The 114,768-nt window shown below is 62.2% G+C and carries 108 protein-coding genes and 1 pseudogene (2 of these 109 only partly in view); 51 read left to right on the plus strand and 58 right to left on the minus strand.

All coding sequences use genetic code 11. The features are described 5' to 3' along the window. The 12 genes from YH63_RS04295 to urtA form a co-directional block, all read right to left on the minus strand. On the minus strand, positions 1-202 hold the 5' portion of the coding sequence (locus YH63_RS04295) for a putative quinol monooxygenase (RefSeq protein WP_046828675.1). The gene continues 104 nt to the left of window position 1, outside the view; only the first 202 of its 306 coding nucleotides appear in the window; the start codon lies at positions 200-202; its stop codon lies beyond the left edge, outside the window. Then, positions 199-498 carry a putative quinol monooxygenase gene (locus YH63_RS04300; RefSeq protein WP_046828674.1) on the minus strand — a complete coding sequence of 100 codons (300 nt, stop codon included), beginning with the start codon at positions 496-498 and terminating at the stop codon, positions 199-201. The genes YH63_RS04295 and YH63_RS04300 overlap by 4 nt, the downstream gene beginning before the upstream one ends. 38 nt (positions 499-536) lie before the next feature. Continuing rightward, complete coding sequence (ureC, locus tag YH63_RS04305) at positions 537-2,252, minus strand: urease subunit alpha (protein WP_046828673.1); 1,716 nt, start codon at positions 2,250-2,252, stop codon at positions 537-539. Between the two features lie 24 nt (positions 2,253-2,276). After that, positions 2,277-2,630 carry a GFA family protein gene (locus tag YH63_RS04310; RefSeq protein WP_083992640.1) on the minus strand — a complete coding sequence of 118 codons (354 nt, stop codon included), beginning with the start codon at positions 2,628-2,630 and terminating at the stop codon, positions 2,277-2,279. After that, entirely contained in the window at positions 2,627-2,932 is a 306-nt protein-coding gene (locus tag YH63_RS04315) for an urease subunit beta (RefSeq protein ID WP_046828671.1), read from the minus strand. The genes YH63_RS04310 and YH63_RS04315 overlap by 4 nt, the downstream gene beginning before the upstream one ends. A gap of 10 nt (positions 2,933-2,942) precedes the next feature. After that, positions 2,943-3,245 carry an urease subunit gamma gene (locus tag YH63_RS04320; protein ID WP_046828670.1) on the minus strand — a complete coding sequence of 101 codons (303 nt, stop codon included), beginning with the start codon at positions 3,243-3,245 and terminating at the stop codon, positions 2,943-2,945. Between the two features lie 44 nt (positions 3,246-3,289). Then, positions 3,290-4,126, minus strand: a complete 837-nt coding sequence (locus tag YH63_RS04325; protein ID WP_046829759.1) for an urease accessory protein UreD — start codon at positions 4,124-4,126, stop codon at positions 3,290-3,292. Between the two features lie 142 nt (positions 4,127-4,268). Then, on the minus strand, positions 4,269-4,964 hold the full coding sequence (urtE, locus tag YH63_RS04330) for an urea ABC transporter ATP-binding subunit UrtE (RefSeq protein WP_046828669.1): 696 nt from the start codon (positions 4,962-4,964) through the stop codon (positions 4,269-4,271). A gap of 62 nt (positions 4,965-5,026) precedes the next feature. Continuing rightward, positions 5,027-5,788, minus strand: a complete 762-nt coding sequence (gene urtD / locus YH63_RS04335) for an urea ABC transporter ATP-binding protein UrtD (protein ID WP_046828668.1) — start codon at positions 5,786-5,788, stop codon at positions 5,027-5,029. Between the two features lie 2 nt (positions 5,789-5,790). Then, positions 5,791-6,972 (minus strand): urea ABC transporter permease subunit UrtC, encoded by a 1,182-nt coding sequence (gene urtC / locus YH63_RS04340; RefSeq protein WP_137325110.1) that lies wholly within the window; start codon positions 6,970-6,972, stop codon positions 5,791-5,793. Further along, complete coding sequence (gene urtB / locus YH63_RS04345; RefSeq protein ID WP_046829758.1) at positions 6,969-8,543, minus strand: urea ABC transporter permease subunit UrtB; 1,575 nt, start codon at positions 8,541-8,543, stop codon at positions 6,969-6,971. The genes urtC and urtB overlap by 4 nt, the downstream gene beginning before the upstream one ends. A gap of 143 nt (positions 8,544-8,686) precedes the next feature. Next, positions 8,687-10,006: an urea ABC transporter substrate-binding protein gene (gene urtA / locus YH63_RS04350; RefSeq protein WP_046828666.1), complete on the minus strand. Its 1,320-nt coding sequence runs from the start codon at positions 10,004-10,006 to the stop codon at positions 8,687-8,689. Positions 10,007-10,538: 532 nt separating this feature from the next. On the opposite strand from urtA, the gene YH63_RS04355 reads away from it, so the two are divergent. The 3 genes from YH63_RS04355 to YH63_RS04365 all read left to right on the plus strand — a co-directional run bounded on the left by YH63_RS04355 (position 10,539) and on the right by YH63_RS04365 (position 12,785). Continuing rightward, positions 10,539-11,969, plus strand: a complete 1,431-nt coding sequence (locus YH63_RS04355) for a DEAD/DEAH box helicase (RefSeq protein ID WP_046828665.1) — start codon at positions 10,539-10,541, stop codon at positions 11,967-11,969. A gap of 41 nt (positions 11,970-12,010) precedes the next feature. Further along, a complete protein-coding gene (gene infA / locus YH63_RS04360; protein ID WP_019199878.1) occupies positions 12,011-12,292 on the plus strand; it encodes a translation initiation factor IF-1 in 282 nt (93 codons plus the stop codon). A gap of 280 nt (positions 12,293-12,572) precedes the next feature. Next, the gene (locus YH63_RS04365) at positions 12,573-12,785 is read left to right on the plus strand and encodes a cold-shock protein (protein WP_002714433.1); all 213 of its coding nucleotides are present in this window, start codon (positions 12,573-12,575) and stop codon (positions 12,783-12,785) included. Positions 12,786-12,941: 156 nt separating this feature from the next. Here YH63_RS04365 and YH63_RS04370 read toward each other — a convergent pair whose 3' ends face one another. The 3 genes from YH63_RS04370 to cpaB form a co-directional block, all read right to left on the minus strand. Further along, complete coding sequence (locus tag YH63_RS04370; protein ID WP_046828664.1) at positions 12,942-13,541, minus strand: TadE/TadG family type IV pilus assembly protein; 600 nt, start codon at positions 13,539-13,541, stop codon at positions 12,942-12,944. Positions 13,542-13,554: 13 nt separating this feature from the next. After that, positions 13,555-14,124, minus strand: coding sequence for a TadE/TadG family type IV pilus assembly protein (locus YH63_RS04375; protein ID WP_046828663.1), 570 nt, complete (start codon positions 14,122-14,124; stop codon positions 13,555-13,557). Positions 14,125-14,288: 164 nt separating this feature from the next. Next, entirely contained in the window at positions 14,289-15,083 is a 795-nt protein-coding gene (cpaB, locus tag YH63_RS04380; protein ID WP_046828662.1) for a Flp pilus assembly protein CpaB, read from the minus strand. 336 nt (positions 15,084-15,419) lie between these two features. Between cpaB and YH63_RS04385 the strand changes: the two genes are divergently transcribed. From YH63_RS04385 to YH63_RS04430, 11 genes are all read left to right on the plus strand, one after another. Next, complete coding sequence (locus YH63_RS04385) at positions 15,420-15,584, plus strand: Flp family type IVb pilin (protein ID WP_083992639.1); 165 nt, start codon at positions 15,420-15,422, stop codon at positions 15,582-15,584. A 242-nt stretch (positions 15,585-15,826) separates the two neighbouring features. After that, on the plus strand, positions 15,827-15,991 hold the full coding sequence (locus YH63_RS04390; RefSeq protein WP_083992638.1) for a Flp family type IVb pilin: 165 nt from the start codon (positions 15,827-15,829) through the stop codon (positions 15,989-15,991). Between the two features lie 87 nt (positions 15,992-16,078). Continuing rightward, entirely contained in the window at positions 16,079-16,216 is a 138-nt protein-coding gene (locus YH63_RS21575) for a hypothetical protein (protein WP_170978660.1), read from the plus strand. Positions 16,217-16,315: 99 nt separating this feature from the next. Continuing rightward, the gene (locus YH63_RS04395) at positions 16,316-16,840 is read left to right on the plus strand and encodes an A24 family peptidase (RefSeq protein WP_046828661.1); all 525 of its coding nucleotides are present in this window, start codon (positions 16,316-16,318) and stop codon (positions 16,838-16,840) included. A 135-nt stretch (positions 16,841-16,975) separates the two neighbouring features. Continuing rightward, positions 16,976-17,218, plus strand: coding sequence for a hypothetical protein (locus tag YH63_RS04400; protein WP_137325111.1), 243 nt, complete (start codon positions 16,976-16,978; stop codon positions 17,216-17,218). Next, positions 17,215-18,690 (plus strand): type II and III secretion system protein family protein, encoded by a 1,476-nt coding sequence (locus YH63_RS04405; RefSeq protein ID WP_170978661.1) that lies wholly within the window; start codon positions 17,215-17,217, stop codon positions 18,688-18,690. The genes YH63_RS04400 and YH63_RS04405 overlap by 4 nt, the downstream gene beginning before the upstream one ends. Positions 18,691-18,711: 21 nt before the next feature. After that, on the plus strand, positions 18,712-19,449 hold the full coding sequence (locus YH63_RS04410) for a CpaD family pilus assembly protein (protein ID WP_046828659.1): 738 nt from the start codon (positions 18,712-18,714) through the stop codon (positions 19,447-19,449). Beyond that, on the plus strand, positions 19,446-20,708 hold the full coding sequence (locus tag YH63_RS04415) for an AAA family ATPase (protein ID WP_046828658.1): 1,263 nt from the start codon (positions 19,446-19,448) through the stop codon (positions 20,706-20,708). The genes YH63_RS04410 and YH63_RS04415 overlap by 4 nt, the downstream gene beginning before the upstream one ends. Before the next feature lie 22 nt (positions 20,709-20,730). Further along, a complete protein-coding gene (locus YH63_RS04420) occupies positions 20,731-22,185 on the plus strand; it encodes a CpaF family protein (RefSeq protein WP_046828657.1) in 1,455 nt (484 codons plus the stop codon). A 9-nt stretch (positions 22,186-22,194) separates the two neighbouring features. Further along, positions 22,195-23,166 carry a type II secretion system F family protein gene (locus YH63_RS04425; protein ID WP_046828656.1) on the plus strand — a complete coding sequence of 324 codons (972 nt, stop codon included), beginning with the start codon at positions 22,195-22,197 and terminating at the stop codon, positions 23,164-23,166. Positions 23,167-23,175: 9 nt separating this feature from the next. Beyond that, the gene (locus YH63_RS04430; protein ID WP_046828655.1) at positions 23,176-24,153 is read left to right on the plus strand and encodes a type II secretion system F family protein; all 978 of its coding nucleotides are present in this window, start codon (positions 23,176-23,178) and stop codon (positions 24,151-24,153) included. 143 nt (positions 24,154-24,296) lie between these two features. Here the strand turns inward: YH63_RS04430 and YH63_RS04435 are convergent, their stop codons facing one another. Next, positions 24,297-25,094: a tetratricopeptide repeat protein gene (locus YH63_RS04435; protein ID WP_046828654.1), complete on the minus strand. Its 798-nt coding sequence runs from the start codon at positions 25,092-25,094 to the stop codon at positions 24,297-24,299. A 217-nt stretch (positions 25,095-25,311) separates the two neighbouring features. Between YH63_RS04435 and YH63_RS04440 the strand changes: the two genes are divergently transcribed. Continuing rightward, positions 25,312-26,694, plus strand: coding sequence for a leucyl aminopeptidase family protein (locus YH63_RS04440; RefSeq protein ID WP_046828653.1), 1,383 nt, complete (start codon positions 25,312-25,314; stop codon positions 26,692-26,694). Further along, positions 26,687-27,544 carry a C40 family peptidase gene (locus YH63_RS04445; protein ID WP_046828652.1) on the plus strand — a complete coding sequence of 286 codons (858 nt, stop codon included), beginning with the start codon at positions 26,687-26,689 and terminating at the stop codon, positions 27,542-27,544. The genes YH63_RS04440 and YH63_RS04445 overlap by 8 nt, the downstream gene beginning before the upstream one ends. Before the next feature lie 6 nt (positions 27,545-27,550). Here the strand turns inward: YH63_RS04445 and YH63_RS04450 are convergent, their stop codons facing one another. The 6 genes from YH63_RS04450 to YH63_RS04475 form a co-directional block, all read right to left on the minus strand. After that, entirely contained in the window at positions 27,551-29,188 is a 1,638-nt protein-coding gene (locus tag YH63_RS04450) for an ABC transporter ATP-binding protein (RefSeq protein ID WP_170978733.1), read from the minus strand. An 11-nt stretch (positions 29,189-29,199) separates the two neighbouring features. Beyond that, positions 29,200-30,378: an ABC transporter permease gene (locus YH63_RS04455; protein WP_046828650.1), complete on the minus strand. Its 1,179-nt coding sequence runs from the start codon at positions 30,376-30,378 to the stop codon at positions 29,200-29,202. Continuing rightward, positions 30,375-31,484 carry a microcin C ABC transporter permease YejB gene (locus YH63_RS04460; protein ID WP_046828649.1) on the minus strand — a complete coding sequence of 370 codons (1,110 nt, stop codon included), beginning with the start codon at positions 31,482-31,484 and terminating at the stop codon, positions 30,375-30,377. The genes YH63_RS04455 and YH63_RS04460 overlap by 4 nt, the downstream gene beginning before the upstream one ends. Before the next feature lie 3 nt (positions 31,485-31,487). Beyond that, positions 31,488-33,413 (minus strand): extracellular solute-binding protein, encoded by a 1,926-nt coding sequence (locus tag YH63_RS04465; protein WP_046828648.1) that lies wholly within the window; start codon positions 33,411-33,413, stop codon positions 31,488-31,490. Further along, a complete protein-coding gene (locus tag YH63_RS04470) occupies positions 33,410-35,299 on the minus strand; it encodes an extracellular solute-binding protein (RefSeq protein ID WP_046828647.1) in 1,890 nt (629 codons plus the stop codon). The genes YH63_RS04465 and YH63_RS04470 overlap by 4 nt, the downstream gene beginning before the upstream one ends. A gap of 203 nt (positions 35,300-35,502) precedes the next feature. Further along, positions 35,503-36,051 (minus strand): c-type cytochrome, encoded by a 549-nt coding sequence (locus tag YH63_RS04475; RefSeq protein ID WP_046828646.1) that lies wholly within the window; start codon positions 36,049-36,051, stop codon positions 35,503-35,505. A gap of 207 nt (positions 36,052-36,258) precedes the next feature. On the opposite strand from YH63_RS04475, the gene YH63_RS04480 reads away from it, so the two are divergent. Both YH63_RS04480 and YH63_RS04485 read left to right on the plus strand, forming a co-directional pair. Continuing rightward, positions 36,259-37,005, plus strand: a complete 747-nt coding sequence (locus YH63_RS04480; protein ID WP_046828645.1) for a 3-deoxy-manno-octulosonate cytidylyltransferase — start codon at positions 36,259-36,261, stop codon at positions 37,003-37,005. Beyond that, on the plus strand, positions 37,002-37,865 hold the full coding sequence (locus YH63_RS04485) for a prephenate dehydratase (protein ID WP_046828644.1): 864 nt from the start codon (positions 37,002-37,004) through the stop codon (positions 37,863-37,865). The genes YH63_RS04480 and YH63_RS04485 overlap by 4 nt, the downstream gene beginning before the upstream one ends. A 6-nt stretch (positions 37,866-37,871) precedes the next feature. Here the strand turns inward: YH63_RS04485 and YH63_RS04490 are convergent, their stop codons facing one another. Then, positions 37,872-38,891, minus strand: a complete 1,020-nt coding sequence (locus tag YH63_RS04490; RefSeq protein ID WP_046828643.1) for an LLM class flavin-dependent oxidoreductase — start codon at positions 38,889-38,891, stop codon at positions 37,872-37,874. Positions 38,892-39,328: 437 nt separating this feature from the next. Between YH63_RS04490 and metF the strand changes: the two genes are divergently transcribed. The 3 genes from metF (at position 39,329) to YH63_RS04505 (ending at position 44,894) form a co-directional block, all read left to right on the plus strand. After that, complete coding sequence (gene metF, locus YH63_RS04495) at positions 39,329-40,240, plus strand: methylenetetrahydrofolate reductase [NAD(P)H] (protein WP_046829757.1); 912 nt, start codon at positions 39,329-39,331, stop codon at positions 40,238-40,240. 4 nt (positions 40,241-40,244) lie between these two features. Further along, positions 40,245-44,096, plus strand: a complete 3,852-nt coding sequence (metH, locus tag YH63_RS04500) for a methionine synthase (protein WP_046828642.1) — start codon at positions 40,245-40,247, stop codon at positions 44,094-44,096. Positions 44,097-44,402: 306 nt separating this feature from the next. Continuing rightward, complete coding sequence (locus tag YH63_RS04505) at positions 44,403-44,894, plus strand: hypothetical protein (protein ID WP_046828641.1); 492 nt, start codon at positions 44,403-44,405, stop codon at positions 44,892-44,894. Between the two features lie 101 nt (positions 44,895-44,995). Here YH63_RS04505 and YH63_RS04510 read toward each other — a convergent pair whose 3' ends face one another. The 9 genes from YH63_RS04510 to YH63_RS04555 form a co-directional block, all read right to left on the minus strand. Further along, positions 44,996-45,706 carry a carbonic anhydrase family protein gene (locus tag YH63_RS04510; RefSeq protein ID WP_046828640.1) on the minus strand — a complete coding sequence of 237 codons (711 nt, stop codon included), beginning with the start codon at positions 45,704-45,706 and terminating at the stop codon, positions 44,996-44,998. Positions 45,707-45,853: 147 nt separating this feature from the next. After that, a complete protein-coding gene (locus YH63_RS04515) occupies positions 45,854-46,480 on the minus strand; it encodes a glutathione S-transferase family protein (protein ID WP_046828639.1) in 627 nt (208 codons plus the stop codon). 209 nt (positions 46,481-46,689) lie between these two features. Beyond that, positions 46,690-48,198 (minus strand): glycerol kinase GlpK, encoded by a 1,509-nt coding sequence (glpK, locus tag YH63_RS04520; RefSeq protein WP_046828638.1) that lies wholly within the window; start codon positions 48,196-48,198, stop codon positions 46,690-46,692. Between the two features lie 235 nt (positions 48,199-48,433). Then, entirely contained in the window at positions 48,434-49,207 is a 774-nt protein-coding gene (locus tag YH63_RS04525) for an SDR family NAD(P)-dependent oxidoreductase (protein WP_046828637.1), read from the minus strand. A gap of 126 nt (positions 49,208-49,333) precedes the next feature. Next, entirely contained in the window at positions 49,334-50,476 is a 1,143-nt protein-coding gene (pimD, locus tag YH63_RS04535) for a pimeloyl-CoA dehydrogenase small subunit (protein WP_046828636.1), read from the minus strand. A 126-nt stretch (positions 50,477-50,602) separates the two neighbouring features. Further along, entirely contained in the window at positions 50,603-51,790 is a 1,188-nt protein-coding gene (gene pimC / locus YH63_RS04540) for a pimeloyl-CoA dehydrogenase large subunit (protein WP_046828635.1), read from the minus strand. Positions 51,791-51,968: 178 nt separating this feature from the next. Beyond that, complete coding sequence (locus tag YH63_RS04545; RefSeq protein ID WP_046828634.1) at positions 51,969-53,153, minus strand: acetyl-CoA C-acyltransferase; 1,185 nt, start codon at positions 53,151-53,153, stop codon at positions 51,969-51,971. Continuing rightward, complete coding sequence (gene pimA / locus YH63_RS04550) at positions 53,150-54,832, minus strand: dicarboxylate--CoA ligase PimA (RefSeq protein ID WP_046828633.1); 1,683 nt, start codon at positions 54,830-54,832, stop codon at positions 53,150-53,152. The genes YH63_RS04545 and pimA overlap by 4 nt, the downstream gene beginning before the upstream one ends. A gap of 4 nt (positions 54,833-54,836) precedes the next feature. After that, positions 54,837-56,924, minus strand: a complete 2,088-nt coding sequence (locus YH63_RS04555; protein ID WP_046828632.1) for a 3-hydroxyacyl-CoA dehydrogenase NAD-binding domain-containing protein — start codon at positions 56,922-56,924, stop codon at positions 54,837-54,839. 129 nt (positions 56,925-57,053) lie between these two features. On the opposite strand from YH63_RS04555, the gene YH63_RS04560 reads away from it, so the two are divergent. From YH63_RS04560 to YH63_RS04605, 10 genes are all read left to right on the plus strand, one after another. Then, positions 57,054-57,932, plus strand: coding sequence for an IclR family transcriptional regulator (locus tag YH63_RS04560; protein ID WP_046828631.1), 879 nt, complete (start codon positions 57,054-57,056; stop codon positions 57,930-57,932). 318 nt (positions 57,933-58,250) lie between these two features. After that, the gene (locus YH63_RS04565; protein WP_046828630.1) at positions 58,251-59,045 is read left to right on the plus strand and encodes an ABC transporter ATP-binding protein; all 795 of its coding nucleotides are present in this window, start codon (positions 58,251-58,253) and stop codon (positions 59,043-59,045) included. After that, positions 59,042-59,752, plus strand: a complete 711-nt coding sequence (locus YH63_RS04570) for an ABC transporter ATP-binding protein (RefSeq protein ID WP_046828629.1) — start codon at positions 59,042-59,044, stop codon at positions 59,750-59,752. Before YH63_RS04565 ends, YH63_RS04570 begins: the two co-directional genes overlap by 4 nt. A gap of 10 nt (positions 59,753-59,762) precedes the next feature. After that, a complete protein-coding gene (locus tag YH63_RS04575) occupies positions 59,763-60,641 on the plus strand; it encodes a branched-chain amino acid ABC transporter permease (RefSeq protein ID WP_046828628.1) in 879 nt (292 codons plus the stop codon). Between the two features lie 2 nt (positions 60,642-60,643). Then, positions 60,644-61,660 carry a branched-chain amino acid ABC transporter permease gene (locus tag YH63_RS04580; protein WP_046828627.1) on the plus strand — a complete coding sequence of 339 codons (1,017 nt, stop codon included), beginning with the start codon at positions 60,644-60,646 and terminating at the stop codon, positions 61,658-61,660. A gap of 217 nt (positions 61,661-61,877) precedes the next feature. After that, positions 61,878-63,107: an ABC transporter substrate-binding protein gene (locus YH63_RS04585; protein WP_046828626.1), complete on the plus strand. Its 1,230-nt coding sequence runs from the start codon at positions 61,878-61,880 to the stop codon at positions 63,105-63,107. Next, positions 63,061-63,354 (plus strand): hypothetical protein, encoded by a 294-nt coding sequence (locus YH63_RS04590; protein WP_137325112.1) that lies wholly within the window; start codon positions 63,061-63,063, stop codon positions 63,352-63,354. The genes YH63_RS04585 and YH63_RS04590 overlap by 47 nt, the downstream gene beginning before the upstream one ends. A 143-nt stretch (positions 63,355-63,497) precedes the next feature. Next, the gene (locus YH63_RS04595; protein WP_046828625.1) at positions 63,498-64,727 is read left to right on the plus strand and encodes an ABC transporter substrate-binding protein; all 1,230 of its coding nucleotides are present in this window, start codon (positions 63,498-63,500) and stop codon (positions 64,725-64,727) included. A 172-nt stretch (positions 64,728-64,899) separates the two neighbouring features. Beyond that, the gene (locus tag YH63_RS04600; protein WP_046828624.1) at positions 64,900-66,129 is read left to right on the plus strand and encodes an ABC transporter substrate-binding protein; all 1,230 of its coding nucleotides are present in this window, start codon (positions 64,900-64,902) and stop codon (positions 66,127-66,129) included. 173 nt (positions 66,130-66,302) lie between these two features. Then, positions 66,303-67,586 (plus strand): glycerate kinase type-2 family protein, encoded by a 1,284-nt coding sequence (locus tag YH63_RS04605; protein WP_046829756.1) that lies wholly within the window; start codon positions 66,303-66,305, stop codon positions 67,584-67,586. Between the two features lie 188 nt (positions 67,587-67,774). Here YH63_RS04605 and YH63_RS04610 read toward each other — a convergent pair whose 3' ends face one another. Continuing rightward, a complete protein-coding gene (locus YH63_RS04610) occupies positions 67,775-68,308 on the minus strand; it encodes a MarR family winged helix-turn-helix transcriptional regulator (RefSeq protein WP_046828623.1) in 534 nt (177 codons plus the stop codon). Positions 68,309-68,488: 180 nt separating this feature from the next. Here YH63_RS04610 and YH63_RS04615 point away from each other — a divergent pair, with 180 nt between their 5' ends. From YH63_RS04615 to YH63_RS04630, 4 genes are all read left to right on the plus strand, one after another. Beyond that, positions 68,489-69,529, plus strand: a complete 1,041-nt coding sequence (locus YH63_RS04615) for a branched-chain amino acid ABC transporter permease (protein WP_046828622.1) — start codon at positions 68,489-68,491, stop codon at positions 69,527-69,529. A 3-nt stretch (positions 69,530-69,532) separates the two neighbouring features. Next, positions 69,533-71,305: a branched-chain amino acid ABC transporter ATP-binding protein/permease gene (locus tag YH63_RS04620; RefSeq protein ID WP_046828621.1), complete on the plus strand. Its 1,773-nt coding sequence runs from the start codon at positions 69,533-69,535 to the stop codon at positions 71,303-71,305. Beyond that, positions 71,302-72,033 (plus strand): ABC transporter ATP-binding protein, encoded by a 732-nt coding sequence (locus tag YH63_RS04625; protein WP_046828620.1) that lies wholly within the window; start codon positions 71,302-71,304, stop codon positions 72,031-72,033. The genes YH63_RS04620 and YH63_RS04625 overlap by 4 nt, the downstream gene beginning before the upstream one ends. A gap of 282 nt (positions 72,034-72,315) precedes the next feature. Next, a complete protein-coding gene (locus YH63_RS04630) occupies positions 72,316-73,266 on the plus strand; it encodes an adenylate/guanylate cyclase domain-containing protein (protein ID WP_246658010.1) in 951 nt (316 codons plus the stop codon). A gap of 69 nt (positions 73,267-73,335) precedes the next feature. On the opposite strand, the gene YH63_RS04635 is transcribed toward YH63_RS04630, so the two are convergent. Next, a complete protein-coding gene (locus YH63_RS04635; RefSeq protein WP_046828618.1) occupies positions 73,336-74,490 on the minus strand; it encodes an ABC transporter substrate-binding protein in 1,155 nt (384 codons plus the stop codon). 314 nt (positions 74,491-74,804) lie between these two features. On the opposite strand from YH63_RS04635, the gene pobA reads away from it, so the two are divergent. After that, positions 74,805-75,965 (plus strand): 4-hydroxybenzoate 3-monooxygenase, encoded by a 1,161-nt coding sequence (gene pobA / locus YH63_RS04640; protein ID WP_046828617.1) that lies wholly within the window; start codon positions 74,805-74,807, stop codon positions 75,963-75,965. A gap of 258 nt (positions 75,966-76,223) precedes the next feature. Next, positions 76,224-76,667, plus strand: coding sequence for a PaaI family thioesterase (locus YH63_RS04645; RefSeq protein ID WP_046828616.1), 444 nt, complete (start codon positions 76,224-76,226; stop codon positions 76,665-76,667). A gap of 160 nt (positions 76,668-76,827) precedes the next feature. On the opposite strand, the gene YH63_RS04650 is transcribed toward YH63_RS04645, so the two are convergent. After that, the gene (locus YH63_RS04650; protein WP_046828615.1) at positions 76,828-77,727 is read right to left on the minus strand and encodes a LysR family transcriptional regulator; all 900 of its coding nucleotides are present in this window, start codon (positions 77,725-77,727) and stop codon (positions 76,828-76,830) included. 108 nt (positions 77,728-77,835) lie between these two features. Between YH63_RS04650 and YH63_RS04655 the strand changes: the two genes are divergently transcribed. After that, positions 77,836-78,465, plus strand: coding sequence for a pyridoxamine 5'-phosphate oxidase family protein (locus tag YH63_RS04655; protein ID WP_046828614.1), 630 nt, complete (start codon positions 77,836-77,838; stop codon positions 78,463-78,465). 117 nt (positions 78,466-78,582) lie between these two features. Here YH63_RS04655 and YH63_RS04660 read toward each other — a convergent pair whose 3' ends face one another. Beyond that, on the minus strand, positions 78,583-79,314 hold the full coding sequence (locus YH63_RS04660; RefSeq protein WP_046828613.1) for a glutathione S-transferase family protein: 732 nt from the start codon (positions 79,312-79,314) through the stop codon (positions 78,583-78,585). A 106-nt stretch (positions 79,315-79,420) separates the two neighbouring features. On the opposite strand from YH63_RS04660, the gene YH63_RS04665 reads away from it, so the two are divergent. From YH63_RS04665 to glnA, 4 genes are all read left to right on the plus strand, one after another. Further along, a complete protein-coding gene (locus YH63_RS04665; RefSeq protein WP_046828612.1) occupies positions 79,421-80,119 on the plus strand; it encodes a helix-turn-helix transcriptional regulator in 699 nt (232 codons plus the stop codon). Positions 80,120-80,123: 4 nt separating this feature from the next. Next, positions 80,124-80,447: a YkgJ family cysteine cluster protein gene (locus tag YH63_RS04670; RefSeq protein WP_046828611.1), complete on the plus strand. Its 324-nt coding sequence runs from the start codon at positions 80,124-80,126 to the stop codon at positions 80,445-80,447. A 65-nt stretch (positions 80,448-80,512) separates the two neighbouring features. Further along, positions 80,513-80,695 (plus strand): hypothetical protein, encoded by a 183-nt coding sequence (locus tag YH63_RS04675; RefSeq protein WP_046828610.1) that lies wholly within the window; start codon positions 80,513-80,515, stop codon positions 80,693-80,695. 176 nt (positions 80,696-80,871) lie between these two features. Continuing rightward, positions 80,872-82,302 carry a type I glutamate--ammonia ligase gene (gene glnA / locus YH63_RS04680; RefSeq protein ID WP_046828609.1) on the plus strand — a complete coding sequence of 477 codons (1,431 nt, stop codon included), beginning with the start codon at positions 80,872-80,874 and terminating at the stop codon, positions 82,300-82,302. A 27-nt stretch (positions 82,303-82,329) separates the two neighbouring features. On the opposite strand, the gene YH63_RS04685 is transcribed toward glnA, so the two are convergent. From YH63_RS04685 to YH63_RS04735, 11 genes are all read right to left on the minus strand, one after another. Continuing rightward, complete coding sequence (locus tag YH63_RS04685) at positions 82,330-82,734, minus strand: hypothetical protein (RefSeq protein WP_046829755.1); 405 nt, start codon at positions 82,732-82,734, stop codon at positions 82,330-82,332. Between the two features lie 225 nt (positions 82,735-82,959). Then, a complete protein-coding gene (locus YH63_RS04690) occupies positions 82,960-83,841 on the minus strand; it encodes a haloalkane dehalogenase (protein ID WP_046828608.1) in 882 nt (293 codons plus the stop codon). Further along, complete coding sequence (locus YH63_RS04695; RefSeq protein WP_046828607.1) at positions 83,838-84,269, minus strand: nuclear transport factor 2 family protein; 432 nt, start codon at positions 84,267-84,269, stop codon at positions 83,838-83,840. The genes YH63_RS04690 and YH63_RS04695 overlap by 4 nt, the downstream gene beginning before the upstream one ends. A gap of 21 nt (positions 84,270-84,290) precedes the next feature. After that, positions 84,291-84,986, minus strand: coding sequence for a nitroreductase (locus tag YH63_RS04700; RefSeq protein ID WP_046828606.1), 696 nt, complete (start codon positions 84,984-84,986; stop codon positions 84,291-84,293). 5 nt (positions 84,987-84,991) lie between these two features. Further along, positions 84,992-86,236 (minus strand): acyl-CoA dehydrogenase, encoded by a 1,245-nt coding sequence (locus tag YH63_RS04705; RefSeq protein WP_046828605.1) that lies wholly within the window; start codon positions 86,234-86,236, stop codon positions 84,992-84,994. A 14-nt stretch (positions 86,237-86,250) separates the two neighbouring features. Continuing rightward, positions 86,251-87,378 (minus strand): acyl-CoA dehydrogenase family protein, encoded by a 1,128-nt coding sequence (locus YH63_RS04710; RefSeq protein WP_046828604.1) that lies wholly within the window; start codon positions 87,376-87,378, stop codon positions 86,251-86,253. Between the two features lie 31 nt (positions 87,379-87,409). Next, positions 87,410-89,284, minus strand: a complete 1,875-nt coding sequence (locus YH63_RS04715; protein ID WP_046828603.1) for an AMP-binding protein — start codon at positions 89,282-89,284, stop codon at positions 87,410-87,412. 56 nt (positions 89,285-89,340) lie between these two features. After that, complete coding sequence (locus tag YH63_RS04720) at positions 89,341-90,150, minus strand: enoyl-CoA hydratase/isomerase family protein (RefSeq protein WP_046828602.1); 810 nt, start codon at positions 90,148-90,150, stop codon at positions 89,341-89,343. 4 nt (positions 90,151-90,154) lie between these two features. Next, a complete protein-coding gene (locus tag YH63_RS04725) occupies positions 90,155-90,913 on the minus strand; it encodes an SDR family NAD(P)-dependent oxidoreductase (RefSeq protein WP_137325113.1) in 759 nt (252 codons plus the stop codon). Positions 90,914-90,956: 43 nt separating this feature from the next. After that, positions 90,957-92,081: a CaiB/BaiF CoA transferase family protein gene (locus YH63_RS04730; protein ID WP_046828600.1), complete on the minus strand. Its 1,125-nt coding sequence runs from the start codon at positions 92,079-92,081 to the stop codon at positions 90,957-90,959. 96 nt (positions 92,082-92,177) lie between these two features. Continuing rightward, on the minus strand, positions 92,178-92,900 hold the full coding sequence (locus tag YH63_RS04735) for a TetR family transcriptional regulator (protein WP_137325114.1): 723 nt from the start codon (positions 92,898-92,900) through the stop codon (positions 92,178-92,180). A gap of 139 nt (positions 92,901-93,039) precedes the next feature. On the opposite strand from YH63_RS04735, the gene YH63_RS04740 reads away from it, so the two are divergent. Together YH63_RS04740 and YH63_RS04745 are read left to right on the plus strand one after the other, a co-directional pair. Next, positions 93,040-94,212: an acetyl-CoA C-acetyltransferase gene (locus tag YH63_RS04740; RefSeq protein WP_046828599.1), complete on the plus strand. Its 1,173-nt coding sequence runs from the start codon at positions 93,040-93,042 to the stop codon at positions 94,210-94,212. 149 nt (positions 94,213-94,361) lie between these two features. Next, positions 94,362-95,915 (plus strand): acyl-CoA synthetase, encoded by a 1,554-nt coding sequence (locus tag YH63_RS04745; RefSeq protein ID WP_046828598.1) that lies wholly within the window; start codon positions 94,362-94,364, stop codon positions 95,913-95,915. A gap of 133 nt (positions 95,916-96,048) precedes the next feature. Here YH63_RS04745 and YH63_RS04750 read toward each other — a convergent pair whose 3' ends face one another. Both YH63_RS04750 and YH63_RS04755 read right to left on the minus strand, forming a co-directional pair. Beyond that, positions 96,049-96,771 (minus strand): hypothetical protein, encoded by a 723-nt coding sequence (locus YH63_RS04750; protein WP_246658011.1) that lies wholly within the window; start codon positions 96,769-96,771, stop codon positions 96,049-96,051. 16 nt (positions 96,772-96,787) lie between these two features. Next, positions 96,788-97,249: an Lrp/AsnC ligand binding domain-containing protein gene (locus YH63_RS04755; protein WP_046828597.1), complete on the minus strand. Its 462-nt coding sequence runs from the start codon at positions 97,247-97,249 to the stop codon at positions 96,788-96,790. Between the two features lie 111 nt (positions 97,250-97,360). Here YH63_RS04755 and putA point away from each other — a divergent pair, with 111 nt between their 5' ends. Beyond that, positions 97,361-100,372: a bifunctional proline dehydrogenase/L-glutamate gamma-semialdehyde dehydrogenase PutA gene (putA, locus tag YH63_RS04760; RefSeq protein WP_046828596.1), complete on the plus strand. Its 3,012-nt coding sequence runs from the start codon at positions 97,361-97,363 to the stop codon at positions 100,370-100,372. A gap of 151 nt (positions 100,373-100,523) precedes the next feature. Here putA and YH63_RS04765 read toward each other — a convergent pair whose 3' ends face one another. From YH63_RS04765 to YH63_RS04775, 3 genes and pseudogenes are all read right to left on the minus strand, one after another. After that, positions 100,524-101,021: a TPM domain-containing protein gene (locus tag YH63_RS04765; RefSeq protein ID WP_046828595.1), complete on the minus strand. Its 498-nt coding sequence runs from the start codon at positions 101,019-101,021 to the stop codon at positions 100,524-100,526. Positions 101,022-101,035: 14 nt separating this feature from the next. Next, positions 101,036-101,605, minus strand: a pseudogene (locus YH63_RS04770) (TPM domain-containing protein); the annotation flags it as partial. Beyond that, positions 101,596-102,228, minus strand: a complete 633-nt coding sequence (locus tag YH63_RS04775) for a LemA family protein (RefSeq protein WP_046828593.1) — start codon at positions 102,226-102,228, stop codon at positions 101,596-101,598. The pseudogene YH63_RS04770 and the gene YH63_RS04775, both read right to left, overlap by 10 nt. Before the next feature lie 205 nt (positions 102,229-102,433). On the opposite strand from YH63_RS04775, the gene YH63_RS04780 reads away from it, so the two are divergent. Next, on the plus strand, positions 102,434-103,291 hold the full coding sequence (locus tag YH63_RS04780) for an enoyl-CoA hydratase (RefSeq protein ID WP_046828592.1): 858 nt from the start codon (positions 102,434-102,436) through the stop codon (positions 103,289-103,291). Between the two features lie 7 nt (positions 103,292-103,298). Here the strand turns inward: YH63_RS04780 and YH63_RS04785 are convergent, their stop codons facing one another. Then, positions 103,299-105,179 carry an ABC transporter ATP-binding protein/permease gene (locus tag YH63_RS04785; protein WP_046828591.1) on the minus strand — a complete coding sequence of 627 codons (1,881 nt, stop codon included), beginning with the start codon at positions 105,177-105,179 and terminating at the stop codon, positions 103,299-103,301. A 165-nt stretch (positions 105,180-105,344) separates the two neighbouring features. On the opposite strand from YH63_RS04785, the gene rpmE reads away from it, so the two are divergent. Further along, a complete protein-coding gene (rpmE, locus tag YH63_RS04790; protein WP_019199795.1) occupies positions 105,345-105,572 on the plus strand; it encodes a 50S ribosomal protein L31 in 228 nt (75 codons plus the stop codon). 231 nt (positions 105,573-105,803) lie between these two features. Here rpmE and YH63_RS04795 read toward each other — a convergent pair whose 3' ends face one another. Continuing rightward, positions 105,804-106,310, minus strand: a complete 507-nt coding sequence (locus tag YH63_RS04795) for a DUF1465 family protein (protein ID WP_046828590.1) — start codon at positions 106,308-106,310, stop codon at positions 105,804-105,806. A gap of 340 nt (positions 106,311-106,650) precedes the next feature. Beyond that, the gene (locus YH63_RS04800; RefSeq protein ID WP_046828589.1) at positions 106,651-106,842 is read right to left on the minus strand and encodes a DUF1192 domain-containing protein; all 192 of its coding nucleotides are present in this window, start codon (positions 106,840-106,842) and stop codon (positions 106,651-106,653) included. 243 nt (positions 106,843-107,085) lie between these two features. Here YH63_RS04800 and YH63_RS04805 point away from each other — a divergent pair, with 243 nt between their 5' ends. Both YH63_RS04805 and YH63_RS04810 read left to right on the plus strand, forming a co-directional pair. Next, positions 107,086-108,084 carry an NAD(P)H-quinone oxidoreductase gene (locus tag YH63_RS04805; protein ID WP_046828588.1) on the plus strand — a complete coding sequence of 333 codons (999 nt, stop codon included), beginning with the start codon at positions 107,086-107,088 and terminating at the stop codon, positions 108,082-108,084. 149 nt (positions 108,085-108,233) lie between these two features. After that, the gene (locus YH63_RS04810; RefSeq protein WP_046829752.1) at positions 108,234-111,206 is read left to right on the plus strand and encodes a sensor domain-containing phosphodiesterase; all 2,973 of its coding nucleotides are present in this window, start codon (positions 108,234-108,236) and stop codon (positions 111,204-111,206) included. 124 nt (positions 111,207-111,330) lie between these two features. On the opposite strand, the gene YH63_RS04815 is transcribed toward YH63_RS04810, so the two are convergent. Further along, entirely contained in the window at positions 111,331-111,972 is a 642-nt protein-coding gene (locus YH63_RS04815; RefSeq protein ID WP_430641367.1) for a YqgE/AlgH family protein, read from the minus strand. Between the two features lie 168 nt (positions 111,973-112,140). On the opposite strand from YH63_RS04815, the gene YH63_RS04820 reads away from it, so the two are divergent. Beyond that, the gene (locus tag YH63_RS04820) at positions 112,141-113,001 is read left to right on the plus strand and encodes a protein-disulfide reductase DsbD domain-containing protein (RefSeq protein ID WP_046828586.1); all 861 of its coding nucleotides are present in this window, start codon (positions 112,141-112,143) and stop codon (positions 112,999-113,001) included. Between the two features lie 131 nt (positions 113,002-113,132). Continuing rightward, positions 113,133-113,618 carry a peroxiredoxin gene (locus tag YH63_RS04825; RefSeq protein ID WP_046829751.1) on the plus strand — a complete coding sequence of 162 codons (486 nt, stop codon included), beginning with the start codon at positions 113,133-113,135 and terminating at the stop codon, positions 113,616-113,618. Positions 113,619-113,722: 104 nt separating this feature from the next. Here YH63_RS04825 and rnhA read toward each other — a convergent pair whose 3' ends face one another. Both rnhA and YH63_RS04835 read right to left on the minus strand, forming a co-directional pair. Further along, positions 113,723-114,169 (minus strand): ribonuclease HI, encoded by a 447-nt coding sequence (gene rnhA / locus YH63_RS04830; RefSeq protein ID WP_137325286.1) that lies wholly within the window; start codon positions 114,167-114,169, stop codon positions 113,723-113,725. 14 nt (positions 114,170-114,183) lie between these two features. Continuing rightward, positions 114,184-114,768 carry the 3' portion of a homoserine kinase gene (locus YH63_RS04835; protein ID WP_046828584.1) on the minus strand. 396 nt of this gene lie beyond the right edge of the window, so only the last 585 of its 981 coding nucleotides appear in the window; the start codon falls outside the window, past its right edge — the gene reads right to left on this strand; the stop codon is at positions 114,184-114,186.

Genomic DNA, 114,768 nt, shown 5'->3' on the forward strand with positions numbered 1-114,768 from the left:
TGAGACGATGAGCGGCAAGGTCGTCATGACTCTCCCACCGCTCCACAAACACGAACGTATCCGGATCAGACACGCTTCCGTGCAGATCGTAAGCAATGCAGCCTTTCTCCTTGCGGGTCTCGGCAATGCAGTCCTTCGCACCGGCGACATAGGCGGCGCGGTGTTCAGGCTTCACCTTGGTGGTGGCGACGACGTAGATCATCGGACTTCCACATTTGCCGGCGTGATAACCTCGATCTTCGGCGGCCCGGCGAGGCAATTCACAACGACCCGCCCGAACGCCTTCATGTGCTCGGCCTTGCGGTGCGGCACCAGTGCCTCGGCGTTTTCCCACTGCTCGACGAACACCAGCTTGGTGGGGTCGGTCACGCTCTCGTGCAGATCGTAAGCGATGTTGCCAGCTTCCTTGCGGGTTTCGGCGATACAGGCTTTCGCCGCGGCGATCATGTCCGCACGCGTTTCAGGCTTGATGGTCAAAGTCGCAACAACGTAGATCAAGGCATCCTCCCGGATTTTTGCTATTTGAGGCCGGGACCCTAATACATGAAATAGCGCTGCGCCATGGGCAGCACCTCTGCCGGCGCGCAGGTCAGCAATTCGCCGTCGGCGCGCACCTCATAGGTCTCGGGATCGACCTCGATGTCCGGCGTCGCGCCATTGTGAATCATGCTCTTCTTCGAAATGCGGTCGCGGGTGTTTGAAACAGCATACAGCTTCTTGTCGATGCCGAGCTTTTTGGCGAGCCCGCCGGTAATCGCCGCTTTCGACGTGAAAACCACCGACGAGGCGGTCAGCGACTTGCCATAGGCCGCGAACATCGGCTGATAGTGCACCGGCTGTGGCGTCGGGATCGACGCGTTCGGATCGCCCATCGGAGCTGCCACGATAGAGCCGCCCTTGACGATGAGATCCGGCTTCACGCCGAAGAACGCTGGCGACCACAGCACGAGGTCGGCCATCTTGCCCTTCTCGACCGAGCCGATCAGCTTCGACACGCCATGCGCGATCGCCGGATTGATGGTGTACTTCGCGATGTAGCGCTTCACGCGGAAGTTGTCGTTGTCCTTGCCCTTGTCTTCCGGCAGCGAACCGCGCTGCTTCTTCATCTTGTCGGCGGTCTGCCAGGTGCGGATGATAACCTCGCCGAGACGGCCCATCGCTTGACTGTCCGACGACAGCATCGACAGCGCGCCGAGATCGTGAAGAATGTCTTCCGCCGCGATGGTCTCCTTGCGGATGCGGCTCTCTGCAAACGCCAGATCTTCCGCGATTGACGGATCGAGATGATGACAGACCATCAGCATGTCGAGATGTTCGTCGATGGTGTTGCGCGTGAACGGCCGAGTCGGATTGGTCGATGACGGCAGCACGTTCTTGAGGCCCGCAACCTTGATGATGTCGGGCGCATGTCCGCCGCCAGCGCCCTCGGTGTGGAAGGCGTGGATGGTGCGGCCCTTGAAGGCCTTGATGGTGTCCTCGACAAAGCCCGACTCGTTCAGCGTGTCGGAATGCAGCATCACCTGAACATCAAAATCGTCGGCGACCGAGAGACAGTTGTCGATGGCGGCGGGCGTGGTGCCCCAGTCTTCATGGAGTTTCAGCGCGCAGGCGCCGGCCTTGATCATCTCCACCAACGCGGCAGGGCGCGAGGCATTGCCCTTGCCCGAGATGCCGAGATTGACCGGGAACGCATCGAACGACTGGATCATCCGCGCGATGTGCCATGGCCCCGGCGTGCAGGTGGTCGCAAAGGTGCCGTGCGACGGACCGGTGCCACCGCCCAGCATCGAGGTGACGCCGGACATCAGCGCGTGCTCGATCTGTTGCGGACAGATGAAATGAATGTGCGAGTCGAAACCACCGGCGGTGAGGATCTTGCCCTCGCCTGCGATGATGTCGGTGCCGGGACCGATCACGATGGTGACGCCGGGCTGGATGTCTGGATTACCGGCCTTGCCGATGGCGGAGATCATGCCCTCCTTGATCGCAACATCAGCTTTGACGATGCCCCAATGGTCCACGATCAGCGCGTTGGTGATGACGGTGTCGGCCGCGCCCTGCCTGTTGGTCACTTGCGATTGACCCATGCCGTCGCGGATCACCTTGCCGCCGCCGAACTTCACCTCCTCGCCATAGACGGTGAAATCCTTCTCGACCTCGATGATCAAATCCGTGTCGGAAAGCCGCACGCGATCGCCGGTGGTCGGGCCGAACATATCCGCATAGACGGAGCGGGAGATTCTGGTGGCCATTGCTGATCTTTCAGTATTTCTCGTTCAGTATTTCTTGCCGTCGAATTTCTTCACATTCAGGGAATCAAGATCGATATCGTCGAGGCAACGCACGTTGACCGCGACCATCTCGGCACCATTCGGCGCCTTGCCGTTGGCGAACGACTCGACCCCGCACGTCGCGCAGAAGCGATGCTGAATGATGCCCTTGTTGAATTTGTACAGGGTCGTCGCATCTTCGCCCGACAGCAGCTTGAAATTCTCCGCCGGAACGAAAGTCAGCAGCGTGCCGAGCTTGCCGCAGCGCGAGCAATTGCACGCAATGACCTCGCCGATCTCGCCGGACATCTCGTAGCGGACCTTGCCGCACTGGCAGCCCCCGACATATGTGTGCATCACAGTTTTCCCATCACGTCGCCGCGGAAGCCGTAAATCGTGCGCTTGCCTGCCACCGCAACGAGCGTGACCTCGCGCGTCTGTCCCGGCTCGAAGCGCACTGCTGTGCCGGCCGCAATGTCGAGCCGCATGCCGCGCGCCTTCCTGCGGTCGAACTTCAGCGCCGGATTGGTCTCGAAGAAATGATAGTGCGAGCCGACTTGAATCGGCCGGTCACCGGTGTTCGCCACCGTCAGCGTCACCGTCTTGCGACCCTTGTTGAGCTCGATCTCGCCGTCCTTGATGAAGAGTTCACCGGGGATCATTCTGGAGTCCTCACCGAATGGGTTCGTGAACGGTGACGAGTTTCGTCCCGTCTGGAAACGTCGCCTCCACCTGAATGTCGTGGATCATCTCGGCGATCCCATCCATGCACTGCTCGCGCGTGATGACTTCGGCTCCGGCCTTCATCAGTTCGGCCACGGTGCGGCCGTCGCGCGCGCCTTCAACGATGAAATCCGAAATGATCGCGATGGCTTCCGGATGATTGAGCTTGACGCCGCGTTCGAGACGCCGCCGCGCAACGATAGCGGCCATGGAGACCAGGAGCTTGTCCTTTTCACGGGGAGACAAATTCATGCGTGCAGTATCCGGTTTTTCTTAAGCGAATTGAGTGAGATTCTTTAGTTGAGCCAGAGTCTCGGCAAGCCCGAGGGGCTCACACATCCCAGCACTTTCATCATATCGGCGCGAAGCCGCGCCGCATCTTGTGCGCAGAAGCGCGCCATTGCAAATCCGTTCCACGCCGAGACGCCGACCTCCGCACCGAACGCGCCGGACATTTCGCGGATGCGCTCGACCATCACCTCGTCGCCCGGCACGATCAGCGCCGTGCCAATGGCGACGCCACCGTTCGCAACCGCGCGAGTAGCGAGCTTCGCGGCAATGTCGCCGTCGAGCCGGATGGTTTCGGCAAAGGCGAGCTTGCCGCCGATCCGCAGACGCCAGCGATCGACAAAGCTTCCGCGTGTCACCACTTCGCCCATGGCCGCGCGGCCGAACACAACGATTTCGCAGAGCAGAAGCGACGCCTCGCGCGCCAGATCGATATCGATCTTCCGCGACACGCGGGCCTGATCGAACAGGATGGTTTCCTGCGGCAACCAGGCAAGCCGTCCACCGGCCCCGGCGCGCAGCGCGATATTAACCTGGGCATCCGGACCGTGGGAGCGATAGACCTTCTCGGCGGCGGCTGTGGTCACGGTCAGATGCGCGCCCGCCTCCGCTGCAATGTCGATGTCGAAGCGGTCGCCGCCTGCGATGCCGCCGGCCGTGTTGACGAACACCGCGGAGAGTCCCTGCTGTTCCGGCGAAGGAAACCGTACGCGCAATGAGCCCGCTTCACGCAGCTCGCGCCGCCGCGTCGCGCCGTCCTTCACATGCACGTCGAATTTGACCGCGCCAACCGCCCGGTTGGCCGCGAAGGTTTCCGCCGCAGATGGTGTGATGTCGCTCTGCATCTGGTCCGTCATCCTGAGGTGCGAGCTTTTGCGAGCCTCGAAGGATGGCGGATCAAGAAGCGCCGTCGCCCTTCGAGGCCTACGCTACGCTCCGGCACCTCAGGGTGACGGCACGAAGCGCATCTGCTTAACGTCATCATGCTCACAGCGCCATCTGGCGGCTGATCTCGGCGGGATCGAGATTGCTGCGATCGCAGGTGAACTTGACCGCCCCGCGATCCATGACAGCAAAATTGTCGCCGAGCTCGCAGGCAAAGTCGAGATATTGTTCGACCAGCACGATGGCCATGGTGCCGAGGCTGCGCAGATAGGAAATGGCGCGGCCAATGTCCTTGATGATGGAGGGCTGAATGCCCTCGGTCGGCTCATCCAGCAGCAGCAGCTTCGGACGCATCACCAGCGCACGGCCGATAGCGAGCTGCTGTTGCTGCCCGCCGGAGAGGTCGCCGCCACGTCGGCCCAGCATGGTCTGCAGGACGGGAAATAGCGAAAAGACATCGTCGGGAATGGTGCGCTCGTCGCGCTTGAGCGGCGCAAATCCGGTCTTGAGGTTTTCCTCAACGGTCAGCAGCGGAAAGATTTCGCGGCCCTGAGGAACGAACGAGATGCCCTTGCGCGCGCGCTCATAAGGCTTGAGGCCTCCGATATCGGCCCCGTCGAACGTGATCGAGCCGTCCTTGATCGGATACTGCCCGACCATCGCGCGCAAAAGGCTGGTCTTGCCGACGCCGTTGCGCCCCAGCACACACGTCACCTTGCCGGGCTCGGCCGCCAGCGAGACGCCGCGCAGCGCCTGCGCTGCTCCGTAGTAAAGAGTGATGTTTTTTACATCCAGCATGGCTTTACTTTCTGCGCATGATCTTGCCCGAAAACCGGTGCCCACTTTTTCGGGATCATGCGTTAACGCCCCAGATACACTTCGATGACGCGCTCATTGGACGATACCTGATCGAGCGTGCCTTCCGCGAGAACCGAGCCTTCGTGCAGACAGGTGACACGAACGCCGAGTTCGCGCACAAACGTCATGTCATGCTCGACGACGACCACCGTCTTGTCCTTGTTGATCTCTTTCAGCAGTTCGGCGGTCTGATGTGTCTCCACATCAGTCATGCCCGCCACAGGCTCGTCCACCAGAAGCAGTTTGGGGTCCTGCGCCAGCAGCATCCCGATTTCGAGCCATTGCTTCTGCCCGTGAGACAACGCACCGGCAAGGCGATCGCGGGAATCCTTCAGACGAATGGTCTCCAGTACCCGGTCGATGCGTTCGCTTTCACTCGGAGTCTCGCGCCAGAATAATGTCCCGCGCACACGATGATCGACATTCAACGCCAGCAGCAGATTGTCCTCGATGGTTTGGCTTTCGAACACCGTCGGCTTCTGGAACTTGCGCCCAATGCCGAGTTCGGCAATCTGCGTTTCATCGAGGCGGGTCAGATCTGTCTTACCGTCGAACAGCACGTCGCCCTCGTCCGGCTTGGTCTTGCCGGTGATGATGTCCATCATCGTGGTCTTGCCGGCCCCGTTGGGGCCGATGATGGCGCGCATCTCGCCCGGCTCTATGGTCAGCGACAGGTTGTTGATGGCGCGGAAGCCGTCAAACGACACATGCACGCCGTCGAGGTAGAGCATGGCCGATGTGGCGCGGGTGTCCATGACGTTCATGCCTACTCCGCGAGACCTGGTTTGGCGAGAGCTGATTGGGTAACGCCGTCTTCGGCCGCAGCGCTCGCCGCATTCGCGTCAAGCTGGTCCTGCCGCTTGCCCCACCACTCCTTGACGGTGCCGACGATGCCCTTCGGCAGCAGCAGCGTCACCAGAATGAACAGTGCACCCAGCATGAACAGCCAGTACGGCGCGAGGACACCGGAGGTGAACACGGTCTTCGCGTAGTTGACGACAATCGCACCCAGCGCCGCGCCGGTCAGCGTGCCGCGGCCGCCGACCGCCACCCAGATCACCGCCTCGATGGAATTGCCCGGCGCGAACTCGCCCGGATTGATGATGCCGACCTGCGGCACATACAGCGCACCGGCGACGCCTGCCATGCAGGCCGACAGAGTGAACACGAACAGCTTGTAGTTCTCGACGCGGTAGCCGAGGAACCGCGTGCGAGACTCCGCATCACGGATCGCGACCAGCACCTTGCCGAGCTTCGAGGTCACGATCATGCGGCAGATCAGGAACGCCACCGCCAGTGCGAGACATGACAGCACAAACAGTGCCGCGCGCGTACCCTGCGCCTGCACGTTGAACCCGAGGATGTCCTTGAAGTCGGTCAGGCCGTTGTTGCCGCCGAAGCCGAAATCGTTGCGGAAGAACGCCAGCAGCAGCGCGTAGGTCATCGCCTGGGTGATGATCGACAGATACACGCCGGTGACGCGCGAACGGAACGCCAGCCAGCCGAAGCAGAACGCGAGCAGTCCGGGCACCAGCAGCACCATCAGCGCCGCGAACCAGAACATGTCGAAGCCGTACCAGTACCACGGCAGCGCCTTGTAATTTAGGAACACCATGAAATCCGGCAGCACCGGGTTGCCGTAGACGCCGCGCGAGCCGATCTGCCGCATCAGGTACATGCCCATCGCGTAACCGCCGAGCGCGAAGAACGCGCCGTGGCCCAGCGAGAGAATGCCGCAATAGCCCCAGATCAGATCGATCGAAAGCGCGAGGATCGCGTAGCAGAGATACTTGCCGAACAGCGCCATCAGATAGGTCGGCACCTGCAACGGCGACGACGCCGGCAGCAGCAGGTTCGACAGCGGCACGAGAACGCCGACCGCCGCGACGATCAGCAGAAACCAGGTGGCGCTCTTGTTGAGCGAGCGGGTGAGAAAATACGGCGTCATGCTTCCACCGACCGGCCCTTGAGCGCGAACAAGCCGCGCGGCCGCTTCTGGATGAACAGAATGATCAGCACCAGAATGGCAATCTTGCCGAGCACCGCTCCCGCGACAGGTTCGAGGAACTTGTTCGCCATGCCCAGCGTCAATGCGCCGACCAGCGTGCCCCAGAGATTGCCGACGCCGCCGAACACCACGACCATGAACGAATCGATGATGTAGCTCTGTCCGAGATTGGGGCTAACGTTGTCGATCTGCGACAGCGCCACACCCGCGATGCCGGCGATGCCGGAGCCGAGGCCGAAGGTCAGTGCATCGACGCGCGAGGTCGCGATTCCCATCGACGCCGCCATGCGGCGGTTCTGGGTGACGGCGCGCATTTCAAGCCCGAGACTGGTGAAGCGCAGCATGGCAAGCAGGATGAAAAACACCGCGATGGTGAAGACCACGATCCACAGCCGGTTGTAGGTGATCGTCATCTGGCCGATCTCGAAGGCTCCGCTCATCCAGGAAGGGTTGCCGACCTCGCGATTGGTCGGGCCGAACATGGTCCGCACCGCCTGCTGCAGCACCAGCGACAGTCCCCAGGTCGCGAGCAATGTCTCCAGCGGGCGGCCGTAGAGGAAACGGATGATGGTCCGCTCAATGATGACGCCGATCAGGCCTGCCACAAGGAAGGCGAGCGGCACCGCGATCAGCAGCGAATAGTCGAACAAGGCGGGATTGGTGGTGCGGATCAGTTCCTGGACCACAAAGGTCACGTAAGCCCCGATCATCACCATCTCGCCATGCGCCATGTTGATGACGCCCATCACGCCGAAGGTGATGGCAAGTCCGATGGCGGCCAGCAGCAACACCGAGCCGAGCGAGAGGCCGTACCACGCATTCTGCGCGGTGGCCCAGATCGCAAGCTTGCTCTGGATCGAGCTGATCGCGGCAGCTGACGTTCGTGCCAACGCAGACGACTGGTCGGCAGGAAGCCCGGTGAGAATGGCCAACGCGTCCTGATCGCCACGCTCGCGGATCACTGATATCGCGTCGAGCTTATCCGCCTCGGAGGCATCCGGCTTGAACAGGATAATGGCGGCCTTGGCTTCGGCAAACGACCGCTTCGCGCCGCTGTTGGTTTCCTTCTGCAACGCGCCTTCGATCACCGGCAGGAACGCTGCGTCATGGGTCTTGAAAACGGACTGTGCCGCCTGAATCCGCTTGGCGGGATCAGGCGAGAGCAGCGTCAGTCCGCCGAGTGCAGCCTCGACAGCCCGGCGCAGGCGGTTGTTGAGACGCACGGCGGCTGCGCCCGATGGCGCAGTCGCGGCCTCACCGGTCGCGGCATCGGTGATCTTGCCGGCCTTGTCCTTGATGAAGACTTTCCTGCTCTGCGGATCGGCCAGCAGGCGGCCGTCCTGAAGCGCGTCGATGATCGGGAACGCGAGCGGGTTGTCGCTGGTCGCGAGCGCACCTACGGCAGCCTCGGTATCGGAGAATGAGTCATTGGCAAACTGGGCCACGGCGTCTTCAAAGGGACCGGCGAGAACCGGCGCGCCCGAGACAAGAATGAGCACCAGCGCGATCATCGTCGCACGAATGCGATTGAGAAAAATGGAAAGCACGTGACAACCCCGGCAGAGGTGAGAGGAAGGCGGCGACTGCCGCCGCCTTCCGATCGTTTCAGGTCAGAGCGCGATGCTTTTCAAAACACCACGCCGCGTGACGTTGCTCAGGACCCCTGACCACCGCACTTGTTGGTCTTGGTGTTGAAGTTGCCGCACTTCTTGCCGACCCAGTCGCCGATCAGGTCCTTGGAGCCATCAAGCTCCTTCGACCAGGCGTCGCCTGCGACAAGGCCGGGCGTCTTCCACACCACGTCGAACTGGCCATCGCCTTTGATTTCGCCGATGAACACAGGCTTGGTGATGTGATGGTTCGGAAGCATTTCCGAAACGCCGCCGGTCAGGTTCTTCGCCTTGATGCCCGGAAGGGCGTCGATCACCTTGTCGGCGTCAACCGCGCCAGCCTTCTCGACCGCCTTCACCCACATGTCGAAGCCGATCACGTGCGCTTCCATCGGATCGTTGGTCACGCGCTTCGGATTCTTGGTGTAGGCCTGCCACGACTTGATGAAAGCGTCGTTCTCGGGCGTCTTGATCGACTGGAAGTAATTCCAGGCGGCGAGATGGCCGAGCAGCGGCTTGGTGTCGATGCCGGCGAGTTCTTCTTCACCGACCGAGAACGCAACGACCGGAATGTCGGTTGCCTTGATGCCCTGATTGCCGAGCTCCTTATAGAACGGAACGTTGGCGTCGCCGTTGATGGTCGAAACCACCGCCGTCTTCTTGCCGGCCGAGCCGAACTTCTTGATGTCGGCTACGATGGTCTGCCAGTCGGAATGACCAAACGGTGTGTAGTTGATCATGATGTCTTCGGCCTTGACGCCCTTCGACTTCAGATAGGCTTCAAGGATCTTGTTGGTGGTGCGCGGATAGACGTAGTCGGTGCCGGCCAGAACCCAGCGCTGCACCTTCTCTTCCTTGGCGAGATAGTCGACCGCAGGGATCGCCTGCTGGTTCGGCGCGGCACCGGTGTAGAACACGTTGCGCTCACTCTCTTCACCCTCGTACTGGACCGGATAGAACAGGATCGAGTTCAGTTCCTTGAACACCGGCAGCACGGACTTGCGCGACACCGAGGTCCAGCAGCCGAACACCACGGACACCTTGTCCTTGGTGATCAGTTCGCGGGCCTTTTCCGCGAACAGCGGCCAGTTCGAAGCCGGGTCGACCACGACGGCCTCGAGCTTCTTGCCGAGAACGCCGCCCTTCTTGTTCTGTTCATCGATAAGGAACAGCACCGTATCCTTCAGCGTGGTTTCGCTGATGGCCATGGTTCCGGAAAGCGAATGAAGGACGCCGACCTTGATGGTCTCCTGCGCCTTTGCTCCGCCAACCGTGGCGAGACCCAAAAAAAGACCCGCAGTTGCGGCCAACCATTTACGGCGGCTGAACGGTGCAACTGCAGCGCTGTTGAAATGCGTAGTCATGCGATGTCATCTCCCTGACGCAGACGTGAAACGCTGTGCGACGGCTCACCGGCCGCCGGCGTTAAGGGAATCGCAAGAACTATGCCATGGCGTAGATTTCTATAACTAACTGATATTAAATGATAAAATTGATGTGGCGTGCAAAGTGCGTTTTGGTTGCCTCGATTGTAAGCAGCCAAGCTGACGTCCTCTTCGGCATTTGCATAATAAATGATCAGAAAATTCGCCTTGTCTAAAATTGAAGCAGGCTTTTGAGGGCAGAAAGGTTAGTCTAATGGCGGGTCTCGCGCCTGCCCGAGGCTGATTGGAGCGATTTTACCTTGAAAGCGCCGTGTTCCTGTTCCATATGGAGCGCACGACCTTGAGAATCATCGGGTCTTTGCGAGCCGCGTGTACTGATCCCGTCAAACGGTTTCTGGCTTGCCCCTTCAGCTAACCAAAACCGACGCCCCAGACACGCGGGTGTCTCCGACACCCGCCCGCACCTGGCATTCCGCCGGGCGCGCGTTGCGACTCATAGAAAGATACCCTTTTGACCTCCTTCCAGGATTTCGGCCTCGCCGATCCAATCTCGCGTGCCCTTAAAGAAGAAAATTACGTCACGCCCACCCCCATCCAGGCTCAAACCATTCCCATCGCGATCACCGGCCGCGACGTGATCGGCATTGCGCAAACCGGCACCGGCAAGACCGCGTCGTTCGCGCTGCCGATCCTGCATCGCCTGCTGGAAAACCGCATCAAGCCGCAGCCGAAAACCTGCCGCGTACTGGTGCTGAGCCCGACCCGCGAACTGTCGGGCCAGATCCTCGAGAGCTTCAACGCTTACGGCCGGCACATAAAGCTGACCTCGGCGCTGACGATCGGCGGCGTTCCGATGGGCCGCCAGGTCCGCTCGCTCATGCAGGGCGTGGATGTGCTGGTGGCAACACCGGGCCGTTTGCTCGACATGGTCCAGGGCAACGCCCTGAAACTCGGGCAGGTCGAGTTTCTCGTGCTCGACGAAGCCGACCGCATGCTCGACATGGGCTTCATCAACGACATCCGCAAAATCGTCGCCAAGCTGCCGGCCAAGCGCCAGACCCTGTTCTTCTCGGCCACCATGCCGAAGGACATCGCCGACCTCGCCGAGCAGATGCTGCAGAATCCGGCGCGCGTCGCCGTGACGCCGGTGGCGTCCACGGTGGAGCGCATCACGCAAAAGATCCTGCAGGTCGACCACTCTGCAAAGCCCGCCATTCTGGCGCAGATTCTCAAGACCGAGCAGGTCAACCGCGCACTGGTGTTCACCCGCACCAAGCACGGCGCCGACAAGGTCGTGAAAGGTCTGGTCAAGGCGGGCATTCCCGCCGAAGCCATTCACGGCAACAAGTCCCAGAACCACCGCGAGCGTGTGCTGGCGGCGTTCCGCACCGGCGACATCCGCACGCTGGTCGCCACCGATATTGCCGCCCGCGGCATCGACGTCGACGGCATCAGCCATGTCATCAACTTCGACCTGACCAACGTGCCGGAAACATATGTTCACCGCATCGGCCGCACCGCGCGCGCCGGCGCGGACGGCACCGCAATCTCGCTGGTGGCCGGCGGCGAGGAGCTTGGTTACCTGCGCGACATCGAAAAACTGATCCGCGTCACCCTGCCGAAGGAAGATCGCCGCACGCCGGGACATCAGCAGCGCCCGGCCGCAGCCGCTCCCTCGCAACATCGTCCGGCTCGCTCCGGATCGCATGGGCATAACCCGCGTTCCAACGATGCCGCTCCCGGATCGAAGGGTCCGCGCCGCCGCCGCCGTCCCGGCGGAGGTATGCCGCAGTCCGACCGGCACGAAGCTGGCCGTCATGAACAATCTCGGCCATCGCAAAATGCCAAGGGTGAGGGTATTCAGGGGGTAGCTTTCCTGCACCGTGAAAGCCGCCCGGCGCAGAACCAACCGAGGCGCGACCAGCGCCCGCAGCGCTCGTAACCGGATTATTGGACACCTAATTAGAGGACTTGGAGACCCCTATGGCCAAAGAAGAGCTGATCCAGTTCGAAGGACTGGTGACCGAAATTCTTCCCGATGCGCGGTATCGCGTCCAGCTCGATGCCGGACACGAGATCGTCGCCTATACCGCCGGGAAGATGAAGAAGAACCGCATCAAGACACTGGCGGGCGACCGGGTGACCATCGAAATGTCGCCTTACGATCTCGAAAAGGGCCGCCTGATTTTCCGGCACAAGGACGAGCGCGCCGGCAGCGGCCCTCCCCGCGGCACCCCGCCGCGCGGACAGTTTCGCCGCAGGTAAACGGGGCTCTTCCCCGCATCTCTACGGATCGCGCACGGCACGCGTCATGCGCGATCCAAAGCTCCCGGAGCACGCTGGGCGGGCATCAAAAATCCGCACCCGTCAGGATTGTTTTGGGGCCCATTTTCACGTAATATTGAGAGATCGATCTTCGGCCGGACGACATAGCTATCCACCGGTACAGCCGGTTTAGACGCTGACGACCTCATCCAAATTTCGATCTCACCAGCCCATTTAGACGTGGGCTTTGACTATATCTATCTTGAGAAGGACTACCTGCGTGAGCATGGGAACAGTGAAGTGGTTCAACGCGACTAAGGGTTACGGTTTCATTCAGCCTGACGATGGCGGCAACGACGTATTCGTTCACATCAGCGCCGTCGAGCGCGCTGGTCTCGGAACGCTGCGCGAAGGCCAGAAGATCAGCTACGAAATCGTCGCCGATCGCCGTTCGGGCAAGTCGTCGGCCGACAATCTTCGCGCTGCCGGCTAACTGAAATTTTCGCAGCTCACGCTGCAAAGAATTTCAAACACCGAGAACAAAACATCGAAAGGCCGTGCGGATCGCACGGCCTTTTTTGTGGATGCAGTTTGCAGGCGTCTTGCGGCGCGCGTCTTGTGTTGCGCGACGTTGCGGAGGATCCCGCAATCAACTGGTGTAGTCGACCGTGTTGGACTGGCGGGGCCGCGTGAAAAACTCCTCGGTCAGTGGAACGGTGGTCTTGATCACGTAACCGGTGATCGGCGTGAAGGTATACTTCACCTCACTCCAGATCAGATGCGTGTTTGGGACAAGGAGTTTCTCCGGGATCGTCGTGATGACCGTATCCTTGGCATGTCCCGTCGTGAGCGTGACCGAGCCGCCGCTGACAGTGCCGTTGTAGCTCCAGACAACCTTCACCTTCTTCGTTGCGTCGATCGTGACTTGGGTAATCCTCTGCTCCAGGTTCGCCGCGGTCACGGCGTAAGGCGTCATGATGGCGCCGCCCATCTTGAAAAAATTCGAGATGTCCGTGGATGACACTTGTGCGCCTTGCGAGACAAGGTCGGACAACGTCCGCGCAGTCAGCGTCACCTTGCGGTCGATGGAGACACCGCTCGCCGTGTCGATCATTCCGAACAGAAGCAGCACCATCAGCGGCGCGATGAACGCGAATTCAACCGCGGCGACGCCCCGCTTGTCCCTGCCGAACCGAGCGAGCAGCCGACGGCTCCGGCGCGCATTTCCGAACTGTGGAATCATCCTCATGATCTTACATCCATCAAGGTTCGACGCGGAACGCCGCGGTTGCCGCCACTAGCCGCATTTTGGTCGAACCGCTGACGAGATTCGCGATGTCGTAACCCAGTCCTGTCACGAACAGCGGCCACTTATAGAACGCGCGCACAAGCACGGTGTCGCCGGGTTTCGAAAGCTGGTACGCCGGTGTCGCCGTCAGAGAGCCCGCCACGATCGGGGGGGCCAGGTCCGCCGCCGGAATCGCAACACCAGGCGCATAGGCTTTCACACTGATAATGAGCGGACTTGCGAGGCTATCGTCGCATGTGAACAGAAACTTGACGCGATTGCAGAGATCCGCACTGAACTGCGCCTGCGTCATCTTTGCGTCCTGCGCCTGATGCGTCAGCAATAATCGCGCAGAATCGTGCGTGCCCGTCTCCAGGATCTGGGACGCGAAAAACATCAGTGCCGTTTCCATGATTGCAAACAGCAGGGCGAAGAAAAGCGGAGCGATGAACGCGAACTCGACGGCCGCGGACCCTCGCCGGTTACGGCGGAAGCGGCGCAAGGCTTTGTTGAGCGCGTTCAGGGACGTCGCGGGGGGACGCATCGAGCTATCCTCGGAAGGCAGCGGAAGTAACTACCGCCCAGAATAGACGACAGAGATTGTTGAATGCTTGCGCCGGTTCGGAACAACCCGCGGCGCAGGATTAACCGGTTGTTAACCGAATCGAGTCTGGGAGACGGCCTGAGATCGCATCCGCGCCATCGCGATCATTCACAACCCGGCGAACAGCTGACCGTATCGCGATTGGTTCCACGGTAGATGGTCACGACGTTGTCGGCCTCGTCATCCTTGGCCGACTTCGCACCGGGACGAGCGTCCACAAGGCTGCGGAGGGCAAGCGACAGCGTCCCGCTCTGGCGGGCCTGCGCCAACGCTTCCGTCTCCCTAGGTTTCAGCTCGAGCGTTGCCGTCTTGCCCACGACAACTTTCTGGCCGCCCTTTTCCTCGACGGTTTGATCAATCGCCAGAACGCGCACGTCGCTCAGGATGGCCGTCGAATTGACAATGTCCGCTCCTGCGCCATCGGGGTTTTTTCGGCGGCGCGAGAGAATGACATCGACCCTGTCATTGGGCAGGATAAAGCCGCCCGCACCGGTTTCCGGTGAGATTTCAGTCGAAACCGCGCGCATTCCGCGCGGCAGGATCGCGGCCATGAAGCCGGACCCGTTGCTCTTGACCAGCTTTGTGTCGCGGATCGGTTCTCCGGTCAGCATCGGCGAGCGCGCGATCGAGCCTACAAGTTGGGTCGTCGCATCGGCGCGATCGCTGCGGCGGATGAAACTGGAACTCGCCGTGCTCGCAGGCCAGGATTGCCACTGCAAGTCATCCGCCGTGATTTGCTGACCGAGGCCGATATCGCTCCGGGCAACCAGAACGTCGGTGGTCTCCATCTGGACAACCGGCGCAGTTGGCGGCGCCAAATCCGAACCACTGGCCAGGTAGGCGGCAACGCCGCCCGCTGCGACAGCGATCGCCAATACGACAATTCGCGCCCTGTTCATAAATTTACTCTCATACGCAACACAAACTCGGCGCCGCATACACCGGCCCGACATGGCAAATCTGACGTTAATTGATGAATGAACTGCAAACAGGCCGCCCGTAGCCCGGTCAGACAGAGCAACAGCCCAGCGTGATGGCCAGAGTTCCACACAATTTGCGGTATCTCGTTAGGCGGGAACTTACCGCCCGGCCAGTACCGGAAAATACCCCCGGTTTTCGTCGGTCAAATTAACGACCTGCAATTGTATACGCGTTTAGGTTCCAATTCGGGAACGGCGGTTCCGCCCCGCGAAAGACCCAGAGTTCCACAGCCACGTGTGCAAACGGAGACAACAATGATCACCCTCGTTACCCGCTTCCTGAAGAATGAGTCCGGCGCGACTGCAATCGAGTACGGCCTGATTGCTGCCGGCATTTCGCTGGCGATTATTGCCGCCGTGAACGGCCTCGGCACCACCCTCAATACCAAGTTCGGCAACATCAACACGTCGATCAACTAAGCAAACGGTCTGAGAACCAGAGGCTTCGGGAAACCGGAGCCTCATCTGCGCGACTGCCCCATTCACGCGAGGCCGTTAAAGCAGCATTTACCGTCAGCAAGAAGAGGCTGATACCCCGGTATTTCAGCAATCGAATTAACTGCGCTGCAATTCCTCCCACGTAGGTTCACGCCATGGTCACGGTGGTTTCCGCCCCCGCAACGGCCAGAGTTCTACAGCCACGTGTACAAATGGAGTTACAGATGACCAAGCTCGTTGCTCGCTTCGTCAAGGACGAATCCGGCGCCACCGCGATCGAGTACGGCCTGATCGCCGCCGGCATTTCGCTGGCGATCATTGCTGCCGTGAACGGTCTCGGCACGACCTTGAACACCAAATTCGGCAACATCAACACGTCGATCAAGTAAGCGATCGCTGTTTCGCCGAGAAACAAAGGCTTCGGGAAACCGGAGCCTTTTTTGCGTCCTGACCAATCGCCAACCCGCAAAGCGTCCATGAAACCGTCTCCGACCGAGAAACGCTCCAGGCACATCTTCGTCCCGCTGTCCGGCGATGAACCTGCCCGGCTCGTCTGCGCGGCGCTCGTCCTGGCCTTGCTCGCAGCGCTGTTCCGGATCGCCAGCATCTGGTAGCGCCCGTTCTAAGATTGTTCATTTCTGCCGGTTAGCCTGCCGCGTCGCTCATTCGGACCGAGTTCCCGCGGCTCATTTTCGACAGACCCCGGCAAACCCATGATCCTCGACCTCGCGCGCGTTTTCCTGTTTCCCGCATTGATGGCCTTCGCCGCGGCGAGCGATCTCTTCACGATGACGATCCCCAACCGCGTCTCGCTGCTCATGGTGGCGGGTTTCTTCCTCCTTGCGGGCTTCAGCGGCATGCCGCTGTCCGAGATTGCCATGCACGTCGGGGCCGGCCTGACGGTGCTCGTGATCGCCTTTGCCTGCTTCGCCTTTGGATGGATGGGCGGCGGCGATGCCAAAATCGCGGCGGCCGCCGGGCTCTGGTTCGGTTTTCCGCCGCTTGCCGACTATCTGATCTATGCGTCGCTGTTCGGTGGCGCATTGACGCTTCTGGTACTCCAGTTCCGACAGTGGCCGTTGCCCTATTCGCTGGTGTCGCAGGAATGGCTGCAGCGGCTCCACCGCAAGGACAGCGGCATTCCCTACGGCATCGCACTCGCTCTCGGTGCGCTGATGATCTATCCGGAAACCGAATGGATGAAGGCCGTGGATCTCACCCGCTTCGTCGGCCACTGAACGCGCGCGACTACGATCGCAACTTCTCATTAACGCGATTTAGATACGCCTCATTAACCATGCTTTGACGTTTAGCTGGTCAAATCCCACCACGGCGACGGGTCCGTCGCGGCGTGATGTGGAAAGTGAAGGCGTATGAATACCGCGCGGATCGACCTGACTATTGCTGTCTGCGCCGGCGACACTGCTGCACCGGTGGCAGTTCCGGCCCTCGTCCACAGCCAGTTCGAGCTTCATCCACAAGAACGACCGCGCCGCGGGCGGCTTCATCCTGCCACCATCGCCGAAGCCGGCAAGCGCGGCAGCATCAACGCGGTTCGCTACGGCATCTCAACAACTATGACGACACAAAAGTGGTCGAGGGGACTGGGAAGATGAGGCGAGAGGGACATCAGGCACCTGTGCGGACCTTCTTGGTGCGTGCCCTGTCGTTTGCCGCGGTCTCCGCGCTGACGCTGAACCCGGTTCTGTCGCCGGCGATCGCGAGCGACTACCGCGTGTCAGCGGCGGCGGCTTCAGCAGGCGGCCAGTTGAACGCCCGCTTCCTGCCGCTTGGCATCGGAAAATCCGTCGTGATCGACCTGCCGCGCGACGTCAAGGACGTCCTCGTCGCGGACCCGAAGATTGCCAACGCCGTCGTGCGTTCGGCCCAGCGCGCCTACATCATCGGCGCCGCGGTCGGTCAGACCAACATCATCTTCTTCGACACGGCGGGCCAGCAGATCGCCGCTTACGATATTGCGGTTACGCGCGATCTCAACGGTGTCCGCGCCGCGCTGAAACAATCGTTCCCGCGGTCCGACATCCGGATCGAAGGCGTCGGCGACGGCGTCGTGCTGTCGGGCTCGGCTGCCAATCCCCTCGAGGCACAACAGGCCGCCGATCTTGCCGCTCGCCTTGCCGGCAGCGCGGACAAGGTCGTCAACAGCATCACGGTGCGCGACCGCGATCAGGTCATGCTCAAGGTCACCGTCGCGGAAGTGCAGCGAAACATCGTCAAACAGCTCGGTGTCGATCTTTCCGCGTCGATGAATTACGGCACGGCGGTCGTGAACTTCAACAATGCAAACCCGTTCACGGCATTTGGCCGTCCTCTTGTCGATGGCAACACCGCGGTCGGCGGCTTTGGCAAGACCATAACCTCCACGGGCAGTGTCGTTCCGTCGGTGCAGGCGACCTTGCGCGCGATGGAAAACGCCGGTGTCATCCGGACTCTTGCCGAGCCTAGCCTGACCGCGATCTCGGGCGAATCCGCCAACTTCCTCGCCGGCGGCGAATTCCCCGTGCCAGGCGGCAATTCGTGCGATCCCGTTACGCGCATTTGTACGACGCAGATTATCTTCAAGAAATTCGGTATCTCGCTCGGCTTCATTCCGGTCGTTATGAGCGAAGGCCGCATCAGCCTGCGCGTAAGCACCGAAGTATCCGAACTGTCGCAGGAAAATTCGGTGTCCATTAGCGGCACAACGGTCCCGGCGATCAAGGTCAACCGCGCCGACACGACACTCGAGATTCCGTCAGGCGGCTCGATGGTGATGGCCGGTCTTATCAAGGAACAGACCAAGCAGGCGATCAGCGGTCTGCCCGGAATGTCCCAGTTGCCCGTGCTGGGAACGCTGTTTCGCAGCCGCGATTTCGTCAACAACAATACCGAGCTGATGGTGCTGGTGACCCCTTACGTGGTTCGCGCTGTCGCGCAGAAGGATCTCTCGCGGCCGGACGACGGATTTGCCGACTCGTCTGATCCGCAGGCCGATCTGCTGGGCACCATCAACCGCATCTACGGCGTTCCCGGCCGCGTTGAACCGGCCCGCAAATACCGCGGCTCTTACGGCTTCATCACCGACTGAGATCGGACAAGGACAGTATCGATGACAAAGCGAGTACCCGATCTCAAACGCAGCCTGCGGATCGCAGCCGCCCTCCTCGGGGCGTCCGCTGCTTTGGGAGCCTGCACGCATACGAGCCAGGACACTGTGACCGGCAGCGTTCCGAACGACTATCGCCAACGCCATCCAATCGTGATTCAGGAAGCCAATCGCGCGACGGAGGTCTTCGTCGGCCACGGACGCGGCGGACTTACCTCGATACAGCGCTCGGACATCGCGGGCCTTGCGGAAACCTGGCTGCGCGAAGGCACCGGCGGGATCATCATCGACATGCCGGTGAACACGCCGAATGCCCGTGTTGCCGCCGATTCACTGCGCGAGATCAAGGCTATCCTGGCTGCGTCCGGCGTGCCGCCGCGCGGCATCACCGTCAGGAACTATCGCCCGACCGATCCCCGGCTGTTTGCGACCATCCGCGTCAACTATCCGCGGATCACGGCGGATGCCGGTCCGTGCGGCACGTGGCCGGAAGACCTCGGCCCGTCGATCAAGAACAAGGGCTATCTCGAAAATCGCCCGTACCACAATTTCGGCTGCGCCTCGCAGCGCAATCTCGCAGCCATGGTCGCCAATCCATCGGATCTGGTGCAGCCGCGCTCAGAGACCGCTGCCTACACCGGCCGACGGACAGTTGTGTTGGACAAGTACCGCAAGGGCGAAAGCACTGCCACGAACTATCCTGATCCAGAGAAAAACCAAATCAGCAATGTGGGCAAATGATTAGTTACGCGCGCCAAGACCAGGAAGACGGGACCGGCTCTTCCGCCGCCGAGGAACACATCGCGCCGGCGCCGCGCGTGTCCGTCCAGGCATTTTGCGAAACGGTTGAAACCGCCGCGGCTGTGCAGTCCGCCGGCGAAGACCGGCGGCTGGACAAGGCCCATCTCAAGATTCAGATGGGCGGCATGGCGGCAGCCGTCGAGGCTTACAGGACCGCGCCGACCCCGAACGTGATCCTGCTGGAAACCGAGGGCCGCAACGACATCCTTTCGGGCCTCGACCAGCTTGCCACGGTTTGCGACGCCGGCACGCGCGTGATCGTCATCGGCCGCGTCAACGATGTCGTGCTGTACCGTGAACTCGTGCGGCGCGGCATCAGCGACTACGTCATCGCGCCAGTCGCGCCGCTCGACGTCGTTCGTTCGATCTGCGGCCTGTTTTCGGTTCCCGAAGCCAAGGCCGTGGGACGGATCATTGCCGTTGTCGGCGCCAAGGGCGGCGTCGGCGCGTCCACGGTGGCGCACAATGTCGCCTGGGCGATCGCGCGCGATCTCGCGCTGGATTCGGTCGTCGCCGATCTCGATCTTGCCTTCGGAACCGCGGGCCTCGACTACAACCAGGATCCGCCGCAGGGCATCGCCGATGCAGTCTTCTCTCCGGACCGCATCGACACCGCCTTCGTCGATCGCCTGCTGTCCAAGTGCACCGACCATCTGAGCCTGCTCGCCGCGCCGGCGTCGCTCGACCGCGTGTACGACTTCGGTGCTGAGGCGTTCGATTCGATTTTCGATACGCTGCGCACGACGATGCCCTGCATTGTGCTCGACGTTCCGCACCAGTGGTCCGGATGGACCAAGCGCGCCTTGGTCGGCGCCGACGATATCCTGATCGTCGCAACTCCAGATCTCGCCAATCTGCGCAACACCAAGAACATGTTCGACGCGCTGAAAGCCGCGCGGCCCAACGACCGGCCGCCGCTGTACTGCATCAATCAGGCAGGTGTTCCGAAGCGGCCAGAAATCAACACCAGCGAGTTCGCAAAGGCTATCGAGAGCCAGCCGATCGTGACCATTCCGTTCGAGCCGCAGATTTTCGGCGCGGCAGCGAACAACGGTCAGATGATCGCGGAAATCGCGGCCAACCACCGGACTTCCGAAATGTTCCTGCAGATTGCGCAGCGCCTGACGGGCCGCGGCGAAGCCAAGAAGCCGCGCAATTCGTTCCTGGGGCCTTTGCTCGGAAAACTCCGGGCCAAATAGACTATCGCGTGGAGTTATCGCCGTGTTTGGTAAGCGTAGCGGATCAGAAGCCGACGTCCGGGCGGTTCAGCCCCCGGACCGTGGGCATGAGGCAGCGCCCGCCGCCGCAAGGCCGGCCATGGCGAGCGTTGCGTCGCCTCCGCTTGCGCCTGCGCGGCCGCCCACGCCTGCCCCCGTTATCGAAGCACGGCGCTCGGACAGCTATTATCAGGTTAAGGCGACGATCTTCGGGGCGCTGATCGAGGCCATCGATCTGGCCCAACTCGCGAAGCTCGACGTCGAGTCCGCGCGCGAGGAAATCCGCGACATCGTCAACGAGATCATCGCGATCAAGAACATCGTGATGTCGATCGCCGAGCAGGAAGAACTGCTCGACGATATCTGTAACGACGTTCTCGGCTATGGGCCGCTCGAACCGCTGCTTGCACGCGACGACATCGCCGACATCATGGTCAATGGCGCCGGCACAGTCTTTATCGAAGTCGGCGGCAAGATCCAGAAGACCGGTATCCGCTTCCGCGACAACCAGCAGCTTCTCAACATCTGCCAGCGCATCGTCAGCCAGGTTGGCCGCCGCGTCGACGAATCCTCGCCGATATGCGACGCACGCCTCGCCGACGGCTCGCGCGTCAACGCGATCGTGCCGCCGCTGGCGATCGACGGTCCCGCCCTCACCATTCGTAAGTTCAAGAAGGACAAGCTGACACTCGATCAGCTGGTCAAGTTCGGAGCGATCTCGCCCGAAGGTGCGCAGATCCTGCAGATCATCGGGCGCTGCCGCGCCAACGTGCTGATTTCCGGCGGCACGGGCTCGGGCAAGACCACGCTGCTCAACTGCATGACCAACTACATCGACGAAGACGAGCGCGTCATCACTTGCGAGGACGCCGCGGAGCTTCAACTGCAGCAGCCGCACGTCGTGCGTCTTGAAACGCGCCCGCCCAATATCGAAGGCGAAGGCCAGATCACCATGCGCGATCTGGTCAAGAACTGCCTGCGTATGCGGCCGGAACGCATCATCGTCGGCGAAGTCCGCGGACCCGAAGCGTTCGACCTGTTGCAGGCGATGAACACCGGCCACGACGGCTCGATGGGAACGCTGCACGCCAATAATCCGCGCGAAGCGCTGTCCCGCTGCGAATCCATGATCACCATGGGCGGCTACTCGCTGCCGTCGCGCACCATTCGCGAGATGATCTGCGCCTCGATCGATGTCATCGTACAGGCTGCCCGCCTGCGCGACGGCTCGCGGCGCATCACCCACATCACCGAGGTGATGGGGATGGAAGGCGACACCATCATCACCCAGGATATCTTCGTCTACGACCTGATGGGCGAAGACCTGAACGGAAATATCGTCGGCCGGCACCGCTCGACCGGCATCGGCCGTCCACGGTTCTGGGAGCGCGCCCGTTACTACGGCGAGGAAAAACGGCTCGCTGCAGCGCTCGATGCGGCCGAAGTCGCCGAAATATAGGAACGCGCCATGAACATGCAGGCGCTGGCACTGACCTTCCTCTCCGCCGTCACGGTGGGCGGTCTCGCCTGGGTTTTCATCTATCCGCTGCTCTCCGGCGAGAAACAGGCGGAGAAGCGCCGCGCATCCTTTGCACGTGCGGAACCTTCATTGCGAATCGACGACCGGTCGCGCACACGCCGCGTGCAGGTGGAAGACTCCATTAAGGAGCTTGAACAGCGGCTCGCTGCATCGAAGAAAGTTTCGATCGAAACCCGCATCGCCCAGGCGGGCATGGATTGGACCAAGCAGCAGTTCATGATCGGCTCCGCCGGTCTCGGCGCGATCGCTCTGATCGCAACTTATATCGCCGGCGCTGGCCTGCCGTCGGCGCTCGGTTTCGCCCTTGCCGCCGGCTTCGGATTGCCGCGCTGGGTGCTTGGATTCCTCAAAAAGCGCCGCGAAGCGAAATTTCTCGATGCCCTGCCGGATGCCGTCGACGTGATCGTTCGTGGCATCAAGGCCGGCCTGCCGCTGTTCGATTCGATCAAGGTTGTCGCGGCGGATGCGCCCGAGCCCTTGCGCAGCGAATTCAACGCGATCATCGAAACCCAGACCATCGGCATGCCACTCGGCGAGGCGTGCCAACGTCTTTACGACAGGATGCCGCTGCCGGAAGCCAATTTCTTCGGCATCGTGATCGCGATTCAGACCAAGTCCGGCGGCAACCTGTCGGAAGCTCTCGGCAACCTGTCCAAGGTGCTTCGCGACCGCAGGAAGATGGCGGCGAAGATTCAGGCGATGTCCATGGAGGCCAAGGCCTCGGCCGGCATCATCGGTGCGCTTCCTCCGATCGTGATGATCATGGTCTACATCATGACGCCCGACTACATCTCGCTGCTGTGGACCCATCCGACCGGACGGCTAATGCTGGCCGGCTGCGTGCTGTGGATGGGGACAGGCATCCTCGTCATGAAAAAAATGATCAACTTCGACTTCTGACGAGGAACCATGGTCGATCTTCTCATCGAAAAGTTCCACGACATCCGGTTCATGACGATGCTGATGTCGGCCATCGCCGCAGCGGCGGCCGCCTACGCGGTGGTGTCGCCGATGTTCGCGGGCGAGGGACTGGCCAAGCGCATGAAGGCAGTCGCCAGCGAGCGCGAACGTCTGCGCCAGCGCGAACGCGAACGGCTGAATCGCAACGAAAAGGTCTCGCTGCGCCAGACACCGAAGCAGCTTGTGCAGCGGGTCGTTGAGGATTTCAATCTCGGCAAGTGGGTGGCCCAGGAAGAAGCGCGGGACAAGCTTGTGATGGCCGGCTATCGCGGCCAGGCGCCCTATGTCACGTTCCTGTTCTTTCGTCTCGTCATGCCGATCCTGTTCCTGATCGGCGCGATCCTTTATGTGTTCGTCATCTCGAACATGCAGCAGCCGACCCCGATAAAGATCGGCATGTGCATCGGCGCGACATGGTTTGGCATGCAGGCGCCGATGCTGTTCCTGAAGAACGCAATCACCAAGCGCCAGCTGTCGATCCGGCGCGCGTTTCCGGACGCGCTCGACCTTCTGCTGATCTGCATCGAGTCGGGCATGTCGATCGAAGCGGCATTCCGCCGGGTCAGCACGGAGATCGGCACCCAGTCGATTGCCCTCGCCGAGGAATTCTCGCTGACGACCGCGGAGCTGTCGTACCTGCAGGACCGCAAGATGGCTTACGAGAACCTTGCCAAGCGAACCGGCACCGAAGGCGTGAAATCGGTCTGTCTGGCCCTGCAACAGTCGGAACGCTACGGCACGCCGCTCGGACAGACGCTGCGCGTGATGGCACAGGAAAACCGGGACATGCGCATGAACGAGGCCGAGAAGAAGGCCGCCGCGCTGCCGCCGAAACTGACCGTGCCGATGATCGTGTTCTTCCTGCCGGTGCTGTTCGTTGTCATTCTCGGCCCCACCGGCATCAAGGTCTCAGAATACATGAAGTGATGCGAGGCGGCGGCTGATCGGCACCGCTGCATCAGCTTCGATGTGATTGTCTGGCCGTCATTGCGAGGAGCACTTGCGACGAAGCAATCCAGCGTTGCTGTCGCTTCTGGATTGCTTCGCTTCGCTCGCAATGACGATAGGTGCTATGACCTGCCGGACTCCACCGCAGCCGTCTTTTGCGACCGGCCGTCGCGGCTGAGCATCTGCCGCAGATAAGCGACGTTCGCTTCCGCTTCGTCGGCTGGCAGATCGGCCTTCACGATGGTCTCGGCTTCCGCGAAACGTCCTTGCAGGCCGACGACCAGACCAAGGTTCTGACGAACGCGGCTATCGGCTGACCCGCGATTGTAGGCTCTGCGCAGCACGGACTCGGCCTTCGGCAGATCCTTGGACAAAACATAGGACATGCCGAGGTTCGACAGAACCGATGGCTCTTCCGGGGCAATCTTCAGGGCGCTCGCATAGTAGCGGCGGGCCTCGTCATGCTTGCCCATCTGATCGAGCGTGGTGCCCTGCACCGACAGGATGCGCCAGTCGGGATTTGCCGGCGTATGGGCGCGCGTCAGAGTGTCGAACGCCAGCTGAAAGCTTCCGTTGTCTGCCAGCGCGCGGCCATAGGCGGCCAGCAGCACCTTGTTGCCGGGATTGGCGATGGTCGCCTGTTCCAGCACCGCAGCGGCCTGCTGGCGTTGGCCGTTCTGGCGCAGTGATTGGCCATACTGAAGCGCGGCTGCCGCATCGCGCGGATTGGCGCGGTAACGTTCGCCTAAGGCCTCGATCTCATTGCGTGACACGCCGCCGGGCGCAGCTTCCGCACGCGCATTCAGCGATCCGGTGACATCGGGTGAACGCGCGGTCTGGCACCCGGCGAGACCCACGGCGAGGATGGCTGCGGCAGCGGCAGAGCCAAGATATCGGGCGAAATGAGATGGATGACGCATGACGCATGGACTCGCGGTCGAGGGTGGCGAAGCCGGATGCTGCAGCAATAGACTGTTAACCCTAATGTCCGGTTAACCCACGGGCCTGCCCCGATCAGGACGGTCGCCGCCTCTCGCCAAAAGAGCATGCAAAACACTGTCTTGAGCCTGCCGCGCGCGTGCGCCGCGCTGCTATAGTAACGTCTATCGCCTCGCCCCGCCGCCATCTGGGAAGCCCATGCACCCTGCTTTCAAAAATTCCACTGACGCCCGTCCCGTCCCCATTACCTTCGCCTCGAAATCGACCTGGGACGCCGTCAGCGCCACGCTTCCGGCGACCGCCCGGCGGTTCGCCGCAGCCAACACTTTCACGGCAAAGCCCGGCCAGTATCTCGCATTGCCGGCGGACGACGGATCGCTCGCCCATGTCCTGTTCGGCATCGAGGATTCGTCCAGCGAGTGGCGCGACCCGTTCCGGCCAGGGCAATTGCCCGGCCTGCTGCCGGCGGGCACTTACAGCTTCGCCAACGCCCCGCACGACACGCGGCTCGCGGCACTGGCCTTCGCGCTCGGCAGCTACCGGTTCAATCGCTATCGCAAGAACGATGTTCCCGGCGCGCGGCTGGTCCCGCCCGGCGATGTCGACATGACCGAGATCACGCGGATGGCGGAAGCGGCAGCGCTGGCGCGCGATCTGATCAACACGCCCGCCAACGACATGGGCCCGGATGAACTCGCGCAGGCCGCACAGGCGCTCGCCGGAAAATTCGGCGCGACCTACACCTGCATCGTCGGCGACGACCTGCTGAAGCAGAACTTTCCGCTGATCCATGCCGTCGGCATGGCCTCGACCCGCGCACCGCGCCTGATCGACATCACGTGGGGCGACGTATCGCATCCAAAAGTGACATTGGTGGGCAAAGGCGTTTGCTTCGACACCGGCGGCCTCGATTTGAAGCCTTCCAGCGGCATGCTGATCATGAAGAAGGACATGGGCGGCGCAGCCAATGTGCTCGCGCTCGCGCAGATGATCATGGATGCGAAGCTCAAGGTTCGCCTGCGGGTCCTGATTCCCGCTGTCGAAAATTCAGTCGCAGGGAATGCATTTCGACCGCTCGATATCTTTCCGTCGCGCAAGGGCGTCAATGTCGAGATCGGCAACACCGACGCTGAAGGGCGCCTCGTGCTGGCCGATGCGCTGGCATTGGCCGACGAGGAGAAACCCGACCTGCTGATCGACCTCGGCACATTGACAGGCGCGGCGCGCGTCGCGCTGGGGCCGGACCTGCCGCCGTTCTACACCAACGATGAGACTCTTGCGGCGGACGTCGCACGCCATGCCCGCACCGAGAACGATCCGCTCTGGCGCATGCCGCTGTGGATGCCTTACGATTCCTGGCTGGATTCCAAAACCGCGAACCTCAACAATGCACCCGGCGGGGCGTTCGCCGGATCGATCACCTGCGCGCTGTTCCTGAAGCGCTTCGTCGACAGCGCCAAGAGCTGGCTTCATGTTGATATTTACGGCTGGACGCCGTCAGCAAAGCCCGCCCGTCCCGAGGGCGGCGAATGCCAGGCCGCGCGTGCGATCTACAAGCTTCTGAGCGAGCGCTATGGCTGAATCAAAACTTGATCCAAGGCTCACTCCGGCGCGGCCCGATCTCGCCGCGAAACATCTCGAAGGCAAAGTGACGGCCGCGCGATTCGTCGAAGGCATCGAGTTTGAGGTGTTCGATCCCGTCGTGCCAGTCCGGCGCGAACCGTCGCACGATGCGGCGCTCGATACTGAGGCGCTGAAGGGCGAGCGCGTCATGGTCTATGATCGCGATGCGGAAGGATGGGCCTGGGGGCAACTCAAAGCCGACGGCTATGTCGGCTGGATTCCCGATATCGCGCTAGTGCAGCCGCGTACGACGCCAACGCATAAAGTCACGGCGCTGCGCACGTTCGCCTTTCCGGGCCCGTCGATCAAACTCCCGCCGGTCGAGAGCCTGCCGCTCGGCGCGCGCATTGAAGTCGTCAAGATCGATGGCACCTTCGCCATCACCAGCCAGCGGCACTACCTGCCTGTGCACCATGTCGCTCCACTCGACACTACCGAGGCGGACTTTGTCGCCGTCGCCGAGCGCTTCGCCGGAACGCCGTATCTCTGGGGTGGCCGAACGAGCCTTGGCATCGACTGTTCAGGCCTTGTGCAAACGTCGCTTCGTTCGGCCGGCATCACTTCGCCGCGCGACAGCGACATGCAGGAAGCAGCATTGGGAACGGTACTGCCGCCGTCGCAATGGCACGACCTCAAACGCGGCGACCTGATTTTCTGGAAGGGGCACGTGGCCATCGTGCGCGACAGCACCACCATCGTCCACGCCAACGCGCATCACATGGCCACCGCTATCGAGCCGACGCAGGCCGCCATCACGCGCATCAAGGCCGCCGGCAGCGAGGTGACCAGCATCAGACGGCTGAGCTAGAAGAATTTACAAATCCGGTACAATGTTCGGCGCAGCTTCGATGTTGAAGGCCGCAGCGAACAGCGCGCGCGTGTAGTCGGTCTGCGGATTCTTGAACAGGTCCGCCGCAGCGCCCTGCTCGACCACCTTGCCGTGGCGCATCACAATCAGGTTGCTCGCAAGCGACGCCACCACCCGCAGGTCATGCGAAATGAACATGTAGGTCAGGTCGCGCTTGCGCTGCAGGTCGCGCAGCAGATCGACCATCTGGGCCTGAAACAGCATGTCGAGCGCGCTGGTCGGCTCGTCCAGCACCACGAAATTCGGCTCGAGCACCACCGCGCGCGCAATGCTGATGCGCTGGCGCTGGCCGCCGGAGAATTCGTGCGGATAGCGGAAGCGCGTCGCCGGGTCGAGCCCGACTTCCTTCAGCGCCTTGATCACCCGCGCCTCGCGCTCGTCCTCTTTCAGAGACGGCTGATGCACACCAAGTCCCTCGGCAATAATATCGCCGACCGACATGCGCGGGCTGAGCGCGCCAAACGGATCCTGAAACACGATCTGCATGTCGCGGCGGACCGGGCGCATTTCCTTGAACTTCAGCCCCTGAATGTCCTTGCCGAGAAACACGATCGGCCCGTTTGACGAAATCAGGCGCAGGAGGGCGAGGCCAAGCGTGGTCTTGCCCGAACCGGACTCGCCGACGACGCCGAGGGTTTCGCCCTGGCGCACCGACACGCTGACGCCGTCGACCGCCTTGATGTGCCCGACCGTCTTGCGCAGCAATCCGCGCTTGATCGGAAACCAGACCTTCAGATCCTCGGACGACATCACGACCGGGGACTCCGGCCGTGGCGGCGCGGGATCCGGCTTCGGCTCCGCTGCCAGCAATGCCTTGGTGTAGGGATGCTGAGCCGCCGTGAACACCTGCTCCACCGGCCCCTGCTCGACGATCTTGCCGTTGTTCATCACGCAGACCGTATCGGCAATGCGCCGCACGATCCCGAGATCATGGGTGATGAACAACATGCTCATGCCGAGCCGCGCGCGAATGTCCGCGAGCAGTTTCAGAATTTGCGCCTGCACGGTGACGTCGAGCGCCGTGGTCGGCTCGTCGGCGATCAGCAGATCCGGCTCATTCGCCAGCGCCATGGCTATCATTACGCGCTGCCGCTGACCACCGGAGAGCTGATGCGGATAGCTGGCGAGACGTGTTTCGGGCTCGGGAATACCGACCTGCGTCAGCAGTTCCAGCGTTCGCGCCCGCGCCATCGCACCGCGCACGCCGCTGTGCAGATAGATCACCTCGCCGATCTGCGCCTCGATGGTGTGCAGCGGATTGAGCGACGTCATCGGCTCCTGAAAGATGATCGAGATGTCGTTGCCGCGAATGCCACGAATCTCGTTCTCGCTGAGGCCGAGCAGTTCCTGTCCCTTGAAGCGAATGCTGCCGGTCGGATGGTGCGCCGTCGGATACGGCAACAGCTTCAGCACCGACAGTGCGCTGACGGATTTTCCTGAACCGGATTCGCCGACCAGCGCGACGCATTGTCCGCGATCGATCGAGAACGAGATTTTGTCGACCGCAATGCTCTCGGTCCCGCTCTGGCGGAAAGCCACCGACAGATCGCGGACATCAAGCAGAGGCTGGTTGATTGTGTCCAACATACTAGCCCTCACCTGAACGTCTTGCGCGGATCGAAGGCGTCGCGCACACCTTCGCCGATAAAGATCAGGAGCGACAGCATGATCGCGACCGAAAAGAACCCGGTGAATCCGAGCCATGGCGCCTGCACGTTCGCCTTGCCCTGCGACAGCAGTTCGCCCAGCGACGGCGAACCGGGCGGCAGACCGAAGCCGAGGAAATCCAGCGCCGTCAGCGTCATCACGGACGACGACACGATGAACGGCAGGAAGGTCATGGTCGCCACCATGGCGTTCGGCAGCAGGTGCCGGAACATGATGGTGCGGTTCGAGACACCGAGCGCGCGCGCGGCCTGAATATACTCGAAGTTGCGCCCGCGCAGAAATTCCGCGCGCACAAGGCCGACCAGCGACACCCATGAGAACAGCAGCAGGATCCCGAGCAGCACAAAGAATCCGGGCACCAGCACCGACGACAGGATCAGCAACAGATACAGCGATGGAATCGCGGTCCATACCTCGATGAAACGCTGAAACAGCAGATCGACCCAGCCGCCGAAATAGCCCTGGATGCCTCCGGCTGCGATACCGATCACCGATGAGATGATCGTCAGCGTCAGACCGAACAGCACCGAAATGCGGAAGCCGTAAATCAGGCGCGCGACCACGTCACGGCCCTGATCGTCGGTGCCGAGCCAGTTGTATTCGAGATCGCGGCAGCCTCGCACGCCCTTCTTCTCCACCACGGCCTTGCATTGCTCTTCAGTCAGCATCCACGTCGGTTTCGACGGCGCGGGAGTCGGCAGATCGAGATTGTGCGTGCCGTAGGAGTAACGGATCAGCGGCCAGAGAATCGTGCCGTTCTTTTCCTTGATCAGCTTCTGCAAGTACGGATCGCGGTAATCCGCGGCGGTCTCGAAGTCGCCGCCGAAGGCCGTTTCTGGATAGGAGACGAAAGCGGGAAAAAACAGCTTGCCGTCGAACTTGATCAGAAACGGGCGATCGTTGGCGATCAGCTCCGCGAACAGCGAAATCAGAAACAGCAGCGAGAAAATCCAGAACGACCAGTAGCCGCGCCGGTTGGATTTGAAATTGCGCCAGCGCCGCTGGTTGAGCGGCGATATGCCGAGCGGATGCCGCGAGGGCGGTACGGCTTCGCCCATCGGCGACAATGCCGTGGTCTCGACCGGCGGTGCGGGAGCGACGGTCATACCTCGCGCGCCTCGAAGTCGATCCGCGGATCGATCCACATATAGGCGAGATCCGAGATCAGATTGACCACCAGACCGACCAGCGAAAAGATGAACAGCGTGCCGAACACCACCGGATAATCGCGATTGAGCACACTCTCGAAACCGAGCAGGCCCAGGCCATCAAGCGAAAAGATGGTCTCGATCAGAAGCGATCCCGAGAAGAACGCATGGATGAAGGCGCTCGGGAAGCCGGCGATCACGATCAGCATGGCGTTGCGAAAAATATGCCCGTACAGCACCTGGCGCTCGCTGCAGCCCTTGGCGCGCGCGGTCATGACGTACTGCTTGCGGATCTCGTCGAGGAATGAGTTCTTGGTCAGCAGCGTCATCGTGGCAAACGCGCCGAGCGCCATCGAGATCAGCGGCAACGTGAGGTGCCAGAAGTAATCGGTGATCTTCTGGTACCACGGCATTTGCGACCAGCCGTCCGAGGTCAGTCCGCGCAAGGGGAAGATGTCGAAGAACGAGCCTCCCGCGAACAGGATGATCAGCAGGATCGCGAACAGGAAGCCCGGGATCGCGAAGCCGATGATGATGATGCCCGATGTCCAGGTATCGAATTTCGAGCCGTCCTGGATCGCCTTGCGAATGCCGAGCGGGATCGAAATCAGATAGGTCAGCAGCGTCATCCAGATGCCGAGCGACATCGAGACCGGCAGCTTCTCCTTAATCAGTTGAATCACGCTGACGTCGCGGAAATAGCTTTTGCCGAAATCGAAGCGGGCGAAATTCCACAGCATCAGCGCGAAACGCTCGGGCGCGGGCTTGTCGAAGCCAAACTGCTTTTCGAGGCTCTTGACGAACTCCGGATCGAGCCCCTGCGCGCCCCGGTATTTCGAACTAACGGCGTCGGACCCCGCGCCAGCCTGCGGACGCGACGCGAAGTCACCGCTGGACGATCCCGAAATGCGCGAGCTTGCGCCGGTATCTGAGCCGGACAATTGCGCGATCACCCGCTCCACCGGGCCGCCCGGCGCGAACTGCACCACGACGAACGACACGAACAGGATGCCCAGCAATGTGGGGATCATCAGCAGGATGCGGCGGGCGATATACGCGCTCATGGACTATTTCGCCTGCTCGGGCTTGGTCTGTTGGGGCTTGGCTTGTTCAGGCTTGGTCTGTTCAGGTTTTTTGGCTTTCGCCTCATCGAACCACCACAGGTCCGGCGTGCCGACGCCGTTGGCATAACGCGGAATGTTCGGAGGATGGGCGAAGACGTCCCAATAGGCAATGCGATGGCTGGCCGAATACCATTGCGGCACCCAGTATCGCCCCGCGCGGAACACGCGGTCGAACGCCCGGCAGGCGATGCGCAGCTCGTCGCGGTTGTCGGCGGCGACGATGCGCTCGATCAGCGCGTCGATGGCGGGATTCTTGATGCCGGACAGATTCTGCGATCCCTTGATGTCCGCGACCTGCGACGAGAAGAACGTCCGCATCGCATCGCCCGGCGTGGATGACATGCTGAAGCGCTGGATCGCGACGTCGAAATCGAAATCGTCCACGCGGGAGCGAAACTGCACCGGATCGACCAGCCGCACGCTGGCGTCGATGCCGAGCACGCCCAGATTTTTGATGTAAGGCGCGTGATGAGCCTGAAATGCGGGTTCTTCGAGCAGAAATTCGACGCGGAACGCATCGCCGGTCGGCAGCCGTCGCTTGCCATCCTTGATGGGGTATCCCGCGTCCTGCAACAGTTGCGACGCCTTACGCAGCAGTGAGCGGTCCTGCCCCGATCCGTCGGACACCGGCGGCACGAACGGCGCGCCGAACACCTCGTCAGGCACCTGCCCGCGAAACGGCTCCAGCAGCTTGAGTTCTTCCGGCGAAGGCGGTCCTTCCGCCATCAGGTCGGAGTTCTGGAACGGCGACTGGGTGCGCGCATAGGCGCTGTACATGATGGTCTTGTTGGTCCATTCGAAATCGAACGCCTGGATCATGGCCTCACGTACGCGCGGGTCTTTGAACTGCGCGCGCCGCGTATTCAGGAACCAACCCTGTGCTCCCGACGGCGTGTCGTCGGGTAGCTTCTCCTGCTTGACGCGGCCGTCCTTGATGGCGGGGAAATCGTAACGTGTGTTCCAGATCCGCGCGGTGAACTCCTCGCGGTAGAGATAGTTCCGGCCGGTGAAACCTTCGAACGCAACGTCGCGGTCGCGATAGAACTCGTAACGCACGGCGTCGAAATTGAACGCCCCGCGCGACACCGGCAGATCCTTCGCCCACCAGTCCTTGACGCGGTCGTATTCGATATACCGCCCCACCTCGAATCGGCCGACCTTGTAAGGTCCTGAGCCAAGCGGAATATCGAGGGTGGATTCCTCGAAAGGCTTCTTGTCGTAATAAGCCTTCGAGAAAATCGGCAGTCCGGCGGTATACAACGGCACGTCGCGGCCGCGCTGCGCCGCGAAGGTCACCGTCAGCGTGGCGTCATCGTTGGCTTCCACCTTCGTCATGTCGCGCAACTGCTGCTGGATGATGGGATGCCCCTTCTCCTTCAGGATCGTCAGGGAGAACGCAACATCCTTCGCCGTGATTTTCGTGCCGTCATGGAAGCGTGCTTCCGGCCGCAGCGTAAACCGGTAGGTGAGCTTGTCAGGTGAAATCCGCACCGAACGGGCGACGAGACCGTACATCGCATCAGGCTCATCGCCTGAGCGCACCATCAGCGATGCGAACGTCTGCCCCATGCCGGCCGCGCCGTCGCCCCTGAGGATGAAGCTATTCAGCGAATTGAACGTGTGGAACGACTGGTTATAGGCGCGCGATGATGGGACGGTCGAAAACACGCCGCCCTTGGGCGCACCGACATTAACGTAGTCGAAGTTCTTAAAATCCGCCGGGTACTTCAGGTCGCCGAACGCCGACATGCCGTGGGTTTCAGGAGCGGTCTCGACAGCGGATTGAGCCGCTGCCGCGAGCGGTGTCCATGCTGCGGCCACAGCGCTGCCGCCGAGAACGAGAACACGCCGCCGCGAAAGGCCGGTCAAGAACGCCTGCCGATCTTGTCGGCTTTGTCCTTGTCGAACCACCACAGCGACGGCAGACCGGACCGGCCGTATTTCGGCAGCGGCGCGTGGCTGAAGCGATCCCAGCGCGCGTACCGCATGAACCCGTAAGTGAACTGCGGCACCACGTAATAGTGCCAGAGCAGCACGCGATCGAGCGCCTTGGTCGCAGCGACCAGCGTTTCGCGATCCGCGGCATAGATGATCTTGTCGATCAGCTTGTCGATCACCGGGTTCTTGATGCCGACGGTGTTGCGCGAGCCCGGCGCATCGGCAGCCGGCGTCCCCCAGAAATCGCGCTGCTCGTTGCCGGGCGACAGCGACTGCCCCCAGACATCCGAAATAATGTCGTAGTCGAAATTGCGCACCCGGTTCTGGTATTGCGCATCGTCGACGGTGCGGACGGTGACGGTGATCCCGAGTCGCTCCAGCGACGGCTTGTAGAACAGCACGATGCGCTCGAAGGACGGATTGTCGAGCAGGAATTCCACCGCGACCGGCGCGCCGTCCTTTTTAACCAGCTTGCCGTCGCGCACCTCATAGCCTGCTTCTCTCAAAAGCCGCGTCGCGTTGCGAAGATTGTCGCGCACCTTCTCCGGCTCACCGCCGACGGGATTCTCGTAGGGCTTGGCGATCACCTCCGGCGGAATCTCGCCGTAGACCTCCTTGAGAATCTCGAATTCCTTCTGCACCGGAACGCCTGAACTGGCCAGTTCGGTACCTTCGAAGTAGCTGTTGATGCGCTTGTACTTGCCATAGAACAGCTGCTTGTTCATCTCCTCGAAATCGAATGCATAGTTGAAGGCGCGGCGCACCCGCTTGTCGGCGAACAGTTCGCGGCGAATGTTGAAGGCAAAGCCCTGCATGCGCCCGGAGTCGTTGATCGGAAACTCTTCGAGCACCACGCGCTTTTCCTTCACCGCCGGAAAATCATAGGCGGTGGCCCAACTCTTGGCCGAGGATTCGACAGTCCAGTCCGCCTGATCGGCCTTGAAGGCTTCGAGCGACACGGTCGCATCGCGGAAAAACTCGTAACGCATTTCATCGAAGTTCTGCTGGCCGACGCGCACCGGGGTGTTGACGCCCCAGTAGGTCTTCACCCGCTCCATGGTCACGGAGCGGCCGGCGACAAAATCCTTGATCGTGTATGGTCCCGAGCCAAGCGGCTTCTCGAGCGTGGTTGCGCCGACGTCGCGCTTGCGGCCCTGGCTGTCGGTGCCCTCCCACCAGTGCTTCGGCAGAACCACCAGTTCGCCGACGATGCTCGGCAGTTCACGATTGCCCGGTGCATCGAACGTGAACTTGATCTCGTGCGAACCGACCTTCTCTGCCTTGATGACGTGCTTGTAGTACGCCGAGTAGAAGGGGCTGTGCTTCTTCAGCGCTTCCAGCGAGAACAGCACATCCTCCGGAGTGACCGGCTTGCCGTCATGCCAGCGCGCTTCCTTGCGCAGGCGATACGTTACCCAGGAATGATCGTCGGGATGCATCGCAGCCTCGGCCAGCAATCCATACTTGGTGCTGGCTTCGTCTAGCGACTGCGTGGTCAGCGATTCGTACATCGACATCACCGCCGGCGCGATCGAGCCTTTGACGCCCGCCACCACGAAGTTGAAATTGTCGAAGGTGCCGATTGAAATCTGCCGCGCGATGCCGCCCTTTGGCGCATCCGGATTGACGTAGTCGAAACGCTTGAAGTCGGCGGGGTACTTGATGTCGCCGAACAGCGACAGGGCATGTTTCCATTCCGGCGCGGCTTGCGTTTGGGCCTGAGCAGGAGCGACAGCATCCAGCCCCGCCGCCTTCAGCATCGGGACCGCTGCAACAAAAGCACTGCTCTGGAGGAGGCCGCGTCGGGAAATGCTCAAATTGAATGTTCCTGTTGCTGGTCGAAAAGGGCTGCCCTGGCAACGTCTTGGCCGATTATGTCGGTTTTTGGATGTGATGCCAGCCCGTTGCGGCGCGTTCTTTGCGGCGAAATGTCCGGCTCGAAAACAGCAGCAATTGCAACGCAAAACGGCCAGGCGAACCTGGCCGTTTTCGGATTAAATTTCGGTCACGCGCCGAAAGCTCACTTGCTCGCGGTCGGCAGCGGCACAGGAGTATCGGCCAGCGTGCGCAGGTAGGCGATCAGGTCCGCCCGCTCGCTGTCCTTGCTGATGCCGGCGAAGCCCATCGCGGTGCCGGGGACGTAGCCCTTCGGGCTGGCGATGAACTTGTTGAGGGCGTCGTAGGTCCACTTGCCGCCCTTGCTCTTCATGGCAGCGGAGAAGTTGAACCCGCCACGACCGTGGCCGATCTCGTCGTCAATGAGGCCATAGAGGTTCGGGCCGACCTTGTTCGCGCCGTTCTTTTCAAAGGTGTGGCAGGCCGCGCACTTCTTTGCGGCCGCTGTGCCCTTCTCGACCGAGGCCGTCTGAAGCAGCTTTTCGATCGGCTCGCTCGGCGCTGCCGCGGCAGCCGCACCGGCGCCTTCAGCCTCCTTCACCGCGATTTCAAAACCGGGCTTTTCCGGCTTCTTCGGCGAGAAAATCGCATTGGCAGCCATGTTGGTCGCCAGCAGAACGAGGCAGGTGCCAAGCACTGCGCCCATGATCTTGTTGAGTTCGAAGGAGTCCATTTGCGATCAGGCCCTAGCCGGAAAGTCGATACGTTGGCCGCATGAAACGGCCATGAATTGCTACCGGGAACAGGCGTGCAGCGCAATACAGGTAGCGGGATCGAGATAACGGTTTGCCTGCCTTCTGGCAACCCGTATAAACGCGCGACCCCTTGAAAACGCCCGTCATTTCCTCACCAATTTGGTCGTCCGAGCCCCACGCCCCCAATGAGAGAAACCCGCGCTTTGGTGCTGATTCCCGCCCGCATGGCCGCAACCCGGCTGCCGGGAAAGCCGCTGCTCGACATCGGCGGCCTGCCGATGATCGTCCACGTCCTGCGCCGGGCGGAAGTTGCGCGAATCGGACGGGTGATCGTCGCAACCGACGCGCCGGAAATCGCGCAAGCGGTGAAAAAATCTGGCGGCGAAGCCGTCATGACCCGCGCGGATCATCCCTCGGGGTCAGACCGGATCTTCGAGGCGCTCCAGACCATCGATGGCGCGGGACAGATCGACACCGTCATTAATGTTCAGGGCGATCTGCCGACCATCGCGCCCGAGGATATTCGCGCGGTGCTGGCACCGCTTGCCGACCCCAGCGTCGATATCGCCACGCTGGCCGCTGTGATCCGAAAGGACGAGGAACACACCAATCCGAACGTGGTGAAAGTCGTCGGATCGCCGGTCAACGCAACCCGGCTGCGGGCGCTGTATTTTACGCGGGCGACCGCGCCTCATGGCGAAGGTCCGCGCTATCACCACATCGGGCTCTACGCCTATCGCAGGCAGGCCCTGGCGCGGTTTGTCGCCCTGCCGCCCTCACCGCTCGAGACCCGCGAAAAGCTCGAACAGTTGCGGGCGCTCGAAGCCGGCATGCGGATCGACGTCACGGTGGTTGACACGGTGCCGCTGGGCGTCGATACGCCTCACGATCTCGAGACCGCACGGCAAATGCTGGCAGGCAAGGCATCATGACCAAATCGATGAAAATCGCCTTTCAGGGCGAACCCGGCGCCAATTCGCACATCGCGATTCAGGAAGCCTTCCCGGACGCCACGCCGCTGCCCTGCGCGACCTTCGAGGACGCGCTGGCGGCAATTTCGTCGGGCGAAGCCAGCCTCGGCATGATTCCGATCGAGAATTCGGTGGCCGGCCGAGTCGCCGACATTCACCACCTGCTGCCGCAGTCGGGGCTTTTTATTGTCGGCGAATGGTTTCTGCCGATCCGTCATCAGTTGATGGCGCCGCGCGGCACCAAGATCTCGGACATCAAGTCCGTCGAGAGCCATGTGCATGCCATCGGGCAATGCCGCCGCATCATCCGCAAGCTCGGCATCAAGCCGATCGTTTCAGGCGACACCGCAGGCGCGGCGCGCATCGTCGCCGAACACGGCGACAAGAGCCGTGCAGCGATCGCCTCGCGTCTCGCCGCCGACATCTACGGCCTCGATATCCTCGCCGAAGACATCGAGGACGAAGATCACAACACTACGCGTTTCGTGATCCTGGCGCGCGAGCAACTCTGGGCCGAACAAGGCTCCGGTCCCTTGGTCACGACATTCGTGTTCCGCGTGCGCAACCTTCCCGCCGCGCTGTACAAGGCGATGGGCGGCTTCGCCACCAACGGCGTCAACATGACCAAGCTGGAAAGCTACATGGTGGAAGGCAATTTCTTCGCCACGCAGTTCTATGCCGATGTCGACGGCCATCCCGACGACAAGAACCTCGCCTATGCGCTGGAAGAACTGAAATTCTTCTCAAAGGAACTGCGGATCGTCGGCGTTTATCCGGCCCATCCGTTCCGCGTCGCGTTCACGGAAAAGGGTGCGGAATAAGGCTAACTAGGCCGCCGCCTGCTTGCCGATACCGAACGCGTCCGCCAGCAGGCTGTACGAGCGCTTGCGCGCGTCGTGATCGTACGTCGCCGTGATCACCATCACCTCATCGGGCTTGCTGGCCTCGATCAGCGGCGAGATGTTCTGCGTCACGGTCTGCGGTGAGCCGACGAACAGCCGCGAGCGGTTGCGCGCAATGCTGGCGCGTTCGGCGTCGGAATACGGATAGGCCTGCGCCTCCTCGATGCTCGGCAACGGACGATATTGCCCGCGGTCGCGCAGCAACCGATTCAGATCGGCCGACGACGCCAACCGATCCGCTTCTTCATCCGTCTCTGCCATGATCACGGCAATCGCCAGAATAGCATGCGGGTTAGTGCGCCAGTGCGACGGCTTGAAGTGTGCGCGATAATGAATCATCGCATCGGCTGCGTCGTGCGAGGCGAAATGATGCGCGAACGCGAAGCCCATGCCGACCTGCGCTGAGAGTTGCGCGCTGTAGTCGCTCGACCCGAGCAGCCAGATCGGCGGCAGCGGCGCATCGTCCGGCATGGCGATCACGTTGTGATATGGATGCCCCTCAGGGAAGTTGCGCGTTTCCCACAACGTCAGTTCGATCAGGCGTTCGATGAAGTCATCGCCGCCGCGCGGATCGAACCGCTGGCGCAGCGCATGCATGGTGGTTTGATCGGTGCCGGGCGCACGGCCGAGTCCGAGATCAATGCGGCCCGGAAACAGCGCCTCCAGCATCTTGAAACGCTCCGCGACCATCAGCGGCGCGTGGTTCGGCAGCATCACGCCGCCGGAGCCGACGCGAATGCGCTGCGTCGCCGCTGCGATCTGTCCGATCATGATCTCGGGCGCGGGCGATGCCACCGAGGCGAGACTGTGATGCTCCGCCAGCCAGTAGCGCGTGTAACCGAGACGGTCGGCATGCTGCGCCAGATCGATGCTGTTGCGCAGCGACTGGGAAGGCCTGGTGCCGGTGGCGACGACCGAAAGGTCGAGGATGGAAAGCGGGGTCATGCGGCCCAAGCTAGTGACTCGCAGGCACCCGTCAAACTGCTGGCGCGCATGTCACCCAGCCGGGTTGCTGGAGGCGTGTGGGCAACTATATGACAGATTAATCAAATCTACAGATATCTGCCCACTGTCGCTTGGCGAATTTGGCCTGAAAATCGTTGAATAAGCTGGAAATTCGACAAAAATGGCCGGATTCTTTGCCATTAGCGCTCCGCTGGACGGCAAGTTCCTGCTAGTAAAGTAGCCATAGTGGGCAATTTCCCATACGAAATGTCCGGTGGATGGGCTGTCGGAAATGGCTGGTTTCGCTTATTTTGGCCCGTAAAGGCGAAACGGTGACGAGGTCCGGCCCAAAGGGCGGAATGAAGGCGCACCGCGCCGCGGAGGCCGCAGCCCATTTTGGCCCGCGCACCGCCTTACGACATGTGGAGTTGAGAAGCGTGACGAGCGAAACATCCGCCCCGACCGGATCGCAGGGGCAAAAACGTCCGGCGATTTCCTTCGAGTTCTTTCCGCCGAAGACCGAAGAGATGGAGCACAACCTCTGGGAGGTCATCAACCGGCTTGCGCCGCTGACGCCGAACTTCGTTTCGGTGACGTACGGCGCTGGCGGCTCGACCCGCGAGCGCACCCATTCGACCATCGCGCGCATCCTCTCTGAGACCAAGCTCACACCCGCAGCCCATCTCACTTGTGTCGCGGCGACCAAGGCGGACATCGACGACGTCGTCGCGCGCTATCATGAGGTCGGCGTCCGTCACATCGTGGCATTGCGCGGCGATCCCACCACCGGTATCGGCACGGCTTACGCTGCTCACCCGGACGGCTACCAAACATCGGCCGACCTCGTCGCCAGCATCAAGAAGCGTTATCCCGATATCGACGTCACGGTGTCGGCCTATCCGGAAAAGCATCCCGAGAGCGCTGACTTCGATGCCGATATCGACGCGCTGAAAGCCAAGGTGGACGCGGGCGCAAGCCGCGCCATCACCCAGGTGTTCTTCGACAACGATCTGTATTTTCGCTACCTCGACCGCGTGCGCGCGCGTGGCATCGACATTCCGGTGGTGCCGGGCATCATGCCGATGCACAACTTCAAGCAGGCGCGCAATTTCGTCACCCGCGCGGGCACGACCGTGCCGTCCTGGCTGGCTGACAAATTCGAAGGCCTCGATGACGATGCCGAAACCCGCAAGCTTGTGGCAGCGACAGTCGCCGCCGGCCAGGTGCAGAAGCTCGCCAAGCACGGCGTCGAGAATTTTCATTTTTATACGATGAACCGTGCGGATCTTGTGTTCGCCATCAGCCACCTTTTGGGAATTCGTCCCAACGGTGCGCAGAAAGCTGCGTGATCCCATGACCGTGAAAACATCTCCGACCGCCGACCAATTCCGCGCGCTTGCCCGCGAACGCATCCTCGTGCTCGACGGCGCGATGGGCACCATGATCCAGGGCCTGCAGTTCGATGAAGCCGCCTTCCGTGGCGAACGATTCAAGGATTTCCACCGCGACCTGCGCGGCAACAACGATCTGTTGATCCTGACCCAGCCGCAGGCGATCGAGGACATCCATTTCGCCTATCTCGACGCGGGCGCGGACATCGTGGCGACCAACACGTTCTCATCGACCTCGATTGCGCAGGCGGACTACGACCTCACGACCATCGCCTACGAGATGAACCTCGAGGGCGCAAAGCTGGCGCGCAACGCCGCCAACCGCGCCACGGCGAAGGACGGCAAACCGCGTTTCGTCGCCGGCGCGCTCGGCCCGACCAACCGCACCGCCTCGATCTCGCCGGATGTCGGCAATCCCGGATTCCGCGCGGTGACGTTCGATGACCTGCGCATCGCCTACAGCGAACAGATCAACGGACTTCTCGACGGCGGCGCTGATCTGCTGCTGGTCGAAACCATCTTCGACACCCTCAACGCCAAGGCTGCGCTCTACGCCATCGCTGAAATCTCCGAGGCGCGCGGCATCCATGTGCCGGTGATGATTTCCGGCACCATCACCGACAAGTCGGGACGGCTTCTCTCCGGCCAGTTGCCGGAAGCGTTCTGGTACTCGGTGCAGCACGCCAACCCGATCACCATCGGCTTCAACTGTGCACTCGGTGCGGAAGACCTGCGCGCGCACATCGCCGACATCGGCCGCGTCGCCGATGCGCTGGTCTGCGCCTATCCGAACGCGGGCTTGCCGAACGAGTTCGGCCAGTATGATGAGTCACCCGAATACATGGCGCGGCTGGTCGGCGAGTTCGCGCAGGCCCGTCTGGTCAACGTGGTCGGCGGTTGCTGCGGCACCACGCCGGATCACATCGCGGCGATCGCCAAAGCCTGCGCGCCGCACAAGCCGCGCATCGTGCCGGAAATTCCGCCGCTGCTGCGGTTGTCGGGCCTTGAGCCGTTCAACCTCACCTCCGACATCCCGTTCGTCAACGTCGGCGAGCGCACCAACGTCACCGGCTCGGCCCGTTTCCGCAAGCTGATCAAGGAAGGCGATTACACCGCAGCACTTCAGGTGGCGCGCGATCAGGTCGAGAACGGCGCGCAGGTCATCGACATCAACATGGACGAAGGCCTGCTCGACTCCAAGCAGGCGATGATCGACTTTCTTAATCTGGTCGCCTCGGAGCCGGACATCGCCAAGGTTCCGGTGATGGTCGACTCGTCGAAGTTCGACGTGATCGAGGCCGGCCTGAAATGCGTTCAGGGCAAGCCCATCGTCAATTCGATTTCCATGAAGGAAGGCGAGGAGAAATTCCTGCACGAAGCCACCATCGCACGCCGCCATGGCGCCGCCGTGGTGGTGATGGCCTTCGACGAGGTCGGACAGGCCGATACGTTCCAGCGCAAGATCGAGATCTGCAAGCGCGCCTACGACCTGCTGATCGAAAAGCTCGATTTCCCGCCGCAGGACATCATCTTCGATCCCAACATCTTCGCCATCGCGACCGGCCTTGAGGAGCACAACAATTACGGCGTCGATTTCATCGAGGCCACGCGCTGGATCCGGCAGAACCTGCCGCATGCGCATATTTCCGGCGGCGTCTCGAACCTGTCGTTCTCGTTCCGCGGCAATGAGCCGGTGCGCGAGGCGATGCATTCGGTGTTCCTGTATCACGCCATCAAGGCCGGCATGGACATGGGCATCGTCAATGCCGGGCAGATGGTCATTTATGACGACATCGATCCCGAACTGCGGCAGGTTTGCGAAGACGTCATCCTCAATCGCGATCCCGGCGCGCCGGAGCGGCTGCTGGAGCTGGCGGAAAAATTCCGCGGCAAGGGCAAGCAGGTCAAGGAACAGGATCTCGCCTGGCGCGAGTGGCCGGTCGAAAAGCGCCTGAGCCACGCGCTGGTCAACGGCATCACCGAGTATATCGACGCCGACACCGAGGCTGCGCGCCTCACGGTCGAGCGGCCGCTGCACGTGATCGAAGGCCCGCTGATGGACGGCATGAACGTCGTCGGCGATCTGTTCGGCGCGGGCAAGATGTTCCTGCCGCAGGTGGTGAAGTCCGCGCGCGTGATGAAGCAGGCGGTCGCCTATCTGATGCCGTTCATGGAAGAAGAGAAGGCGCGCAACCTCGCCAACGGCATTGCCGGCGACGGGCGCAGCTCCGCCGGCAAGATTCTGCTCGCCACCGTGAAAGGCGATGTGCACGACATCGGCAAGAACATTGTGGGCATCGTGCTCCAGTGCAACAATTTCGAGGTGATCGATCTCGGCGTCATGGTGCCGGCCACCAAGATCATCGAGACCGCGAAGGCCGAAAGGGTCGACATCATCGGCCTGTCCGGGCTGATCACGCCCTCGCTCGATGAAATGGCCTTCATGGCCGCCGAACTTGAGCGCCTCGGCCTCGATCTTCCGCTGATGATCGGCGGCGCAACCACCAGCCGCGTCCATACCGCCGTGAAGATCGATCCCGCCTACAAGCGCGGCCCGGTGATCCACGTCAACGACGCCAGCCGCGCCGTCGGCGTTGCCTCGTCGCTGATGTCGCCCGAGAAGCGCGAGGAATACACCCGCGAGGTTCGCGCCGACTACGCCAAGATTTCAGCAGCGCATTTCAAGGCGCAGCAGGACAAGAAGCGGCTCAAGCTCGAGGCCGCGCGCGCCAACGCGCACGTGATCGACTGGTCCAAGACCCAGCCGAAGAAACCGGCGTTCATCGGCATCAAGAGCTTCAGCGATTATTCGCTGGCGGAACTGGCCGAGTACATTGACTGGACGCCGTTCTTCCAGACCTGGGAACTGAGCGGGCGATATCCTGCGATTCTCGACGATCCGAAGGTCGGCGAGGTTGCGCGGTCGCTGTATAACGACGCGCGCAAGATGCTCGACCGGATCGTCAAGGAAAACTGGTTCAAGGCCAGCGCCACCATCGGCTTCTGGCCGGCCAATGCAGAGGGCGACGACATCGTTCTCTACAGCAACGAAGCCCGCACCAAGCCGCTGACCACGCTGCACACGCTGCGCCAGCAGCTGGAGAAGCGCGAAGGCCGCAGGAACGTCGCGCTGTCGGATTTCATCGCACCGATCGCAAGCGGCGTGCCGGATTACATCGGCATGTTCGTGGTCACGGCGGGCATCGGCGAGGATGTCGTCGCGGATCGCTTCAAAAACGCCAATGACGACTACTCGTCGATTCTGGTGAAGGCGCTGGCGGATCGTCTGGCGGAAGCCTTTGCCGAACGGATGCATCAGCGCGTGCGCAAGGAATTCTGGGGCTATGCGCCGGATGAAGCGTTGAAGACCGACGAATTGATCCTCGAACAGTATGCCGGCATCCGCCCCGCGCCGGGTTATCCCGCACAGCCGGACCACACCGAGAAGGCGACACTGTTCAAGCTGCTCGATGCGGAGCGCACCGCAGGTGTGACGCTGACAGAGAGCTTTGCGATGTGGCCGGGCTCGTCCGTCTCGGGGCTCTATTTCAGCCATCCGGAGAGTTATTACTTCGGCGTCGGCAAGATTGAACAGGATCAGGTCGAGGATTATGCCGAACGCAAAGGCATGTCGGTCGGGGAGATGGAGCGCTGGCTCGCGCCGATCCTCAACTACATTCCGTCGCGCGAGATGCTGGCCGAGACCGAAGACGATGTCGCAACGCTGCCGCTGGCAAAGCATCCGCCGGGCTGCGGCTGCGCGATGCATCTGCGGATGAACGGCAAGCCGGTCGCGCAGGCGATCGTGAACTAGAATAGCGACAGTCGCAAGGAGAGAGATGTCGTCCCCGCGAAAGCGGGGACCCATACTCCACCCTGTTGCCGACACATCGCCGGCAGACGTATTCAATTTTCACCAAACCGGAAAAGCCACGTTTATGGGTCCCCGCTTTCGCGGGGACGACATCGTGTATGGCTCACTGCTCCACCGATCATCACATCGGGCGGTGGAACTTCGCCTCACGCGCGTGTGACATCAACTATGGTGGAACCCGGAACCCCCTCCTGCATGAGACGTTGGTGCGCCGCCTATTCCACCCCCTCAAACAGGAGCCGGAAAATGAAAAAGGTGACACTTTTCGCCGCTGCCGCAGCCGTAAGCGCATTGATCGCGACACCAGTCCTCGCACAGGATTACGCGAAGCCACGCGCCGCAAAGCAGATGCAGACCAAGCAGATGAAGACCAAGCCGATGAAGCACGCATCCAAGCCCATGAAGCAGCAGGCGCGGGCCGACCGTGCTTCTAATAGGGTCGCCGATCAGGATCGTCGGGGCCAGCGCGACACCGGCTTCTGGCCGGGTGCCGTTGTCGCCGGTGCGGTTGGAACCGCCGGCGCGGTCGCAGCAACAGCTGTCGGAACCGCGGGCGCGATCGCGACCGCTCCGTTCGGCGGACCGTACCGCGACAGCTACGCCTACGGCCCAGGCTATGTAGAAACCTACAGCTATAACGGCATCGCGATGCCGTATTCGTCGAACTATTCAGCGCGCAACGGTTTCATGTGTGAGCCGGGCACGTTCATCAAAGGCACGCGGAACGTTTGCCAGTAAAATCTCAAGTCGACAAAAGCAAAGCGGCCGGAGCAATCTCCGGCCGCTTGTTATGTTGTCACCGCTCTGAGCTTTGAAGCCCACGCGGCTGGCGCATGGCCTCACGTCAGGAACGTGACGCGCCCGGTGGCAAGATCGTGCATCGCCGCTGCGACGCGCAACTGACCCGCTTTCACCAGACCTTTCAGGACCGGGCTGCGCGACGTCAGATTCGCAGCGGCCATGCGGGCATTGGTTTCAGCCACGGCCTGAACGAATGGTGCGTTCTTCGACGTGCGCTCGCCAGTTGTCTTGCTCGCAGCCACGGCCGGCATGATGTTGGCGAGTGTCGCCGTCAGGTTTCCCAGCTTGACGTTGTCGACCGCACCTTTGATGGCCCCGCAGTCGTTGTGCCCGAGCACCACGATGGCGCGCGCACCCGCGACCTTCGTTGCGAATTCGAGGCTGCCGATGATGTCGGTGTTAACGAAATTTCCGGCGATACGCGCGCAGAACACGTCGCCGATGGTTTGATCGAACACCAGTTCCGGCGGCACGCGCGAATCGATGCAGCCGACGACCGCCGCAAACGGCGCCTGCGCGGCCGACGTTTCCTTCACCTGCTCCATCAGATTGCAATTGACGATCTTGCCGCTCACGAAGCGGACATTTCCTTCCTTCAGCTGGGCGATCGCGTCGTCAGGACTGATGGCCTTCTGCCGGTCTCGCGTCATCACGGCGCATTCGACCGGCGCGCCGCGCGCGCCCGTCGTCGCAAGGCCGGTAAAAAGAGCCGCGGAGACGCAACCGCAAAACGAACGGCGATTCAGCATGGGAGAAGTCCTTCTGCAATTGGTTGTGTCGGCAAATTCAAAGCGGAATCAATTGTCGCGGCGAGCAATATTACGGCAATGTCTTAAGGATATCCAACTGCCACCGGGAAATGTTGTCGCAGCGCCGGATGACTATCCATGGCCGCGTCAGCTCGGTGCCGCGAGCGGCTGCACGATATCCTGAAACGGCGGCAGCGCCTCGCAGGTCTCGGCGTGACGCGCCAGCGCCGGCGTGCGGACCTCGTCGAACAATCCGGCATGGGCTTCGCGCGTAAAACGAATGACGCAGGCCACCGCGATGTCGGCGTGGGTGATCTGATCACCGAACCAGAACCGCGTCCTGTGCCGCGCGCGGTCTTCTTCCAGCGTACCGAGCACGCCCGCGATCTGCGAGCGGCAGCGCGCAACCCAGCGCTGCGATTCCTCGCCGCGCAGCACCCGCTCGTAAAGCAGGCTCACCGCCTTGTCGCCAAGGCCGGTGGCGAGCGCGCAGATATGCAGCACCTCGCGCCGGACATGGCCGCAATCGGGGATCAGCGCACGCGACGGTCCGGCCTGTTCGTCGAGATAATCCAGAATAGCCGTGCTCTCGATCAGCACTTCGCCGTCGTCCAGCACCAGCGTCGGCACCCGCATCAGCGGATTATAAAGCGCGATTTTCTCGGCGTCGCCGAAGGTCGACCACGGCGTGTGCTCGAACGGAAGGCCGTAGAACCGCAGCGCCAGCGCCACACGCCGCACGAAGGGGGAATCATACTGGCCAATCAGGTTCATCAGGTTATCTCTGGTCCGAGATTGCGAAGACGATTACACCCGGCAAGACACCCGATTGGCAAGGGCGATCAGCCGACCGTCTTCGCGATGTCGTCCCGGCGCAGGCCGGGACCCATAACCACTCATCTCTGTAAAGAAAGCGAGGAGCAGTGACCTGTTTCTTCCAGAAAACTCAGGGAGTATGGGTCCCGGCCTGCGCCGGGACGACATCAACTATCACCCGGATCGCTCGCGAGCACGCCCTTCACCGCATGCGACCAGCCCTTGAGTTTGCGCACACGCGTCGCCTCGCTCATGTTCGGCCTGAAGCGCCGCTCCAGCCGCCATGAATCCGCGAACCGCGCGGGCTCCGGATAAACGCCCGCGCCAAGTCCCGCGAGATAAGCTGCGCCCACCGCCGTGGTTTCCTGAATCATCGGGCGGTCGACCGGCGCGTCGAGCAGATCCGACAGGCGCTGCATGGTCCAGTCCGACGCGGTCATGCCGCCGTCGACGCGCAGCACGGTGTTGGTTTCCTTCGCCTCCGGCCAGTCGGCCCGCATCGCCGCCCACAGATCGAAAGTTTGATAACACACGCTCTCCAGCACGGCATGCGCCAGCTCGGCGGGGCCGGTGTTGCGCGTCAGCCCGAACAGCGCGCCACGCACGCGCGGATTCCAGTATGGCGCGCCGAGGCCGACGAAGGCCGGCACCAGATAGACCGACTGCATGGTGTCGTTGGCGTCCGCGAGCGAACCCGTCTCACTGGCGTGCTTGATGAGGCCGAGCCCGTCGCGCAGCCACTGCACCGCAGATCCCGCCACGAAGATCGAACCTTCGAGCGCGTAGGTGCGCTGACCGTTCAACTGATAGGCGATGGTCGTCAGCAGCTTGTTTTTCGAGGCCACCGCCGTGGTGCCGGTGTTGAGCAGCGCGAAACAACCGGTGCCGTAGGTGGACTTCATCATGCCCGGCGAGAAGCAGGCCTGCCCGATGGTAGCGGCCTGCTGGTCGCCGGCGATGCCGCGAACCGCAATCGCTCCGCCCAACAGATGCGGTTCGGTCTCGCCGAAATCGGCAGACGAATCGCGCACATCCGGCAGCATCGAGCGCGGCACCCGCAGCAGTTTCAACAGATCGTCGTCCCACTCACCCTTGTGGATGTTGAACAGCAGCGTGCGCGAGGCGTTGGTGGCGTCGGTGGCGTGCACCTTGCCGCCGGTCAGCCGCCACAACAGATACGAGTCCACGGTGCCGAACATCAGTTCGCCGCGCTCGGCCCGTTCGCGCGCGCCGGGCACCTGATCGAGAATCCATGCCACCTTGGTGCCAGAGAAATACGGATCGATGATCAAGCCGGTGCGCGCGCTGATCAGTGGCTCGTGGCCCTCCGCTTTCAGTCTGGCGCAGATCTCCGCGGTGCGCCGGTCCTGCCAGACGATGGCGCGATGCACCGCGCTGCCGGTGGCGCGGTCCCAGACCACTGTGGTCTCGCGCTGGTTGGTGATGCCGATGGCGGCGATGTCGGACGCCGCGACATTGGCCTTGCTCATGGCCTCCCGGCAGGTCGCCAGGGTCGAGATCCAGATATCTTCCGGCTCGTGCTCAACCCAGCCGGAGGCCGGGAAATGCTGCTGGAATTCCTGCTGGGCCTGGGCTGCGATGGAAATGTCGGAGCGAAAGACGATGGCGCGCGACGATGTCGTGCCTTGATCGATGGCAAGAATGTGGGACGCCATGCCGTTTCCTCAAATGCTTTCGTTTCGGTTTCGAAACGCAACAAAGCGATTACGGATACGCGCGTCAAGGCGACCGCAACACTAACTCTTCCCTCTCCCCTTGTGGGAGAGGGTGGCGAAATCGAGCAAAGCGAGATTGAGCCGGGTGAGGGGGATTAAGTTGCGTTGAAGGAACGACCCCTCACCCGCTTCGCGGCTCCGCACCCTCTCCCACAAGGGGAGAGGGAAGCGAGATTTACACCGCCGCGGTCGTAACCCCGCCGTCGATAACGATGGTCTGGCCGGTCATGAAGGTCGAGGCATCGGAGGCAAGATAAACCACCGCCCCCGCGATCTCGTGCGGCTCGCCGATCCGGCGCAGCGGCGTGGTCGCGGTGCGGCGCTTAAGGTTGTCCTGATCTTCCCACAGCGCGCGCGCGAAATCGGTTTTGACCAGGCCCGGCGCGATGCAGTTGACCCGGACGTTCTTCGGACCCCATTCGCCGGCGAGACTGCGCGCCAGCGAGAAATCCGCCGCCTTCGAGATGCCGTAAGCCCCGATCACGGTGGAGCCGCGCAATCCGCCGATGCTGGAGATGATCACCACCGAGCCGCCGCCGCGCTCGGCCATGTGCGGCATCGCCAGCTTGCAGAGCCAGATATTGCTCTTGATGTTGGCGCCCATGATTTTGTCAAAGGCCTCATCCGTGATGTCGAGCAGCGGTCCGTAATAGGGATTCACCGCCGCATTGCAGACGAGGATGTCGATCTGGCCGTAGTGCTTCACGGTGCCGGTGATCAGCGCGTCGACTTCTTCACGGCGGCTGATATTGCAGGCGATGACGTGGGCGTCGCCACCCTCCTTGTGGATACCGTCGGCAACCGCCTCGCATGCGTCGGCCTTCCGGCTGGAGACGACGACCTTCGCCCCCATTTGCGCCAGCAATTCCGCCGAGGCGCGGCCGATGCCGCGGCTTGAACCGGTGACGACGGCCACTTTTCCCGCCAGATCGAATGGCGATTTGGTCATGGCCGCGTCTCCCTTATTGTTCTTTTTTGCTTTTGTTCGTCATTGCGAGCGAAGCGAAGCAATCCAGAGCGACAGAAAAACTGGATTGCTTCGTCGCAAGTGCTCCTCGCAATGACGGCTTGCGCGTCAGACCAGATTGCCCGCTTCGCTGACGCGGCGCAGGTGATAGTCGGTGTCGCCGAAGGTGCTCTCGATCATGGTCAGCCGCTTGAAATAGTGGCCGATCTTGAGCTCCATGGTCATGCCGACGCCGCCGTGAAGCTGGATCGCCTGCTGGCCGACGAACTTTAGCGACTTGCCGATCTGTACTTTCGCCGCAGCGACCGCCTTTGAACGCTCCTTGGCGTCCTCGAAATCGGAGGCCATGGTGGCGAAGATCGACATGCTGCGCGCCTGCTCGAGCGCGACGAACATATCCGCCGCCCGATGCTGCAGGGTCTGGAACTGGCCGATCGCGACGCCGAACTGCTTCCGGGTCTTGAGATACTCCACCGTCGATTTCAGCGACTCGTCCATCGCGCCGACCGCCTCGGCGCACATCGCGATGCGCGCTTCGTCGACCACGCGCTCGATCAGCGGCAGGCCGTTCTCGGGATCGCCGATCACAGCATCCGCGCCAACCTCGACGCCCTCGAAACGGATGTCCGCGGCGCGCATGCCGTCCTGGGTCGGATAACCCTTGACGGTGACGCCCTTGGCGTTCGCCGGTACCAGAAACACGCCGATGCCGCTGTGATCACGCCGGTTGCCCTTGGTGCGTGCGCTGACGATCAGCGTGTCCGCAGTCTCGCCGTGCAGCACGACGAACTTCTCGCCGTCGATCACCCAGCCGCTGCCCTTTTTCTTGGCGGTGGTGGTGACGTCCGCGAGATCGTAACGCGAGTTCTTCTCGAGCTGGGCGAACGCCAGCGTCTTGCTGCCGTCGATGATCGAGGGAATGTGCGCGGCCTTCTGCTCGGCCGATCCGCCGTGACGGAGGAAGCCGCCGCCGAGCACCACAGTCGCCAGATATGGTTCGAGCACCAGCGCCTTGCCGAGCGATTCCATCACAAGGGCGGTTTCCACCGCGCCCGCGCCGAAGCCGCCATCTGCCTCGGAGAACGGCAGACCCAGCAGGCCCTGCTCGGCCAGCTTGTTCCAGACGGTCTTGCTCCAGCCGCCATTTTCCTTGGCGTACTTCTTGCGCTGATCGAAATCGTAGGAATCAGCCAGCAGGCCATCGACGCTATCTTTCAGGAGCCGCTGCTCCTCGGACAAATCAAAATCCATTTCACTCTCTCCGGCTAAACCAAATGAACGCGCCGTCATTGCGAGGAGCGTAAGCGACGAAGCAATCCAGTCTTTGGCTCTCTGGATTGCTTCGCTTCGCTCGCAATGACGAGAATAGCGGTTTGTTTACAGACCCAGCACGGCCTTAGTGATGATGTTGCGCTGAATCTCGTTCGAGCCTCCGTAGATGGAGACCTTGCGATAGTTGAAGTAGCCCGGCGCAACTGTCGTCGCCCAGCTTGCTTCCTCGTTGCTCTTGTCGTGTTCGTCCGCATAAGGCAGCGCGAACGGTCCGGTGATCTCCAGCAGAAGCTCGGTGATGGTCTGCTGGATTTCAGAGCCCTTGATCTTGAGGATCGAAGACGCCGGATCGGGCTTGCCCTTGCCGTTCTTGCTCTCGTTGGCGACGACGCGCATCTGCGTCAATTCGAGCGCCTTCAGCTCGATCTCGGTCGCCGCGAGTTTTTCGCGGAAGCGGGAATCCTCGATCAGCGGCTTGCCTTCCGACTCGACCTTGGAGGCGAGATCGCGGATGCGGCGGAGACGCTCCTTCGACATGCCGACGCGCGCGATGTTGGTGCGCTCGTTGCCGAGCAGGAACTTGGCGTAATCCCAGCCCTTGTTCTCCTCGCCGACGAGATTCTCCACCGGCACCTCGACGTCATCGAAGAACACTTCGTTGACCTCGACACCGCCGTCAATGGTCTGGATCGGCCGCACGGTGACGCCGCGCGACTTCATGTCGAACAGGATGAACGAGATGCCCGACTGCTTCTTCGCATCGGGATCGGTGCGGCAAAGGCAGAAGATCCAGTCGGCGTGCTGCGCCAGCGTGGTCCAGGTCTTCTGGCCGTTGATGACGTAGACGTCGCCCTTGCGCTTGGCGGTCGTCTTCAGCGAGGCGAGATCGGAGCCCGCGCCCGGCTCCGAGAAGCCCTGGCACCACCAGTCGTCAAGATTGGCGATGCGCGGCAGGTAATGCTTCTTCTGCTCTTCGTTACCGAAGGTGTAGATCACCGGCCCGACCATGTTGACGCCGAACGGCAGCGGTGATGGCGCAGGCGTGGCCTGCAGCTCTTCGAGGAAGATGTACTGCTGCACCGACGACCAGCCGGTGCCGCCGTATTCCTTCGGCCAGTGCGGCACCGCCCATCCCTTCTTGTTCAGGATGCGCTGCCAGTTGACCATGTCTTCCTTGCTGGTATGGCGGCCTTCCACCAGTTTCTGGCGGATGTCGGCGGGAAGACTTTCGCGGAAGAAGGTCCGCACCTCGTCGCGGAACGCGAGTTCTTCCTTGCTGAAACTGAGATCCATTGGACCCTCCTTGGGCGATCAAACTCGTAATTAATGGCAACATCTTTCAACGCGTCGTCCCGGCGCAGGCCGGGACCCATAACTCCCGGCAGGAGTGGACGAAAGAGATGTCCACCACCATGCCCAAACAGTCAGTCCGCGCCGTATGGGTCCCGGCCTTCGCCGGGACGACGATAGCTTATTGCAAAATCTCGAACAGGCCGGCAGCACCCATGCCGCCGCCGACGCACATCGTCACCACGCCGTACTTCGCCTTGCGGCGACGGCCTTCGACCAGCACGTGGCCCGCGAGACGCGAACCGGTCATGCCGTAGGGGTGGCCGACCGCGACCGAGCCGCCGTTGACGTTGAGCTTCTCCGGATCGATGCCGAGTTTGTCGCGGCAATAGATCACCTGCACCGCGAAGGCTTCGTTCAGTTCCCACATGTCGATGTCCTCGACCTTGAGGCCGTGACGCTTGAGCAGGCGAGGAATCGCGAACACCGGGCCGATGCCCATTTCATCCGGCTCGCAGCCGGCCGAAACGAAGCCGCGGAAAATGCCGAGCGGCTTGAGGCCCTTCTTGGCGGCCATGGTGTCGCTCATGATCACCGCGGCGCTGGCGCCGTCGGACAGCTGGCTGGCGTTGCCGGCGGTGATGACGCCGCCTTCGCGCACCGGCTTCAGGGCGGCGAGACCTTCCGCGGTGGTTTCCGGACGCGGACCTTCATCCTGCGACAGGGTGATCTCCTTGAACGAGATTTCCTTGGTGACCTTGTCGGCGACCGCCATCTTGGTGGCCATCGGCGCGATTTCGTCCTTGAAGCGGCCGCCCTGCTGCGCAGCGGCGGTGCGGCGCTGGCTCTCCAGCGAGTATTCGTCCTGCTTCTCGCGGGAAATGCCGTAGCGCTTCGAGACGATCTCGGCGGTGTCGAGCATCGCCATGTAGACATCGCCCTTGATCTTCATCAGTTCAGGATCGACGGCGTGGAACTTGTTGGCGTGCTCGTTCTGCACGAGGCTGATCGATTCACCGCCACCGGCGACGGCGATCTCGACGCCGTCGTAGATCACCGAACGCGCGGCAAGCGCGATGGCCTGAAGGCCCGAGGCGCATTGGCGGTCGATGGTGGTGCCGGCGACCGACACCGGAAGACCGGCGCGAAGTGCTGCCTTGCGGGCGATGTTGCCGCCGGTCGCACCCTGCTGCATGGCGGCGCCCATCACCACGTCCTCGATTTCCGCGCCATCGACGCCGGCGCGCTTGACAGCGTGCTCAATGGCGTGACCGAGCAGCGTCGCGCCTTCGGTGTTGTTGAAAGCGCCGCGATAGGCCTTGCCGATCGGGGTGCGGGCGGTGGAAACGATAACGGCCTGGGTCATGAACGACCTCCTGTTGCAAGTTTGGGTTGTTGCGGTTGATGGCGTTGCTGGTTGCGTAATTCGTGACGGGAGAGTTTTCCGACGCTGGTGCGCGGCAACTCCTTAAGGAATTCGACCGCCACCGGCAATTCGTGCTTGCCGAGTTTTCCGGTGAGGAATGCGCGCAGGTCCTCGATGGTGAACGGCTCCGCGCCCGCGCGCAGCGTCACGAACGCCTTGGACGCTTCGCCGCGATAATCGTCGGGAATGCCGATCACGATGACTTCCTGAACCGACGGGTGGGTGTAGATCGCCTGCTCGATCATCTGCGGATAGACGTTGAAGCCGCCGGAGATGATCATGTCCTTCTTGCGGTCGACCAGATAGAAATATCCGTCGCTATCCATATAGCCAATGTCGCCGGTCAGGAAGCGGTCGCCGACGAAGGCTTCGGCGGTTTCCGCCTCGCGATTCCAGTAACCTTTGGTGACATTCGGGCCGCGGATGCGGATTTCGCCGGTCTCGCCGACCGGCATCACCTTTTTCGGATCGTCGAGCGACACCACGTCCATCTCGATGCCGGGCAGCATCAGGCCGATCGAGCCCGGTTTCTCCGGACCTTCCGGCGGATGGCCGGTGCCGGGCGAGCAGGTTTCGGTCATGCCCCACCCGCTTTTCAGCGCGAGCTTGGTCTTGCGTTCGAACACCTTCGCGACTTCCACCGGCAGCGGCGCGCCGCCCGAGCCCGCATAGACCAGCGACGACAGGTCGCGCTTGTCCAAATCAGGCAGGCTGGCGATGGCGATCCACATGGTCGGCACGCCGGGGAACGCGGTGGCGCGCTTCACTTCGATGTCGCGCATCACCGCTTCAAGATCGAAACGCTGATGCAGCGAGATCAGGTCGCCGTTCTTCAGGGTGCGCAGCAGGACGACAGTGAGCGCGTAGATATGAAACAGCGGCAGGACGAGAATGACCCGCTCGATGGCGTTGCGCTCGGCCTTCTGCTTCGCGCTCCAGACGTCATAGATCGAGACCGCCGAAGTCAGGTTGCTGTGGGTGAGCATCGCCCCCTTGGGCAATCCGGTGGTACCGCCGGTGTATTGCAGCAGCGCGATGTCATCGGCATCGATCTGCGGCCATGCCGCGGGCGGCTGCGCGTCCTTGACGAAGTCCCTGAAGGTGACGATGGCGGGATCCGCCGGGATCGCCGCCTGTGAATTGCCGACATCGCCCCAGGTCTCGTCCTCGCAGACGATCAGTTTGTCCAGCAGGCCCTTCTCGAAGAACTTCAGCGCGGTCGGCAACAGCGTCGCCAGATTGCTGGTGACGAGAATGCGCGCGCCGGAGTCTTTGAGTTTATGGGTGAGCGCGATCTCGCCGTCGAGCGGACTGAGATGCACCACGCGCGCGCCGGCCTTCAGCGCGCCGAAGAAATTCACCGGATGATCCGGTGAATTGCCGAGAAACAACGCGATCGACGCGCCCTTGCCGTAACCGGCGCGGAGAAACGCCGACGCCGCGACATCGACCATATCCTGCAGCCCATCGAAGGAGATGGGCCGGTCGCGGAATTCGATCGCAACGCGCGCGCCGAAATCCGCAGCCGCCTTTGCCAGCAAATCCGGCAAGGTGCCGCGCGGGATTGGTGAATCCCAGCGCACACCCTCCGGATAGTACTGTTCGCCCGGCCGCGTCATGGGATTACCCCTTGGCGAGGGACGCGAATGTCTTGCCTTCGTCGGCCAGACGCTTGAGCAGCGGCGTGGGCTCGAGCGACGGATCGTTGGTCTGCTTGGCGTAGAACGACAGCCGGTCCGCTATGTGCTTGAGGCCGACGCTGTCGGCGTAGAACATCGGACCGCCGCGATAGATCGGCCAGCCGTAGCCGTACAGCCAGACCACATCGATGTCGCTCGGACGGGCCGCGATCTTTTCTTCAAGAATGCGCGCACCCTCGTTGATCATCGGATACATCATGCGCTCGAGGATTTCGTCGTCGCTGATCTGACGGCGCTTGAGGCCGAGCTTGGCGGTGGTTTCCTCGATCAGCTTATCGATTTCCGGATCCGGCAGCGGCGAGCGCGAACCGCCTTCGTACTTGTAATAGCCCTTGCCGGTCTTCTGTCCGAAACGGCCAGCCTCGCAGATCGCGTCGGCGATTTCCGACTTGATGCCGCGGTCCTTGCGCGAACGCCAGCCGATGTCGAGGCCGGCGAGATCACCCATCGCGAACGGCCCCATCGGGATGCCGAACTTGGTGACCACCGCGTCGACCTGCTGCGGCAGCGCGCCCTCGAACAGGAACTTCTCGGCCTGCTTGCCGCGGGCGGCGAGCATACGGTTGCCGACGAAGCCGTCGCAAACGCCGACCACCACCGGAACCTTGGCGATGCGCTTGGCAATTGCCACCGCGGTCATCAGCGCGTCCGGCGCGGTCTTTTCGCCGCGGACGATTTCGCACAGCTTCATCACGTTGGCCGGCGAGAAGAAGTGCATGCCCAGCACGTCCTGCGGACGCTTGGTCATGGCGGCGATTTCGTTGATGTTCAGGTACGAGGTGTTGGTGGCGAGAACAGCGCCGGGCTTGGCGTACTGGTCGAGCTTGCCGAACACTTCCTTCTTGATCGCCATGGTCTCGAACACGGCCTCGATGATGAGGTCAGCATCCTTGACGTTTTCGAGGCCGACCACACCCGTGATCAGGCCCATGCGCTTGGCGGGCGCGTCCGCCGGAATGCCTCCGCGCGCAGCGGTGGCATCGTAGTTCTTCTGCATGATGCCGAGGCCGCGCTTGAGCTGCTCGTCGCCGGTCTCGATCAGCGTGACCGGAATGCCGGCGTTGGCGAACGACATCGCGATGCCGCCGCCCATGGTGCCGGCGCCGATGATGGCGACCTGCTTCACGTCACGCGGCTTGGTGCCATCTGGCACACCAGATACCTTGGCGGCTTCACGCTCCGAGAAGAACGCGTAGCGCTGCGCCTTCGACTGATCGCCGTTCATGAGCTTCAGGAACAGCTCGCGCTCGGACTTGAGCGCCTGATCGAACGACTGGTCGAGCGAGTGGCTCACCGCCTCGGCGGCGGCGAGCGGCGCTTCCAGACCGCGGTTGCGCTTATTTGCCGCAGCGGCTGCGTTGGTGAAGATCGACTTGTCGGCCTTGGCCGCGGCGAGCTTGGAATCGTCGTCGCGCAGCTTGCGCAGCGGACGCTTCTCGGCCAGCGCCTTGCGCGCGAAGGCTTCGCCGCCGACGGCGGGTTCGCCGTCGATGATTTCCTCGATCAATCCGTTCTTGAGCGCTTCAGCGGCGCCGATCGGATTGCCACCGACGATCATTGTCACGGCCATTTCGGGCCCGACCGCGCGCGGCAGACGCTGCGTGCCGCCTGCTCCCGGCAACAGACCAAGTTTCACTTCGGGAAGGCCGAGCTTGGCGTCCTTGGTGGCGACGCGGAAGTGGCAGCCCAGCGCGAGTTCAAGACCACCGCCGAGCGCGGTGCCGTGAATGGCGGCGACCACCGGCTTGGAGGAATTCTCGATAACCTCGATCACTTCATGAAGGCTGGGCGACTGTGGCGGCTTGCCGAATTCGGTGATGTCCGCGCCCGCGATGAACGTACGTCCGGCGCACGCAATGACGATGGCCTTCACCGAGTCATCTGCCTGAGCACTCTTCACACCGTCCGCGATACCCTTGCGCACCGCAGCGCTGAGCGCATTCACCGGAGGGCTGTTGACAGTGACGATTGCAACCGCGTCGCGACGTTCCACCTTGACCACTTCGCTCACACAACTCTCCTTGTAACGCTTGTTTTTTAAGCATTTCGCACTGCGGAATTAAATTCCACATCTTGACACGGAGGGATATTTTGAAGCACGTCCTTTGTCAACGAAGACCACATATGCGGTTTTATACGAATGAAGCGGCCTCCGAAGAAACCTGCGACTGATCGCAGCTTTGTTATCGCGCTTTCGCGGGGGCTTGATGTATTGCGCGCGTTTCGTCCCAGCGACGGACTGCTGGGAAACCAGGAAATCGCAGCGCGCACGAATTTGCCGAAGCCGACGATCTCGCGGCTGACATACACACTGACAAAGCTCGGTTATCTGACGCCGGTTCCGCGATTTGAGAAATATCAACTCGCGCCTGCCGCGATGGCGCTCGGCTACTCGGCGCTCGCCAATATGGGCGTCCGCCACCTGTCGGACCCCTATCGCGATCAACTGATGCGCGAAACCGGCGGCGCGGTCGCCATCGGCGCGCGCGACCGGCTGAGCATGATCTATTTCGGACAAAGCCGCAGCGAACTGACCGTCGGCGTGCTGCTCGACGTCGGATCGCGGGTGCCGATCGCGACATCAGCTATGGGCCGCGCCTATCTGTGGGCATTGGCGGACGAAGAGCGCGCAACATTGATGCGCGAGATCAAGGAACACACCGGCCCCAACTGGCCGAAGATCCGCGACGGCATCGAACGCGCCGGCGAATGCGTTGCGAAGCACGGCTTCGCAATGTCCGCGGGCGAATGGCACAGCGACATTCACGCCGTCGGCGTTGCGCTGAAACTGAATGATGGAACCGGCCCGTATGCCTTCAACTGCGGCGCGCCGGCCTTCAAATTCAGCGAAGTTCTTTTAAAGAACGATATCGGGCCTCGCCTGGTGGCGATGGTGAGAAATATCGAAGTCGCGATGACCGGATCAATCGGGCGCGGCACGCTAGGCAAAGAACCAGTCGTCAAAAAAGTCAAAACAACCGGGGGAAAAGTCACACGTATCGCCGAGGGGATCAGGTAGGCGCCACGGATTGCATGCAGGAGCATCTTCTCCATGCAACGCTTCGGAGCGCTTGCGCGAAATCCAATCATAGTTCTATAAAAGAACTGTGTTGGACGTCGTCGCCTTGCGATGATAAGAACCATTCAAAAGCATTTGAGGACGCGCTGGACGATGACGTTGCGCGCGGACCACAAAACAAAGAAACTGCCAGCAGCAAAAAAAATGAAACCGCCAGGAGGAAAAGTTGCACGTATCGCTGAGGGGAATAAATAACCGCCGTCGTTGCGGTTTCATGCAGGCTGCGGGCGCGTCCCGATCCTGCCGGGACATCAACACATGATGCAGGCTCAAGCGCAGGGGCACGCCCCCTTGCTCACCGTTCGCGACGTCAGCGTCGTATTCGGTGGCATCATCGCGTTGAACGGCGTCTCGTTCGACATGAAGAAGGGCCAGATTCTCGGCCTGATCGGACCGAACGGCGCAGGCAAGACGACGCTCTTCAATTGTCTCAGCCGGCTTTATCAGCCGAGCCAGGGCGAGATCCTGCTGGAAGGTGAAAGTATCCTTCATCACCAGCCGCAGAAGATCGCCGCCGCCGGCATCGGCCGCACGTTTCAGAACGTTGCTCTGTTCCCGCGGCTGACGGTGCGCGACAACATCCGCATCGGCGGTCATTGCCGCACCAAGAGCGATTTCGTCAGCGATGCGCTGAAGCTGCCATGGGTTCGCGAGGAAGAGCGCAAGCTCAACGCGAAGGTTCATGAAATCCTCGACTATCTCGAATTGCACGATGTCGCCGACCGCGAAGTCGCGGGCCTTCCCTTCGGCACGCAGAAGCGCGTCGAGCTTGGCCGCGCACTCGCCGCCGAGCCGAAGATCCTGCTGCTGGACGAGCCCGCGGGCGGCCTCAACCACGAGGAAGTCTATGTCCTCGGCGACCTGATCTGCCGCATCCGCGATCAACGCCACATCACGGTCCTTCTGGTCGAACACCACATGGGTCTCGTGATGAAGATCGCCGACCACGTCGTCGCGCTGAATTTCGGCAAGAAGCTCGCTGAAGGCACGCCAGCCCAGGTGCAGTCCGACCCCGACGTCATCAAGGCCTATCTGGGGAGCAAGGACCAATGAGCATGCTGTCAATCAAGGATCTGCGCGCCTATTACGGCCAGATCCAGGCCCTTCACGGCCTTGAATTCTCGCTCAACGAAGGCAGCGTAACCACGCTGCTCGGCGCCAACGGCGCCGGCAAGACCACGACGCTGCGCGCGATCTGCAACATGATCCGCTCGACGGGCAATATCGAGTTCGAAGGCAAGCCGCTGACCGGACAGTCGACCGAGAACATCGTCCGTCTCGGCATCGCGCATGTTCCGCAGGGCCGCGGCACCTTCACCAACATGACGGTGGAGGAAAACCTGCAGCTCGGCGCGATCTCGCGCAGCGACACCAAGAACATTCCTGACGATATCGAACGGATGTACGCGCACTTTCCGGTGCTCAAGCAGCGTCACACCCAGCAGGCCGGCACATTGTCGGGCGGTGAACAGCAGATGCTCGCGGTCGCCCGTGCGCTGATGCTGCGTCCCCGGCTGATGCTGCTCGACGAGCCGTCGTTCGGCCTCGCTCCGCTGGTGGTGCGCGACCTGTTCGGGATTCTCAGCAAGATCAACCGCGAGGACAAGGTGACGATCCTGGTGGTCGAACAGAACGCCCAGCTCGCGCTTGAACTCGCGGAAAAGGCCTATGTGATCGAAACCGGACGCATCGTGATGTCGGGAAGCGCGAAGGAAATCGCGAACAACGAAGACATCCGCAAATCGTATCTCGGATACTGAGGACACAGCCATGGAACTGTTTACCAACCAAGTCCTGGCTGGCATTGCCACAGGCGCGATCTATGCCTGCATGGCGCTGGCCATCGTCATGATCTATCAGGCGATCGACCACCTCAACTTCGCCCAGGGCGAAATGGCGATGTTCTCGACCTTCATCGCCTGGCAGCTGATGCAGTGGGGATTGGGCTTCTGGCCAGCCTTCGTGCTGACGCTCGCCATCTCGTTCGCCGGCGGCATCGTCATCGAACGCGCGCTGTTCAAGCCGCTCACCAACGCGCCTATCCTGGCGCAGGTGGCGGGCTTCATCGCGCTGTTCGCCATCCTCAACAGCGTCGCGGGCCTGACCTGGGACTTCACGATCAAGCAGTTCCCCTCGCCGTTCGGTTCGTCCGGCTTCCTGGGCAGCCAGCTGATCTCGACCCATCAGGCCGGCATGATCGGCGTCACGCTGGTGCTGCTGATCCTGCTGTTCGTGTTCTTCCGCTACACGCGCATCGGTCTTGCGATGCGGGCGGCGGCCTCGCTGCCGGAATCCGCGCGTCTGGTCGGCATCAACACGAGCTGGATGATCGCACTCGGCTGGGGCATGGCGAGCGCCATCGGCGCCATCGCCGGCATGCTGATCGCTCCGGTGGTGTTCCTCGAGCCCAACATGATGGGCGGCATTCTGCTGTACGGCTTCGCGGCCGCGGTGCTCGGCGGCCTCACCAGTCCGCTCGGTGCGGTGATCGGCGGCTTCCTGGTCGGGGTCTTCGAGAACCTGGTCGGCACCTACATTCCGGGTGTCGGCAATGAACTGAAACTGCCCATCGCGCTGGCACTGATCATCGTCGTGCTTGTCATCAAACCGTCCGGCTTGCTTGGCCGCGCAATCGTACAGCGAGTTTAATCATGAGCACAGTTCAGGACTCAGTTACCCAGCCCGCAGCGGTCGCCGCGCCGTCGAAGAAGTCGATGACGGTCGGCACCACCGCAACCCTGGTGTTGTTAGCACTGCTGGTTCTCACGCCGCTGTTCGTGAAGAACTTCATCATCTTCCAGATGACGATGGTGCTGATCTACGCCATCGCCATCCTGGCTCTCAACATCCTGACCGGCGGCAGCGGACAATTCTCGCTCGGCCAAAGCGCCTTCTACGCGGTCGGCGCCTATACCGCCGGCATCATGATGGAGCATATGGGCGTCAACTACGCGCTGACGCTGCCGGCTGCCGGCATCATCTGCTTCATCTTCGGCTTCCTGTTCGGCTTCCCGGCGCTGCGGCTCTCGGGTGTCTACCTCGCGCTCGCGACGTTCGCGCTCGCGGTGGCGATGCCCCAGTTGCTCAAGCTCGGCGCGTTCGAACACTGGACCGGCGGCGTGCAGGGCCTCGTCATCACCAAGCCGGACGCTCCGTTCGGCCTGAAGATGTCGCAGGATATGTGGCTGTATTACTTCACGCTGTTCGTCTCCGCGGTGATCTACATCCTGGCCATCAACCTGCTGCGAAGCCGGTCCGGACGCGCCCTGATGGCGATCCGCGACAACCCGATCGCCGCCTCGGCGATGGGCGTCGATCTGCCGATGTACAAGACGCTGGCGTTCGGCATCAGCGCTGCTTTCACCGGCATCGCCGGTGCGCTCGGCGCCATCGTCGTGCAGTTCGTGGCTCCCGACAGCTTCACCATTCAGCTGGCGATCGCGATCTTCCTCGGCATGGTGGTCGGCGGCGTCGGCTGGCTGCCGGGCTCGCTGGTCGGCTCGGCCTTCATCGTGTTCGTGCCGAACGTCGCGGAGCACATCTCGAAGGGCCTCTCGGGCGCGGTGTTCGGCGTGCTGCTGTTCGTCGTCATCTTCCTCGTGCCGCACGGCGCAAGGCAGGTGGCTTATATGATCGAGGCTTTGTTCCGCAAAAAGAGTAAGTCCTAAAGTCTGATTTGCCGACGTTAAATCAGGCTTGTTTCAATCTGCGTTGTTTGAGAAGGGTGTCTCCGGAAAATCGGTTTCCGGATCGGGTGACAGGGCCTGATTCAGCTTTGCTGGATCAGGCCCCCTCATTTTTGCCCTGTTTTTGCTCTGGGCATGATCTCTCTTCCGGGACCGGTTTCCGCCAAGCGGAATGCCCGCATCTTAGGGAGAGACCAGAATGTTATCCAAGCTCAAGCTCAACGTAGCAGCAGTGTCGGCTGTCGCCGCGCTCGCGATGACGAGCGGCCACGCGCTCGCGCAAAAAAAGTACGACACCGGCGCAACCGATACCGAAATCAAGATCGGCAATATCATGCCCTACAGCGGTCCTGCGTCCGCGTACGGCGTCATCGGGAAGATGGAAGAAGCCTACTTCAAGATGATCAACGAGCAGGGCGGCATCAACGGCCGCAAGATCACCTTCATCACCTATGACGATGGCTACAGCCCTCCGAAGGCGGTGGAACAGGCCCGTAAGCTGGTCGAGAGCGACGAAGTCCTGCTCGTGTTCGGGCCGCTCGGCACCCCGTCGAATTCCGCGATCCAGAAGTACCTGAACGCGAAGAAGGTGCCGCAGCTGTTCGTGGCCACCGGCGCCACCAAATTCGGCGAACCTAAGGAATTCCCCTGGACCATGGGCTGGCAGCCGGCCTACCAGAGCGAAAGCCGCGTCTACGCCAAGCATCTGCTCGCAACCAAGCCGGACGCCAAGATCGCGGTGATGTATCAGAACGACGACTTCGGCAAGGACATGCTCAAGGGCCTGAAGGACGGTCTCGGCGCCAAGGCGTCCCAGATCATCGCCGAAGACAGCTATGAAGTGTCCGAGCCGACCATCGACTCGCACATCATCAAGCTGAAGGCCACCGGCGCGGACGTCTTCGTCAGCTTCACGACGCCGAAGTTCGCAGCTCAGGCGATCAAGAAGGTCGCGGAACTTCAATGGAAGCCGATGTACATCCAGAGCAACGTCGGCGCATCGGTCGGCAGCGTGCTCAAGCCGGCCGGCTTCGAGAACGCGCAAGGCATCCTGACGGCGCTCTACGCCAAGGACGGTGCGGATTCCCAGTGGGACAACGACGATGGCATGAAGAAATTCTACGCCTTCCTCGCCAAGTACGCGCCGGACATGAACAAGACCGATGGTTCGGTCGTCTATGGCTACGGCCAGGCGCAGACCCTGGTTCAGGTTCTGAAGCAGGCAGGCGACAACCTGACCCGCGAGAACATCATGAAACAGGCCGCAAGCCTGAAGGACTTCACCCCCGACACCCTGCTGCCGGGCGTGAAGATCAACACCAGCGCGACCGACTTCTATCCCATCGATCAACTGCAGATCGCCCGTTTCAAGGGCGAGAAGTATGAGCAGATCGGCCCGGTCATCACCGGCGGAATGGGCGGCAGCTAAACCTCCCGCGCCGCTGAAGATTACAAATCGGCAACAAGCCCTCCGCGACACCGTCGCGGAGGGCTTTTCGTTGAACGGGTCGCAAAGGTGCTCCAAGGGTGCCGACATTTTCGGCACGACGCCGAAGCTCCTGCACGGCGAATCGGCGCTGGATAACGCCGCGCGCCGCATGACCTTCGCGCGTCCGCTCTTCGCACTGCGAAAGCAGGCCTTATTGGTTAATCACCCTGCCCTGTATTTCGCCTAATGAAACATGAAGACGTTTAAAGCCTGCGGCAGAGGGCTTTTCATTGAATGAGCCCCGCAAAGGGTATTGAATATCGTCGAGCCGCAAAGAGCTTCAAATCAAAAAAATAAACGAGGACACAAACACGATCCAAGGAGGAACGTATGGTTATTTCCACATCTCGACTTGCGACTTTTTCGGCTGCGATCGCGATCGTCGCCGCGACAAGCAGCAACGCACTGGCCCAGAAAAAGTACGACACCGGCGCATCCGATACCGAGATCAAGATCGGCAACATCATGCCCTACAGCGGACCGGCCTCCGCATACGGCGTCATCGGAAAATCCGAACAGGCCTACTTCAACAAGATCAATGCCGAAGGCGGCATCAACGGCCGCAAGATCACCTTCATCTCGTATGACGACGGCTACTCGCCGCCGAAGGCTGTCGAGCAGGCCCGCAAGCTGGTCGAAAGCGATGAGGTGCTGTTGGTCTACGGACCGCTCGGTACGCCGTCGAACTCGGCGATCCAGAAATACCTGAACGCCAAGAAAGTGCCGCAACTGTTCGTCGCCACCGGCGCGACCAAGTGGAACGACCCGAAGGACTTCCCCTGGACCATGGGCTGGCAGCCCAACTACCAGAGCGAGGGCCGGATCTACGCGAGCTACCTGATGAAGCAAAAGCCGAACGCCAAGATCGGCATCCTTTTTCAGAACGACGACTACGGCAAAGACTACCTCAAGGGCATCAAGGACGGCCTCGGCACCAAGGGTGCTTCGATGATCGTCGCGGAAGAACCCTATGAGACCAGCGTGCCCACCATCGACTCGCAGGTCGTCGCCCTGAAGTCGAAGGGTGTCGATGTGTTCATCAGCATCACGACGCCGAAGTTCGCCGCCCAGTCGATCAAGAAGGTCGCGGAGCTTCAGTGGAAGCCGCTGTTCATCCTCAACAACGTCTCGGCGTCGGTCGGCTCGGTGATCAAGCCCGCCGGTTTCGAGAATTCGCAGGACATCATCTCGGCGGCCTACGCCAAGGATCCGACCGATCCGCAGTGGAAGGACGACAAGGGAATGAAGGACTTCGACGCCTTCCTCCTGAAGTACTTCCCCGAGGCGAACCGGACCGACGGCTCGGTGATCTACGGCTACAACTCGGCCCAGACCCTGGTTCATGTCCTCAAGGCCTGCGGTGACAATCTCACCCGCGAGAATGTCATGAAGCAGGCGGCCAGCATCAAGAACCTGGAACTCGGCGGCTTGCTGCCGGGCGTCAAGATCAACACCAGCGCCACCGATTTCGCCCCGATCAGCCAGATGCAGATGATGAAGTTCAAGGGCGAGACCTGGGAGCGGTTCGGCGAGATCCTGAGCGGCGACGTCGGCGGCTAGTTCGCCCTCGCGACAACAATTACCCCCTGCGGCACAACCGCAGGGGGTTCGTCAATTCAATGCCATTTTGTTTGAACCACTCCGGCAAACGGTATTGAATACCTGCGAGGCTAAAAGGCCTCCGGGGAACTACCCTCAAGCATCAAAAAAACTAGGTCAGGAAACATAAAAAATGTCCGTCAAAAAATTCAACCCCTTAGTCTTGCTCGCTACCGTCGCGGCCTTCGCGGCGACGAGCGGCAGTGCGCTGGCGCAGAAAAAATACGACACCGGCGCGAACGACACCGAGATCAAGATCGGCAGCATCATGCCCTACAGCGGCCCCGCCTCCGCCTACGGCATCATCGGCAAGACCCAGGCGGCCTATTTCAACAAGATCAACGCCGAAGGCGGCATCAATGGCCGCAAGATCAATTTCATTTCCTATGACGACGGCTACAGCCCGCCCAAGGCCGTGGAGCAGGCGCGCAAGCTGGTCGAAAGCGATGAAGTTCTGCTGATCTTCAACTCGCTCGGCACGCCGTCGAACACGGCGATCCAGAAATACATGAACGCCAAGAAGGTGCCGCAGCTGTTCGTCGCCACCGGCGCAACCAAATGGAACGACCCGAAGAACTTTCCATGGACCATGGGCTGGCAGCCCAACTACCAGAGCGAAGGCGTCATCTACGCGAAGTACCTGATGAAGGAAAAGCCGAACGGCAAGATCGGAATTCTTTATCAGAACGACGACTTCGGTAAGGACGTGCTCAAGGGTCTGAAGGACGGTCTCGGAGCCAAGGGCGCTTCGATGATCATCGCGGAAGAACCTTACGAGACATCCGTCCCGACGATCGACTCGCAGGTCGTGGCGCTGAAATCCAAGGGCGCTGATGTTTTCGTCAGCATCACCACGCCGAAGTTCGGCGCGCAGTCGATCAAGAAAGTCGCAGAGCTCGGATGGAAGCCGCTGTTCATCCTGAACAACGTCGCCTCGTCCACTGGATCGGTGATCAAGCCGGCCGGTTTCGACAATGCGCAGGGCGTGATCTCCGCGACCTACGGCAAGGACCCGACCGATCCGCAGTGGAAGGACGATCCGGGCGTGAAGAACTTCGATGCGTTCCTCGCGAAGTACTTCCCGGAAGCCAACCGCGCCGACAGTTCGGTCGCGTACGGTTACAGCTCCGCGCAGACGATGGTGCACGTGCTGAAGGCATGCGGTGACAATCTCACCCGCGAGAACGTCATGAAGCAGGCCGCCAGCATCAAGGGCGTTCAGCAGGAGATGGGCTTGCCCGGCATCACGCTGAACACCAGCGCGACCGACTTCGCTCCGATCGAGCAGTTGCAGATGATGAAGTTCACGGGCGAGCGCTGGCAGCTGTTCGGCCCGATCATCAGCGGCGAGATCGGCGGCTGACGACCAACTCGCGCGGACGGGAGCCGGATTTCCAAATCTGAAATCCGGTTTCCCCGCCCTGCACGGGCAGATCTGAAAATATTTCCGCCCTCCGCAATAACCTGCGGAGGGCCTTTTATTGAACGGCCGATCATGTCATGTCTGGAGCCCGTCCAGAGCCACGCGATGACATGATGACCGACAGACGCCCTCTGCTGCGCGCGATCTTCGACGCCGCCGTCGCTGCGGCCCATCCGGATCGCATTCTTGCCGACCACCTGCCGCCACCGCCGGGCGGCCGCATCATCTGTCTCGCCGCGGGCAAGGCCGCGGGCGCGCTGGCCCATGCAGCGGAGCGCTATTACCTCGACGAAGGCCGCATCGATCCGGAACGGTTGTCGGGACTCGCCACCACGCGTCATGGCTACGGCATGCCGACCCGGCGCATCGAAATCATTGAGGCCGGTCATCCGGTGCCCGACGAAGCGGGATTGAAGGCTGCCAGCCGGACGCTTGAAGTGGCGCAGAGCGCCGGCGCCGACGATCTCGTTCTGGTGCTATTGTCCGGCGGCGGTTCGGCAAATTGGGTCGCGCCGACAGACGGCATTTCGTTCGCGCAAAAGCAGGCGATGAACAAGAGCCTGTTGCGATCCGGCGCGCCAATCGGCGAAATGAACACCGTGCGCAAGCATCTGTCCCGCATCAAGGGCGGCAGACTGGCTCGCGCGGCCACCCCCGCGCAGATTCTGACGCTGGCGATTTCGGACGTGCCGTTCGACGATCCGGCAACCATCGCGTCCGGACCGACCGTGCCGGACACCACGACGCTGGCGGACGCCCGCGAGATTGTCGCCCGCTACGGCATCAAGGCGGACGATGCCGTGATCACCGCGTTGAACGATCCGCGCAACGAGAGTTGCAAGCCCGGCGACGCAGCTTTCGCGCGTTCGGACTTTCGGATCATCGCGCGGCCGCAGGAATCCCTCGATGCTGCGGTGGCCGTTGCACGAAACGCCGGATACGAGATCGTCGCACTCGGTGCAGATCTCGAGGGCGAAGCGCGCGACGTCGCCGCCACCCATGCGCGGATCGCGCTGAAGGCCCACGCCGAGGGAAAGAGGTTAGCCGTCCTCTCCGGCGGCGAACTCACCGTCACGGTGCGCGGCAACGGGCGCGGCGGCCCCAATCAGGAATACGTGCTCGCGCTCGCGAGCCTGTTTGCGGATACATCAGGCATTTCCGTGCTCGCGGGCGACACCGACGGTGCTGACGGCGGTGCGGGTCATCCGACCGACCCGGCCGGCGCGATCCTCGATCAGCGCACCTTCGCAAAGATCCGCGAGCTCAAGCTCGACCCGAGGGCGTTTCTCGACAACAACGACGCCACCGCGTTCTTCACCGCGACCGGCGATCTGCTCAATACCGGCCCGACGCTAACCAACGTCAACGACATTCGTATTATTCTGGTGGATCCGTAATTCTGCATTTGAGTCCGCGATATCGCTTCAATTACGATGTCGTCCCCGCGAAAGCGGGGACCCATAACCACCGCATCCTCGACCGAAAGCGGACGTTGAAGATGGTGCATAAATTTAACGACAGGGAGTATGGGTCTCCGCTTTCGCGGGGACGACGAGAAGAAAATCACGTGGGACACAAGGAGCCCCTAAAACTCCCGCGCGATCTTGCCCAGCATCGTCAGCAGCAGGTCGCGGTTGTGATCGCCGAGCAATTCCCTGAGCCGGGCTTCGTGTCGCGCCTCGATCAGCTTTCGCGCCCGCGACAGAACCGCGCGGCCTTTTTCGGTCAACCGCAGGATATGCGAGCGGCGGTCGTTGCTGGACCGGCTCCGCGCACACAGATCGCGGCTTTCCAGTTCATCCAGCAAAGCCACGAAATTCGGCCGCAGGATCCCGAGCGTCGAGGCAATCTCGGTCTGGTTGCGCCCCGGATTGGTCTCCACCAGCATCAGGACGGAAAACTGCGCCGGGGTCAGTTGCAGCGGCGCGACGCAGCGGATGAAATCCTCGAAAATCCGCAGTTGCGCGCGCTTGAGCGAATAGCCCAGGAACTCGGACAGGTCGCCGACCTGGACCGCCTCCGCGGGGGGCGCGGGGCGTGGCGCCGGACGTGATGCCGGGCGCGTCGGCCGCTTCCTGGCTTTCGCCGCACCGGCTCTCGCGGTCCTGGAAACAGCCATCGTGCGCTTCCCGTCGTCGGTTGTTATAAGGTCGCCTCGAATGGCTGGAGCCGACCGGGCTTGTGATTATACTCGATAATTGTTATGAAACATATCAAATACCGATGGCGGAATTCAACCGCCGCTTTTGGTGCCGGCGGACCCTTCCATCCGCATGTGCGCGTTGCGTGAGGGGACGCCTTGGATAGCACGATCCTTCTGTTCCTGCTGCAGGACGGAATAACCAGCGGCGCGATCTACGCGCTGCTCGGGCTTGCGCTCGTGCTGGTGTTCGCGGTGACCCGCGTCATTCTGATCCCGCAGGGCGAATTCATCACCTTCGGCGCGCTGACCTACGCCACGCTGGCCACCGGCAAGGTGCCGGGCACAGCACTGCTGGCGCTCGGCATGGGCGTCGTCGCCTTCTGCTTCGATATGGTGTCCGGCCGCAACGTCATGAGCGTACAGCGGTTGCTGCGGTCGCTGGCGCTGAACATCCTGCTGCCGCTGGCGATCTGGGGCGTTGCCGTGATGATGGCGGGGCGACAGAACAGCGTTGCCATCAATTTCCTGCTGTCAATCGTGATCGTCGCGCCGATCGGTCTTTATCTCTACCGCATCGCCTACCAGCCGATCGCGCATGCCTCCGTGCTGGTGCTGCTGATCGCATCGGTCGGCATGCATCTAGCCCTGCAGGGTCTGGGCCTCGTGTTCTTCGGTCCGGAAGGCTTGCGCGCGCCGGCGATTTCGGCGGCCGCTTTCACGATTGGCCCGTTGCGGTTCACCGGCCAGAGCATCGGCATCTACGCCATCACCATCCTGCTGATCGTCGGGCTTTGGCTGCTGTTCGGCTACACACTTTACGGCAAGGCGCTGCGCGCCACCGCGGTCAACCGCCTTGGCGCGCGCATCGTCGGCATCCGCACCACGCTGTCCGGGCAGGTCGCGTTCCTGCTCGCCGCCGTGATCGGCACGATCTCCGGAATTCTGATCGTCCCGATCACCACGATCTATTACGACACCGGATTCCTGATCGGCCTGAAAGGCTTCGTCGCCGCCATCATCGGCGGCCTCGTGAGCTATCCCCTCACCGCCGCCGCCGCTCTGGTGGTCGGCATCGTCGAAGCGTTCTCGTCGTTCTATGCCAGCAATTTCAAGGAGGTCATCGTCTTCACGCTGCTGCTGCCGGTCCTGATCCTGCGCTCGCTGGCGTCGCCAGAGGTCGAAGAGGAAGAGGACTAAGTGATGGCGCAGCGTTGGGGCATGATCGTATTTGCGCTGGTGATGGCGGTGATTCCGTTCATTCCCGGCATGCCGCCGTTCTGGATCGTGCTGCTCGACAACATCGGGCTTGCCGCTCTGGTGGCGATGGGCCTCGTGCTGCTGACCGGCGTCGGCGGCCTCACCTCGTTCGGCCAGGCCGCGTTCTGCGGCTTCGGCGCCTATACCACTGCGATCCTCACCACCTCATACGGCGTGTCGCCGTGGCTGACATTGCCGCTGTCGCTGATCGTCAGCGGCGTCGCCGCCGTGATCCTCGGCCTGATCACCGTGCGCCTGTCCGGTCACTACCTGCCGCTCGGCACCATCGCCTGGGGCATCAGCCTGTTCTATCTGTTCAGCAAGCTGGAGCTTGTCGGGCGCAATGACGGCATTTCAGGAATTCCACCGCTCTCGATCGGCACGCTGCAATTCACCGATCCCGGCAAGATCTATTTCGCGATCTGGTTCGCGGTCATCCTCTGCGCGCTGCTGACGATGAACCTGCTTGATTCCCGCACCGGGCGCGCGATCCGCGCGCTGCGCCGCGGCCATATCGCGGCGGAAGCGTTCGGGGTGCAGACCGCGCGCGCCAAGCTGCTGGTCTTCATTTATGCCGCCGTGCTCGCCGGTCTCTCGGGGTGGCTCTACGCGCATTTCCAGCGCGCGGTGAACCCGACACCGTTCGGGCTAAATGCCGGCATCGAGTATCTGTTCATCGCGGTGGTCGGCGGCGCGGGTTACGTCTGGGGTGCGGTGCTCGGCGCCGGTGTCGTCGTCGTGCTCAAGGAATTCCTGCAGAGCTTCCTGCCGGTGGTGTTTCACGGATCAGCGCAGCTCGAGACGGTGATTTTCGGCATCCTGCTGGTGGTGCTGCTTCAGGTCGCGCCCGGCGGCATGTGGCCGCGCCTCGCTGCCCTGCTGAGGTTCAACGCCACAAAGCTTCCCACGCCAAAAGCGGCGGAGCCCCTGCCGCCGCGCAGCAAAGCCATCGCCACATCGGAAACGCTGCTCGACGTTCAGGCCGCGCGCAAGCAGTTCGGCGGCGTCATCGCCGTCAACGACGTCTCCTTCAATGTCAACGCGGGCGAGATCGTCGCCCTCATCGGGCCGAACGGCGCGGGCAAGAGTACCACCTTCAATCTCATTACCGGCGTGCTGCGCTCATCCGGCGGAACGATTTCCATCCTCGGCCACAACGTCGACAATGCCCCGCCGCAGGATATTGCCAAACTCGGCGTCGCCCGCACCTTCCAGCACGTCAAGCTCGTCCCCGACATGAGCGTGCTGGAGAACGTCGCCATCGGCACCCATTTGCGCGGCCACGCCGGCGCAATCGCGAGCATGCTGCGGCTGGACCGCAAGGACGAAGCCGCCCTCCTTGCTGAAGCCGCAAAGCAGATCGAGCGCGTCGGCCTCGGCGACCAGATGCATCAACTGGCGGGAAGTCTCTCGCTCGGCCAGCAACGCATCGTGGAAATCGCCCGCGCGCTCTGCGTCGATCCGATCCTGCTGCTGCTCGATGAGCCGGCAGCCGGACTGCGCCACATGGAAAAGCAGAAGCTGTCGTCGCTGCTGCGCCAGTTGCGCGCTGAGGGCATGTCGGTCCTGCTGGTCGAACACGACATGGGCTTCGTGATGGATATCGCGGACCGCATCGTCGTGCTGGAATTCGGCACCAAGATCGCCGAAGGCAAGCCCGCGGCCATCCGCGCCAACCCCGACGTGATCAAGGCCTATCTGGGGACCGCGTCATGACCAAACTGCTGGCGGTCGAAAACGCGCACATCGCCTACGGCAAGGTCGAAGCCGTGCGCGGCGCGACCCTGGACGTTAACGCCAACGAGATCGTCACCATCGTCGGCGCCAACGGCGCGGGCAAGACCACCCTGCTCAACGCCATTATGGGCATCCTGCCGTTGACCGGCAGTGTGATCTTTTCAGGCCAGCAGATTTCCCGTTTCGAGATCGAGGACCGGGTCGCGGCGGGGCTGTGCATCGTGCCTGAACACCGCGAACTGTTCGGCACCATGACGGTCGAGGAAAACCTGCAGCTCGGCGGTTTCCGCGTGGCCCGCGCCACGGCGGCCCGTGAACAGGAGCGCGTCTTTTCGCTGTTTCCGCGACTGAAGGAGCGCCGCACGCAACTCGCCGGCACGCTCTCCGGCGGCGAACAGCAGATGCTGGCAATGGGCCGGGCCCTGATGAGCCAGCCGCGCCTGCTGATGCTGGACGAGCCGTCGCTCGGCCTCGCGCCACTGATCGTCGCGGATATTTTCCGCACCATCGGCGAGTTGCGTCAGGCCGGTGTGTCGGTGCTGCTGGTTGAGCAGAACGCCCGTGCCGCGCTCGAAATCGCCGACCGCGCCTATGTCATGGAGCTTGGCGAGTTCATCATGAGCGGCTCGGCTAAAGAGATCAGCGGCGACCAGCGCGTGGTGGCGAGCTATCTCGGATTCCAGCACGACGAGGGCGGCGCACTCTAAGTGCCAAGATGCCTCGCGTCGCATCGATCTGGTCGTCCCGGCGAAGGCCGGGACCCATAACCACCGCACTATGGCTTGAAGGTGGATGTCAGACATCGCGCATGAAATGTGCGACAGGGAGTATGGATCCCGGCCTTCGCCGGGATGACATCGTGTATGTGTTGTGGATTGGCAGTCTCTGGCTGATACTCGCTCCCGCAACATTTCGTGCGGGGGCACTCGGTCATGGATGCGCGGTCACAGCGAAAGCTGCGCTTTTTAGCAGCGATTCTCGGAACCGGAGTGCTTGGCGGAATCATCTTTGTTGCCGCTCACGTTGGCTTTTCGCCGCCACAACTTCTGATCGGCATCATTTACGGCATTCTGATCAGCGGAGCGATTGGCACGTTTGAGCTCCTCGCCTCATCCGGGCCGCTGCGAGACTGGCTGGGAAGCCTGCCGTTTAGTGCAAGTCTTGCGATTCGCAGCGCCTTCTACGCAACTGTGATCATTCCGGTGCAGTATTTCGATCTCGGCGTTCTGATCGCGGGCCTGACGCCGGACCCGAAGCAGGATGTCTGGACGCCCATTATCTTCTCCGGGGTATTTGCGGTCGCACTGAACCTGCTGTTCGCGATCGCCAACATCATTGGCCCGCGCGCCTTCCTTCATCTGGTAACCGGTCGCTATCACACTCCGGTTGAGGAACGCCGGTTCGTTCTGTTCGTTGATATTGCAGGCTCGACAACCCTTGCCGAGCGTCTCGGCAGTCTCGGAATCCATCGTTTCCTCGACAAGACATTCAGGAGCCTGACCGGGCCAATCATCGATTGCCGGGGCGAGGTTCTGAATTACGTCGGAGACGAAATCATCGTAACATGGTCAGAAGCTTCAGGCACAGTGGATTGCCGGCCGCTGCGTTGTTTCCTGTCGATGCGCGCGACGCTGCAAAAGCTTCAGGAGCGATTCGAAAAAGAATTCGGCGTGGCGCCGCGGATTCGCGGCAGCCTGCATTTCGGCCCCGTCATTGTCGGCGAGATCGGCGACATCAAGCGCGCCATCGTGTTCAACGGCGACGTCATGAACACGGCTGCCCGGCTCGAGGAACTCAGTCGCAATGTGGAAGGGGGCTTTGTCGCGTCACGCCCAGCCATCGACCGGTTCGAGTCCACGCTACCCGCCCCACTGCAAGATCTCGGCGTCCGGGAGATCCGCGGCAAGTCGGGTAGCATTGCTGTGATGGGCCTTGCATAGACATTCGCACACCAAACAAAAATGCCCGGCACGAGGCCGGGCATTCGTCAGAACGAAAGTTCGTCCCGCTTACTTCACGACTTCATACTTGCCGTTCTTCACGGTCAGGATGATGCGCGAGCGATCATCGGTGCCGAAACGGTTCTTGTCGGTGAAATTGTAGACACCCTGGCTGGCCGCGATTTCCTTTTCAGACAGCAGCGCTTGACGCAGTGCCTCGCGGAATTCCGGCGTGCCGGGCTTGGCTGTCTTCAAGGCGACCGGCACGACACGCTTCATGACTTCGAAGGCATCGAACATGTGGCCTGCGAACTGGCTCCGGGTGTTGGCGCCATACTTCTTCTCGTAGGCGGCGTTCAGGGCGAGACCCGGCTTCTTGGTCAGGGCGCTGTCGTCCTGGCCTTCCGGAGCCATCACCGGACCGGCGGCCATGATGACGCCTTCCGCCGACGGACCGGCGATGCGGATGAAGTCCATCGCCGCCGCTCCGTGGGTCTGGTAGATCAGGCCCTTGTAGCCGCGCTCGCGCAGCGCCGACTGCGGCAGCGCCGCGCCGGTGCCCGATGCGCCGATCAGGATGGCGTCGGGATTGGCCGCGACCAGCTTCAGCACCTGACCCGCCACCGAGGTGTCAGGACGCGCGTAGCGCTCTTCAGCCACGACCGTGATGCCGCCCATGGCACCGGTCTGGGTCTTCAGGTCGTTCAGCCACAGATCGCCGTAGGAATCCGAGAAGCCGATATAGCCGACGGTCTTGATGTTGTTCTTCTTCATGTGCTCGTAGAGCACCTTGCCCATGATCGGAACCGGCTGCGGCAACACGGCAGTCCACTTCTCGCGGGCCGGGGTGATCGGAATCGGCGCGAGGCTGAACTGCACCACGCCGACTTCGTTGGCGACGGTCGAGATCGCGATCGACGGTGGTGTGGTCGACGAGCCGATGATGATGTCGGCGTTGGATTCGGTCACGAACCGGCGCGCATTGGTGGTGGCCGCGGTCGGATCGCCGGCGTCGTCCAGAACGATGGTCTTGATCTTGGCGCCGCCGATCTCGGCCGGCACGAACTCCAGCGCGTTCTTCTCGGGAATGCCGAGCGCGGCCGCGGGGCCGGTGGTGCTGATGCTGATGCCGATGGTGATGTCCTGCGCAGCAGCAAGGGTCACGGCGCCCGGCAGCGTCACGGAAGCCGCCAATACCACGGCGGTCCAGGTTAGCTTTGTCATCAAGTCCTCCCTCAAAATACTCTTTTCAAGTTTCATTCAGTGACCGGCAAACGCGGCGGCACATTCTTTGCGGTGCACCATCGCGGCCGGAATTGCCGTCATTCAGATAGAAGTTGCCGGTCATTTGCAATGCCTGCCGCCCCTGCCATTGGTATGACAGTTAAGGCACTGGCGTTGAGCCGGGCCATTCAGCGAACCGCGGTTGCGGGCAGCTTTCGGCCCATGATCGACAGCCTTTTCGTATATTGTTATCTGGTATAATCAATTTTCGGCGACGGGCAAAACCCTATTCGCAAGGCCGGGAGTGACACAGGTTGCGGACACAGGTTGCCATCATCGGCGGAGGCCCGGCGGGGTTGCTGCTCGGACAATTGCTGCACCGCTACGGCATCGACAACGTCATTTTCGAGCGCAAGGACCGCGACTACATCCTGGCGCGGATCCGGGCGGGCGTGCTCGAACAGGGCACCGTCGGCCTGCTGGACGAGGTCGGTGTCTCCGCGCGGCTGCACCATGACGGTCTGGTTCATCACGGCATCGAATTGGCTTTCGGCGGCGCGCGTCACCGGATCGACATGACGAAAGCGACCGGCAAAACGGTAACCGTCTACGGGCAGACCGAAGTGACCCGCGATCTGATGGACGCGCGCCTCGCGGCAGGGCTCACCACCGTCTACAACGCCGACAATGCCAGCCTGCATGACTTTGATGGCGACCAGCCACGCGTGCGTTACGTCAAGGACGGCGTCAGCCACGAGGTCACCTGCGACTTCATCGCGGGCTGCGACGGCTTTCATGGCGTCAGCCGGCAAAGCGTCGAGCCAAAGGTGTACGAGCGCGTCTATCCGTTCGGCTGGCTCGGTCTCCTGTCGGAAACGCCGCCGGTGTCGCCGGAACTGATCTACAACAATCACGAGCGCGGGTTCGCGCTGTGCTCGATGCGCTCGTCTCACCGCAGCCGCTACTACCTGCAATGCGCGCTCGACGATCACATCGACAACTGGCCCGACGACAAGTTCTGGGACGAACTGAAGCGGCGGCTGGACCCGGAAGCCGTCGATCATCTCGTCACGGGACCGTCGATCGAAAAGAGCATCGCGCCCCTGAGAAGTTTCGTCGCCGAACCGATGCGGTTTGGCCGGCTGTTTCTGGCCGGCGACGCCGCGCATATCGTGCCGCCGACGGGCGCCAAAGGTCTCAACCTCGCCGCTAGCGATGTGCATTACCTCTCCACGGCACTGCGCGAATTCTACGCGGACAAGTCCGCCGCCGGCATCGACGACTATTCGCGCCGCGCGCTCAGCCGGGTCTGGAAGGCCGAACGCTTCTCGTGGTGGATGACATCGATGCTGCATCGTTTTCCCGGCACCGACGAATTCAGCGCGCGCATCCAGCGCGCGGAGCTGAGCTATCTGGTCGAATCCGACGCCGCGAAAACCTCGCTGTCGGAAAATTACGTCGGTCTGCCGTACTAGCTTCGATCTCTCATCGTCATGCCCGCGCTTGTCGCGGGCATCCACGTCTTCCTTTGATAATTCAAGACGTGGATGGCCGGGACAAGCCCGGCCATGACGCGTATTCTTGCGGGGAGAGGTGAAGCACAGATGACGTCGCTGCCGTTTCAAACATCCATCGGCATTACGTTTCAAACTTGATTTCGAATGATCGCTGTTGTTGCGTGCTCTATGGTGATGAGCGCACACAACATACGGCGCATGATCTGAAAGACAGCAATGGCAACGACCGATACTCCCGTCAGCATTCCAGCCGTTATCCCCGACGGCTTCGCGCGCCACCCGCGGCGCAGTCCGCTCACCGAGCCCTGGGAGCCGATCTATTTCAAAGCGACGCCGGATGCCTACATTCTAGGACTGCGTCTCGCCGAAGCACACACCAATTCGCGCGGGTTGATTCATGGCGGGCTGATCGCTGCGCTGGCCGACAATGCGATGGGATTGAGTTGCGGCCTCAAGGCGGGCAACCTTCTCGGACTTGTCACCGTGAACCTCTCGGTCGATTTTCTTGGTTCGGCGAATATCGGACAGTGGCTTCAGATCGACACTAACTTTATGAAAATCGGCGGGTCGATCTGCTTCGCACAATGCCTCGTCACCGCCGACGGTGAACCTAGCGCGCGGGCCAACGCGACTTTCAAGATCGCCCGGAAGAAATCTTAGGGCGATGAACGGATTCCCGCCACACGTGAGATCGTCATCACCGGGCTTGTCCCGGTGATCCACGTCTTTCTTGCCGGCGTAAACAAGTCGTGGATGGCCGGGACAAGCCCGGCCATGACGACCCGTAATGTTGCGCCCTATGCGTGCAATAATTCAACAGCTACGCCGTCCCGAAACGCCAGTTCGCCTGCGCGATCACGAGATCGGCGAAGGCCCTGACTTTCGCCGACAGCAGCCGTGAGGTCGGGTACACCAGATGGATCGGCATCGGCGGCAGTTCATACTTCGCCAGCACGATCTTCAGCCGGCCCGCTTTGAGCGACTCCGCCACCTGATAGGCCAGCACGCTGATCAACCCGCCGCCCTGCTCGGCGTGAAGCACCGCGGCATCGGTGCTGTTGGTGGCGAAGCGCGACGTGTTCGGCACGCGAAACTCACGGCCATTCTCGGTGAAACGCCACTCGGACAGGGACGTCGCGCCGGAGAATTGAATGACCTCATGGCTGGCAAGATCGGATGGCTTCGACGGCGTGCCGTGAACTTTAAGATAACGCGGCGAAGCAACCACGATCCGCCGCATATCGCCCACGGTGCGCGCGACCACGCTGGAATCCGCCAGATGCCCGATGCGCACGGCAAGATCGACGCCTTCATCCACCAGATTGACCATCCGGTCCGACAGGCGGAGTTCGGCGCTCACCTCCGGATATTTTTTCAAGTAAGCCGACATGATCGGGCCGACATGGAGTCGTCCGAACATCAGCGGCGCGGAAACCACGAGCCTGCCCGATGGCTGGGTGCGTTCGGCCTGTGCCGATGCCTCGGCTTCCTCGACGTCGCCGAGAATCCGCCGCGCCCGTTCGAGATAGCGCGCACCGACATCGGTCAGTGTCACCGATCGCGTGGTGCGCTGAAGCAGCCGCGCGCCGAGATGATTTTCAAGACTGGCGATCAGCCGCGTCACGGCCGAGGCCGACAGCCCGAGTTTGCGGGCGGCAGGCGCGAATCCTTCGAGATCCGCCACGGAAACAAAGGCGCGCATGGCATCGATACGGTCCATGGCATTATTTCATATCCTGCAATGATGAACTGTCAACGTCGGTGATTATGTCAGCGCTCCACTGGCCTAAATGAGGGCTATCCTGCCGACCGGACACGGAGGTCCGCCATGACAACCGCCCCCACCTATTCCAGCGACGTCGCCTTTACACCCGCCGTGAAAGCCATTCAGGCCCGCAAGGGTTCACGCGGTGGCTATGCTCACATGGAAGAAGACCGTGGCGGCTTTCGCACCGAAATCGACGGGTCCCTTGCCGCTTTCATCGGCGAGCAGACCAGTTTCTTCCTGGCAACCGCGAACGCCGACGGACAGCCCTATATCCAGCACCGCGGCGGGCCGGCGGGCTTCATCAAGATTCTCGACAAGACCACACTGGCCTTCGCGGACTACAAGGGAAACCGGCAATACGTCACGCAAGGCAATCTCAGCGAGAATCCGAAGGCATACATTTTCCTGATCGACTATGTGAACCGGCGCCGGATCAAGATCTGGGGTGAAGCGCGGGTGGTCGAGGACGATCCGGCGCTGACCGACGCGCTGATGCCGAAGGATTACAAGGCCAAGCCTGAACAGGCGATCCTGTTCAAGATTGCCGCGTGGGACAGCAATTGCCCGCAGCACATCCCGATGAAGTTCGACGCCGCCGATGTCGCGGCTGCGGTAGCCGCACGCGACGAGCGCATCGCCGAGCTTGAGGCGGAAGTGGCGCAGTTGAAGCAGCGGACGACAACGGGTTGAAACCCGTCATTGCGAGCGAAGCGAAGCAATCCAGGCCTTTAAGCAGCGATACAGAAGGAACTGGATTGCTTCGTCGCAAGTGCTCCTCGCAATGACGGCGAACATTGCATCATGTTGCTACGCTGCCACCGCTTCCTCGCGCTGCCACGCATGCTCCGGATAGTAGCGCGCCATCATGCGATCGACGTAAGCAACGAGATTGGAGAACTCCAGTGCGTGCTGACGCAGCGGTGAATCGAAGAACGGCGTCAGCAGGCCGGCCAGCGCGGCGAAAGCCGTCGCGTCCACGCCGCTGGGACGTTCGCCCATCAGATAGGGCTTCCAGCCGAGCAGCATCGACAGTGCGGACAGCGAGCGCACGCCGAGCTCGGTGATTTCCTCCGGCGTATGGCGGGCCAGCCCCGCGATCCGCATGGTGTCCGCGACCCGGCCGCGGACATCCTCGCGCAATGCATCGCGAATATTCTCGGGCGCTCCGTCGAAGAAATGTGCCGGTCCCTTCGCGAAATTCTCAGGGATCAACCAGCGCGCATAGCCTGACGCCCAGTTGAAATGATTTTCGATCATCCGCTCGATCGCCCAGGCTTCCGCCCGCTGACGCTCGTCGAGCGCGGCATCGAGATCGAAGCCATGAGTCTTTTCGAGATGCAGGCGGATGAAGGTGGAATCGGCCACCCGCGCGTCGCCGTCGTCGATATAGGGCAACTGCCCCTTCGGCGAATGGTCCGGCATCGCTTGCTGCTTGACATAGGCGAGGCCCGCCATCTTGAGCTGAACCTCGGTCTTGGTGACGTAAGCGCTGATTTCGGGGAGGCCGAAGCCGGGGCCAAAGCCGTACAGGGTGATCATGGGAGCATCCTTTGCGCGTTGAAAAGATGCGTGTTTGTAGATACCCCCTGCTGCCACCATACTGTCAGCAGCAAACCGGCCCCTGGCCAAGGCTAAGAGACCGCGAATGAGGCGCGCCGACCGGCTGTTCCAGATTATCCAGGTGCTCCGGCGCACCCGCAAGCCGCTGACCGCCGAGGCCATCGCCAGGGAGCTGGAAACCTCCAAGCGCACAATTTACCGCGACATCGCTACCCTGATCGGCCAGCGCGTCCCGATCCGGGGCGAGGCCGGCACCGGCTATGTGCTGGAAAAGGGTTTCGACATGCCGCCCCTGATGCTGACGCCCGACGAGATCGAGGCGGCGGTGCTGGGCGCGCAGTGGGTGGCGGGCCGGGCCGACCCGGTGCTGGCGAAGGCGGCACAGGACCTGATCGCCAAGATCGTCGACACCGTCCCGGAACGGTTGCAGCCGCTGGCGCTCGAACCCGCCAGTGGGACGCCGCCGAAATGGGACCTGCCGCCGGAGAGCATCGATATGACGCAATTGCGCGCGCATATCTATGCCAGCAAGAAAATCCTGCTGCACTACCGCGACGAACAGGGCCGCGACACTGAACGCACGGTCTGGCCGATCGCGGTCGGCTATCTCGAAACCGTCCGGATGCTGGCGGCGTGGTGCGAGCTGCGAAAGGACTTTCGCAGCTTCCGGATCGACCGCATGACAGAAGCCCTGTTCCTCGACGAGAAATACCCCGAGCGGCGGGCCGCGTTGCGGGCAAAGTGGATGCAGAGCTTTTCGCTCAACAACGTGCGCGAGCGCTGATGTCATGATCGCAACCGATAATCCCTGCCAAAGCTGCGGCGCCTGCTGCTCTTATTCGAGCAACTGGCCGCGCTTCACGGTGGAAGACGACGACGCGCTCGATCTCATTCCCGAAAAGTTCGTCAATGACCGGCTGTCCGGGATGCGCTGCGACGGCGACCGCTGCACGGCGCTCACCGGCAAGGTCGGGATCTCGACCGCCTGCGGGGTTTACGCGGTGCGGCCCGAGGTGTGCCGCACCTGCATGCCGGGCGATCCGGAATGCGGGATGGCCCGGCGGCGGTTCGGGCTGCCGGAACTCGCGGCGGGTTCGGCTGGCCCTGAATAGTCGGGAACTAATGTTCCCTTCAGGCGTCAATCCGTTCAGCCCCTGAGCAAGAGGAGCATGACGCCATGCGAGAAATCGAAATCCACAACTATGCGCGGCAACTAATGGAGGCGCATGGTCCGCGGGCGATTGCGGAGGCCGCGCAAAGGGCAACCGAGTGCGAGGCGGAAGGCAAGCTTGAGCTGGCAAAGGACTGGCGGCATGTCGAGGACGCGCTGAAAATGATGCGCGGGCCGCACCAGAGCTGAAGCTGTCGGCTCGCAGGTAACGGATTTTCTGAACGCAGACTTTGCGACGCCGGATCGAAGTCAGCGCGGCGGAGCGTGTCGCGAAGCATCCTGCATGGATCACGGTCGCGCGGTCGTCCAACAGCGGACGGCAGCGTGATTTACAAGGAATCACTCTCAGCTGCAGGAGTGAAGCCATGGTTCCGAAACGCGCAACAGCTGAAGATACCCTCAAGACGATCAAGGACCAGAAGGTCCAGATGATCGATCTGCGGTTCACTGATTTGCCGGGGGTCTGGCAGCATTTTTCCATCCCGCCGAGCGCGGTGAGTGCCGATGCCCTCAGTGAGGGCATCGGATTCGATGGCTCATCGATCCGCGGCTTCCAGGAGATTCAGGAAAGCGACATGCTGGTCGTGCCCGACCCGACGACCGCCTTCATCGACCCTTTCACTCCGGCAACGACGCTCGTCCTGATCTGCAACATCCGGGACCCGGTAACCGGTCAATCCTATAGTCGCGACCCGCGCTATATCGCCCAGAAGGCCGAGATATACCTGAAGGGTAGCGGCACCGCCGACACGAGCTATTTCGGCCCGGAGGCGGAGTTCTTCGTCTTCAACGACGTGCGTTATGGACAAGGCATCAACTACGCCTTCCACGAAATCGATTCCAGCGAAGGCAGCTGGAACACCGGCAAGAAGGAAGCGCCGAATCTGGGCCACAAGCCACGCCCGAAAGAGGGATACTTTCCGGTTCCGCCGACCGACAGCATGCAGGCTCTCCGCACCGAAATGGTGCTGACGATGGAGTCGCTGGGGATCGCGATCGAAGCCCATCACCATGAAGTTGCGACCGGCGGCCAAAACGAAATCGACATGCGCTTCACGACGCTCACCCGCATGGCCGACAACCTGATGATCTACAAGTACGTGGTCAAGAACACCGCGCACCAGCACGGCATGACGGCGACGTTCATGCCCAAACCGCTGTTCGAGGACAACGCCTCCGGAATGCATGTGCATCAAAGTTTGTGGAAGGGCGAGACCAATCTGTTTTACGGCAAGGCGGACTACGCCGAGTTGAGCGAGCTTGGCCGCTACTACATCGGCGGGCTTCTGACGCACGCCTGGGCTTTATGCGGACTTTGCGCCCCGACCACGAATTCCTACCGGCGCCTGGTGCCGGGGTACGAAGCGCCCATCAACCTGGTCTACTCCCAGCGTAACCGCTCGGCGTGCTGCCGAATTCCGATGTATTCGCCGAACCCGCGGGCGAAACGCGTCGAGTTCCGTTCGCCGGACCCCTCGTGCAATCCCTATCTCGCCTTCGCCGCGATGCTGATGGCCGGCCTCGACGGCGTTGAGAAGCGCATCGATCCGGGCAGACCGATCGACAAGAATCTTTATGATCTGCCGCCTGCCGAAGCAAAGGAGGTGAAATCGACGCCCGGATCGCTGGATCAGGCGCTTGATGCACTCGAACGCGATCACGCGTTCCTGCTGCGCGGCGATGTATTTACCCGCGACGTGATCGAAACCTGGCTCGATTACAAACGAAAGAAAGAGGTCGATGCCATCCGGCTTCGCCCCCATCCGCACGAGTTTCATCTCTACTATGATATCTAGCGCACGTTCCGGCAAAATCGCGGCGGCTTATGCCGGCATCGCCGCGAGTTCGCTGTCGTCGTCGAGGTCATCGGCGATCGGGGCGAACGTGCTGAGCGGCTTGGTCGACAGGGTGATGTTGCGGCGGCTGCCGTAGGCAGATGCGGAGGGTGTCGCTGACGGCGCTTCCCGCGACATCGCGAACAGCGTCGACCCGACGATGCCGCCCTGCTCCACCAGATCGCGCTCTGTGCAGGTCGCGGCGATCGCGAGGCTCATGCCGTGCAGATGCGCGCGCTTGTAGCAGAACAGCGCCAGCATGGCTCTGACGTCCGACGATACCGATTCCACAAGCTGAGGAAGGCCATGTTCGCTCGCTCGGTACAGGCTTCCGAGCATTTCGTCGCCCACCGGGCAGACATCGTTCTCAAAGGCTTCGCGGCTGGACAACATTGGATATCTCCCCAGCACATGATCCGCCAGTATGGACGGCTTGGCGGAAAAATCATGCGCCATTCGTTTTTGGAAGATGCAATGCAAATTCCTAACGCAAGGTTAACCACGCGCCCCGGTTCGTCCGCGGTGTTCATTGAATGTTAGAGAGATGGAACCGGGCAGACGACGCGCGAATCAACCGATGATTCGGCAAAGGCAGACAGGGAGGCATCGTTCGAAGCCCTAGACGCGCTTGTCCTTGATCCAGCCTGCGATGGCGCGGCCGATGGCCGGCCCGGAATCTTCCTGAACGAAATGGCTGCCGGGAACGGTCACCTCGGTCTGGTTGTTCCAGCCGCGGCAGAACTCACGCACCTGGCCGATCAGGATCGCGCCGGGCTCGGCGTTGACGAACAACTTCGGGATATCGTTCTGCGCCATCCACTTGGCGTAAGCATCGACGATGGCGACCACATCGGCGGGTTCACCGCCAATGGGAATCTGGCGCGGCCAGGTCAGCGTCGGCCAGCGGTCCTCGCGATTGAGGAACGGCTTGCGATATTCCGTCATCTCGGCGTCCGACAGCTTGCGCAGCACCGATCCCGGCAGCACCCGCTCAATGAACAGGTTGCGGTCGAGGATCATCTGCTCGCCCTTGTCGGAGCGGAAGCCCAGGAACACCGGCGTCGCCGCCTCGCTCCACTCGTCCCAGCCGGCGACCGGACGGACGATGCCTTCCATGTAGACGATGCCGCGCGCACGGTCGCGGTGCTGGTTGGCCCAGTCGAAACCGAGCGCCGAGCCCCAGTCGTGAATCACCAGCAGGACTTTTTCGTTCGGTCCGATCACGGCATCGATGAAAGCCCACAGATGATCGCGGTGGGTGGTGAAGCGATAGGTGTCGGGCTTCACATCCGGCAGCTTGCCGGAATCGCCCATGCCGATCAGATCGGGCGCGATCAGGCGGCCCTGACCTTCAAGTTCGGGAATGACATCGCGCCAGAGGTAGGACGAGGTCGGATTGCCGTGCAGGAACAAGATCGGCGCGCCCTCGCCGCGCTCGTGATAGGCCATGCGGTGGCCGAACACATCGACGAACTTCTTTGCGAGCGCCTGTTCGGTCATGGCGCTCCTTGCGACAGCAATTGATCGATCAGGGCCTGATCCTGATCGTAGACCCAGCACTCATGCAGCCGGTCCTCGCGGATCGTATACACAAGCAGCCGCTGCACGTCCGTGGTCTTGCCGTCATGGCTGAATTGCTCGCTGGCCAAAACCGCACCGCGCTCCGGACCGGCCATGATGTGATCGACACTGATCAGCTTGCGGCGGGTGCGCTTGCGGAATTCTTCCAGCACGGCGAGGCATGCAGCCTTGCCCCTGTGCACGCCCGACAGTGGATTGTTGCCTGCATAATAGAGCGTGAATTGCTCGTGGTAGCAGTCACGGATCGTCGGAAAATCACCCGCGGCCCAGGCCGTCGCGTAACGTGTGACGACGCGGCGGACCTGCTCGGCCGCCGCCGCGTCTTCGGTCGCCTTCATGTCGGCCATCGCAACTTCCTTCTAGCGAACTTATTCGCCGATAAAGGTCACCGCCTCCGGAATGCTCGCGCGGTTGGTGCGATAGCTGTTGGCGAGATGCGCCGTATCGGGATAGCCGAACGAAATGCCGCAAACCACGCGGCGGTCCTCGCCGACGCCGAGATGCTTGCGCACCACGTCGGCGTGTCCGGCCAGCGCCGCCTGCGGAATGGTCGCAAGACCCGCAGCCTGCGCCGCGAGCATGAAGTTGCCGACATAGCCGCCGCAATCGATCGCGCCGTAGATGCCAAGCGCCTCATCACTGGTGATGATCGCCACATGCGGCGCGCCGAAGAAGCGGAAGTTCTCCAGCATCTGCTTGTTGTATGCCGCCTTGTCGCCGCGCTGGATGCCGAGCGCGTTGTAGAGCTGGAAACCGCTTTCGCGGCGGCGATCGAGATAGACGCCCTGGTATTCGCGCGGAAACGGAAAATCCGTCACCGGCGGCGCGCGTTCGCTCGCCGCCCTGTACATCGCCTCGCCGAAAGCCCTCACCGCATCGCCGGAGAAGATCGTCACCTGCCACGGCTGGCTGTTGCACCATGACGCGGTTTTCTGTGCAGCAGCCAGCACGCGTTCGATGGTCGCGCGCGGCACAGCCTCCGGTTTGAACGCGCGGCAGGAATACCGCGCGGCCAGGAGCTTCTCCACGACGTCGATGTCGCGGCTGTCGGGTTGGGCAAGCATGGCTCTCAGCGCCCTTTGGTCGGAATCGCGTTGAAGGGGACATCCTTGTCGACGCGGATGTCACCCGGCAAGCCTAGCACGCGCTCCGCGATGATGTTGCGCAGGATTTCGTCGGTACCACCTGCTATGCGATCCGACGGCGAGCGCAGCAGGATCGACTGGAACTGGCCGGCGATCGACGGGCTGTCCGCATCGGTCAGCGCGCCGGACGCGCCCTGAAGATCCATCGCGAACATCGCAATGTCCTGCAGCATCGTGCCGGCCACGAGCTTGCCGATGGAATTTTCCGGACCCGGCCGCTCGCCGCGCGACAGCGCCGAGATCGAACGATAGCTGGTGTACTTGAGACCGCTGGCCTTGACCGCCCAGCCTGCGAGCTTCGAGCGCACGTTCTTGTCGTCGATAGCCGGACCGTCTTCGAGCATCAGGTCGTTGCAGAATGCGAACAGCTCCGGGAAGCCGGTCGATTGCCGCGCGCCGATCGACATGCGCTCGTTCATCAGCGTGGTGAGCGACACGTTCCAGCCGTCACCGACCTTGCCGAGGCGCTGCGAGTCCGGAATCTTCACGTCGGTGAAATACACCTCGTTGAACTCCGACTGGCCGTTGGCCTGCTTGATCGGCTTGACCACGACGCCCGGCGATTTCATGTCGAGCCAGAACATCGTCAGGCCCTTGTGCTTGGGCTGGGTCGGATCGGTGCGCGTGATGACGATGCCGTAATCGGAGAAATGCGCGCCGGTGGTCCAGACCTTCTGGCCGTTGATGATCCAGTCGTCGCCCTTCTTTTCCGCGCGGGTGCGCAGGCCGGCGACGTCGGAGCCTGCTGACGGCTCGGAGAACAGCTGGCACCAGACGTGTTCACCGGAGGCGAGCGGCGGCAGATATTTCTTTTTATCGGCATCACTGCCGAACGCCATCATGGTCGGCCCGCACATGCCCTGCCCGATCAGAAAGACGCCCTCAAGCTTGCCGTAGAAACCTTCCTCCTGCTGCCAGATCACGCGTTCGATCGGCGTCGCGCCGCGGCCGCCGAATTCCTTCGGCCAGTGCAGACAGGCCCAGCCGGCGGCAGCCTTCTTCGTTTGCCACTTCTTGGATTCTTCCAGGATGTCACGATTTTTCAGCTTGATGCGGCCGACGGTCGGCTGCGACAACTCAGCTTCGAATTCCTTCGGCGCGTTGGCCTGAATCCAGGCACGGGCTTCAGCGCGGAACGCGGCTTCCTGCGGGGTGTCATCGAAATTCATGTGAATGATCCTTCTTAAGAAGCGTTGCGGAAGCGCATGCGGTCGATCAACTGGTTTTCCCAGTAGGTCAGGCTTCCGAGCGACAGCGCGAGCACGTTGGCGCGCCGGTAATACAGATGGCAGTCGAACTCCCAGGTGAAGCCCATGCCGCCATGCACCTGAATGTTGTTCTTCGAACAATGCTGGAACGCCTGCGTCGCGCTGATGCGGGCGGTCGCCGCCGCTTCCGGCAATTCGCCGGCATCGGTCGAAAGCGCCCACGCGCCGTAGTAGCAATTGGAGCGCGCCAGCGTTGCCGAGACGTACATGTCGGCGAGAATATGCTTCACCGCCTGGAACGACCCGATCGGCCGGCCGAACGCGACGCGGTCGAGCGCGTAGTCGCGGCCCATCTCCAACGCGCGATCGGCACCGCCGACCTGCTCGAACGCCATCAGCACCGCTGCGCGGTCGAGCACGCGGGTCAGAATGTTCCAGCCTTCGGCAGTGTTACCGAGCGGCTCCGCCTTGGCGCGATCGAACGTGATCTCAGCCTGGCCGTGCGCCTGATCGAGGTTGGCGAGAGGCTTGCGCGTCACGCCATCTCCGGTCAGATCGACGATGAACAGACCGATGTCGGCTTCGCGTCCGGTCGAGCCAGTGCGCGCCGCGACGATGGCGAAATTCGCAATCGCGCCGTCCGCCACCGGCGTCTTGGTGCCGGACACCGCGCCCTGCGACGCGCTGACCTTGATTGCCTTGTGCGACGGATTGCCGACGCCCTCGAACAGCGCCAGTGTGCCAATGGCTTCGCCCGAGGCGATCTTCGGCAGCCACTTCGCTTTCTGCGCATCGCTGCCGGCGAGCATGATCGCTTCCGCCGCGAGATAGATCGTCGACGAGAACGGCACCGGCGCCAGCGCGCGGCCGATTTCCTCGGCGATCACGCACAGTTCGAGATGTCCCGCGCCCGCGCCCCCGAATTCCTCCGGGATCGCAACGCCGAGGAAGCCCATCTCTGCGAGACCCTTCCACAGCGCCTTGTCGTAGGGCGCGTTTCCTTCCAGCACGGCGCGTACCGCTTTCGGCGGCGATTGCTCAGTGAGGTAGCGCCGCGCCTGATCGCGCAATTGCTTCTGGTCTTCCGAGAATTCAAAGTTCATCTGGTTTTGACTCGTGTTGTGAACGTGAAAGTTATCCGAGAACGATGACGTCCGGTCCCGGCTGGTCTGCATAAAGCTGTTCGACAAGCGCGGCGCGGCGCTCAAGCCCCGCCCGCTGGTTGATGTAGCCCTTGTCGGTGAGTTCATTGCCGTCGATGGACGGCGGCTCCGTCATCAGCATCGCGCGCGCAATTCTGAGGCTGCTCGATCCGCCGCTGGCCTTGTTGTGGGCCAGCAGACCGTCGCGCAGATGCGCGCAAACCTTGGGATGATTCACCACCGTGTCCATCGATGCGTCCATGTCGCCGATCAGGCGGCGGCAGGCGTCGAGATTGGGCCACACCAAGAGACCGATAAACGGACGGTCTTGTCCTGCAACCAGTGCATCCTGCACCACCGGCGATGCCGCGGCGATCGCATCGGTGCGCAGCGAGCCGACCTGAACAAAGGTGCCGGTCGTCAGCTTGAAGTCCTCAACCACGCGGCCGGAGAAGATCAGGCCCTGCTTGGGGTCTTCCGGATCGACGAATACACCGGCATCGCCGATGCAATAGAAACCTTCGTCATCGAATGCGGCTTCGGTGAGATCGGGGCGCCCAAAATAGCCGGGCGTGACATTGACGCCGCGCAGGCGCAGTTCGTATTTCGGCCCTGCCGGAACCAGCTTGAGCTCGACGCCGGGAAACGGCAATCCGATCAGGCCGACGCGCTCGGTGTCCCAATAAGTGCCGGTGGAGGTCGGCGCGGTCTCGGTCGATCCCCAGCCGGTGTAAAACACAAAGCGCTCGCCGGTGGTGCGGATCGCCAGCGCCTGGATCCGGTCATAGAGATCGTCCGGCAACCGCGCGCCGCCGTAAGCGACCAGTCCAAGGTTCTTGAAGAACGAGCGGCACAGCGCATCGTCCTTTTCCATCACCGCCGCCAGCGCCGCGTAGCCCGCCGGAACGTTGGCGTAATAGGTCGGCGAAATCTCGCGCAGGTTGCGCAGGGTTTCCTCGAACTGACCCGGCACCGGACGGCCGTCATCGATATAGAGCGTGCCGCCTTCGGTCAGCGCCACATTGAACAGCGCATTGCCGCCCATGGTGTGATTCCACGGCATCCAGTCGAGATAGATTCCGTCCGGCGCGTCATCCGGGCGCGGCCGCACCTGCATCATCATGCGGGCATTGGCGCACATCATCTTCTGGGTGTTGATAACGGCCTTGGGCATGCCGGTCGAGCCCGAGGTGAACAGCAGCTTGCCGACGGTATCCGGCGTGATCTGCGCAATCGACGCCGCGACCGCTGGCGTCACCGGCGTCGCCGCGAGATCGGCATAGGCCGCGCTCTTGATGCTGGCGGCCGCGCGATCGACATGGATCACCGTGATGCCGGTGAGATCGAGTGCGGCGAGCGCTTTCTCGAACACCGCGCCATCCTGCACCATCACCACAGCCGGCTTCACCAGGCCGAACAGGAATTTCAGCTTGGCGTGATCCTGACTCATCAGCGAATACGCCGGCGACACCGGCGCCACCGGAACCCGCGCCTGCATCGCCGCCTGCGTCATCAGCGCATGCTCGATGGAATTGCCGCTCAGGATCGCCACCGGACGCCCATCCGGGATATTCATGTTGAGTAGTGCCTGCGTCAGCGCATCGACGGTGCGCTTCGCCGCGCCGTAAGACACCTTGAACCACTGCCGCTCGGGACCACGGCGCTGCGCCAGCCAGATATGATCGGGGCGCTCCGCCGCCCATTTCGCCAGCGAGGCCGGAATGTGGGGTTCATACGGATCGAGCGGAATGCGGGACTTCAGAACGATCACGCCATCGGCCCGACGCTCCACCGCGATGTCACGCGGCAGCCAGTCGATCTTCCGGAATGCGGGCTTCGTTAGCACTGCTGCCGTCTCCGCGTTCACTTCGCTTCTCCCTTGAACGTGGCCTCTTGTGAGGCCTTCTGTTTGTTCGTTCGCAACTACATATTGCGATAAATCGGCTTCCTCTTCTCCAGAAAGGCGCGCACGCCTTCCTTGAAATCCTCGGACCGCGACGTCAGCACCTGATTGCGGTCTTCCATCGCGATCACGGCCTCGATGGACGACGCATCGACGCTCATGTTGAGGCACCCCTTGGAGAGCCGCAGGCCGAGCGGCGACGCCGCCAGCATGGATTCAATGTAGGGCGCAGCCGCCGCATCAAGCTCGCTGTCGTCGACGACTTCGGACACAAGGCCAACGGCATGCGCACGATCCGCATGGATGAAGCGTCCGGTCAGAATCAGTTCCGACGCCACCGACACGCCGACAAGGCGCGGCAGGAAATAGCTGGTGCCGATATCGCAGCCGCCAAGACCCAGACGAATGAATGCGCAGTTCATCCGCGCCGACTTCGCAGCGATGCGGATGTCGGCCGCAAGCGCCAACGCGAAACCGCCGCCCGACGCCGCGCCCTGCACCAACGCTATGATCGGCTGCGGACAACGCCGCATCAGCATCACGATGTCGGCGATCGAGCGCTGGTGATCGAGCGCATCGGCGACGCTGGCCGGCGGCGCACCGGGCGGACGCCGGCTCATCGCCTCCTTGAGATCGAGGCCGGCGCAGAACGCCCGGCCCGCGCCTTTCAGCACGACGATCCGGGTGCGCTTGCTGCGCGCCAGATCGCCGAAGTACTGACTCAGTGCATCGACCAACTGATCGTCGAGCGCGTTCAGGCTGTCCGGGCGATTGAGGGTCACCCAGTCCACACCGTCGGCATGCTCGACAAGCAGAGGCGTTGCAGTCATGGCGCTACCGGGGCGCCATGCGGATCGCGCCATCGAGGCGGATCGTTTCGCCGTTCAGCATCGGGTTCTCGACAATTGCAACCGCCAGCTGGGCATACTCGCTCGGATCGCCGAGACGCGCCGGATGCGGCACCTGCGCGCCGAGGCTCTTCTGCGCTTCTTCCGACAGGCCCATCAGAAGCGGCGTCAGGAACAGGCCGGGCGCGATGGTCATGACGCGGATGTTGAGCGAAGCAAGATCGCGCGCCACCGGCAGCGTCAGTCCGACGATGCCACCCTTCGACGCCGAATACGCCGCCTGGCCGATCTGGCCGTCAAAGGCAGCGACGCTGGCGGTGTTGATGCACACGCCGCGCTCTTCGCCAATCGGTGGTGCGGTCTGCATGCGCTCGGCGACGAGCCGGATGCAGTTGAACGAGCCGATCAGGTTGACCTTGATGATGCGCGAGAAATGATCGAGCGGATAGGCACCGTTCTTGCCGACGGTCTTCACCGCACCGCCGATGCCGGCGCAGTTCACCAGCACGCGGATGGTGCCGTGCGCGGCTTCAGCCTTCGCGATGGCTTCCTTGACCGGTGCTTCTTCCGACACGTCGCCGACCAGCGCGAGCCCCTTGATTTCGGCGGCGACCTTCTCGGCGCCTTCCTTGTTCATGTCGATGACGGCGACCTTCGCGCCCTTCGCGGCCATCGCGCGTGCGGTTGCCGCGCCCAAGCCTGAGCCGCCGCCGGTGATGAGTACTGAAACATCCTTGAGCTGCATAAGTCGTTTTCCTTAGATGACGGATTGTTAAGTCGTAAAGACTTCAGGACGCTTTCGCGGTGGCCGTCTGCGACCACTGCGAAAGGATTTCGGCGGCATCGACCGGCGGCACGGCCGGCGATCCCTGAATGTTCGATGGCGTGCGCGAGAAGCGCGGCGCGGGCGCCGGCTGCACATGGCCATCGACATTGAGGAAGGTCTGACGCGCGGCGAGATGCGGATGTGACGGCGCATCGAACAGTCCGCGCACGGCGGCGGCACAGGCATCCGATCCTTCCAGAATCGCCGCCCATTCATCGCGCGTCTTGCTCTTGAACAGCGCGGTCATTTTCTCATGCAGGTGCGGCCAGCCCTTGCGATCCATCTGCGCGTCGTAACAATCCTCATCGAGCCCGGCGAGCTTGCGCAACTCCGCATAGAACTGCGGCTCCAGCGCGCCGATCGCCATGAAGCCACCGTCCTTGCACTCGTAGGTGCGATAGAACGGCGCGCCGCCATCGAGCAGATTGGTGCGCGGCTGATCGGTCCAGCGCCCGGTCGCCTTCATGCTGTGGAACATGGTCAGCATGCTCGAGACGCCGTCGCACATCGCGGCATCCACCACCTGACCCTTGCCCGAGGCGCGCGCCTCGATCACGCCGGCGAGGACGCCAACGACGAGATACAGCGCGCCGCCGCCGTAATCCCCCACAAGATTCAGCGGCGAGACGGTTTCACCGTTGGCGGCGCGGAATGAATCCAGCGCGCCGGTGATGGCGATGTAGTTGATGTCGTGGCCCGCCGCCTGCGCCAGCGGACCTTCCTGACCCCAGCCGGTCATGCGGCCATAGACCAGTTTCGGATTGCGCTTGAGCACGACGTCCGGCCCGAGGCCGAGGCGCTCCATCACCTGCGGCCGGAAACCTTCGATCAGCACGTCCGCCGCGCCAATCAGATCGAGCGCTTGAGTAATGTGAGCCGGATTCTTCAGATCGAGCTCGATGACGCGGCGGCCGCGATTGACGAAATCCCGCACATCGCGCTTGCCCTGTCCGGGCCGCGCGATCGACACAACGTCCGCACCCATGTCGGATAGCAGCATCGAGGCGAACGGCCCCGGTCCGATGCCAGCGAATTCAACCACGCGCACGCCACGCAGCGGACCTGTTGCCGCCGAACGATCCTTCATTGTGTTTCTCTCCCGAACTCAAGTCTTCTTGTTGCGCGCCGGATCCGGCTTGGCAGAAATTCAGACGCGCTGCTTATTTGATGTGGCCTTGTCTTATCATGTCTTGGCGGTGGACGGTCTCTCCGTGTCCGACGGCATGGCAGCCTTGTCGGTCAGCAATCCGCCGAGAAACAGCGTCGTCATGTGGCCGATATACTGGCGCCGCACCTCGTCGGTAATGCCTTTCGATCCGAGGAACCGCGCATTCATCTGGCGGCCGTAGAACAGGTTGTCGCACGCGCCGTTGAGGCTGATGTAGAACAGCGCCGGATCGACCTTGCGGAATTCACCCGCCTCAACGCCCTGTTCGAGCAGCCCGCGCACGAAATCGAACAGCGGGTTGATGAAAAAGCGATGGACTTCCTTCGACGTCTCCTCGCTGCCCTGATGCAGCAGCAGATGAATCAGCCGGCTCAGATACGGCACGCGGTAATAGGCGTTGATGATGCCGGCGATATGCCGCCGCATCTTTTCCGTCGGCGAAATCGGCTGATCGAGCACGAAGGCCAGATTGGCCATTTCCGAAGCGGCATCGCGCGCCAGCAGCGCCAGCAGCAGACCATCCTTGTTGCCGAAGTGATACTTCACCAGCGCGGCGTTCACGCCTGACTTCTGCGCGATTTCGCTCAGCGACACCTCGGTCGAGTTCCGCTCGATCATGAGATCGCCCGCGGCCACCAGCAATTTCGCAGCGGTCGCGTTCATCGGCGCGGTGTCCTTGTCGGGAACCTGCTTCGATGGCGGCCGGCGCGGCGCTTTGGCGGTCAAGGTCGGTGACATGCGCGGTCTCGAGGACATTGTGAGCCTCCAGCTAACCTGATGATCGGGCCGCGCTCAAGAGTTAATTGACCGATTGACTAAATCTCGCGTCGTGCTTTTATCGCGCCCAACTGAAAACAAGCCAACAGGGAGCACCGCCATGGCTGAAGCCTATATCGTCGCCGCCGCCCGGACCGCAGGGGGACGCAAGGGAGGCCGCCTCGCAGGCTGGCATCCGGTCGATCTCGCAGCCTCGGTACTGGATTCGCTGGTCGATCGCACCGGCGTCGATCCCGCCCAGGTCGAAGACGTTATTATGGGCTGCGTCATGCAGGCCGGCGAACAGTCGAACAACGTCGCCCGCAACGCCGTGATGGCCTCGAAGCTTCCGGAAAGCGTGCCCGGCACCTCGGTCGACCGTCAGTGCGGCTCGTCGCAGCAGGCACTGCACTTCGCAGCACAAGCGGTGATGGCCGGCTCGATGGACATCGTGATCGCCGCCGGCGTCGAAGGCATGACCCGCGTGCCGATGGGGCTTCCCGCCACGCTCGCCGCCAAAAACGGCTTCGGCAACTACTACAGCCCGAACATCCAGGCGAAATATCCGAACATCCAGTTCAGCCAGTTCACCGGCGCCGAAATGATGGCGGAGAAGTACGGCCTCGCGAAGGAAGAACTCGATCAGTATTCCTATCAGAGCCACCAGAAGGCGATCGCGGCCACACAGGCCGGCGCGTTCAAGGATGAAATCGTTCCGCTCAAGATCACCCGCGCCGATGGTTCGACCGACACCCACAACATCGACGAAGGCATTCGCTTCGATGCAACCATCGACGGCATCCGCGGCGTCAAGACGATTGCCGAGAACGGCAAGCTCACCGCCGCCAGCGCCAGCCAGATCTGCGACGGCGCGTCAGGCGTCATGATCGTCAACGAGAAGGGCCTGAAGGCGCTCGGCATCGCGCCGCTGGCGCGCATTCATCACATGACCATGATCGGCGGCGATCCCATTATCATGCTGGAAGCGCCGCTGCCCGCGACCCACCGCGCGCTGAAGAAGGCCGGCATGAAGATCGACGATATCGATCTGTTCGAGGTCAACGAAGCCTTCGCCTCGGTCCCGACGGCATGGCTCAAGGACACCGGCGCCGACCCGTCGCGGCTCAACGTCAATGGCGGCGCGATCGCGCTCGGCCATCCGCTCGGCGGCTCCGGCACCAAGCTGATGACGACGCTGGTCAACGCACTGAAGCAGCGCAACAAGCGCTACGGTCTCCAGACCATGTGCGAAGGCGGCGGCATGGCCAACGTCACCATCATCGAACGGCTGTAACAAAAGGCTTTTGAAAGGGCGGGTTCATCACCCGCCCTTTTTTGTGCCGGCGGTCCATCAACCGCCGCGCCGGACTTTTCAAAGCTCACCCAACGAGCGGCACAAGCCGCCGGAGCATCGCAACACCGAGGAAACGCCCAGGGAGTTCTATGTCTCATCCTTCGATTCACGCCCAGTCGACACCCGACAAGATCGCCTACCAGATGGCCGGCAACGGCGACGCCATCACCTACCGCGATCTCGACCGCCGCTCCAATCAGGGCGCGCATCTGTTCCGTTCGCTCGGCCTGAAGCAGGGCGATCACATCGCGCTGCTGATGGAAAACACCATCGCCTTCATGGAGATCTGCTGGGCGGCGCAGCGCAGCGGACTCTATTACACGGCCATCAGCCGCTATCTCACCGCCGACGAGATCGCCTACATCGTCAAGGATTGCGGCGCGCAGGTCGTGATCACCTCGCCGAAATGCATCGATTCGATCGCGCCGCTGCTCAGCGACGCACCGGGCGCGCCGCATTTCTTCATCACCGGCGCGGCTCAGGGCGGGTTCAAGTCATGGGACGACGCGCTCGCGGCGCAGCCCGCGACGCCCATCGCCGACGAATCCGCCGGCTACGACATGCTGTATTCATCCGGGACCACCGGGCGACCCAAAGGCATCAAGCGCCCGCTCACCGAACCGTCCATCCTGGTGCCTAATCCGCTGCTCAAACTGCTCTGCTCGACCATGTGCGGCATGAACGAGACCAGCGTGTATCTGTCGCCCGCGCCGCTCTATCACGCGGCTCCGTTAAGATTCAACATGATGTGCGGCGCGCTCGGCGGCACCTCGATCGTCATGGAGTCGTTCGACGCCGAGGAATTCTTAGCGCTGGTCGAAAAGCACAAGGTGACACAATCGCAACTGGTGCCCACCATGTTCGTGCGCATGCTCAAGCTGCCGGACGATGTGCGCACCAAATACGACACTTCGACGCTGAAAGGCGCGGTGCATGCCGCCGCGCCCTGCCCCGCCGACGTCAAGGCGAAGATGATCGACTGGTGGGGGCCAGTGCTGATCGAGTATTACGCAGGCTCTGAGGGCAACGGCGTCACCGTCTCCACCTCGAAAGACTGGCTCGCACATCGCGGCACCGTCGGTCGCGCCGTCGTCGGCGAACTCAAGATTCTCGACGACGATGGACACGAACTGCCAGTCGGCGAAACCGGCACAGTGTATTTCGCCGGCGGCCCTCAATTCGCTTATCACAACGACACCGACAAGACGCAGCGTGCCTACAACGACCGCGGCTGGTCGACCCTCGGCGATGTCGGTTATCTCGACAACGACGGCTTTCTCTATCTCACCGACCGCAAGGCCTACATGATCATTTCCGGCGGGGTGAATATCTACCCGCAGGAAACCGAGGACGTGATGATTTCGCATCCTGCGGTGGCGGACGTCGCGGTGTTCGGCGTTCCGAACGAGGAAATGGGCGAAGAGGTCAAGGCTGTCGTCCAGCCACACGATATGTCACGCGCCGGCAAGGAACTTGAAGCCGAACTGATTTTGTTCTGCCGCAAGCATCTGTCGCCGATCAAATGCCCGAAGAGCGTGGATTTCGAAGCCGAACTGCCGCGCACGCCCACCGGCAAGTTGGTGAAGCGTCATCTGCGCGACAAGTACTGGGCGAAGGTGAAGAAGACACCCGCGCAGGCGTGAACTCTCACTCGTCATTGCGAGCGAAGCGAAGCAATCCAGAGCTACACAAAAGGACTGGATTGCTTCGTCGCTGCGCTCCTCGCAATGACGGCAAGAGATTCCCGTCGGAGCAAGCAGGCCCCATAGACGAGCCTCACTCTTCCTTCAGCCACTGCTCCACGAGCATGACATCGGGCGGCTGGAGGTAGCGTGTCGTCCACATGTCGACGGCCCACTCCATCCGGCTTTGCTTTTCAACAATCACCGCGGTGTTGTGTGGCAGTTGCATCGCCAGGATGTTGCCGCGATAGCGCGGATTGCCGACGGTGTGGTGCTTCAGCAGGCCCCATTCCTGCAGCACCAGCAGCAGGCTCGACACGTTGCGGGTCGAATCCCAGCAATCGAAATTCTTCGCATCCGCTCCGCTGCGGATATCGGCGCGGGCGATGCGCGTGGTGGTACCGAGGGTCGGGCCCACCTTGCGGTCGAACCACATCACCGCCTTCTGGATCGCGGCGCGCTCGGCGATCGCGGAGGCCTTGCCCGCCACGATGATCTGGACCAGCGCCTTGCGGTCTGCCGCGGTGAAATCAAGCTCGATGCGGCGACGGCACACAAAGCCGTAGCAGACCGTCATGGTCTGCGCCGTAGGCGGACTGGTCGACACCGATGTGTAGAGTTCGCTCTGCTGCGGCGTAAGCTGCATGGCGGATGCGGGCTGCGCCGCAAGCGCAACTCCGAACGCAACCGCCGCTGTTGCAACGCTGCGGAACCTGAAAGGGAGATGGAACAACGCGCGATCCTGAAAAGCCAGCTTCGCAGAACTATGGCGGATTTCGCGCACGATCAACAGCCCGCCAAGCTGGCCGCTCAACATTCATGTGAACAGCCGATCACACCGGCAACGGCGCGTCGCGCTTGACTTCCTCCATGACGGCATAGGTTCGCGTCTCACGCACACCCGGTAGGGCCAGCAATGTCTCGCCGAGGAACCGGCGATACGCCGTCATGTCGGCGACACGCGCCTTGACGAGATAATCGAAACCGCCGGCCACCATGTGACATTCCAGCACTTCCGGCGCGAGCCTCACCGCTTCGGCAAAACGCTCAAAGACGTCCGCTGTGGTCTTGTCGAGCAGCACCTCCACGAACACCAGAAGGCCCAAACCCAGCCGGTGCGGATTGAGCCGTGCGCCGTAGCCCTCGATGAAACCGTCGCGCTGCAGCCGTTTCAGGCGCTCGCCGATGGATGTCGGCGACAGGCCGATGCGCTCCGCCAGTTCGACATTGGCGATCCGGCCGTCGGCCTGAAGAATATCGAGTATTTTCCGGTCAATTTTGTCTATTTCGCTCATTTTTCCATAATTCTTCACTTTATACCGAATTATGTAAGGCAAAATCGCGAATTTGTCTATCGATCCACGGCAGGCATCGGATGTAGAATTTGGCAACCCCAAGAGGACGCCATGCTCGACCGCTCCGCCCCCGGCCAACCCTTCTCAGCGCCCTTTGCGGCCGATGACAGTGAGATCGCCGCGCGCCTGCTGGCGATGCGTTCGCTGTCCGCCGAACAGAATGCCCGTATCGACACCATGGCGACGCGGCTGATCGAGGCGGTGCGTGGCCACGATGGCGGCTTCGGCGGCGTCGAGGACATGTTGCGCGAGTTCGCGCTCTCGACCAAGGAAGGCCTCGCCCTGATGGTGATGGCCGAAGCGCTGCTGCGCGTGCCCGACGCAGCTACGGCGGATCGCTTCATCGAGGACAAACTCGGCCAGGGCGATTTCGCGCATCACAAGACGCGATCCCATGCGCTGCTGGTCAATGCCTCGGCGTGGGCGCTCGGCCTCTCCGCGCGCGTGATCCAGCCGGGCGAAACCCCGCAGGGCACCATCGGCCTGATCGCCAAGCGGATCGGACTTCCCGCTGTGCGCGCCGCGACCCGGCAGGCGATGCGCCTGATGGGCAACCATTTCGTGCTCGGCGAAACCATCGAAGCGGCGCTCGCGCGTGCAGCGAATGACGACCGCCCGCATCATCACCATCGCTATTCGTTCGACATGCTCGGCGAGGGCGCACGCAGCGCCGCTGATGCCGCGCGCTATTTTGAGTCCTATGCCGCGGCGATCGAGGCCATTGGTGCTGCCGCGGGCGACAAGGCGCTGCCGGACCGGCCGGGAATCTCCGTCAAACTGTCCGCACTACATCCGCGCTACGAACCATTGAGCCGGTCGCGGGTGATGACCGAACTCGTGCCGTTGACGCTCGATCTGGCCCGTCGCGCCAAAGCACATGACATGAACTTCACCATTGACGCCGAGGAAGCGGATCGCCTCGAACTGTCGCTCGACGTCATCGATGCGGTGTTCGCCGACCCCTCACTGGATGGCTGGGACGGATTCGGGCTCGCGGTACAGGCCTATCAAAAGCGCGCCGAGGCCGTGATCGACCACGTCCACGCCCTCGCGGAGCACGCCAACCGCCGCATCACCGTGCGCCTGGTGAAAGGCGCCTATTGGGACACCGAAATCAAGCGCGCGCAGGAGCGCGGGCTTGACGGCTATCCGGTCTTCACCCGCAAGGCGATGACGGACCTCAATTACATCGCCTGCGCGCGAAAGCTGCTCGCATTGCGCCCGCGCATTTTCCCGCAATTCGCCACCCACAACGCGCTGTCGGTGGCGACCATCGCCGAGCTGGCAGGCGGCGATGACGGCTTCGAATTTCAGCGCCTGCATGGCATGGGCGACGCGCTTTACGCGCAGCTTCATGCGGACCGACCGGGACTCGCCTGCCGCACCTACGCGCCGGTCGGCAGTCACCGCGATCTGCTCGCCTATCTGGTCCGGCGGCTTTTGGAGAACGGCGCCAACTCGTCCTTTGTTGCTTTGGCCGCGGACGACAGTGTCCCCGTCGCTACGCTGCTGGAACGCCCGGAGCAAATGATCCGGGCACCGGATCAGGCCCGCAATTCCCGCCTGCCGCTGCCCGGCGAGCTGTACCTGCCACGCATCAATTCACGCGGCATCGAATTCGGAGATCGCATGGCGCTGGACAGCCTGCTCCAAGCCGTTGGCAGCGAGGTCTTGCCAACTGCCGCAGTGACCAACGCGACCGAAAAAGACGCTGCGATTGCCGTCGCCTTGGCCCGCACCGGTTTTACGTTCTGGAGCCGGACGTCCGCAGACACCCGCGCCACGGCGCTGGAGCGCGCAGCGGAGCTGCTGGAACAGCGGATGCCGCGCTTCATCGCGTTGCTACAAACCGAAGGCGGCAAGACCATCGACGATGCCGTGTCGGAAGTCCGCGAGGCGGTCGACTTCTGCCGTTACTACGCCATCGAAGGCCGCAAGCAGTTCGGCGATGGTCTCTCTCTCCCCGGCCCGACCGGCGAGAGCAACACGCTGCGATTACGCGGGCGCGGCGTGATGGTGGCGATCTCGCCGTGGAATTTTCCGCTGGCGATTTTCGTTGGTCAGGTGGCTGCGTGCCTGATGGCCGGGAACGCCGTAGTTGCCAAGCCCGCCGAACAAACCCCGCGCATCGCTGCGGAGGCCGTGGCGCTGCTGCATGAAGCAGGTATTCCGGACACGGCGCTTCATCTCGTGCAGGGCGACGGCAAGATCGGCGCAGCTTTGGTGGCAGACGAACATATCGCCGGCGTGGTATTCACCGGCTCCACCGACGTCGCACGATCTATCAACCGTACCCTCGCCGCAAAGGACGGCCCGATCGTGCCGCTGATCGCCGAGACCGGCGGCATCAACGCCATGATCGTCGATGCGACGGCGCTGCCCGAGCAGGTCGCCGACGATGTGGTGACATCGGCCTTCAGGTCGGCCGGACAACGCTGCTCGGCGTTGCGGCTGCTGTTCGTGCAGGACGATGTCGCGGACCGCATGATCGAAATGATCGCAGGCGCGGCGCGCGAACTGACCGTCGGCGAGCCGCGCGATCCGGCGACGCAGGTCGGCCCCGTGATCGACGCCGAGGCGAAAGCGCGACTCGACGCGCATATCGCTCGGATGAAAAGCACGGCGCGCGTGCATTTCGCCGGAGAAGCGCCCGCATCAGGTAACTTCGTCGCGCCGCATATCTTCGAGTTGCAGAGCGCGGATGAACTGACCGAGGAAGTGTTCGGCCCGATCCTGCATGTGGTGCGCTACAAGGCTGCGGATTTCGCGCACGTGCTGCAATCCATCGCGTCAAGCGGCTACGGCCTGACGCTCGGCGTGCATTCGCGGATCGACGACACCGTGGAAACCGTGGTGGAGCGGCTGGCGGTGGGCAATGTCTACGTCAACCGCAACATGATTGGCGCGGTGGTCGGCGTGCAGCCGTTCGGCGGGCACGGACTGTCAGGCACCGGACCTAAGGCGGGCGGCCCGCATTATCTGCCCCGCCTCGCCACCGAGCAGACGGTGACCATCAACACCGCGGCCGCAGGCGGCAATGTCGGATTGATGACGAAGGAGTAAGAATAAAGCTCGCGAGTCTCTCGTTCGTCATGCCCGGCCCTGTGCCGGGCATCCACGTCTTCTTCCTTCTGACAGCAACAAAGACGTAGATGGCCGGGACAAGCCCGGCCATGACGATCAGGGGTTAAAGCGCTCGTTCACAACAATTCCCCTACATCACCACCGGCTTGTCCGGCAGTTCATTGCGCGGCGCGCCGCTGGCCGGAAAATGTTTCGCGAGCAGCCTGGTGACGGCAGCAACACCCGTCAGCACCCCGCCCTCAAAATTTCCGGCACGGAATTCCGTTTCCATCAGGCGGCAGATGGCCTCCCACTCCGCCTGCTGGACCTTCTCGTTGATGCCCCGGTCGGCGACGATCTCGACATCGCGGTCGGCGAGCAGCAGATAGATCAGAACGCCGTTGCTGTTCTCGGTGTCCCACACCCGCAGATTCGCGAACACATCGATGGAGCGCGCACGCGCCGACTGGTCCTTGAACAGCGGCACACCGTCGAGTGCGCCTTCCACTGCGAAGCGGATCTGGCCGGTATGAAGCGCCTCGCTGGCCTTGATGGCTTTCTCGATGTTGGTGAGTGCCTGGCGCGGAAATGCGCGCCGGACCCGCCAACGGTTGAGAAGAAGATGCCTGCCGATGCGCTTGATACCCATTGTTGTGCTCTCGGCTACCAACTGCCCGATGCGCCGCCGCCGCCGAAGCTGCCGCCGCCTCCGCTGAACCCGCCGCCCGAACTGCTCGATCCGCCCGAGCTAAATCCGCCGCCGTAACCGCCGCGGCCACCGCCGCCGGATGATACGATACTGTCACCAATCATCGTAACAACGAAGGCGATCAATCCGCCGATAGCGGCGATCGACAAGGCACCCAGGAAGAACCAGATAAAGAACGCGACCCCGCCGCCGGCGACAAGCGACCCGAGCAAACGCCCAAAGATCGCCCTGAAAATGCCGCCGCCAACCAGCACGACGATCAGGAGAAATGGAAAGTACTCGCCGATCAAGCCGAGATCGGGCAGTTCGCCCTCGGGCTTTGGCGCGGGCAGCGGCTCGCCGTCGATCACCTTGAGGATGCGATCCGCGCCGTCCGAAATGCCGCCGGCGAAATCGCCGCTCCTGAATTTCGGCGTGATGATCTCGTCAATGATCCGTTTCGAGGTGGCGTCGTTCAGCGCGCCTTCGAGGCCATAGCCGACTTCGATGCGCAGCTTGCGGTCGTTCTTGGCGATCAGCAGCAACGCGGCGCTGGCGCGGCTGGAGCGGCGGGCGGCGGCGCGTTGAAATCGACCTTTGGCGCGGTAGAAATCGACTTCTCGTTTTCCACGGTGAAGTTGGCCTTTTCCTTGTAGCCGAACACCATCGCCGTCAAGTTGTTCGGGAAGGTCCGGATGCCGACGTTATAATCCTGCACCGCCTTGATGTAGCGGTTGCGCGCCACCGCGATTCGGTTCTCGGTGCCCTCAAGCTGCGCCACCAGATCGCGGAACAGCTGATCGGATTTCAGCTGCGGATAGTTTTCCGTCACCACCAGCAGGCGGGAAAGCGCGCTGGTCAGTTCGCTTTGGGCCGCCTGGAATTTCTGCAGCGCCGCCGGATCGTTCAGCACTTCGGGCGTCACCTGCACGCTGCCGACCTTGGCGCGCGCATTGGTCACGCCGAGCAGCACGTCCTTTTCCTGCTGCGCGAAGCCTTTGACGGAGTTGACGAGGTTCGGCACCAGATCGGCGCGGCGCTGATACTGGTTGACGACTTCGGACCAGCCCGACTTCACCGATTCATCATTCTGCTGGATCGCATTGTATCCGCAATTGGTGAGGCTCAGCGACGCGAGCGCTGCGAGGACCGTCAAAATCTTGCGCATGAATGATCTCCATTAAAACGCCGGGCGCCGGCAAATGAACGAACAGGCGGGTGACCTTACGATGGTCCTGTGACGACGAGCATACACACTCACACACTTCAGGTGAACCTTGCGGAACATGACAGGGTTGCGCAAGGTTTCGCTGGCAACAGACCTTGCTTGCGTTCAAAGTTCTGTTTCGAAACCAACCATCGGAGCAGCGACCATGACCGCCATCGCCACGACCGGCTCCGAAACCGTGATCGACACCGGCACCGAGGAACTGCTTTGCGTGGTGCGCGAGCGCGTCGCGGTCATCACGCTCAATCGTCCGCATGCGCGCAACTCGCTCTCTGACAATCTGACCCCGGCGCTGCGCCGCATGATCAAGCTCTGCGGCGAGGACCCGAATGTCGGCGCACTGCTCATCACAGGTGCGGGCGAGGCCTTCTGCGCCGGCGGCGACGTCAAGGGCATGGGCGGCAAGAGCGGCAGCAGCAACGCACCCGAACTGACCTTCGACGAAAAGGTTGCGCGGCTGCAGGAACGTCAGCGCACGCTGACCGGCGCGCTGGTCAATGTCCGCAAGCCCACCATCGCGGCGCTGCCCGGCCCCGCCGCCGGCGCCGGACTATCGCTGGCGCTGGCCTGCGACCTGCGCATCGCCGCAGAGTCAGCCTTCGTCACCACGGCCTATGTGAAGATCGGCCTCAGCGGCGATTACGGCATGTCGTGGCTGCTGACACGCCTCGTCGGCACGTCGCGCGCGCGGGAGCTGATGTTCTTCGGCGAGAAGATCGACGCCAGGCGGTGCGAGGTTCTGGGCATCGTCAATCGCGTGGTGCCCGACGACAAGCTGCGTGAAAAAGCCTTCGCCATGGCGAAGCAGCTCGCCGAAGGCCCTGCGACCGCGTTGCGCTTTCTGAAGGACAATCTCGACGAAGCGCTGATGAACGATTTTCTCACCTCGCTCGATCATGAGGCCGAGCGCATGGTGCGATCCGCTGGCACCGCGGATCACAAGGAGGCCGTGAAGGCCTTCGTCGAAAAGCGCAAGCCGGTGTTCAAGAACGCCAGCAACTAGCGTCCAGTCACACGCCTTCGAACTGCAACCGCGCGAGGCGCGCATAGAGGCCGTTCGCCGCCACCAGCGACGCGTGGGTGCCCTGCTCGACGATGCGGCCGTTCTCTATCACCAGGATACGGTCGCAGGACAGGACAGTGGCGAGGCGATGCGCGATCACCAGCGTGGTGCGGTGGCTCATCAGCTCTTCCAGCGCGGTCTGCACCAGCGTCTCGCTTTCGGCGTCGAGCGACGACGTCGCCTCGTCCAGCAGCAGCAGCGGCGCATCGCGCAGGATGGCACGCGCAATCGCAATGCGCTGGCGCTGTCCGCCGGACAACGTGACGCCGCGCTCGCCAAGCTGCGTATCAAAGCCCAGCGGCAACCGCGTAATGAATTCGGTGGCGTGGGCCAGATCGGCAGCACGCGCGACCTCTTCATCGCTGGCGTCGGGACGTCCGAAACGGATGTTTTCGCGGGCGCTGGTAGCGAACACCGCCGAATCCTGCGGCACCAGCGCGATGCGTGACCGCACCGCGGACGGATCAGCCTCGCGGACCGGAACGCCATCGACCGAGATCATCCCGGAGGCAGGATCATAGAACCGCAGCAGCAGGTGGAATAGCGTGCTCTTGCCCGCGCCCGACGGTCCGACCACCGCAACCTTCTCGCCGGCCTTCACCGCGAACGACACGCCATCGACGGCAAGATGATCGGGCCGCGTCGGGTAGGAGAACCGCACATTGTCGAACACGACGTCGCCGCGCGGCGGCACCGGCAGCGCGCGAGGGTTCGCTGGCGCGGCGATGTCCGGCTTGATGCGCAGGATTTCGAACAGCCGCTCCGACGCGCCGGAGGCCTGAGAAATCTCGCCCCATACCTGACTGAGCTCGCCGAGTGCGCCCGCCGCGAACGCAGCATAGAGAATGAACTGGCCCAGCGTTCCGGCGGTGATCTGACGGGTCAGCACATCGTGCGAGCCGATCCAGAGGATCGCCACCACGCTGGTAAAAATCAGGAAGATCACGGTCGCGGTGAGGAATGCGCGGGCGCGGGTCGAACTGCGCGCCGCGACATAGGCGCGATCGACTTCCTTGCCGAACCGCGCCTCGGCCAGCCGCTCGTTGGTGAAAGCCTGCAGCGTGCGGATCGCGCCGATCAGTTCGGAGGCATAGGATGATGCATCGGCCAGCGTGTCCTGCGCGCCGCGCGACAGTTTCTGCACGCGGCGGCCGAATGCGACCAGCGGCAGCACGATCAGCGGAATCACCGCCAGCACGAAGCCGGACAGTTTGGGGCTGGTGATAACCATCATGGCGGACGCGCCGACGAACAGCACGAGGTTGCGCAGCGCGATCGAGACCGAGGCGCCGACCGCGGACTTGATCTGTGTGGTGTCGGCCGTCAGGCGCGAGACCAGCTCGCCGCTGTGCGCGGTGTCAAAGAACGACGGCGACAGCGATGTCAGATGTTTGAACACATCGCGACGCAGATCGGCGACGATCCGCTCGCCCAAGGTAATGACGAGGTAGTAACGCGCGGCACTGGCGCAGGCGAGCACGGCCACGACCGCGATCATCACCGCGAAGTAACTGTTGATCAGCGCGATGCCTTCGGGGCTGAAACCGAAATCGATCATGCGGCGCACCGCAAGCGGCACCGCAAGCGTCGCCGCCGAGGCGACGATCAGCGCCACCAACGCGCCGAGTGCCTGTCCGCGATAGCGCGCCACGTAGGGCGCCAGCGCCATCAGGGGCCGCAGCTTCACGCCGCGGGATTTCTTCCGCGATGTCTCCGGCGCATCAGGCGACGGCCCCGCAGCAGGCGTGGAGAGCCCTTTAACGGCCCCTGCCTCCCGCGCCAGCGCGGATGGCAGACCCGGGTCTTCTACGCGTTCCACTGCACTCATTTTGTATTGGCCGCCGTGTTGCTTTCTGGCCCTCAAATAGGCCCCATAGCAGGCGCTGGCAAATGACGTTCTCAGCTTGTTTCACGGCCTGTCCTGCGATATAGAGCGGCCAAATTCGTCCCGAACATTCCCGATCTGTGGGCGCACGGCGCCAGAGGATTTGCCATGAAAGCCGAAATTCACCCGGATTATCATACAATTAAGGTCGTTATGACTGACGGGACCGAGTACCTGACACGCTCGACCTATGGCAAGGAAGGGGACACCCTGAACCTCGATATCGACTCCAAGTCGCATCCGGCCTGGACCGGCGGCACCCAGCAGTTGCTCGACCGCGGCGGCCGCGTTTCGCGCTTCCAGAAGAAATTTTCGGGTTTCCTCAAGAAGGACTGATCCTTCTCAAGGTTCGGACAGTCCGGCATTCGATACAAAACGCCCCCGCTTTCGCAGGGGCGTTTTTCGTTTTTGGCTGCTCATACCTCAACGTCGTCCCCGCGCAGGCGGGGACCCATAACCACCGAAGGCTCTGGTGATTGCAGGAAGAACTGCATCGCCATCGCCACAAGATCGATGGCTTAGGGAGTATGGATCCCCGCCTTCGCGGGGACGACGCATTAAGAATGCTTACCGCTCGAACGCGGCCTTCAGCATGTTCATCTGCGGCACCAGCGGATTGCCGATCGAAAGGTGCTCGGACGCCGGCGTATGGATCGTCATATCGAGCCGGCGCACCTTGGATTGCAGCGCCATCGAGCGCGACACGAGTTCCTGCAATCGCTCCGGCAACTTTGCGAGCATGTCGTCCGGGCAGGGATCGGCCGCCGTCAGCTTGACCTTGGTCTTTTCGCGATTGGCCTGGTGCAGCGTCATCTCGCCTTCCTTGACCGCGCGATGCAGCAGCAGCCACGACGCCAGTTGCATCAGCCGCGTCGTCAGCCGCATGCTTTCGGTCGCATAGCTCAGGCTGACCGAGCGCTCGAGCGCCTTGGCCTCGGCGCGGCCCGGCCCGTCGAGATAGGCCGCGGTTTCTTCCACGAGATCCATGCCTTCCCGGAACAAGGTCCCGAAGGCGGGTGAATTGGTGATCCGTTCACTGAGAAGAACGAGATCGGCTGCGCCCTGGTCGGACATGGTTAACGCCTCACGCGGTTACGCTGATTTTTTTATGATGAACAAATGATTGCGCGCCCGCAGCCGGGAGTCCAGCCACTTGCGATAACAATGAGGAGATATGGTTTCCAACGGGATGCCGCACGCGGCAAAACGGGCCCGCAAAGATTAACGGAGCGGGCAAAAAAGAGCCGCCGTTTCCGGCGGCTTTTGAAAGTTGATAACAGGGAGGCGTCAAACAGAGTGGACAGGAGCCACTCGGTGTCCAAACAAGGACAATCAAAGTCATAAACCCGAAAGCTTAATACGCCGTAAATGAACGATTCCCTTTACGGTTCCTTTGCAATTGCTCGGAACCTGCTCACGATTTGAAGAACGCGTTCGCAGCATCGCGGCTGGCGCGCTTCTTTGCGGCGTCGGCTTTCAGCCGTTCGATCTCAGCCGCCAGTGCTGCAATGCGGTCTTCGATATCCTCGACCGACAGCAGCGACAGATCCTGCCCCAGTTCGTGGGTGACTTTCTTCCGCGGCTTGTCGTCGTCATCGCCGGCCATGCTTCCCTCCCGTCGTTCGCCCGATTATAGCTGCTGGCCTAGTGGAGTGGATTTGACATTCGCCCTCAGCTGGCAGCAGCTCGGCGAAGCGAATGTCAAATCCAACCTCCACTAGAAACTTATAATTCTCAGTGGTCTATCGATTCTAACATTCGCAAAATTCCTGCTGAAATGGGATGCGAATGTTAGAATCGGACCACTGGTGATATTTCATTTCCCGCCCCACCGCCGCAAGGACACATCATGGACAAGCTGCCCGCACAAATGACCGCGATCGCGATTTCGAAGCCCGGCGGCCCCGAGGTGCTGGTGCCCGAACAGCGTCCGGTGCCGAAGCCGGGACCGAATGAAATCCTCATCAAGGTTGCGGCCGCCGGCGTGAACCGTCCCGACGTGTTGCAGCGCCTGGGACTCTATCCGGTGCCTCCCGGCGCGAGCGATCTTCCCGGTCTCGAAATCTCCGGCGAAGTGGTCGCGCTCGGCGACGGCGTCACCAAGCGCAAGATCGGCGACAAGGTGATGTCGCTGGTCGCGGGCGGCGGCTACGCCGAATACTGCATCACCCACGAGACTCACGCGATGTCGGTGCCCAAGGGACTTTCGATGACGGAAGCCGGCGCGATCGCCGAAACGCTGATGACCGTCTGGCACAATGTGTTCGAACGCGGCGGATTGAAACCGAATGAGACGCTTCTGATTCACGGCGGCTCCTCCGGCATCGGCACCATGGCCATTCAGATGGCGAAGGCGCATGGCGCCAAGGTGTTCGTCACCGTCGGCGGACAGGACAAGGTCGATGCGTGTCTCAAGCTCGGCGCGGACGCGGCGATCAACTACAAGACCGAGGACTTCGTCGAAAGGATCAAGGCCCTCACCGATGGCGCAGGCGTCAACGTCATCCTCGACATGGTCGGCGGCGACTACATCGATCGCAACTACGAGGCCGCCGCAGTCGAGGGCCGTATCGTCCAGATCGCGTTCCTCGGTGGCTCGAAGGCGACGCCGAATTTCGCCAAGCTGATGATGAAGCGGCTCCACCATACCGGCTCAACGCTGCGCCCGCGCTCGGTCGCCGACAAGGCGGCCATGGTCAGCGCAATTGAGGCCAAGGCCATGCCCTGGTTTGCCGATGGCCGCGTCAAACCCCTGATGGACAGCTCGTTCCCGCTGAAAGATGCCTCAAAAGCCCATGCGCGGATGGAATCCAGCCAACATATTGGCAAAATTGTGCTGACGCTTTAGGGCTGGGGAACCCATCGAAACCCTTTGATTTGCTTCATATTCGTGGCATTTATCGCGTTTCCACCAGTTGGCCGTTCGCGGCCAGCTGTGTCTAACGCGGAGAGCTGACTTTGCGCTCGATCAGAGGCTTCGCGCTGCAAGTGTTCCACATCCGAAGTTCGCTTCGTGTCGCAGCGCTTTCTTTTCTGCTGAGCTTGACGCTCTTCGCCGCCGCGCAGCCGGCACATGCGCTCGACGCGATCAGCGTCCGCAGCGACGCGCCTGCGATCGATCTCACCGGCGTGCTCGAGTTCCAGCGCAGCGACACTGACCGTATCCAGGTGTCCACAGCGCCCGGCACCGACGGCATCGTCCGCCGCATCGAAGTGCGCGCGCGCGAAGGCGGCCAGAACTGGATCGTGTTCGCGCTGACCAACAACACCGACGACCAGCTCGACCGCCTGATCGTCGTACCGCATTACCGCATCGTGTCATCAGGATTGCTGTGGCCCGATCTCGGCCTGTCGCGCATCGCCTCGATCACGCCCTCGACCGGCGACCGCCCCGAGCGGCAGGACAACGCCACCGCCGACGTGTTCCGCATCACGCTCGATCCCGGCGCGGTGATCACGTTCGTCGCCGAACTGCGCACCGACAAGATTCCGCAGCTCTATCTCTGGGAGCCGGAAGCCTACAAGGACAAGGTCAATTCGTTCACGCTCTACCAGGGCATCGTTATCGGCATTTCCGGATTGCTGGCGCTGGTGCTGACCATCCTGTTCGTGGTCAAGGGCAGCATCATGTTCCCGGCCGCCGCTGCTCTGGCGTGGGCGGTTCTGGTTTACATCGGCGTCGACTTCGGATTCTGGGGCAAGGTGTTCGACATGTCGGCCGGCGCGGAGCGCGTGTGGCGCGCGTCCGGCGAGGCGATGCTGGCGGCGACGCTGCTGGTGTTTCTGTTCGCCTATCTCAACCTGTCGCGATGGCATGTGCGTTACTCGCACATCACCATGGGCTGGCTGGTGTTCCTCGGCGCGCTGGTCGCGCTCGCTTTGTTCGATCCTGCTGTCGCGTCCGGTATCGCGCGCATCTCGCTGGCGCTGATCGCGGTGTTTGGCTTCGCGCTGATCGTCTATTTGTCGACCCACGGCTTCGACCGCGCTGTACTGCTGATCCCGACCTGGTTTCTGCTGGTCGTGTGGGTCATCGCCGCCGGCATGACCATCGCAGGCGGCGTCACCAACGATATCGTCGGACCGGCGCTGCTCGGCGGCCTCGTGCTGATCGTGATGCTGATCGGATTCACGGTGATGCAGCACGCCTTCGCGGGCGGCGGCGCCACCAACGGCGTCGTCTCCGACGTCGAGCGCCGCGCGCTGGCGCTGACCGGCTCCGGCGACCTGATCTGGGACTGGGACGTCTCGGCGGACAAGGTGTTCACCAGCCCCGAAACCGAAGTTCTGCTCGGGCTGAAGCGCGGCACGCTCGAAGGGCCTGCCGCGAAGTGGCTCGAGGTGTTGCACCCGCTCGATCAGGACCGCTTCCGTGCGGCGCTCGACAGCGTGCTCGATCAGCGCCGCGGACGTCTGGTTCAGGACTTCCGGCTGCGGACGCCCGACGGCCATTTCATGTGGTTCGCGCTGAAAGCCCGTCCGGTGGTCGGCTCCGATGGCGAAGTATCGCGCGTAGTCGGCACGCTGACCGACGTCACCGAAAACAAGAATTCCGAAGAACGCCTGCTGCACGATTCGGTGCACGACAATCTCACCGGTCTGCCGAACCGTCAGCTTTTCATCGATCGCCTCGGCTCCGTTGCGATGTTCGCCAAGACGACGCCGAACCTGCGCCCCACCGTGATGGTGATCGATCTCGACCGCTTCAAGCAGGTCAACGATTCCGTCGGCATCGCGGTCGGCGACTCGATCCTGCTGACGCTGGCACGGCGGCTCGCGCGCATCCTTAAACCCCAGGATACGCTGGCGCGTCTGGCCGGCGACCAGTTCGGCCTGATCCTGACCTCGGAACACGAGCCCGCGCGCATCACGGCGTTCGCCGAAACCATCCGCAAGACCATCCGCGCGCCGATCGCGTTCGACGGGCGCGAGATCTTCCTGACCGCATCGATTGGCCTTGCCCTGAGCGATCCGCAGATCCCGCTGACCGAAGAGATCATCAAGGACGCCGAACTGGCGATGTATCATTCCAAGCGCATCGGCGGCGACCGCATCGACGTCTACAAGCCGGCGATGCGCGCGCGCAAGACCGACCGCCTCGCGCTGGAAGCCGAACTGCGCCGCGCCATCGAGCGCGAAGAAATCACGATTCTCTACCAGCCCATCGTGCGGCTGGAAGATCGCACCATCGCGGGCTTCGAGGCACTGGCGCGCTGGGATCACCCCAAGCTCGGCCGCATGTCGCCGTCGGAATTCATTTCGATCGCGGAAGAAATCGGCCTGATCGTCGAACTCGGCCTGTTCGTGATGGACACCACCGCCAAGCAGCTTGCGATCTGGCAACGAACAGTGCGGTCGCGCGAGCCGATTTTCGCCAGCGTCAATGTCTCTTCGCGGCAATTGCTGCGCCACGATCTCATCCACGACGTGCGCGGCGTGCTGTCGCGTTCCGCCGTGGCGCGCGGATCGCTCAAGCTCGAGCTGACCGAGTCGCTGGTGATGGAAAACCCCGAACACGCCTCCCAGATGCTGCACCGGATCAAGGAGCTTGGTGTCGGCCTGTCGCTGGACGATTTCGGCACCGGCCACTCCTCGCTTGCGTATCTGCAGCGCTTCCCGTTCGACACCATCAAGATCGATCAGTCGTTCGTGCGCACCTCCAGCCGCGGCGCGCGGCCGGTGCTGCTGAAATCGATTGTCGCGCTGGCGCACGACCTCAACATGGAAGTGGTCGCCGAGGGCGCGGAGACGGACTCCGATGCGGTCGAGCTGTTCCAGCTCGGTTGCGAATATGCGCAGGGCTTCGCCTTCGGCGAGCCGATCGACGCCGACGCCACGGTCCGGCTGCTCACGGGCGAGAAGGTTCCGCAGCCGCGCAACCGCCGTCAAAGCATCCGCAATATCACGACACCCGCTTCAACAACCGCCCCTGCACCCGCACCGGCCGTGCCCGGCCCCGGATCGGCGTAAGAAATCGGCGGAGTAAGGCACCCATTCCGCTCATTCCCGCGCAAGCGGGAATCCAGCACTGCAAAAGAGTGGGTCCCCGCTTTCGCGGGGACGAGCGGAGATGGAATCTGACGCGGGTGTAACCCTAGGCGTGACCGGCTTCGTTCGACAGCATCGCCAGATCGATGCCGATCTTCTCCAGCGCGCGCTGATACTTGTCCTCGGCATCCAATCCGAAAATCAGATCCGCATCGGCGGGACAATGCAGCCAGCCGTTGTGCTGGATCTCGTTCTCAAGCTGGCCAGGGGCCCAGCCGGCGTAGCCCAGCGCCAGGATGGCGTGCTTGGGGCCTGATCCGGCGGCAATGGCCTTGAGAATGTCCAGCGTCGCAGTGAGACAGATGCCGTCATCGATCGGCAGTGTCGCGTCCTTGATGAAGAAATCGCTCGAATGAAGCACGAAGCCGCGGCTGGTATCGACCGGTCCGCCTTTCAGGACCTTCATGTCCTCGGCGCTGCCGCGCAGCTTGATCTGATCGGCTTTGTTGATGATGTCGAGTTGCACCAGCAGTTGCGGGAAGTCGATGCTGCCGGCGGGACGGTTGACGATGATGCCCATCGCGCCTTCGGACGAATGGGCGCACAGATAGATCACCGAGCGAGCAAAGCGCTCATCGTCCATCACAGGCATAGCAATCAGCAACTGACCGTCGAGATAACCAACGCCGGATGTCTCGCCTTCAGCCACGATCTGACCACCAGCTGGCTTTTCGGTCTTCTTGCGCATGGCCTTCATTCGCAAACGACTCTCACGCTGTTCAACCATCCTGATATCGGGTGTCTGTTCTGTCAATCAAGCGCCGGCGCGGCGCGGTGAGCGACGTTTGGTCGCGAAAAAGACCGGATCACAGGCAATTCAATGGTTCACGGGGATACCACCCTGTAAGGAAGTGTGATGACGCTTACGGTTCCCTTTCGCGCAGCTTCCAGCATCGCTCTGGCCGCACTCGCTTGCCTCGCTCCCCTGTGCGCGAGCGCGCAGGACGTTTCGCCGTGGATCAAGGACACGCACTCCTCGGTGCGGCTGATCGCCGGTTCGCGCAGCGGCGGCGTGCTGCTCGGCGGCATCGGTTTCCAGTTGCAGCCGGGCTGGAAAACCTACTGGCGCACGCCGGGAGATTCCGGTGTGCCGCCGCGGATCGATTTCGCGAAATCCGACAATGTCGAATCCGTCAAAATCCTCTGGCCGGTGCCGATGCAGTTCCCCGATGGCGCAGGCGGCATCTCGTTCGGCTACCAGAACCAGGTGCTGCTGCCGTTACGGATTATTGCAAAGAGTCCTGACAAGCCGGTGACGTTGCGCGCCGAGATCAACTACGCGGTGTGCGAAAAGCTCTGCATCCCCGTCGAAGCGCGGGCGGAGCTTGCCTTTGTCAGCGTCGCCAGCACCGAGGACAGCGCCATTGCCGCGGCTCTCGAAACCGTGCCGAAGCCGGCCAAAGTCGGCGACACAGGCCCGCTCGCCATTCGCGACGTCCGGCGCGAGGGCAAGCTGGTGCTGGTCGATGTCGCCGTGCAGGACGACAAGACCGCGAGCGGCAACAAGGACAAGGGCGTCCAGCTCTTTGCCGAAGGCCCGACACCGGATTGGGCCCTGCCCGTCCCCAAGCTTATCAAGCGTGAGGCCGCCGGCGTTCAGCGCTTCGAATTCGAACTCGACGGACTTCCCTCGGGCGCAAGCGCCGAACGCGCCACGCTGAAGCTGACGGTCGCCGGACCGGGCGGTGCCTATGAGGTCAACGCCACGCTGCCATAGCAAACGGCCTGAGATCGCACCGCAGCATGCGGCGGACGGCCGGCGAATTGCGCATCTTCCATTCGCAGAACGTGTTCCCACTCTTGTGGAAACCGCGCTATGACACTGCATCGATCCCACGGAGAGTACCGATGACCATCAAAGTTGGCGACAAGCTGCCCGAGTCCAAGTTTCGCGTCATGACCGCGGAAGGCCCGCAGGTCAAAACCACCGATGATATTTTCAAGGGCAAGAAGGTCGCGCTGTTCGCCGTGCCCGGCGCCTACACCGGCACCTGCCACAAGATGCACATGCCGAGCATTTTCCTGAATGCCTATGCCCTCAAGGGCAAGGGCGTCGACACTATCGCCGTCGTGTCGGTCAACGATGCATTCGTCATGAATGCCTGGAAGCGCGACACCGACCAGCGCGACGAAGCGGTTTTCCTCGCCGACGGCAATGCCGAATTCGCCAAGGCGATCGGCATGGAACTGGATGCGTCCGGCAACGGCCTCGGCATCCGCTCCAAGCGTTACTCGATGCTGGTGGACGACGGCACGGTGAAGATCCTCAACCTCGAAGCTGTTCCGAGCAAGGTCGAGGTGTCCGGCGGCGACACGCTGCTGTCGCAGCTTTGAGAATTACGTCATTGCGAGCGTAGCGAAGCAATCCAGAAAGAACTGGATTGCTTCGTCGCTTCGCTCCTCGCAATGACGATTGTGGCGGAGCCGATAAGGCCGCCTTACCTGTTCTCCGCCAGCCCATCGCGCGCCAACTGATCGGCTCGTTCGTTCTCGGCGTGACCGGCATGGCCCTTGATCCAGTGCCAGCGCACAGCGTGCGGCTTCAGCGCTGCATCGAGCCGCTGCCATAAGTCAGCGTTCTTCACCGGCTTCTTGTCGGCGGTGCGCCAGCCGTTGCGCTTCCAGTTGTGTATCCAGCTTGTGATACCTTGACGGACGTACTGGCTGTCGGTGGTCAGATCGACCGACGCCGGCTTCTTCAAGGCTTCCAGCGCCGAAATCGCCGCCATCAACTCCATGCGGTTGTTGGTCGACGGATTTTCACCGCCCTTCAGTTCCTTCTCGACATCGCCGAAACGAAGGATCGCGCCCCACCCGCCCGGACCCGGATTTCCGGAGCACGCGCCGTCGGTGAAGATCGTCACATGCGGCAGGTCTTTATGCAAAGGCTTTGCGTCGCTCACGCCACGAACCCGGACTGTTCGACGCCGTAGTCGTTCATGCTCTTCACGCCCTGATGGAAGCGCAGCTTGCGGACATATTCGAGCGGGTCCTTCGGCTTGACCATCGCGCCGGGCGGCACGTTGAGCCAGTCCACCAGCCGCGTCAGCAGGAAGCGCATCGAAGCCCCGCGCGCCAGCAGCGGCAGCGCGTCCTGCTCGGCCGCGGACAGCCCGCGCTCGCGCGTATAGGCGTTGAGGAAGGCGCGCGCCTTGGTGACATTGAAGGAATGATCGATCTCGAAACACCAGGCGTTGAGGCAGATCGCGACGTCGTAGGCGAGCATATCGTTGCAGGCGAAATAGAAGTCGATCAGTCCCGACAGCTTGTCGCCGAGGAAAAACACGTTGTCCGGAAACAGATCGGCATGGATCACGCCTTTCGGCAGATCGCCGGGCCAATGCTGTTCGAGATGATCGAGTTCGGCGCCGAGCAGTGCGCGCAAACCATGCTGCACGCCGTCCGCACGCGCTGCCGCCTGATCGAACAACGGGCGCCAGCCTTTCACCGAGAGCGCGTTGGCGCGCGACATTTTGAAATCCGC

The organism is Afipia massiliensis (genome assembly GCF_001006325.2).
Classification (GTDB): Bacteria; Pseudomonadota; Alphaproteobacteria; order Rhizobiales; family Xanthobacteraceae; genus Afipia; species Afipia massiliensis_A.

What these genes read in the sequence shown, in the direction of transcription:
- YH63_RS04510 (WP_046828640.1), bottom strand. Translation starts at nt 45,706, where the DNA reads ATGCTGAATCGCCGTTCGTTTTGCGGTTGCGTCTCCGCGGCTCTTTTT.
- YH63_RS04475 (WP_046828646.1), bottom strand. Translation starts at nt 36,051, where the DNA reads ATGGACTCCTTCGAACTCAACAAGATCATGGGCGCAGTGCTTGGCACC.
- YH63_RS04685 (WP_046829755.1), bottom strand. Translation starts at nt 82,734, where the DNA reads ATGTTGTCCAGCCGCGAAGCCTTTGAGAACGATGTCTGCCCGGTGGGC.
- YH63_RS04490 (WP_046828643.1), bottom strand. Translation starts at nt 38,891, where the DNA reads ATGACCCCGCTTTCCATCCTCGACCTTTCGGTCGTCGCCACCGGCACC.
- YH63_RS04610 (WP_046828623.1), bottom strand. Translation starts at nt 68,308, where the DNA reads ATGGCTGTTTCCAGGACCGCGAGAGCCGGTGCGGCGAAAGCCAGGAAG.
- YH63_RS04505 (WP_046828641.1), top strand. Translation starts at nt 44,403, where the DNA reads ATGAAAAAGGTGACACTTTTCGCCGCTGCCGCAGCCGTAAGCGCATTG.
- YH63_RS04655 (WP_046828614.1), top strand. Translation starts at nt 77,836, where the DNA reads ATGACAACCGCCCCCACCTATTCCAGCGACGTCGCCTTTACACCCGCC.
- YH63_RS04580 (WP_046828627.1), top strand. Translation starts at nt 60,644, where the DNA reads ATGAGCACAGTTCAGGACTCAGTTACCCAGCCCGCAGCGGTCGCCGCG.
- YH63_RS04545 (WP_046828634.1), bottom strand. Translation starts at nt 53,153, where the DNA reads ATGACCCAGGCCGTTATCGTTTCCACCGCCCGCACCCCGATCGGCAAG.
- YH63_RS04400 (WP_137325111.1), top strand. Translation starts at nt 16,976, where the DNA reads ATGAATACCGCGCGGATCGACCTGACTATTGCTGTCTGCGCCGGCGAC.
- YH63_RS04780 (WP_046828592.1), top strand. Translation starts at nt 102,434, where the DNA reads ATGACCGCCATCGCCACGACCGGCTCCGAAACCGTGATCGACACCGGC.
- infA (WP_019199878.1), top strand. Translation starts at nt 12,011, where the DNA reads ATGGCCAAAGAAGAGCTGATCCAGTTCGAAGGACTGGTGACCGAAATT.
- YH63_RS04415 (WP_046828658.1), top strand. Translation starts at nt 19,446, where the DNA reads ATGATTAGTTACGCGCGCCAAGACCAGGAAGACGGGACCGGCTCTTCC.
- YH63_RS04315 (WP_046828671.1), bottom strand. Translation starts at nt 2,932, where the DNA reads ATGATCCCCGGTGAACTCTTCATCAAGGACGGCGAGATCGAGCTCAAC.
- YH63_RS04390 (WP_083992638.1), top strand. Translation starts at nt 15,827, where the DNA reads ATGACCAAGCTCGTTGCTCGCTTCGTCAAGGACGAATCCGGCGCCACC.
- YH63_RS04455 (WP_046828650.1), bottom strand. Translation starts at nt 30,378, where the DNA reads ATGACCGTCGCTCCCGCACCGCCGGTCGAGACCACGGCATTGTCGCCG.
- YH63_RS04725 (WP_137325113.1), bottom strand. Translation starts at nt 90,913, where the DNA reads ATGCAGCTCAAGGATGTTTCAGTACTCATCACCGGCGGCGGCTCAGGC.
- YH63_RS04565 (WP_046828630.1), top strand. Translation starts at nt 58,251, where the DNA reads ATGATGCAGGCTCAAGCGCAGGGGCACGCCCCCTTGCTCACCGTTCGC.
- YH63_RS04575 (WP_046828628.1), top strand. Translation starts at nt 59,763, where the DNA reads ATGGAACTGTTTACCAACCAAGTCCTGGCTGGCATTGCCACAGGCGCG.
- urtE (WP_046828669.1), bottom strand. Translation starts at nt 4,964, where the DNA reads ATGCTGGATGTAAAAAACATCACTCTTTACTACGGAGCAGCGCAGGCG.
- YH63_RS04635 (WP_046828618.1), bottom strand. Translation starts at nt 74,490, where the DNA reads ATGACAAAGCTAACCTGGACCGCCGTGGTATTGGCGGCTTCCGTGACG.
- YH63_RS04710 (WP_046828604.1), bottom strand. Translation starts at nt 87,378, where the DNA reads ATGAACTTTGAATTCTCGGAAGACCAGAAGCAATTGCGCGATCAGGCG.
- YH63_RS04445 (WP_046828652.1), top strand. Translation starts at nt 26,687, where the DNA reads ATGGCTGAATCAAAACTTGATCCAAGGCTCACTCCGGCGCGGCCCGAT.
- YH63_RS04600 (WP_046828624.1), top strand. Translation starts at nt 64,900, where the DNA reads ATGTCCGTCAAAAAATTCAACCCCTTAGTCTTGCTCGCTACCGTCGCG.
- pimC (WP_046828635.1), bottom strand. Translation starts at nt 51,790, where the DNA reads ATGGATCTCAGTTTCAGCAAGGAAGAACTCGCGTTCCGCGACGAGGTG.
- YH63_RS04765 (WP_046828595.1), bottom strand. Translation starts at nt 101,021, where the DNA reads ATGGGTATCAAGCGCATCGGCAGGCATCTTCTTCTCAACCGTTGGCGG.
- urtC (WP_137325110.1), bottom strand. Translation starts at nt 6,972, where the DNA reads ATGACGCCGTATTTTCTCACCCGCTCGCTCAACAAGAGCGCCACCTGG.
- YH63_RS04645 (WP_046828616.1), top strand. Translation starts at nt 76,224, where the DNA reads ATGGCAACGACCGATACTCCCGTCAGCATTCCAGCCGTTATCCCCGAC.
- YH63_RS04325 (WP_046829759.1), bottom strand. Translation starts at nt 4,126, where the DNA reads ATGCAGAGCGACATCACACCATCTGCGGCGGAAACCTTCGCGGCCAAC.
- YH63_RS04625 (WP_046828620.1), top strand. Translation starts at nt 71,302, where the DNA reads ATGACCAAACTGCTGGCGGTCGAAAACGCGCACATCGCCTACGGCAAG.
- YH63_RS04695 (WP_046828607.1), bottom strand. Translation starts at nt 84,269, where the DNA reads ATGGCCGACATGAAGGCGACCGAAGACGCGGCGGCGGCCGAGCAGGTC.
- YH63_RS04675 (WP_046828610.1), top strand. Translation starts at nt 80,513, where the DNA reads ATGCGAGAAATCGAAATCCACAACTATGCGCGGCAACTAATGGAGGCG.
- urtA (WP_046828666.1), bottom strand. Translation starts at nt 10,006, where the DNA reads ATGACTACGCATTTCAACAGCGCTGCAGTTGCACCGTTCAGCCGCCGT.
- YH63_RS04665 (WP_046828612.1), top strand. Translation starts at nt 79,421, where the DNA reads ATGAGGCGCGCCGACCGGCTGTTCCAGATTATCCAGGTGCTCCGGCGC.
- YH63_RS04735 (WP_137325114.1), bottom strand. Translation starts at nt 92,900, where the DNA reads ATGTCACCGACCTTGACCGCCAAAGCGCCGCGCCGGCCGCCATCGAAG.
- YH63_RS04815 (WP_430641367.1), bottom strand. Translation starts at nt 111,972, where the DNA reads ATGCGCAAGAAGACCGAAAAGCCAGCTGGTGGTCAGATCGTGGCTGAA.
- YH63_RS04825 (WP_046829751.1), top strand. Translation starts at nt 113,133, where the DNA reads ATGACCATCAAAGTTGGCGACAAGCTGCCCGAGTCCAAGTTTCGCGTC.
- YH63_RS04435 (WP_046828654.1), bottom strand. Translation starts at nt 25,094, where the DNA reads ATGCGTCATCCATCTCATTTCGCCCGATATCTTGGCTCTGCCGCTGCC.
- putA (WP_046828596.1), top strand. Translation starts at nt 97,361, where the DNA reads ATGCTCGACCGCTCCGCCCCCGGCCAACCCTTCTCAGCGCCCTTTGCG.
- YH63_RS04515 (WP_046828639.1), bottom strand. Translation starts at nt 46,480, where the DNA reads ATGAACCTGATTGGCCAGTATGATTCCCCCTTCGTGCGGCGTGTGGCG.
- YH63_RS04800 (WP_046828589.1), bottom strand. Translation starts at nt 106,842, where the DNA reads ATGGCCGGCGATGACGACGACAAGCCGCGGAAGAAAGTCACCCACGAA.
- YH63_RS04480 (WP_046828645.1), top strand. Translation starts at nt 36,259, where the DNA reads ATGAGAGAAACCCGCGCTTTGGTGCTGATTCCCGCCCGCATGGCCGCA.
- YH63_RS21575 (WP_170978660.1), top strand. Translation starts at nt 16,079, where the DNA reads ATGAAACCGTCTCCGACCGAGAAACGCTCCAGGCACATCTTCGTCCCG.
- YH63_RS04560 (WP_046828631.1), top strand. Translation starts at nt 57,054, where the DNA reads ATGAAGCGGCCTCCGAAGAAACCTGCGACTGATCGCAGCTTTGTTATC.
- YH63_RS04670 (WP_046828611.1), top strand. Translation starts at nt 80,124, where the DNA reads ATGATCGCAACCGATAATCCCTGCCAAAGCTGCGGCGCCTGCTGCTCT.
- YH63_RS04745 (WP_046828598.1), top strand. Translation starts at nt 94,362, where the DNA reads ATGTCTCATCCTTCGATTCACGCCCAGTCGACACCCGACAAGATCGCC.
- YH63_RS04750 (WP_246658011.1), bottom strand. Translation starts at nt 96,771, where the DNA reads ATGTTGAGCGGCCAGCTTGGCGGGCTGTTGATCGTGCGCGAAATCCGC.
- rpmE (WP_019199795.1), top strand. Translation starts at nt 105,345, where the DNA reads ATGAAAGCCGAAATTCACCCGGATTATCATACAATTAAGGTCGTTATG.
- YH63_RS04785 (WP_046828591.1), bottom strand. Translation starts at nt 105,179, where the DNA reads ATGAGTGCAGTGGAACGCGTAGAAGACCCGGGTCTGCCATCCGCGCTG.
- YH63_RS04410 (WP_046828659.1), top strand. Translation starts at nt 18,712, where the DNA reads ATGACAAAGCGAGTACCCGATCTCAAACGCAGCCTGCGGATCGCAGCC.
- glnA (WP_046828609.1), top strand. Translation starts at nt 80,872, where the DNA reads ATGGTTCCGAAACGCGCAACAGCTGAAGATACCCTCAAGACGATCAAG.
- YH63_RS04720 (WP_046828602.1), bottom strand. Translation starts at nt 90,150, where the DNA reads ATGACTGCAACGCCTCTGCTTGTCGAGCATGCCGACGGTGTGGACTGG.
- YH63_RS04320 (WP_046828670.1), bottom strand. Translation starts at nt 3,245, where the DNA reads ATGAATTTGTCTCCCCGTGAAAAGGACAAGCTCCTGGTCTCCATGGCC.
- YH63_RS04620 (WP_046828621.1), top strand. Translation starts at nt 69,533, where the DNA reads ATGGCGCAGCGTTGGGGCATGATCGTATTTGCGCTGGTGATGGCGGTG.
- YH63_RS04425 (WP_046828656.1), top strand. Translation starts at nt 22,195, where the DNA reads ATGAACATGCAGGCGCTGGCACTGACCTTCCTCTCCGCCGTCACGGTG.
- YH63_RS04650 (WP_046828615.1), bottom strand. Translation starts at nt 77,727, where the DNA reads ATGGACCGTATCGATGCCATGCGCGCCTTTGTTTCCGTGGCGGATCTC.
- YH63_RS04740 (WP_046828599.1), top strand. Translation starts at nt 93,040, where the DNA reads ATGGCTGAAGCCTATATCGTCGCCGCCGCCCGGACCGCAGGGGGACGC.
- YH63_RS04805 (WP_046828588.1), top strand. Translation starts at nt 107,086, where the DNA reads ATGGACAAGCTGCCCGCACAAATGACCGCGATCGCGATTTCGAAGCCC.
- YH63_RS04585 (WP_046828626.1), top strand. Translation starts at nt 61,878, where the DNA reads ATGTTATCCAAGCTCAAGCTCAACGTAGCAGCAGTGTCGGCTGTCGCC.
- YH63_RS04405 (WP_170978661.1), top strand. Translation starts at nt 17,215, where the DNA reads ATGAGGCGAGAGGGACATCAGGCACCTGTGCGGACCTTCTTGGTGCGT.
- urtB (WP_046829758.1), bottom strand. Translation starts at nt 8,543, where the DNA reads ATGATCGCGCTGGTGCTCATTCTTGTCTCGGGCGCGCCGGTTCTCGCC.
- YH63_RS04460 (WP_046828649.1), bottom strand. Translation starts at nt 31,484, where the DNA reads ATGAGCGCGTATATCGCCCGCCGCATCCTGCTGATGATCCCCACATTG.
- YH63_RS04755 (WP_046828597.1), bottom strand. Translation starts at nt 97,249, where the DNA reads ATGAGCGAAATAGACAAAATTGACCGGAAAATACTCGATATTCTTCAG.
- YH63_RS04525 (WP_046828637.1), bottom strand. Translation starts at nt 49,207, where the DNA reads ATGACCAAATCGCCATTCGATCTGGCGGGAAAAGTGGCCGTCGTCACC.
- YH63_RS04705 (WP_046828605.1), bottom strand. Translation starts at nt 86,236, where the DNA reads ATGAATTTCGATGACACCCCGCAGGAAGCCGCGTTCCGCGCTGAAGCC.
- YH63_RS04690 (WP_046828608.1), bottom strand. Translation starts at nt 83,841, where the DNA reads ATGACCGAACAGGCGCTCGCAAAGAAGTTCGTCGATGTGTTCGGCCAC.
- pimD (WP_046828636.1), bottom strand. Translation starts at nt 50,476, where the DNA reads ATGGATTTTGATTTGTCCGAGGAGCAGCGGCTCCTGAAAGATAGCGTC.
- YH63_RS04375 (WP_046828663.1), bottom strand. Translation starts at nt 14,124, where the DNA reads ATGCGTCCCCCCGCGACGTCCCTGAACGCGCTCAACAAAGCCTTGCGC.
- YH63_RS04485 (WP_046828644.1), top strand. Translation starts at nt 37,002, where the DNA reads ATGACCAAATCGATGAAAATCGCCTTTCAGGGCGAACCCGGCGCCAAT.
- YH63_RS04730 (WP_046828600.1), bottom strand. Translation starts at nt 92,081, where the DNA reads ATGAAGGATCGTTCGGCGGCAACAGGTCCGCTGCGTGGCGTGCGCGTG.
- YH63_RS04820 (WP_046828586.1), top strand. Translation starts at nt 112,141, where the DNA reads ATGACGCTTACGGTTCCCTTTCGCGCAGCTTCCAGCATCGCTCTGGCC.
- pimA (WP_046828633.1), bottom strand. Translation starts at nt 54,832, where the DNA reads ATGACGCGGCCGGGCGAACAGTACTATCCGGAGGGTGTGCGCTGGGAT.
- YH63_RS04775 (WP_046828593.1), bottom strand. Translation starts at nt 102,228, where the DNA reads ATGCGCAAGATTTTGACGGTCCTCGCAGCGCTCGCGTCGCTGAGCCTC.
- cpaB (WP_046828662.1), bottom strand. Translation starts at nt 15,083, where the DNA reads ATGAACAGGGCGCGAATTGTCGTATTGGCGATCGCTGTCGCAGCGGGC.
- ureC (WP_046828673.1), bottom strand. Translation starts at nt 2,252, where the DNA reads ATGGCCACCAGAATCTCCCGCTCCGTCTATGCGGATATGTTCGGCCCG.
- YH63_RS04430 (WP_046828655.1), top strand. Translation starts at nt 23,176, where the DNA reads ATGGTCGATCTTCTCATCGAAAAGTTCCACGACATCCGGTTCATGACG.
- YH63_RS04385 (WP_083992639.1), top strand. Translation starts at nt 15,420, where the DNA reads ATGATCACCCTCGTTACCCGCTTCCTGAAGAATGAGTCCGGCGCGACT.
- YH63_RS04595 (WP_046828625.1), top strand. Translation starts at nt 63,498, where the DNA reads ATGGTTATTTCCACATCTCGACTTGCGACTTTTTCGGCTGCGATCGCG.
- YH63_RS04440 (WP_046828653.1), top strand. Translation starts at nt 25,312, where the DNA reads ATGCACCCTGCTTTCAAAAATTCCACTGACGCCCGTCCCGTCCCCATT.
- glpK (WP_046828638.1), bottom strand. Translation starts at nt 48,198, where the DNA reads ATGGCGTCCCACATTCTTGCCATCGATCAAGGCACGACATCGTCGCGC.
- YH63_RS04660 (WP_046828613.1), bottom strand. Translation starts at nt 79,314, where the DNA reads ATGATCACCCTGTACGGCTTTGGCCCCGGCTTCGGCCTCCCCGAAATC.
- YH63_RS04370 (WP_046828664.1), bottom strand. Translation starts at nt 13,541, where the DNA reads ATGAGGATGATTCCACAGTTCGGAAATGCGCGCCGGAGCCGTCGGCTG.
- YH63_RS04570 (WP_046828629.1), top strand. Translation starts at nt 59,042, where the DNA reads ATGAGCATGCTGTCAATCAAGGATCTGCGCGCCTATTACGGCCAGATC.
- YH63_RS04395 (WP_046828661.1), top strand. Translation starts at nt 16,316, where the DNA reads ATGATCCTCGACCTCGCGCGCGTTTTCCTGTTTCCCGCATTGATGGCC.
- YH63_RS04700 (WP_046828606.1), bottom strand. Translation starts at nt 84,986, where the DNA reads ATGCTTGCCCAACCCGACAGCCGCGACATCGACGTCGTGGAGAAGCTC.
- YH63_RS04605 (WP_046829756.1), top strand. Translation starts at nt 66,303, where the DNA reads ATGACCGACAGACGCCCTCTGCTGCGCGCGATCTTCGACGCCGCCGTC.
- urtD (WP_046828668.1), bottom strand. Translation starts at nt 5,788, where the DNA reads ATGAACGTCATGGACACCCGCGCCACATCGGCCATGCTCTACCTCGAC.
- metH (WP_046828642.1), top strand. Translation starts at nt 40,245, where the DNA reads ATGACCGTGAAAACATCTCCGACCGCCGACCAATTCCGCGCGCTTGCC.
- YH63_RS04795 (WP_046828590.1), bottom strand. Translation starts at nt 106,310, where the DNA reads ATGTCCGACCAGGGCGCAGCCGATCTCGTTCTTCTCAGTGAACGGATC.
- YH63_RS04590 (WP_137325112.1), top strand. Translation starts at nt 63,061, where the DNA reads ATGAGCAGATCGGCCCGGTCATCACCGGCGGAATGGGCGGCAGCTAAA.